This window comes from Xanthomonas translucens pv. cerealis (assembly GCF_006838285.1).
Taxonomy (GTDB): Bacteria; Pseudomonadota; Gammaproteobacteria; order Xanthomonadales; family Xanthomonadaceae; genus Xanthomonas_A; species Xanthomonas_A cerealis.
This window is the reverse complement of record NZ_CP038228.1, coordinates 458,443-569,867: the sequence shown is the minus strand read 5'-3', so window position 1 is coordinate 569,867 and position 111,425 is coordinate 458,443. Positions and strand designations below refer to the sequence as shown.

Here is a 111,425-nt window from a genome sequence, read left to right as displayed (position 1 = left end):
ACCGGCGCCGGTTGCGCGTCGGCATCGCGCACCGCCTGCAGACAGGCCTGCAGCGGCTCGATCATCATCACCATGCCCGGGCCGCCGCCGAACGGGCGGTCGTCCACCTTGCGGTAGCCGCCCGTGGCGTAATCGCGCGGATTCCAGCCATGCAGCGCCAACAGTGCGCGCTCCTGCGCACGGCCGACCACGCCGAACGCGGCGCACTGGGCGACGAACTCGGGAAACAGGCTGATGACGTCGATGCGCATGGGTGGACTCGGGACTCGGGACTCGGGACTCGGGACTCGCAGAGCCTGGGCGGCCGCTGGACCGGCGCAAGCCCCCGGCACCCTCAGAATTCCGGGTCCCAGTCGACCACGATCAGGTTGGTGTCGAAATCCACCGACTTGACGTAGTCCGGCTGCACGAACGGCAGCAGTCGCTCGCGGTCGCCGCGCACCACCAGCACGTCGTTGGCACCGTTGGAGAACAGGTGCGAGACCTGCCCCAGGGCCACGCCGTCGACGGTGCGCACGTCCAGACCTTCCAGGTCCACCCAGTAGTATTCGTCGGGCTTGGGCGACGGCAGGGTATCGCGCGCCACGTAGATCTCGGTGCCGCGCAGCGCCTCGACCGCATCGCGATCGGTGACGTCGGGAAAGGTGACCACCAGGTGCTTGCTGGATTCGCGGCCGCGCACACCACTGAGGCTGCTTTCGCTGCCGTCGGGCTTGCGCACGATCCAGGGCTGGTAGCGAAAAATGGCCAGGCGCGGCTCGGTCCACGACTCGAGCTTGGCCTCGCCACGTACGCCGAATGCGCCCAGGATCCTGCCCAGCAGGACGCGGCGCTGGCTGTCTTTCATAGGTGCAAAAACCGAAGGGCCGCGCCAGGCGCGGCCCGCAGGATCAGGCCGCGGCGGCCTGGGCCTTGGTCGCTTCGCGATACAGGTTGCGCACCTTGTCGGTCAGCTGCGCGCCGTTGGACACCCAATGGTCCACGCGCGGCAGGTCGAGCACGATGCGCGGCTCGGCGCCCTGCGCGACCGGATTGTAGTAGCCAAGGCGCTCGATGTTGCGGCCGTCGCGCGCGCTGCGCACGTCGGTGACGATGATGTGGTAGAAGGGACGCTTCTTGGCGCCGCCACGGGTAAGGCGAATCTTGACCATGGTTGAGTTTCCGGTGTTGCCCAGTCGCCAGGATGGCGCGGTAAGCCAGCGATTATAGCGGGCGGCCGGAACGCTGCCAAGTCATCCCCAGACCGGTCAGATGGCTTGCCAGGCTTGGGTCTCGACGGCCGCGTTCAGTATTCGCAACAGCTCCGCGGCCGGCCCCAGCGCCTGCCCGTCCACCGCGGCGATGGCCTGCTGGCCGCGCGCATTGCAGGCGAAGGCGGCGGCATACCCAGCCAGTTCGCGCAGATGCAGCGGCCGCACCTGCTGGGCGATGCCAAGCGCAGCCAGGCCGGCCTGCAGCAGCCGCTCCTGGGTGCCGCGCAAGGCCGGCGCCTGCGGCCACAGCACGCCCTGCCCGTCCCAGGCACCCAAGTTCCAGGTCGAACCCTCAGCGATCAGGCCCTGCGCATCGATGAACAGCGCGTCGTCGAAGCCGGCCTGCAGCGCCAGCCGGCGCTGGTGGAACAGGGCGAAGGTGCCGGCGTGCTTGATCTGCGGCAGTTCGCGCGCGAACACCGCGCTGCGCAGCCGCAAGGGCGTGGCGTCCGCCTGCGCGGGCGCAGCCAGCGACACCAGCAGCTGCGGCGTACAGGCCGCATCGGCGCGGCGGAAATCGAAGTCGCGCGCGAATACGCTGGCGCGCAGCGACGCATCGCCGCTGCCGAATGCCTGCAGCGCAGCGCGCAACTCGGCGCGAATCCGATCGGCCGGCAGGTCGCTGCCGAACAGCGTGCGGGTAGCCTCATCGAGCCGCTGCAGATGCAGGCCGAAGCCGCGCACTGCGCCGTCGCGTACCTGCATCGTGCTGAAGTGGCCGTAGTTGACCAGCGCCGGCGCGGCCAATGCCGCCGCGCTCGCCGGCCGGCCTTCGCAGAACAGCCTCGCGCTCACAGCAGCGCCTGCGCCTGATCCCACCAGGTTTCGACCAATGCCGCCGCCGGCTGCGCCGGCGCCAGCCACGCCGATTGCCCAGCCCATGCCTGCATCGCCGCCAGCCGGTCTTCGTGCGCGGCGGTCTGGCGCATCGGCGCGGTCAGCCCGCGCTGCACCGGGTATGGGCGCGGCGGCGGCGCGGTCGGTTCGGCCGCGGCGCGCACGTAGTCGGTGACCAGCGCGCGGCCGAGGCGGCCGGAAAAAGCGCAGGTCAGCGCGGTCTGTTCCGGTTCGGCGCCCGCCAGCGCCTCGGCCCAGGCGGGCGCTAGCGCCGCCTCCGGGGTGCGCAGGAAGGCGGTGCCGATCTGTACCGCGCTGGCGCCCAGGGTCAGCGCCGCGGCGATACCGCGGCCATCGCCGATGCCGCCAGCGGCGATCACCGGCACGTCGAGCCGGTCGGCCAGCCGCGGCAGCAGCGCGAACAGACCGCTCAGCTGCTGCCCGGCGCGCGCCGCATCGAATGCGCCGCGGTGGCCGCCGGCCTCGGCGCCTTGCGCGACCACCGCATCGGCCCCGGCCGCCTGCGCCGCCAACGCTTCGTCCAGCGTGGTGGCGCAGGCGAACCAGGCGATGCCGGCCTGCTTCAGCTGGGCGACGAAGGCGGGCGGGAACAGGCCCATGATCGAGGACGCCACTGCCGGGCGCGCGTTCAGCAGTGCGGCGCATTGCGCAGCGAAATCGGCCATGCCGGCGTCGCCGGCCGCGGTCTCGACCGGCGGTCCCCATTGCGCGAGGAATGCGCGGGTGGCGGCCTCGGCGGCGGCATCGCGCAGCGGCGGCGGATCGGGCACCCACAGGTTGACCTGCGCCGGCCCGTCGCTGCCGTGGCGGAACGCCTGCATCCAGGTGCCGATGTCCGCGGCCGAGGACAGCACCGCGCCCATCGCGCCCATGCCACCTGCCTGCGCGACCGCCACCGACAACGGCACCGGACAGGCGCCGGCCATCGGCGACAGCAGAATCGGCATGCGCAGGGCGAAGCGCGTGCGGAACGCGGTGACGCGGTGGTGCAGCGAATCGTTCATGGCGGGTCGATGCCGCGGTGGCGGTGGCGGATGGCGCAGCGGATGATGCCAGTTTCTGCGCGGCGCGCTGCGTGCTGACGAGGCGGCTTCATCCTCACCCTCGCCTCTCCATGCATCGCGAGATGGCTGTTCCTTCTCCCGTCGGGACCATGCCCCCCCCTTTTCGGGGAAGGTGCCCCACAGGGGCGGATGAGGGTACGGGCGCCTCGCCCCCCCCCCCCCCCCAAACTCCGCGAGACGCTTTCGCGCCGGACCCTCACCCCACCCCCTCTCCCGGGGGAGAAGGGCTACTTTCCGAGCGCTGCGGGGAGGCTCAGCGGAACGGCAGACCGCCGCGGCCGCCCATGCCGCCCATGCCGCCCATCATGCCCTTCATGCCGCGCATCAGGCCCTTCATACCGCCGCCAGCCATCTTCGACATCATCTTTTCCATCTGCTGGTATTGCTTCATCAGCTTGTTGACGTCGGCCGGCTGGGTGCCGGAGCCGCGCGCGATGCGGGCGCGGCGCGAACCGTTGAGCAGGGTCGGATTGCGCCGCTCCTTCTTGGTCATCGAGCCGATGATCGCGATCATGCGCGGCACGTCCTTGTTGCCGGCGACCTGCTGCTTGAGATGCTCAGGGATCTGGCCCATGCCTGGCAGCTTGTCCATCAGCCCGGAAATGCCGCCCATGTTCTGCATCTGCTCGAGCTGGTCGCGCATGTCGTTGAGGTCGAACTTCTTGCCCTTGGCGACCTTCTCGGCGAGCTTCTGCGCCTTGTCCTTGTCGACCTGGTGCTCGACCTGCTCGACCAGCGACAGCACGTCGCCCATGTCCAGGATGCGGCTGGCCAGGCGGTCGGGATGGAACACATCCAGGCCGTCGGGCTTCTCGCCTACGCCGATGAACTTGATCGGCTTGCCGGTGATGTAGCGCACGCTCAGCGCGGCGCCGCCGCGGGCGTCGCCGTCGGTCTTGGTCAGCACCACGCCGGTCAGCGGCAGCGCCTCGCTGAACGCCTTGGCGGTGTTGGCCGCGTCCTGGCCGGTCATCGCATCGACCACGAACAGGGTCTCGGCCGGGGTGATCGCGGCGTGCAGCGCCTTGATCTCGGCCATCATCGCTTCATCGATGGCGAGGCGGCCGGCGGTATCCACCAGCAACACGTCGACGAAGGACTTGCGCGCGTCGGCGATCGCCGCGCGGACGATATCCACCGGCTGCTGCGCCGCCTCGGACGGGAAGAACAGCACCCCGACCTGCTCGGCCAGGGTCTTGAGCTGCTCGATCGCGGCCGGACGGTAGACGTCGGCCGAGACCACCATCACCTTCTTCTTGCGCTTTTCCTTCAGGTGCTTGGCCAGCTTGCCGACCGTGGTGGTCTTGCCCGCGCCCTGCAGGCCGGCCATCAGCACGATCGCCGGCGCCGGCACGTTGAGGTTGAGGTCGCTGGCGGCCGAACCCATCACCGTGGTCAGCTCGTCGCGCACGACCTTGATCAGCGCCTGGCCCGGGGTCAGGCTCTTGAGCACTTCCTGGCCGACCGCGCGCACCTTGATGCGTTCGATCAGCGCCTGCACCACCGGCAGCGCGACGTCGGCCTCGAGCAGCGCGATGCGCACCTCGCGGGTGGCTTCGCGGATGTTCTCCTCGGTCAGGCGGCCGCGGCCGCGCAGACGCTGCATGGTGCCGGAGAGGCGTTGGGTGAGGGATTCGAACATGCGGGTGGGTCGCAGACGGGAAACGGTAGCCGATTATAGCCGCGCCCGTTGTAGCCGCGCCCGCCGGCGATCGCGGAGACGCCGCCGCCTCGGGGCCGCCGCCGCGCGCGCAGCACGGCACCCGCGCCACCAGTGCCGGCCCGATATGCGAAACTGGCGCGATGTTCCTGATCCTCGTCGCGACCCTGCTGTACCTGAGCGCCACCGGCCTGCTGGTCGGCTCGGTGGTGCGCGACCGGGTCGAGCGCAGCCGCGTCTGGCTGTGGGCGGCGCTGCCGGCGGTGGCGCTGCATGCCGGCTATCACGTGCAGGTGGCGCTGCACACCGCCGGCGGGCCGGACATGCACTTCTTTGCCGCGCTGTCGCTGGTCAGCCTGGGCATGGCGCTGATGACCACGCTGGTCGGCGCCAGCGGGCGCATGGCCGCGTTGGGGGTGGTGGTGTTCCCGCTGTCGGCGGCGCTGCTGCTGGCCTACCACTCGCACGGCCACGAACCGGCGCCGGTGCTGGACTGGCGGCTGCAGCTGCACGCGTGGATGGCGCTGCTGGCCTACGCCACGCTGGGCATCGCCGCGCTGCTGGCGGTGATGCTGTGGCTGCAGGAGCGCGCGCTGCGGCGCCGCGACTTCCACCCGTGGCTGCGCGCGCTGCCGCCGCTGACCGCGCTGGAGACGCTGCTGTTCCGCACCATCGTGGTCGGCTTCATCCTGCTGACCCTGACCCTGCTGACCGGGGTGCTGTTCGTGCAGGATTTCCTGGCGCAGCGGCTGGTGCAGAAGACCGTGCTCAGCGTGCTGTCGTGGATCGTCTTCGGCGCACTGCTGTTCGGCCGCTGGCGCTACGGCTGGCGCGGGATCAAGGCGGTGCACTGGACGCTGGCGGCGATGCTGTTGCTGCTGCTGGCGTTCTTCGGCAGCAAGTTCGTCATCGAACTGGTGCTGGGCCACCCGCAGTAGCGGCTGCAGGGCAGCCCCGGGAGACGCTGTCTGCCGGCAGGCCGGTAACGCGCCTCAATCGGCCAGCGCCGCCTCCACCGCGGTCCAATCGGCATGCGCGCCGACCTCGGCGAAGCGGTATTGGATGCGGTGCCGGTAGACCTGACCGGGGCGCAGGATGGTGTCGGGGAAGCCCGGCTGGTTCGGCGCATCCGGATAGCCCTGCGGCTCCAGGCACACGCCGCGGCCCAGGCCGGGATGCTGGCGGTCCAGCCAATGCCCTTCGTACAGCTGCAGCGCCGGCATCGCGCTGGCGATGCGCATGGCCACGCCGCTGTGCGGCGAATACAGGATGGCGCTGCAGTCGCGCGGTTCGGCCAGCACCAGGCAATGGTCGTAGCCGCCGCTCAGGCGCAACTGCGGATCGGCGGCGCTGTCCTTGTCGGCGATCGCGCGCGGGCTGCGGAAGTCGAACGGCGTACCGGCCACCGCGGCGACCTCGCCGGTCGGCAGCAACGCGGCGTCGGCCACCGGCAGGTAGCGGTCGGCAGGCACCCGCAGCCATTGCGCGGCGGCGGCCACACCGGCGTCGCCGGCCAGGTTGAAATACGGATGATGGGTGAGATTGAGCGGGGTCGGCGCGTCGGTCTGCGCAGCGAACTCCAGTTCCAGGGTGCGCCCGTGCACGTTGAACTCGGCGCTGACCTGCACGTTGCCCGGATAGCCTTCCTCGCCGGCCGGCGAGTCGTAGTGCAGTTGCAGGCGGTGCTCGGACTGCACCTGCACCGACCACACCCGGCGCCCGAATCCGCGCGTGCCGCCATGCAGATGATTGGCGCCCTCGTTGGCGGCGACCGCGTGGCGCTGCCCGTCCAGGTCGAAGGCCGCGCCGGCGATGCGGTTGCCGAAGCGGCCGACCAGCACGCCGAGATACGCCGGATCGTGCAGGTAGGCGTCCAGCGTCGGCAGGCCGAGCACCAGCTCGGTGTGGCCGCGCGCGGTGTCCAGGCTGAGGCTGCGCAACAGGCCGCCGTAGGTCAGCAGCTCCGCGCGCAGGCCTGCGCCGCTGTCCAGCACCACACGTTGGATGGCGGTACCGTCCGGAAGCTGGCCGAAGATCGATGACATGCAGGTGTCCTTTGAGTGGGCGCGTTCACGCGTGCCGCGCAGCATAACCAGCGCGGCCGCCCGCAAGCCATCGTCGCGCACACTGGCGCAGCGATGCACCGCGCCACGCGCTTGCCGCTGCGATTGCATACCAACACAAGGCGCAATCCACGCACGTAATCTGCGGCATCGCATCATTGCAATCCCCATATCGCTACGCCGATTTAAATCATTGGTCGGCGATCTATCGCACGCCTATCCTCGATCCGCGCATCGGGAGCGCAACGGCAACGCACGACGCTGGACCGTCGCCGCAGCAATGCGAATCGGCTATAGCAGCGAGGATTTAAATGATTGGTCGCAACGCGCTGACCTGCCTATGCTCGAACCGCGGCCGGGATCCGCTGCCGTGCTGTCGCACCCTCACCGGTCACAAGGATTGCGATCTGCACCGCTACCGACACCCTGCCACGCACTGCCAGCTGCCGCCGCCGTTCGCCGTGCGTGCGCCAGCCGCCATCATCCGATTGCATGCGCCGCACGCGGCGAGTGCCGCCCTTCACCGACGCGGCGCCCTAGCGGGCAGCCGCCGCCCCAACGCCCCAGGAGACCCACGATGCTCTCGACCCGCTCACTGAAGAACGCCGCGCTGCGCTGGCGGCGACGCCTGCCACTGGCCGCCGCGGTGGCCACGCTGACGCTCGGTGCCGGACTGGCGCAGGCCGCCGACGTGGAAGTGCGCGGCACGCTGCGCGCCGACCAGCCGGGCGCGCAGGTCTCGCGCAATCTGTTCGGGCAGTTCGCCGAACACCTGGGCAACGGCATCTACGGCGGCGTGTGGGTCGGACCGGACTCGAAGATCCCCAACACCCGCGGTTACCGCAACGACGTGGTCGCGGCGCTGAAGGCGCTGGACGTGCCCAACATCCGCTGGCCCGGCGGCTGCTTCGCCGACGAATACCACTGGCGCGACGGCATCGGCCCGCGCGCCAAGCGCCCGACCAGCATCAACACGCACTGGGGCGGCGTCGAGGAACCGAACAGCTTCGGCACCCATGAGTTCATGGACTTCACCGAGCTGCTCGGCACCCAGGCCTACGTGGCCGGCAACGTCGGCGACGCCGCGCCGGACGAAATGGCGCAATGGGTGGAGTACATGACCGCGCCGACCAAGTCCACGCTGGCCAACCAGCGCCGCGGCAACGGCCGCCAGGCGCCGTGGAAGGTGCCGTACTTCGGTGTCGGCAACGAGCTGTGGGGCTGCGGCGGCAACATGCGCGTGGAATACGCCGCCGACGTGTATCGCCGCTACCAGACCTTCGTCAAGTCGCCGGCCGACCAGAAGATCATGAAGATCGCGCCCGGCCCCAACGATTCGGACTATCACTGGACCGAAGTGATGATGCGCGAGGCCACCAAGTTCATGGACGGCCTGAGCCTGCATTACTACACCTTCCCCGGCGGCTGGCCGCCGCGCGCCTCGTCCACCGATTTCAACGAGAACGACTGGATCGAGACCCTGTCGCGCACGCTGGTGATGGACGAGCTGCTGACCAAGCACAGCGCGATCATGGACAAGTACGACCCCGACAAGAAGGTCGCGCTGGTGGTCGACGAATGGGGCACCTGGTACAAGGGCCTGCCCGACGTCAATCCGGGCTTCCTGCGCCAGCAGAACACCTTGCGCGATGCGCTGGTGGCTTCGCTCAACCTGGACATCTTCGTCCAGCACGCCGACCGCGTGCGCATGGCCAACATCGCGCAGATGGTCAACGTGCTGCAGGCGATGATCCTCACCGACGGCGAGAAAATGCTGCTGACCCCGACCTACCACGTGTTCGCGATGTACAAGCCGTACCAGGACGCGACCGCGCTGCCGCTGCAGATCAAGGCGCCCGCCTACACGCATGGCGAGTACACGGTGCCGTCGGTGCACGGTTCGGCGGTCAAGGCCAAGGACGGCCACGTCTATGTGGCGCTGACCAACCTGGATCCGAACCGCAGCGCCGAGGTCGTGGTGCAGGTCGGCGGCGTGCAGGCCGGCGGCGTCAGCGGGCAGATCCTCACCGCGCCGAAGATCACCGCGCTCAACACCTTCGAGCAACCGCAGGCGGTGCAGCCGGCCGCGTTCAACGGCGCCAGCCTGCAGGGCGGCACGCTGAAGGTGGCGCTGCCGGCCAAGGCGATCGTGATGCTCAAGCTGCAATAGACGCGATAGTCGCGGACGCCTTCGCGCCTACCCTCCCGCTGCAGGGCGCGGGCAGGTCGTCCGAACCACGCCGGTGCAGGTCGGCGTGGTTTTTTTATGCGCCGCGCTTACTCCGGCGTGTCGGACAGACGCGCGAACAACGCGTCGCCGTCCGGCGAGAACAGGTCGCTGATCGGCCAGCAGCCGTTGCCGCGGCGCTGCAGTGCGATCTTTACCAAGCCTGGCTTGGTGGCCGCGCCATCCAGCGCCAGCCGGTAGCCCACCCGCACCTCGAGCACGGTCGCCAGGAAGCCGCCGGACACCAGGGTGAAACGCGGCGCGCCCTGATGTCGCCATCCTGCGCATGGGTCCACGGGTCGTCGTGCAGGCGGCAGATGCCCACGCGCTCGGCGCAGGCGAGTTCGGTCTTGATCGCGTGGGCGAAGGACGGGGTCAGCAGCCCGTCCAGGTTCTGCGGCCGCCACTAGAAATCGCGCGCCTGGTACAGCCGTTGCGCCACCTGCAGCGGCGTCGCGCATGGCGGCGCCTGCGCCGCGGCGAGCGCAGGCAGCAATGCGAGAATGGCAACGAATCGACGCGTGCACGGCACCGGGGTCGGGACGCCTATCAAGCCCGGATCGCGGCGCGCGCAAGCGCCGGGCAAAAAACCGGCGCCGGCGAACCGGCACCTCGACCTCCCGCGATCCGGCCTGGCGGTAACGCCCCCGGCGGCCGCCAACAGCCCGCCACGCCGCTGCGCATGGCACTGCATCCGGCGCGCAGCGGTCATTGCCGAAAGTACCAGCAGCGGTTCGCCGCAGCGGCCGGCGCACATGGCGGGGCGGCCGGCATCCGTGGATTTCTGCGCACTGCCCTCCTATCATCCACCGACCTATCAAGAATGCGTGCTCAATGACCACCCCGCAGATGTCGGTGTATTTTTTTCTGCAGGCGGCGGCGATCCTGTTGACATGCCGCCTGGTCGGCCTGCTCGCCAAGCGCGTGGGCCAGCCGCAGGTGGTGGGCGAGATGATCGCCGGCGTCGCCCTGGGGCCATCGCTGTTCGGCCTGGTCCTGCCGGAGCTGCAGCAGGCGCTGTTCCCCAAGCAGACCCTGGACATGCTGTACGTGGTCGCGCAGTTCGGCGTGGGCCTGTACATGTTCCTGGTCGGCACCGACTTTCGCAGCGAGCATTTCCGTGCGCGTTACCGCAGCGCGATGAGCGTGTCGCTGGCAGGCATCGCGGTGCCGTTCGTGCTCGCGTTCGCGCTGGTGCCGTGGCTGCTGCACACCCCGGGCCTGTTCTCGGCCAAGGCCAAGATCCTGGAAGCCTCGCTGTTCCTGGGCGCGGCCATCGCCATCACCGCGTTCCCGATGCTGGCGCGGATCATCCACGAGCGCGGCCTCACCGGCAGTTCGCTCGGCACCCTGGCGCTCACCGCCGGTGCGGTGGACGACGCCGCGGCGTGGTGCATCCTGGCCATCGTGCTGGCCAGCTTCGGCGGCAGCTGGAACAGCGCCTATCTGGCGATTGGCGGCGGTGTGGGCTACGCGCTGTTCATGCTGCTGGTCGGCCGCCATTGGCTGCGGCGCCTGGCCGACCACGTGCGTCCCGACCAGCCGCTCAGCGCCAGCGTGCTGGCGGTGGTGCTGATGCTGTTCTGCACGAGCGCCTGGGCGATGGACGCGATCGGCATCCACGCGGTGTTCGGCGGCTTCCTGCTCGGCGCCTGCCTGCCCAAGGGCGCGCTGACCGAGAAGCTGCGCGAGCAATTGCAGCCGTTCGTGGTGGTGTTCCTGTTGCCGATGTTCTTCACCTTCTCCGGGCTCAAGACCCAGCTCAGCGTGCTGCTGGACCCGCAGATCCTGATCGCCGCGGTGGCGATCCTGCTCGCTTCGTTCCTGGGCAAGGGCATCGCCTGCTGGGCCGCGGCGCGCATCAGCGGCGAGAACAACCGCGACGCGATGGCGATCGGCGCGCTGATGAACGCACGCGGGCTGATGGAGCTGATCATCATCAACATCGGCCTGCAGGCCGGGGTCATCGAGCAGGGCCTGTTCTCGATCCTGGTGCTGATGGCGATCGTGTCCACGTTGCTGGCCACGCCGCTGTTCAACTGGGTGATGCGCCGCGCCGCCGCGCGCGATGCGGCGCCGGCGGTGGCCGACGGCAGGCTGTAGCGCGGCGCGTGCCCGCGCCTATGCCGCGGGCACGCGCCACGCCGGCGGCAGGCCGGCGACCAGCTGCTCCTGCAAGGCGCGCACTTTCGGCGTGAAATCGCGGCGGTCGACCACGCACAGGTACAGCCGCATCGGTTCGGGCGCGGCGTCGGCCGCGCCAGCTGCGTCGTCTTCGAACAAGGCGCGCAACGCGCCGCGCTGCAGGTAAGGCTGGGCCACGAACGCGGCCAGCCGGGTGATGCCGCCACCGGCCGCCGCCATGCCGGCGAGCGCGTCGATGTCGTCGCCGACCAGCGCCGGCGTCACATCGACATCGAAGCGCAACCCGTCGCGGACGAAACCCCAGCGCAGGCAGCGGCCGTCCACAGCCCAGCGCAGCAACAGGCAGGCGTGGCCCTTCAATTGCTCCGGCGTCGCCGGGGTGCCGGCACGCACCAGGTACTCCGGCGCCGCGCAGAACACGAACGGCACCGCGGCGATGCAACGCGCGACCAGGCCGTCCTGCAATTGCGATTCAATACGGATGCTGACGTCCACGCCTTCCTGCGCGTGGTCGACGCGATGATCAGCGCTCAGCAGTTCGATCGACAGGCGCGGATACCGCGCCGCCAACGCAGGCAACAGCGGCGCCAGCACATGCCGGCCGAACGCGGCGGTGCTGGCGACGCGCAACCGCCCTTCCGGCTCGGCATGCGGATCGGCCACCGATTGCCGCGCGCGCTCCAGATCCAGTTCCACCCGCCGCACCTGCTGCAGATACAGCGCGCCGCGCTCGGTCAGCGCCAGGCTGCGCGTGCTGCGGTTGAGCAGGCGCACGCCCAGGTGCGCCTCCAGCCGCGCGATGTTCTGGCTCACCGCCGCCGGGCTCACGCCCAATGCCTTGGCGCCGCCGGCGACGCTGCCGGCCTCGACGGTATGGATGAAGCTGCGGATGGACTGGAGAAGGTTCACTACGCAAACAGCTATACGCGATGCATTCGTAAGTTACAGTTTACAAAGTCGCAAGCCGCCCTCGCCTACTGGCATTGCGATCAGCTTGCTAACGTGCCGCGTCCCGAGCCGTCCGGCCCGCAACGACCACCGAGGCATCGCCCATGCAGGATTTCGATATCGCCGCGCCACGCCGCCTGAAACTGGGCCTGCGCGCCGCCCCGTTCGTGTTCGCCTTCTACATGGCCGCGATCATGGCCATGCTGATGTGCCTGGTGATCACCGCAGCCGATGCCGGCCTCGGCGACGGCTATCTGCAGCGCGTGCTCGGGGCGTACCGACTGGCGATGCCGACCGCGTTCTGCTGCATTCTGTTGGTGCGGCCGCTGGTGATGCGCCTGGTGGCGGCGACGGTGCATGCGCCGCGTTGAGCGGGTTCGCCTGCTGTCTTTGCAGTCGGCCGCGTGTCATGCGGCCGTCGCGACGGTGACGGGGTGCCGGTGAAGCCCTGTCGAGGCTGAAGCCTCCTACACGTGCAGCTTGAATTGCCGGCTCACAACGGCGTCAGCCGCCATAGCCCGTAAGGATTGGCGAACAGGTCGCCGGGCTGGAACTGGGCGCTGGGTTCGGCATCGAGCCGGTAGCGCGGCGCATCCTCCGCGACGGCGAAGGTGTGGCCCTCGCGCATCGGCGGCGCTTCGGTGAACAGATACCAGGTGAAGGTGTGCAGCAGCGCGACCGGGTCGTCTGCCGCCTGCGCCGCGACGATCGCGTCCTTCATGCCGAACTGGTGCATGCCGCAGGAATGCACCTGCTCGCCGGTGAGGTTCAACACATACGCACGATGGGCGCTGAACAAGGCCAGGTCTGCGCACAGCTGGCGCCACGCGCCCGGGCCGTGCGCCACGCCGCTGCTCTCGACCTTCACCCCCAGGCCGCCGGCATCCAGCAGCGCCGCGGCCGCCAGCATCATCGCCTCGGCGCGCGCCCGGGAACCGCCATCGCCGATCAGATACACGACCGAGGCATGCGCGTGGATGCGCGCCATGTCGTCGGAGTCGAGCCAATGCGGCCCGGCGGCAGCGAACGCGGCCGCCATGCGCGGGTCGCGCGGCTCGTATTGCAGTTCGAATGCGTCGCCGCTTTGCAGATGCAGCAGAACCTGCCCGGCGAACAGATAGCCACCGCTGTCGCGGACGATGCGCGCGAGCAGATCCGGGCGGTCCGGCCATGGGCCGGGAATGCACAGCACGATTTTGGGGGTTTCGATCACGGTGGCGGCTCCTTGCCGTCAGGTATCGGATGCGCTTGAGCGGAATGGCCGCCGCAGCGAAACAGGCACGGCAGCGCTGGCCGGGGACAAACCATCCTCAGGTCAGCGCCGTCATCACGCCCTTGCGGTAAGCCGGACGCTGCTGCAGGCGTGCGTACCAGTCCTGCAGATGCGGCAGCGCCGGCCGTTCGATCGGCATCTCGAACCAGGCGTAGGCGAAGCTGCCCAGCGGGATGTCGCCCATCGCGAACTGCGCGCCCGACAGCCAGGGTTGCTGCGCCAGCGCCGCATCGGCCATGCCCAGCAATTGGCCAGATCGCGCCAGCGCCGCGGCGATCCTGGCCTCGTCGCGCGCCTCGGGCGCGGTGCGCAGCGTGCCCCAGAACAGGTCGCGGAACGCGCCGGCGAAGCTGGAGGTGGTCCAGTCCATCCACTTGTCGCCACGCGCGCGCGTGGCCGGATGCTGCGGATACAGCGTGTCCGGCGCATAGCGCGCGGCCAGGTAGCGCACGATGGCGTTGGATTCCCACAGCGCCAGGCCGTCGTCCTCGATCGCCGGCACCAGGCCGTTGGGATTCAATGCGCGGTAGGCCGGATCGGCGGTCTTGCCGAACGCGCCGCCGGCCTCGATCGATTCATAGGCCACGCCGATTTCCTCGGCGCACCACAGCACCTTGCGCACATTGCTCGAATTGTGTCGGCCCCAGATCGTCAGCATGGCAGCGCTCCTGTCGCGAGCGCCAATTCTATGCTGGCGCATGCCGGCCTGCGCCGCCGGCAGCGGCGAGCGCGCTCAGTCGAACTGCAGCACGAAGCCGCCGCGCGCCGGCACTGCCACGTCCACGATCTGCGCCGGCCCTACCTCGATGCGACGGCTGGCCAGCCCCAGCGGGCCGTCGCCATCGGCGATCAGGCGGGCGCCACGGCCGGCCACGCCCAGCTCCGCCAGGTTCAGGCGCAGCGTGCGCGGCTGCGCATCGGCGTTGACGCCGGCCACGTACCAGCGCGTGCCGCCGCGCCGCGCGAACACCGCGAAGCGGCCGGGATAGCCGTCCACATAGCGGCTGTCGTCCCACACCGAGGGCAGCTCGCGCAGCAGCGCCTGCACCTCCGGCGCGGCCTTCTCCAGATTCTCCGGGGTCTCGGCGTAATGCTGGATGCCGGACACGAACAGCACCGTCTCGGCCAGCTCGAAGCCCGGCGTGGTGCGGCGCTGCACCTTGTCGTTGAGCTTGACCAGGGCCAGCGGGGTGAAGTCCATCGGGTCGAACACGTTGCGCGCGAACGGCAGCATCGCCGCATGCGCCGGCACCTGGTCGGCATTGGCCTGCTCGAAGGTGGCGAATTCCAGGCCGCGCACCGCCTCCATCGTCATCAGGTCCGGCCAGGTGCGCTGCCAGCCGCGCGGCAAGGTGGCACCATGGAAGTTGAGCATCAGCCCGTACGGCGCGGCGTCCTGCATGATGTCCAGGTAATAGCCGATCATCGACTGCCCGTCGCCACCGAAGAAGTCGATCTTCACCCCGGCCACGCCCATCGCCTTGAGCCGCGCGAACTCGCGGATGCGGCTGGCGTGGGTCAGCATGCGGTCGCGCGGGGTCTGCGGCGCTTCGTTCCAGCTGCCGGCCGAGTTGTACCAGAGCAGGATCGCGACCTGCTTGCCGCGCGCGTAGTCGATCAGTTCGCGCAGCTTGTCCTCACCGATCTGGGTGTCCCACAAGGCGTCGATCAAGGTATAGCGCCAGCCCATGCGCGCAGCGAAGTCGATGTAGCGCTTCTGCACGGCGAAGGTGGTGGCGCCATCGCCGAGCAGCGGCCAGCTCCACGCCGCCTTGCCCGGCTGCGGCGGCGCGGCCTGCGCTGCCGCGGGCGGGTCGGCCAGGTCGGTACCGAGCGTGGACTCGGCGATGGTCTTCAGGCTGCCGACCGCGACGATGCGCCACGGCGAGCGCCACGGCAGCGCGAAGCGCGGATTGGCGGCGCCGCCGGGCAGCGCCTCGCGCGGGTCGGGCATGCCGATCGCGTACTCGCCGGGCGCGTCGGCGACCTCGCGCAGGCGACTGCCGGCGTGGCCGCGGCCGAGCGAGCCCTCGCTGAGCAGGACCCAGTCCGCCTCATGACGGAACAAGGCCGGATACACCCAGCCGGCGACGAGCGGCGACGGCGTGCCGACGCCGATGTCCTGCAGGTAGTACTCCTCGTACGAGGGATTGGTCCTGCCGAAGCCGGTCTTGGCCGGCGACATCGGCTGCAGCCAGGCGCGAGTGGCGGCGGCGAAGCGAAACGTGGTGGCGTCCTCGCGCAGCTCACGGATGTTCGGATCGCGCTGCGGAAAGGCGTAGCGGAACGCGACGCCATCGTCGGAGACCTGGAATTCGATCTGCAGGCGCTCGCCGTTGGCGCCGCGCCAGGAGAACACGCGGCGGTTGGCGCAGTAGTCGTTGATGCGCCGCTTGCCGGTCAGCAGTGCGTAGCGATCGTGCACCGGCTCGACCGGCGACACCGCGCGCAGGCGCAGGCCCTTGGAGAAATCGGCATCGTCGCGGACCAGGCCCAGCCGCGAGCGCAGCAGTACCTCGCGCCCGTCGCGCAGCACGCGGTAGTGCGCGCTGCCGGCCGCGTCCACGCTCACTTGCGCGCGCAGCATGGCGTCCGGGCTGAGCACGTCGCCGACCATGCGCTCGGCGGCCAGCGCCGGCAGCGCGCACAGCAGCAACACCCAGGCCGCGGCGATCATCGCCGCGCCCCAGCACCGGCGGCTCAAAATTGCGGGTTCTTTTCCCATGCCGGCCTCGCTCGGCAATAGACCGCATAGCGCTCGTGGGCGATGCGGTAGAACGGCACCAGAGTGATCGGGCCTTCGATGCCGTCGGCCTCGAACACCTGCTCCATGCCTTCACGCTTGCGCGCCCACAATTGTTCTGGCGCGAAATACACCGCCGGCAGCTGGCGGCCGACGATCCTGTTCAACGACGGCCGCTGGTCGGACACGTGCAGCTGCGCCGGATCGATGCCGTCGCTGCCCAGCTGCGCGGCCAGCACCAGCGGGCCGTACATCATCGCCTGCAGGCTGGGTTCGTCGGGCAGCGGCGCGGCGTGCAGCGCCATCGGCAGGTCCAGTTCGATGCGGTCGCCGTCGGCGAAACGGCGCTGCAGCGCCAGATAGCTGCCAGGTGTCGCCTTGACCGCCTGCGCCTTGCCGTTGATGCGCAGGCGCACGCCCTGGGTGGCCCAATACGGGATGCGCAGGCGCAGCGTCATCTGCTGCGGGCGCTTGCACTGGAACTCCAGCGCGGTGCCTTCCTGCTGCGGGAACCGGGTGCGCTGCACCACGCGCAGGCCGCGCTCGGGCCAATCCAGCTGCGAGGCGATGAACAGGTTGACGGTGAGGCCGGCATCGTCGCGAAAATAGATGCTGTCGTTGCTCTTGGCGAACTCTTCCACGCCGGTACCGGTGCAGCACCAGAACGAGGCGAACGGCGTGTTGTAGAGCTTCCAGTAACCGGCATCCATCGGCACGAAATACATCATCATGCCGGCTTCGTCCTGGGTGCCCAGGCGCGCGTTGAACAGCACGCGCTCGTAGTAATCCATCAGCGCCGCGTCCGGCTGCCAGGTGTACAGGTGCCGGGTCAGCTTGAGCATGTTGTAGCTGCAGCAGCACTCGTGGCTGTGCCCGCTCAGGCGCCCGGCGAAGTGGTCGGGCTTGCCGAACATCTCGAAGTCGCTGACGCCGCCGGTGCAGTAGGCATGGTGGCCGCTGACCGTGCGCCAGAAGAATTCGGCGATCTGGCGCTGGCGCGGCTCGCCGTCGATCTCGTAGGCGCGCGCGGCAGCGACGATCTTCGGGATCTGGGTGTTGGCGTGCAGGCCGGCCAGTGCGTCGCGCTGCTGCGCCAGCGGTTCCAGCAGCGAGGCCTGCTCGTAGCGCGTAGCCCAGCGCTGGTACCTGGCGTCGCCGCTGAGCAGGGACAGCTCCAGCAGCGACTCGTGCACGCCGCCGAACTCCACGCCGAGGATGTGCTGCCACTGCGCGGCGTCGCAGCCGTCCATCCACGCGCCCAGCCAGTCGGCGAAGCGCTGCGCGCTGCGCAGCGCCTGCGCATTGCCGGCATGGCGGGCCATGTCCAGGTGCCCGGCCAGGATCTTGTGCGCGGTGTAGAGCGGCACCCACACGTCCTCGCCGCGGCGCAGCCGCGCGTAGAACGCGGCCGGATACGCACCGAGATAACCGTCCTCGCGCTGGCAACGCGCCAGTTCGGCGACCAGCGCATCGGCCTTGTCCTTCAGCGCGGCATCGCCAGTGGCGGCGTACAGCAGCGCGCAGGCGGACAGGTAATGGCCGCCGGCGAAATGCCCGCGCAGTTCGCACTTCGGTGATTCCCAACCACTCAACGGTTCGGCATCCGAGGCCAGGCCCGCGACAAGCCGGAAGTTGTGCAGCAGGCGCGCATTGGGAATCGACATCAGGTAGCGGCGGTCGCGCTCGCGTGCCTGCAGGAACGGACCGTCGAGCAATTGCACCTGGCCCAGTGCGAACGGCTGCTCGCGCAGTTGCACTGCCGGCTGCCGTTTAGCCTGCTCCGGCATGACCGCCGATACTGCCGCGCCCAGCGCATCGCCCTGCGTCAACAGGCCCAGCGCGGCCAGCGAGGCGCCGCCGTAGTGCAGGAAATCGCGCCGTGTGCAGGCCAGGGCTGCCTCTTCATGCTCCGTCATGCGTCCGCTCCCGCATCCGGCATGCGCCGGGTCAACACGCGCTGCAGCAGGCAGAACAACAGCAGCAGCGCGCCGATCACGATGCGCGTCCACCACGAGCTGAGCGTGCCGTCGAACACGATCAGGGTCTGGATCACGCCCAGCATCAGCACGCCGAACAGCGTGCCGATCACGTAGCCGCTGCCGCCGGCCAGCAAGCTGCCGCCGATCACCACCGCGGCGATCGCGTCCAGCTCCAGGCCGAGCGCATGCAGGCTGTAGCCGGACAGCATGTAGAACGTGCACACCACCCCGGCCAGCGCCGAACAGAAGCCGCTGAAGGCGTAGACCTTGACCTGGGTGGCGGCCACCGGCAGGCCCATCAGCCGCGCCGAAGCTTCGCTCCCGCCCAGCGCGTACACGCAGCGGCCGAAGCGCGTACAGTGCGCCAGCCACATGCCCAGCGCCACCGTGGCCAGCGCGATCAGCGCGCCGATCGACAGCGAGGCGCCGGCGCCGATCGGCACGCGGAACTGGGCGATGGCCACGTACAACGCATCGTCGATCGGGATCGAATCGACGCTGATCAGGTAGCTGGCGCCGCGCGCCAGGAACATGCCGGCCAGGGTCACCACGAACGGCTGCAGCCGGTAGCGCTGGATCAGCGTGCCCATGAACGCGCCGAACAGCGCCCCGAGCAGCAGCAGCAGCGGGATCGCCGCCAGCGGCGACCAGTCATGGCGCTGCACCAGCGACGCCGACAGCACGGTGCTGAACGCGATCACCGCGCCCACCGACAGGTCGATGCCGCCGCTGAGGATCACGAACGTCATGCCGACCGCGGCGATGCACAGGAAGGCGTTGTCGATCAGCAGATTGGCGAACACCTGCGGCGACAGGAAGCCGTCGTAGAGCACGCCGCCGGCGCCGAGCATGGCCATGAACAGGGCCACGGTGATCGCCAGCGGCAGGCGCGCGCCGTGCAGCAGCGTGCCGACGCGGCGCAGGCCGCGCGCGGTCTGGATCGGCGCCCCGGCCGCGCTCATCGCCGCGCTCCCGGCTCGGCACGCCGCACCCAGCCGCGCACACTGGCGCGGAACTGCGGCGACTGCAGCAGCATCACCGCGAACACCAGCAGCGCCTTGATCAGCATGTTGACCTGCGCCGGCACGCCGATCGCGTAGATCGTCGCGGTCAGGGTCTGGATGATCAGCGCGCCGATCAGGCTGCCGGCCAGGCTGAAGCGGCCGCCGTCGAGCAGGGTGCCGCCGAGGGTGACCGCCAGGATCGCGTCCAGCTCCATCAGCTGGCCGGCGTTGTTGGCGTCGGCGCTCTTGACGTTGGAGCTGATCAGCAACCCGGCCAGGCCGGCGCTGAACGCGCAGAACACGTACAGCAGCACCGTGATCAGCCGCGCCTTGATCCCGGCCACCCGCGCCGCGCGCGGGTTGTGCCCGATCGCGCGCACGAACAGGCCCAGCGCGGTGCGCCCGAGCAGCAGCTGCAACGCCACGAACACCGCCGCGACCACGAACAGCGCGAACGGCAGGCCGAGCAGGAAGCCGTTGCCGAGATAGAAATACGGCGGGTGGTAGATGGTCAGGATCTGGCCGTCGCCGATCAGCTGCGCCACGCCGCGCCCGGCCACCATCAGAATCAGCGTGGCGATGATCGGCTGCATGCCGACCTTGACCACCAGCAACCCGTTCCACAGTCCGCACGCCGCGGCGACCAGCAGCGGCGCTACGATCACCGCCCACAGCGGGAAGCGGCTGTGTTCGCCGCCGCCGATCATCCATGCCGCCACCGTCGCGGCGATCGCCACCACCGCGCCGACCGAGATGTCCAGGCCGCGCACCGCGATCACCAGGGTCATGCCCAGCGCGACCAGCGCCAGCGGTGCGGCGCGATTGCCGATGTCCACCAGGTTGCCGTACAGGTGCCCGTCGCGCCATTGCAGCGCCAGGAAGCCGGGATTCCACAGGCCGTTGCCGAGCAGCAGCAGCGCCAGCGTCGCCAGCGGCCAGAACAGCGGGTGGGCGATGATGCGCGCCGGCAGCCGCGGCGCGCTCGGCGATTGCGTGGCCGCCGCGCTCATGCCGCCGCGCTCCCGGCGATCAGCTCGAACACCGCGCGTTCGCCGCAGCCGCCCGGCAGTTCGCCGACCAGGCGCCGTTCGCGCAACACCGCGATGCGGTCGGCGATGCGCTCGATCTCGGCGACCTCGGCGGAAATGAACAACACCGCCATGCCCTCGCGGGCCAGCGCCAGGATACGGGTCATGATGTCCTGCTTGGCGGCGATGTCGATGCCGCGGGTGGGTTCGTCGAGGATCAGCAACCGTGGCCGCGTCGCCAGCCAGCGCGCCAGCACCACTTTCTGCTGGTTGCCGCCGGACAGCAGGCCGACCGGCGTTTCCACGCTGGCGGTCTTGATGCCCAGCGCGTCCACGTAGCCCTGCGCGATGCGCAGTTGTTCGGCCAGCGGCAGGAACCGGCGCAGGCCCATGCGCGCCTGCAGCGCCAGCACGATGTTCTCGCGCACCGACAGCTCGGCGACGATGCCGTCGGTCTTGCGCTCTTCCGGGCACAGCGCCAGGCCATGGCGGATCGCGTCGGGCGGGCCGCGCAGCGCCACGTCATGACCGTCGATGGACACACGGCCGCAATCGGCGCGGTCCAGGCCGAACAGCAGCCGCGCCAACTCGGTGCGGCCGGCGCCGAGCAGGCCGGCCAGGCCCAGCACCTGGCCGCGGCGCAGTTGCAGGTCGATCGGATGCAACTGGCCGCGCCGGCCCAGGCCCTGCGCCTGCAGCAGCACCGGCGCGGCTTCGGGCGGCGCGGCGTCCACCGCCGTGGCGGCCGCGGCAGCCACGTCCAGTTCGCGCCCGACCATCGCCGCGATCAGCCGCGGCGCCGGCAGGTCCGCGGCCAGGTATTCGCCGACCAGGCGCCCGTTGCGCAGCACGCTGATGCGGTCGGACACCGCGTACACCTGGTCGAGGAAATGGGTCACGAACAGGATCGCCATGCCCTGCTCGCGCAGGCCGCGCATCACCCGGAACAGTTCGGCGACCTCGCCTTCGTCGAGGCTGGAGGTGGGTTCGTCGAGGATCAGCACGCGCGCCGACACGCTCAGCGCGCGCGCGATCGCCACCATCTGCTGCACCGCCACCGGATAGGCGCACAGCGCGCGGCGCACGTCGATGTCCACGCCCAGCCGCTGCAGGCACGCACGCGCTTCGCGCTCGACCCGGCGCCAGTCGATGCGCCGCGGCCAACCTTTCAGCGGATAGCGGCCGGCGAAGATGTTCTCGGCCACCGACAGGTTCGGGCACAGGTTCACTTCCTGGTACACGGTGCTGATGCCCAGCTGCTGCGCCTGCAGCGGCGAGCTCGGCGCAATGGCGTCGCCGTCCAGCGCCATGCGCCCGGCATCGGCGGCGACCGCGCCGGTCAGCAACTTGATCAGGGTGGATTTGCCGGCGCCGTTCTGGCCCATCAGCGCGTGAATCTCGCCGCGGCGCAGGCACAGCGCTACGTCGTCCAGCGCGGCGACGCCGGCGTAGGCCTTGCTCAGTCCCTGCGCATGCAGCACCACCGGCGTCATCGGCAGGCCCCGTCAGTACTTGCGCTTGGGCAGCTCGGCGGCGGCCTGCGCCTGGGTGTACACCGATTCCTCGACCACGATGCGCTTGGGCAGCGGCTTGCCGGCCTTGGCATCGCGGATCACCTGCACCAGTTGCGGGCCGAGCAGCGGATTGCATTCCACGGTGACGTTGAGCTTGCCGGCCTGCATCGCCTCGAACGCGCCCTTCACCCCGTCGATCGAAATCACCAGGATGTCCTTGCCCGGCTTCAGCCCGGCTTCCTCGATCGCCTGGATCGCGCCGATCGCCATGTCGTCGTTGTGCGCGTACAGCACGTCGATGTTGCGCCCTTCCGACTTCAGGAACGCCTCCATCACTTCCTTGCCCTTGGCGCGGGTGAAGTCGCCGCTCTGCGAGCGCACCACCTGGAAGCGCGGGTTGGCCGCGATGATCTCCTTGAAGCCCTGCATGCGGTCGATGGCCGGCGCCGAGCCAACTGTGCCCTGCAGCTCGACGATGCGCACCCGCTTGTCGCCGTCCTTCAGCGGCGACTGTTCGAGCAGCCAGCGCCCGGCCTTGCGCCCTTCCTCGACGAAGTCCGAGCCGATCAGCGTGGTGTACAGGCTGTCGTCGGAAACCTTGACCGCGCGGTCGGTCAGCACCACCGGGATGTTGGCCGCCTTGGCCTCGCGCAGCACGGTTTCCCAGCCGGATTCGACCACCGGCGAGAACGCGATCACGTCCACGCGCTGGGCGATGAACGAGCGCAGCGCCTTGATCTGATTTTCCTGTTTCTGCTGCGCGTCGGAGAATTTCAGCTTCATCCCCGCCTGCTCGATCGCCTGCTTGACCGAGGCGGTGTTGGCGGTGCGCCACTCGCTCTCGGCGCCGACCTGGCTGAAGCCGACCGTGATCTGGCCCGGCTTGGCGGCCGCGTCCTTGCCGCCGCCGGAACACGCGCTCAACGCCGCACCCAGCAGGACCGCCATTCCCAGCACCGCCGCACGCATACCTGACTTCTGCATAACCCCTCCTCGTTGGTTGCACGCTGGCGGTCGCGCGGCGCTAGTGCCGCGGCGGCCGCCCACCCTCCCAGGCAGGCGCGCGAATGGATCGATCAGTTCATCCCGCGAATGTATAGGCCGTCTTGACCGTCGTGTAGAACTCCACCGCATAGCGGCCCTGCTCGCGCGGGCCGTAGCTGGACGCCTTGCGCCCGCCGAACGGCACGTGCGGATCGACCCCGGCGGTGGGCAGGTTGACCATGACCATGCCGGCCTGCGCATGCCGCTTGAAATGCGTGGCGTGCTGCAGCGAGCGCGTGGCGATGCCGGCGCACAGGCCGAATTCGGTGTCGCTGGCCAGCGCCAGCGCATGTTCGTAATCGTCGGCCGGCATCACCGCCGCGACCGGGCCGAACACTTCCTCGCGCGCGATGCGGTGCTGCGGCTGCGCGGCGATCAGCGCCGGGCGCATGTAGTAGCCCTGGTGCTCGCACTCCAGCGCCTCGCCGCCGTACACCAGCTCGGCGCCTTCTTCCTGGGCGATGCGCACGTAGTCGCGGTCCTGCGCGAACTGGCTGGCGCTGGCGACCGGGCCGATGTCGATGCCGGAGCTCAGCGCATGGCCGATCTTCAGCGTGGCCAGGCGCTTGCTCACCCGCGCGACGAACTCGTCGTACACCGCGCGCTCCACGATCAAGCGGCTCGACGCAGTGCAGCGCTGGCCGGTGGAGAAGTACGCACCGTTGACCGCGATCTCCACCGCCAGGTCCAGGTCCGCATCGGCCAGCACCACCAGCGGATTCTTGCCGCCCAGTTCCAGCTGGATCTTCAGCCCGCGCGCGGCGGCCTGCTTGAGCAGATGGTTGCCGGTGGGCACCGAGCCGGTGAAGCTCAGCGCGTCGATGCCGCGGTCCTCGACCAGCGCCTGGCCGACCGTGCGGCCGCTGCCGATCACCAGATTGAACGCGCCGCTGGGCAGGCCGGCGCGGCTGAGGATCTCGGCCAGCGCCCAGGCGCAGCCGGGCACGATCTCGGCCGGCTTGAACACCACGGTGTTGCCGTAGGCCAGCGCCGGGGCGATCTTCCACGCCGGGATCGCCAGCGGGAAATTCCACGGCGCGATGATGCCGACCGTGCCGACCGGCTCGCGGGTGATCTCCACGTCCACGCCGGGGCGGGTGGAGGCGAGTTTCTCGCCGGGAATGCGCAGCGCCTCGCCGGCGAAGAACTTGAAGATCTGCCCGGCGCGGGCGGCCTCGCCGATGCTCTCCGGCAGGGTCTTGCCCTCTTCGGACGCCAGCAGCGTGCCCAGTTCCTGCTTGCGCGCCAGGATCTCGGTGCCGACGAAGTCCAGCGCGTCGGCGCGCTGCTGCGGCGTGCTCGCCGCCCACCTGGCCTGCGCCGCGTTGGCCGCGGCGATCGCGCCGCGCACCGCGTCCGCATCGACGCTGCCGACCTCGCCCACCGGCGCGGACAGGTCGGACGGATTCTCGTCCGCCGCGATATCGCTGCCGGCCAGCCACTGGCCGTCGATATAACTCTGGAAACGTTGGCTCATGCCGTTCTCCTGTTCGGTTACAGCGCGCGCACGCCACCCAGTTCGAACCCGGCCGACACCCGCTGCAACGGATTGACCAGGGCCGCGCCCAGTTCCGGCAGTTCGATCTCGAAGCGGTCGCCCGGCTCGGCCTGCACGCCGTCGGCGAAGCTCAGTGTGGCAGTGCCGAAGAAGTGCAGGTGCACGTCGCCGGGCACGCGATGCGCGGCGTACTTGAAGTGGTGGTATTCCAGATTGGCCAGCGAGTGGCACATGTTGGCCTCGCCGGTGACGAAGGGCTTTTCCCAGATCAGCGCATCGCCGCGGCGGATGCGGCTGCTGCCGCGCAGGTCGCGCGGCAGTTCGCCGCTGCGCAGCTCCGGCCCGACCGCGCAGGCGCGCAGCTTGGAATGGGCCAGGTACAGATAGTTCTGGCGTTCGGTGATGTGGTCGGAGAACTCGTTGCCGAGCGCGAAGCCGAGCCGGTACGGCACCCCGTCGGCGCCGATCACGTACAGCCCGACCAGCTCCGGCTCCTCGCCGCCGTCCAGCGCGAAGTCCGGCGACGGCAACGGTGCGCCCGGCGCGACCAGGATGCTGCCATCGCCCTTGTAGAACCATTCCGGCTGCGCGCCGGGCTGGCCATCGCGCGGGATGCCGCCTTCCACGCCGAGCTGGAAGATCTTCATCGAATCGGTGAGTGTGCCCTGGTCGGCCTGCTGCTGCAGGTTCTGATGCATCGCATCGCGGGTGGCGGCGCTGCCCAGGTGGGTCAGGCCGGTGCCGGTGACGCGGCAATGCGCCGGGTCCGGATGGGTCAGCGGCGACAGCACGCGGTGGTTGGCCAGCAGCTCGGCGTAGTCGAGCACGATGTCGCCGAGCTGATGCGTGGCGTAGGCGTCCAGGCCGAGGCCGGCGGCGAGCGCGGCGTTGGCCAGCGCATAGGTCGAGCCGACTTCGCGCAGCAGGCGCACCTGGGTGCCGTCCGCCACCACTGCCCCCACGCTGGGGATGCCGGACTCGTCGAGCAGTTGGATCAATCGCATGAATCGGTCGCCTGTCGGAATACGAAAGAGCGGCGCGGCAGCACAGACCGCCGGTGCCGCGGATGCGGTTCTATTCTGGCCGGATGACCTATATGCAACAAATATCGTTTTTGGCTTAATGTATACGAACATTCATATGTATTGGCCCGCCATGCCTGCCGCCACGCCCTGGTTCGTCCGCGCCCGCCTGAAGACCCGGCAGCTGATGCTGCTGCTGGCGATCGAGGAGGAAGGTAACATCCACCGCGCCGCCGAGACCTTGAACATGTCGCAGCCGGCCGCGTCCAAGCTGCTGAAGGACCTGGAGGACATGATGGAGGTGCCGCTGTTCGAGCGGCTGCCGCGCGGCATGCGCCCGACCTGGTACGGCGAGGCGATGATCCGCCACGCGCGCATCGCCCTGTCCAGCCTGGGCGAGGCCGGCGCCGAGATCGAGGCGTTGAAGGCCGGCTATTTCGGCAGCGTCAGCGTCGGCGCCATCGCCGGGCCGGCGATGACCCTGCTGCCGGCCGCGCTGGCCCAGGTCACCGAACAGCATCCGCTGCTGCGGGTGGTGCTGCGCGTGGACGGCAGCGACGTGTTGCTGGAGCAGCTGGCGCAGAACAAGCTCGACATCGTGGTGGCGCGGCTGTTCGCGCGCCACGACAAGCGCAACCTGCACTACCAGGCGCTGGCCGAGGAAGAGGTCTGCGCCATTGCTCGTCCCGGCCACCCGCTGCTGGCGATGCCGCAACCGGCGCTGCGCGAACTGGCCGCGGCCGGCTGGATCGTGCCGCCGGACGGCAGCGTGCTACGCCACCGCTTCGAGCTGATGTTCCAGAACGCCGGGCTGGAACCGCCGAGGCGGGTGGTGGAGACCTCGGCGCTGGTGGTGCTGCCGCAACTGCTGCGCCTGGGCGATTACCTGGCGGTGGTGCCGGTGGACGTGGCCCGGCATTTCGCCGACCACGGCAGCGTGGCGATCGTGCCGGTGGACCTGTCGTGCCGGATGGACGCCTTCGGCATCGTCACCCGCACCGACTGGCTACTGTCGCCGGGCGCGCGGATCATGCTGCAGGCGCTGCAGGCGGCGGCCGGGCCGGTGTACGGCCATGTCGCGCCGGCCGAGGATGCGCCGGCGCCGGCGGAGGCGCGAACCGAAGGCTGATGCCGGGGCCGAAACCCCTCCCAGAGTGCACCCAGCCGGCCAACCGCAAGCCCCTTGTAGGCGGCTTCAGCCGCGACCGAACGCAGCGATAAACATTCCGTCTTCGGACACCGTCGGGGCTGAAGCCCCTCCCACAGTGCAACCCGCCAGCCAATCGCGACCATCTTGTGGGAGCGACTTCAATCGCGACGAGCGGAGCCTGGAATCGCGATCGTTTCAGTGATCGGCCGGGGCTGAAGCCCCTCCTACCTGTCGGCGACGCATCCGCATCCGCCGCTCAGGTCCAGCCCGCATCCACCACGAATTCCTGCGCGGTGATCGCGCGCGACTCGTCCGAGGCCAGGAACAGCGCCATGCGCGCGATGTCCTCGGGCATCACCTTGTCCGGCAGGCACTGGTTGCGCGCCAGTTCGCGCTCGCCGGCCTCGTCCAACCACAGCGTGACCTGGCGTTCGGTCATCACCCAGCCCGGGGTCAGCACATTGACCCGGATCCGCGCCGCGCCCAGCTCGCGCGCCAGGCCGCGGGTCAGCCCGTTCACCGACGACTTGGCGGTGGCGTAGACCGGATAGCCGCCGGTCTTGGTCTGCCAGCCGGTGGAACCGAGATTGACGATCGAACCGCCGCCGAGCCGCTTCATGCCCGGCACCGCCGCCTGGATGGCGAAGAACGCGGCGCGCTGGTTGATCGCCACGCAGCGCTCCCAGTACGCCGGGGTTACCGCGTCCAGCGCGTGCCGGTCGTCGCTGCCCACGTTGTTGAGCAGCACGTGGAAATCGCCCAGCTCGGCGGCAGCCTCGCCCAGCGCCGCCTGCAGCGCGGCCACGTCGGTGACGTCGCAACGGCGCCACCACGGCCTGGCCAGGCCGGCCGCGGCCAGGCGCTCGGCCAACGCCGCGCTGGCCTCGGCGGCCACGTCGACGAAGGCGACCTGCGCGCCCTGCCCGGCGAAGGCCTCGACCAGGGCCGCGCCGATGCCCGACCCGCCGCCGGTGATGAAGACGCGGCGCCCGTGCAGGCTGCCGTAGGTTGCGTTGCCGATGCCGGGAGACGCCGCGCTTGCCGTGTTGTCCATGCCGTTTCGCTCTAGGTGGATAGGATTTTGATATACAAAAAAAAATATCTGAATGCAGATATTTGTTATTTTTCATGTATCAATATGCCCGCTAGCATCCCCGACGTAAAGCACCCCGGGCGACGCCGCGCAGGCACCGATCCGGGCCAATCAGGTCTCGAGGATTCCGCCAGCATGGGCTCACCCACCAAACCGGTCCGCCGCAGCCAGGCGTGGTTCGGTCGCGAAGGCAAGCAGGGTTTCTACTACCGCAGCTGGCTCAAGAGCGCGGGCCACCCGCACGACATGTTCGACGGGCGCCCGGTGATCGGCATCTGCAACACCTGGTCCGAACTGACCCCGTGCAACGGCCACCTGCGCGAGCTGGCCGAGCACGTCAAACGCGGCGTCTACGAGGCCGGCGGCTTCCCGCTGGAATTCCCGGTGATGTCGCTGGGCGAGACGCAGATGCTGCCCACCGCGATGCTGTTCCGCAATCTGGCCAGCATGGACGTGGAGGAATCGATCCGCGCCAATCCGCTGGACGGCGTGGTGCTGCTGATGGGCTGCGACAAGACCACCCCGTCGCTGCTGATGGGCGCGGCCAGCGTGGACCTGCCGACGATCGGTTTATCCGGCGGCCCGTCGCTGTCCGGCAACTGGCGCGGGCAGCCGCTGGGCTCGGGCACCGGGGTGATCCAGATGTCGGAGATGGTTCGCGCCGGCACTCTGAGCCAGGACGAGTTCGTCGAGGCCGAGGCCTGCATGCAGCGCTCCAAGGGCAGCTGCATGACCATGGGCACCGCCTCGACGATGGCCAGCATGGTCGAAGCGCTGGGCATTTCCTTGCCGGAAAACGCGGCGATCCCTGCGGTCGATGCGCGCCGCGCGCGGCTGGCGCGGCTCAGCGGCCGGCGCATCGTGCAGATGGTGGAGGACGACCTGCGCATGTCACAGGTGCTGACCCGGTCCGCGTTCGCGAACGCGATCAAGGTCAATGCGGCGATCGGCGGCTCCACCAATGCGGTGATCCACCTGCTGGCCATCGCCGGGCGCCTGGGCGTGCCGCTGAGCCTGGACGACTGGGACCAGCTGGGCTCGCGGCTGCCGTGCCTGGTCAACCTGAAACCGTCCGGCCAGTACCTGATGGAAGATTTCTACTACGCTGGCGGATTGCCGGCAGTGATGCGCGAACTCGGCGCCGAGCTGGACCTGGACGCGCTCACCGTCAACGGCCGCACCCTGGGCGAGAACGTGGCCGACGCGCCGTGCTGGAACCGCGAGGTGATCCACGCGCTGGACACGCCGTTCCGCGAACAGGCCGGCATCGCCGTGCTGCGCGGCAACCTGGCCCCGGACGGCGCGGTGATCAAGCCTTCGGCGGCCTCGCCGCACCTGCTGCGCCACCGTGGCCGCGCGGTGGTGTTCGAGAGCATCGAGGACATGAAGGCGCGCATCGACGACGAGGCGCTGGACATCGACGCCGACTGCATCATGGTGCTGAAGAACTGCGGCCCTCGCGGCTACCCTGGGATGGCCGAGGTCGGCAACATGCCGCTGCCGCCTAAGCTGCTGCGCGCCGGCGTCACCGACATGGTGCGCATCTCCGACGCGCGCATGAGCGGCACCGCCTACGGCACTGTGGTCCTGCACGCCTCGCCCGAAGCCGCCACCGGCGGCACCCTGGCGCTGGTGCGCGACGGCGACATCATCGAACTGGACGTACCCGGGCGCTCGCTGCACCTGGAAGTCAGCGACGCGGAACTGCTGCGCCGGCGCAGCGAATGGACGCCGCTGCCGACGCCGCTGCGCGGCTGGGCCAAACTGTACGTGGAGCATGTGCAGCAGGCGCACCTGGGCGCGGACCTGGATTTCCTGGTCGGCGGCAGCGGCGCCGACGTGGCCCGCGACTCGCATTGAATCCGAATCGCAACGCGCCGGCGCCCGGCGCGGACGCTCGCACGGCAAGAGACTGAAACCGGTACCGCAAGCCGATGCGCTACCTGCGGTACCGCTGGACACGGCCGACAGCGCGCCGGTGCCTGCTTACGCGCCAGGGCATGCCCCGGCGCGCGCCGTTCAACACGCAGCCAGATCCTCGAACAGGCAGCGATCGTCCTCCGGAGGCGGACGCTTGCGTAGCATCTGTTCGGCGATCTGCACCGGATCGCTCCCGACCGCCGACTGACGCCGCGCAGGCGCCTGCTGCAGCGCCTGCGCCTGCGACTGCGCCTGCGCACGATCAGGCTGGACATCCGCACGCGCCGTGCGCATGTCCTGTCCTTGCGGCAGCGGCCCCGACGACTGTTCGAAGCGCGCGAACCGCTGGTCCGATTCCAGGATCTGGCGTACCGAACGCGCGTAGCGATCGCGCTCGGCCGGCGTCTCCGAGTGATAGGCGCCCACCGCCGCCCAGCTATTGCCGTACTTGTTCATCATCTGCCGCAGATGCCAGGCCGCCACATAGGTACTTTCGCAGGGATCCATCAGCTCGCGCACCGAGACCCCGTACTGCGACAGGCGCCGCAGATGGATCGAATTGATCTGCATCTGCCCATAGTCGATGCTGCCGTTGGCGTTGCGATGCACCGTCTGCGGCCGGGCGCGCGACTCCTGCCAGGCGATGGCCTTGAGCACGCGCGCATTGACCTGCTGATAGGCCGCGGCCTGCTCAAAGCAACCGGCATGTGCCAGCGGCGTGGCTAGCCACGCCGCAAGCAGCCATCCTATCCGTCGCATACGGGCTACACCGTATGGAGCTGGAACGACACGTCCGCCGAGGCGGAAAGCGCCGGTTCGCCGAAGAGTGAAGCCAGCAAGCCTTCTTCCCGGCCGGATTGCTTGTCCTTCCCTTCCATGGCATCCGCCAACTGGCGCGCAATCGCATCCTCCTGAGCCTCGGACAGCTGCGGCGTATCGCCGCGCCCGTCCTGTGTCGACAGATTGTCATTCAGGGCATCCGCCAACTGGCCCGCAATCGCATCCTCCTGAGCCTCGGACAGCTGCGGCGTATCGCCGCGCCCGTCCTGTGTCGACAGATTGTCATTCAGGGCATCCGCCAACTGGCCCGCAATCGCATCCTCCTGAGCCTTGGACAGCAACGGCGTATCGCCGCGCCCGTCCTGCATAGACAGATTGTCCTGCCCGCCGAATTGCGTGTCCTTCCTTTCCATGGCATCCGCCAACTGGCGCGCAATCGCATCCTCCTGAGCCTCGGACAGCGGCGGCGTCTGCGATTGCGCCGTCATGCCGCCCTGGACCGCCAAGCCCGAGGCAACGGCCGCTTCGGCCAACGTGCGGCTGATGCCGTTCTCCGCTTTGTCCAAAGTGCCGCTGATGCCGTTCTCCGCTTTGTCCAAAGTACGGTTGACGGCGGCGTCGGCCGAGGCCAGATCCTTTTTCAGCGGATCCAGAAACGGCTCGGCCACGTCCTTGGCGCCGTCGCGCAGCATCCACAGCGGCTTGCGCGCCATCGTATCGCCGATGACATTGGCGTACTTGGACAGGGGCGTGCCATCCATAAACGAACGGGTGAGATTGGCGCCGACATTGGCGACCATGCCTTCCGGCGTCAGCGAGGTGCACAGGTTGAACGCATTGCCCGCCACGGACAGGCTATCCTTGCCCAGGCGGTCGAAACGGCCATGTGCCACGTCATCGACGCAACGCATGCCGCCGGCCACCGCGCCTTCGGCGGAATCGACGACTTGATTCAGGCTTTTATCGACGGCGTCGCGGGCCTTGTCCAGCCCGCCCTTGGCGGTCTCGGCGAGCTTGGTGAGGCCCTTGCTCAGATGCGCATCGGCCACAGTACCCAGGGCCAGATCGGTCATCGCCCCGCCAACGGTCAAGCCCAGCTTGAACTCGGCCTTGGCGGTGTCGCCCACGGCCTTGCCAGCCTGCCCCAATTCATGAAGCCCGCCCCTGAAATCCCCCTGCAGGACGTCGCCGAAAGCATGGACGCCATGCTCTACGGCACCTTCCACGCCTTTGGCTATGTCTTTCGCCCCCTGCTCGACGCCGTGTGCGACATCTTCTACCGCATTGGTGATGCCATGCCCGATACTTTTGAAGAAACTTTTAAGGCTCATCGAAAAGTCCTCATTTTTTGTCGAAGTGAACCGGTTCCGGCCCGGACCAGCGACCGATCAGACGGCCGCGATCCAACACTAAGTGCAGGCGCGCGTACACTTGCCGCTTCAACCGAACCGATCGCTCCCTCTGCGAAACAAGGCGAAAAGATCCGCGCATCACCCCCGCTGGCACGCTCTTTCTTCGCTCACGGCGGTCCAATTTCGTGGATCGACGGTACCGCTGCGGATCGGGCGTCTACCTTAGGCCCGGGCTAGATGCCCGGACCATCGTGGTCGATATCACTCAACCATAGACATTGAGATAGTCACTATGAGCCTTCTAAACATCGGTGGAAACTTCGCTGCCTCTGCTCAGAACGTCAATACCGAAACCGCCAACACCCAATCCCCCTCCAACAACTGCGACGGTGGCAACTCCTCCGCGCAGATCGACCAGTTGATGCTTAAGCTGATCGAGACGCTGCTTAAGCAATTGCAGGGCCCGCAGCAGGGCCAGGATTGCCAGCAGGGCCAGCAGGGCCAGCAGGGCCAGGGCGCTCAGGGTCCCGACCAGAGCGGCGGCGGGCAGGGTCCCGGTCAGGGCGGCGGCCAGGGTGGCCAGCAGGGTGGCCAGGGCATTGACGGCGTTGGCCAGGTGCTGATGGCTGTACTGTCGACGCTCCTGCAGCAGTTGCAGGGCGGCGGCATGGGCGGCGGCATGGGCGGCGGCTTCGGCGGCGGCATGAGCGGCGGCTTCGGCAACAACAGCTTCGAGCAAGGCCCTGGCCCCCAGATCAATTGAGGAGTGCCACTGCGCCTCGCTCGCGACTGCGAGCGAGGCGCCACACTCAGGGCGAGACCACGTGGGGCGTCAGCAGGAACAAACGCTGCACGCTGCTGCGCTGCTTGGAGCGATGCTGGAACAGGCGGCCCAACACCGGCACCTTGGACAATCCCGGAACGCCGGTCACGCTATTCTCGTCGTCGTTGCTCTCGTAGCCGGCGATCAGCAGGCTCTCGCCGTCGTTGACGAAGGCCTCGGTATTGATCTGACTGGAAGAGATCACCGGAATCTGGTCCACCGTCTTCGATGTCAACTGCCCATCCTCGATATGCACGTCGAGGCGAATCTGCTTGGCCTCTGAATCGGGTATCACCGTGGGCAACACCCGCAGCGAAACGCCGGCCGACAGCCCGTACAGATCCGCGCTCTGATAGCCTGCCACGCGCACGAAGAAGCGTTGCCGCTGGTCCATGATGGCCTCGACGTTGTCCAGCGTCGCCACTTTCGGCGTAGAGACGATCTTGGCGCGATTGCTCTGCTCCAGCGCCGACACCCGCGTCATCAGAAAACGACCGGCATCGCCGAGCACGGCCGTGAGCATGCCGCCGCCAGGCGTCAGCCCGTCGGCACTGTCGCCCAGCCCCGGGTTGGCGCCGGGAGCGCGGTAGCCCAGCGCAGCGCCCTTTGCGTCGCCGTTCTGCAGGTCCAGATGGCGGTTGTGCAATCGCCAGTCCACGCCGAGATCGCGCAGGGCGCCGTCCTGTACCTCGATGATCGTCGCGTCGATCTGCAGCAGCATCGGACGCGCGTCCAGTTGCTGGATCAGCGATGCGTAACCGTCCATGCGTTCCGGGCGATCGCGGATCACCACGGCGTTAACGCGCGGATCGGCCTGGATGAAGGGCAGATCCGAGCTGCCCCCGGCGCCCTGCCCCGCGCTACGCGCAGCGGCGCCAGCGCCGGCACCGGCACCGGCACCGGCACCATAGTCCGCGCCAGCCGGCGCAGGTGCGGCAGTGGTATCGGCAGCCGGCCCGCCGCTAGGCAACGGTGGCCGCACCGGCGCCTGAGCGCCGCCCAGACCGAACCAGTTGTTTGGCAGCCCCACGCCCGATGCTCCACCGCCGGGATCGCTGCGCGTCCCGTTATTGATACTCTCTTCCAACGAGCGCAAGCGTTCCTTGTTGGCGAGCGCGCGCTCGATGAGGTTGGTCGAGAACGGCAGCCCGCTGGAGCTCTGCGAGGCATGTGTGTACATGCCGCGCAGCAAGGTGACCATCCCGGGGATCTGTACGCTTTGCCCGTCCATCTGAACGGTGCGATCGGCGGCACGGGCATAATGCAACGGGAAGACGCGCATCTCCGTACCGTCGTGCAACGCACTGCTGTGATCCACCGAGCGCACCACCGCCGACACCGTTTCCACATAGCCGGGCGGGCCGGAGACGAGCAGCGTTCGCGCTTTGTCGTCATAGCGGATCGGAAAGCGCCGATCGGCCACGCTCATCCGCTCCAGCGCCGACTTCACCTGGTCGGTGGTGGCAGCGGACAGGGTCAAGGTCGCGCTGGTGACTTCGTTGCCGCCCCACACGCGCAACACCGTACCGTCGTAATACCAGACGAATCCGTAGCTGGACGCCAACGTGTCCAGGAACTTCTGCGGCGGGGTAGCGAACTTGCCGCTGACCGTGCCGCTGACCTCAGGCGAAATCCAGGTCATCACCCCCTGGCTGGAGGCGAAGTCGCGCAAGACATCCTTCAAATCCTTGTTTTCGACCACGTACTGGAAGTTGCCGCGATGCCAGGGCACCTCGGCCGCCGTCGCCGGAGCGGCGGCGGCGTGCACCGCGATCGCCAACGCCACTGTCAAACACGCGCGTGGCACTGCCGACGATCGCGAACGTTGCTGTTTCATTAATCCTCCTGTTAGCGCTGCAAGGTTTCGGCCGGAACTTCGTCGAACTGCCGCCGATAGCACTTGACCAGCGCCGAACGGCTGACCACGCCCCAATGCTCGGCCGCCTGCAGCACTCCGCCGCAGCCGGATTCGGACAGCAGCTCATCGCGAATGCCCTGCATGCGGTAACGGCGCAGCACCTGGGTAGGCGACATGCCAGTGGCGGCTTTGAACGCCAACTGCAAGGCGCGCCCAGTCACCCCGATCTGCGCTGCCACTTCGTTGATCGACAGGTCGGGACGATGCACGTTTTCCAGCATGTAAGCATAGGCACGACGGTACTTTGCCGGCAAGCGCGCCGAAATGTCGTCGCTGAGCTGCGCCGCAGGGCGGTCTTCCAGCGATCGCGCAATCTGCACTTCGCTGCGCAGGCATTGCACCGCATCCAGCGCATAGCGGTTATACAGGCGCAGGGCTTGCTCGGTACGTCCGGACGCATGGCAGATCTTGGCCTGGCAATACTCCAGTTCCAGATCCCAGCGCATCGATACCTGCCTGACCACGCCGGCCAATGCGCGCTCGGCCAGGTCGACGCGACCGGCGGCCAGCGCCGCCAGGGCCAGCTCCAGCTTGGGGCCATGCCGCGAGTTGCGGCCACACGCCGCAGCAGGCTGCGGAATCGCGTCGTAAACCGCATCGAAAGCGCTGACATCTTCGCTGGCGATCCGCAACAAGGCGCGCACGAACTGCAGCCGCCGCGCCAGGATCGGCATCGCCGCGGCGACCTGGGCGACGCAACGGTCGATCTCGTCGGCATCGAAGGTGCCGGTCCATCTCTCGTTGCATGCCGCAGCCTGCCAGAAGACATGATCGATCAGCCGCTCGGAGCGGCGGATGCTCAACTGCGCGAGCATGTCCAGGCGCATGGCATGAACGACCGGCACCAGCAGCTTGGCGGTCTCGGTCTCCGCCGCCGCTTCCTGTGCGCGATCCACGACCTGCAGCGCCTGCATGCTCTGGCCCAGGTGGAAGTGCGACAGCGCCTTGCCCATCAGGCTTTCCGTCCGCAGCAGCTGATCGGCATCGCGATCCACCGCCAATTGGCCGAAACAGTTCAAGGCGGCGCTGAGCCTGCGCTGCTGAAGCATCTGCCAGGCGGTATTGCGACAGGAGAGCAGACGCAGGTCCGCGCCGCCGTTGCGCATCCGCTTCTGCGCCAGGCGATAGGACTCCTCAGCCTCCTCTTCGTATTCCATCATCAACAACCCATCGCCGATGGCGCATAACAGACTCGCCTCGCCGACGCCGTCCTCATGCTCCTGATCGCGACGATGATGCAGGTATTGCAGTGCCTGCGGCCAAGCTCCGTCTAGAATCTTCTTCGAATAATTCGGCAAAGTTTCGTTATGGGTTAATGCAGAGATCGCAGCAAGATAGGTGGTCAGAAACATAACGTTTTCTCTCCGGGGGAGTGAGAGGAAGAACCGCAAGAAACGTCTGCAGCACATGCGGTGCGATGGCGCAATGCATTGTAGGTAGACGCCGCAACAGAATCCCGCAAATAACCCCAGGACGATGATCAAAAAGTCTCATTCTGTCGCCTTTCGCAGACAAACACCTTCAACCTATTGATTCTGCGGGGCTGCCAGCGATAGACAGCGCAACTCATACAGTGCACGATGGTCAATAATTGAATAATATTCGAAAATACAAATTCGGCCCGTCGACCTCGGCACGCCGGCAGCGAGCGCAGACCAACAACGCCGGCGCAGTGGCTGCGAAGGCGAAGGCGGCAGCGAAAACGAGGCAAACGCGCGGCGACGGGCGCTCAGTGGGTAGCAGGAGACCCGCTCAGGAACTGGCCGATCTTGGCCTGAAAGTGAACGAAGGACAGTTCGTCCAGCAACTGCGAAACGAATACTTGCATCAGCAAGGCCAGCATCAGCAACGCCAACGCCCCGCGCACCGGCTGGCTCAGGTTGGACGGCTCGAGCTTGTCGGCACTGCGCGCGACCAGGCCGAAACCCAGGTCCACAAGCACCAGGACCAGCATCACCGGTGCAGATAGCTTGACCGTCGCCGTCATCAGGTTGTCGGTAGTCTGCAGCACGAACTGGGTAGCAATCTGGCTCGTATCCGGCTGCAGCGTTGCCAGCGGCCACCAACGGTAGGATTCGAACACGGTGCCCAGCAGCATGCTCATTCCACCGAGCACATAGAACAGCGTGATGGCGGTCTGCAGGATCGTATTGGACACCGGGGTGCTCTGGTCTCCGCGCAGCGGATTGCTCATCTGCACGTTGTTGAAACCGGCCAGGTCATCGATCACCGTGCCTACGTTCTGCGCCACCCAGAAGATGGTTGATGCGGCATAGCCGATCATCAGGCCGACGAAGGCCTCCTTGCCGACCAGCGCGAACATGCTCAGCGGATCCATCCGCGCCACCAGATCGGGCGGCTGGCCATAGGCGACGAAGCCTCCCAGCAGGTACACCACGCCATTGCGTGCGGCTCCCGGAATGGCCTCTTCTCCGGTCGCCGGCAGCACCATGAACAGCACGAAGCAACGCACGCTCGCCAGAGCCAGCAAGAGCACCAGCCCGAGGCCCTGCGAGTGCAGCCAGACCAGCGCCTGGCCGGCATCGGACACATTCATCGGCGCCCCGCACGCATGCCCGGGTGCAGGCGCGCACGCGCCACCACGGTCTCGGCGATTTCCTCGTCCTCGGCGAGTTCGCGTTGTTCGGCGCATTGCCGCGCCAGGCGATCGGCGCGCTGCTGGTATTGCTCTGCCTGGGAATTGTGGCGCGCCAGCCGCGTGCGCACGCTCGCAATCTGCTCCTGTTGCGCGTCGCATGCGTCCTGCGCTTGCTGCAGCGCCTGCTCGGCAGCCTGCAGTTGGCGGGCAAGCTCCTCGCGATGGCGCTCGCCCTCCAGCCACGACGCGATGCACAGGCGCGGCGCGGCGCTCAGCTGCGCCTGTTGCTGCGCCCGCTGCTCGCACTGCAGCTGTCGCTGCGCGCGCTGTTCGCGTTGCGCCTGCAGCGCATCCTCGAGCGATTGCAGTTCGCGCAAGGCCTGGCGCAACTCCACCTCCACCGCCTCGCCACGGCGACGATGCAACCCCGCCAGCAACCGCCACGGCGCACGCTTCTCACTCATACAGCGCCTGCTGCAAATGCCACAGCGACTGCTGGAAATCGGTCACATCGGCGGTTTCCTGGGCAAGGAAGGCACGGATCGCATCGATGCGCGACACCGCCTCGTCGGCCACCGCGTCGCTGCCGGCACGGTATTCGCCGACCTGCAGCAGCGGTTCGATCTCCTGGTATTTGGCCAGCAGCCGACGCAGCTGGCCGGCCAGATCGAGATGCTCGCGGCCGACGATCTGGGTCATCACCCGGCTCAGGCTGTTCAGCACGTCCACTGCCGGATACTGGTTGCGCGCGGCCAATTCGCGCGACAGCAGCAAGTGGCCGTCGAGCAAACCGCGCACCTCCTCGGCGACGGGATCGGCCCCCGACTCGTCTTCGGCCAGGACGGTATACAACGCGGTGATGGACCCGCTGTCGCCCATCCCGGCGCGTTCCACCAGACGCGGCAATTCGGCGAACACCGACGGCGGGAAGCCGCGCCGCGTTGGCGGCTCTCCGCTGGCCAGGCCGATCTCGCGCTGCGCGCGTGCGAAGCGGGTGAGCGAATCCATCATCAGCAACACGCGCAGGCCCTGGTCGCGGAAATGCTCGGCGATCGCGGTACCGACATAGGCGGCTTTGGCGCGCTCCACCGCCGAACGATCGGAGGTGGCGCAGACAATGACGCTGCGTGCCATGCCCTGCTCGCCCAGGATGAACTCGATGAACTCGCGCACTTCGCGGCCGCGCTCGCCGATCAGCACGATGACGTTGACGTCGCAGCTGGTGCCGCGCGCGAACATGCCCAACAAGGTGCTCTTGCCGACCCCGGCCGGCGCGAAGATGCCCAGGCGCTGGCCCTCGCCCAGCGTGGTCAGCGCGTCCACCAGGCGGATGCCGGTGGACAGCGGCGCATCGATCAGGCGCCGCCGCATCGGGTCCGGCGCTGAGGCATGGATCGGCACCTGCGCGTCGCACTGCACCGGGCCACGCCCATCGGCCGGCTCGCCCAGGCCATCCAGCACCCGCCCCAACAACTGTTCTCCCACCGGCACCGACAACGGCCGCCCCTGGCCGATCACCCGGGTGCTCGCGGACAATCCGAGCATCGCCCCGAATGGCGCCAGCACCGCCTGATCGCGCGCGAAACCCACTACCTCGGCGCGTTGCAGCAAACGGCCATCGGGATTGCGCAATTCGCACACTTCGCCCACGGTGACGGCCAACCCCTCCACGCGCAGCAGGGTGCCGACCAATTCCACCACCTTGCCGTAGCGCACACCCGGCGCCAGCGTCTCCAGCTCGCGCTGCAGCACGCTGCGGTCCAGGTTCAGCACGTGACCGCCTCTGCGTCAGCCTCCTCGGCCGCTGCGCATTCCACCGCCGCGTCGTTGCCCAGCACTTTGTGCAGCACATCGCGCAAGCTGTCCAGTTGCAATTGCAATCCGGTTTCGAATACGCCGCTGTCCCACTCGCAGCGGCATTCGCCCTGTGCAAGCGTCGTGCATTCGGCCACCTCCACGCGCAACCCGCCGGACTGCGCGGCGAACCGGGCGAATGCCTGCTGCGCCGACGCGAGTTCGCCGGGCGCAACCTGCACATGCAGGAATTTCGCCTCGGCGCAAGCCTGCTCCAGGGCATGCGCCGCCCGTCGATACAGCGCACCGCGGTCTTCGCCCAGCATCGCGGCGCACGCATCGACGACGACCTGCAGCAGCCGCTCGCGGTTACGCAGCCATTGCTGGCGCTCATCGTGCATCGCGCGTACCGAGCGCATGTTCCAGTCGCGCAACGCGCCACGCCTGCCGGCGGCATAGCCAAGCCGCGCAACGCGCTGGAAGCGCGCGCGCGCCGCGCTGCGCAGGCGTTCGGCTTCGCGCTGCGCGTTGTGCACCAAGGCCTGCGCCTGGTTGTGCGCGCGCTCGGCGTCTTCCAGCAATCGCTGCCGGTGCTGGTCCTCGGCGCGGTCCAGCTCGAGCACCGTGGACAATTCCTCACGCCGCACAATGTCGTCGTCTATCACGACGTGGCTTTCTGTACGCAACCGCATCATGCCGCGTTCTCCCATCTTGTGTTCTCCTGCGTGCAAAGGCGCCATTGGGCAATGAAATCGCGGCTGCCACCATCGCCTGGCAATGCCGCATCGCCCGGGTCCAGGCCGGCGCTGGCGGCCGCCAGACGCGCCAGGCCAGGCCACGGCCACAGGCCGTCGGCGACCAGGCGGCACCAGCCGTCCAGGTACCACGCCTGCGCGTGGGCCTCGTTGCCGCATGCCAGCAACGGCACCCATGTGGGCGAGGCCGGGCAGCCGCGCAACCACTGCCACAACGAGGCACCCAGACGCTCGGCGAGCCACTGCCGCGGGGCGCGCTCGATGCAGTGGCGCAACGCGTCCGACCGCGCATACAGCGCGCGCGCGAACAGCAGTTGCTGCAACGGCGCCGGTTCCAGTAGCGCCAGCTCGCTGTCCGCCGCGTCGAAGCACGCCGCCGACAGCCCATCCAGCTGCAGGGCGGCGATCACCAGATCCTGCCGACGCAATGGCGCCGCGCCAGCCCATGCGCGTCGCAACGCCACCTGATCGCATAGCGGCGGCGGAGACGCCTGTCCCGCCAGCGCCTGTACCCGCGTGCGGTAGCGCAGCAGACGCTGCGCCGACGCCGGCGCCGCCAGCGTGCTCATTGCGCCGCGTCCCCGGACCTGGGCGGCCGCAGCCGCTGCAGCCGCTGCAGCAGCGCGCGCCAGCCGCCATCGCGACGGGCCAGCCAGAACGCGGCGGCAGCGGCGGCGGCCAGCAACAGCGCGCCCAGGCCCAGCGGCAACCACCATGCGCCATGGATCGTCGTGGTTTGCGTCGTATCCAACAATTGCGACGGCACCATGGTGACACTGACGTTGTCGTAGCTGAGTCCCTCGACGCTATGCACCACCAGATTCTTGATGCTCGGCACCAGCGGCGCCACGTCGGTCCCGGGCCGATACTTGACGAACACTGCGGCGCTTGAAGGCTTGACCACGCTAGACAGCGGATCGTTGTTGGGCAGCACGATCTGCACATCAGCCACGACCACGCCGTCGATTTCCGACAGCGTCTGCGACAGCTGCTGGGAGACGCCGTAGATGAACCGCACCCGCTCCTCGGTAGGCGTGGAGATCAGGCCGTCCTTCTTGAACATTTCGCCGAGGTTGGCGTGCTTTTCCCGCGGCAACCCGTGTGCGCGCAAGACTTCCAGCGCGTCGGCCATTTGCTCCTGCGGCGCCGACACCGTCCAGGTCTTGCCATCATCGGGACTTTCCTTGTCGGCTTGGACGCCCTTGCGCAGCAGCACCACCAGCATTTCGTTGGCGTCGTTCTCGCTCAGGCCGCTGTACAGCGCAGAACTGCAACCGCTCAGGCACAACGCCAGCAGCGCGACGCACAGCCACCGGCACAAGCCCCGGCAGGGCACAGCCGCACCCATCATTGGTTCTTGAAGAGGGTCTGCACCGCGGACTTGCCGCCCTGTGCCACGGCAGTGCCGATGTTGAGCTGCAGCATCGTCACAGTCATGCGGTCCATCATCTGCACCTGCCCGGCGGCCAACTGGGCCATGTCCATGGTCGGTGCGCGCGCAGCGAAATCCTCGGCTTGGTCCATCACGGTTTTCATTGCTTTGTCTTCAGCACCGACCAGCCGTCCGATGGCGGTCGGGTGCTGGGAGATCTGCAGATCCGGCGCGACCCGATGGCCTTGCTGCATCAACGCTTGAAAGTTATGGACGGAAGCGGCCGACGGCGCCGCCGGGACAGGCGCGGCAGCGCTGCCCGTCGTGGCGGCAGTCACTGGACTGATTGGCGCGATAGGCGTCATCTGGTTTCTCCTCAGGCACGAACATAGCCGAGCGTTGCGATGTCCACGGCGGGACTGGCAGCGGCCTCGCCGTCGGCCGCACTGGGCTCGCGCTGCTCAACCGGCTGCCCACTGAGCATCTTGACCAGCGCCACCGCATCGGGGTCGCGGTTTTCCAGAATCACCTCGTTAGCGCTGATGGTCCAGTCGGAATCGCCGATCGCGAACAGGCAACACGCGCGCAGCGCCTTGCTGATGGGCGGCGCGTCCTTGTCTACGTCGAGACTGCGCAGCAAGCGCGCCGCGTCGGCGAAGCGGCCGCGCTTGATCGCCAGCCAGGCGTCGAAGCTGTCCAGTGCCGTGACATTGGGGCGCAGCAGGCGTACAGCGCCCAGTACCGCCTCGGCTTCTTCCACTTGGTTCCGTTGCATTGCCACGGTAATGATTTCGATCAGACCGTTGGTGAGCTGGTCGTTGGCTTTGAACGTACTCATGGTCAGTGTTTCCTGCAGGATGCTTCGAGCTTGCAGCCTAGCGTGACCACCCCCGGTACCTTCCCGGCCAGGCGAAATCCACGACACGTTGGCGAAACGTTTTCCGACCACGGCCGCATTCCGGCTTCGCGTGTGCGTCAGCGCGTTCGCGGCATGCGAGCCCAGGCCGCCGAGAGCGCCGCACAATGCATTGTCCCAGCTTGGCCTCAAGGCAATGTCCGACGAGAAGACCGAACAACCGACAGAAAAAAAACTGCAGGATGCTCGGCGCGACGGCGAGATCGCGTTCAGCCAGGATGTAGGTATGGCCGCCGGCGCGATCTGTGCAGTGCTGGCCATGCAGGTTTCCTCAAGCTTCCTTGGTGCGCATCTGCGCGCCTTGCTGCATCTGGCGCTGGACATGGGCAACAGCCGCGACAATACCGCCATGCGCCAGGGCATGCTGCGCATGGGCGTGGAAGCCGCATGGCTGGCGCTGCCACTGATGCTGGCAATCGTCGCAGGACCGCTGTTCGTCGGCCTGTTGCAAACGCGCTTCAACTTGTCGTTCAAGAAGCTCGAACCGAAACTGGACGCGCTGAATCCGGTCACCGGACTCAAACGCATCTTTTCCGCGCGCACGCTGACCGACTTGATCAAGATGCTGGTCAAGGCGGTGGCGATCGGCGTGGTCCTGTGGAAAGGCGTGGAAGCGCTGATGCCGCTGCTGTTGGGCACCGCCTACCTCCCGCTACTGGACATCGCCCAGATCGGTTGGGAAGTGCTGGTGCGCCTGCTCGCCATCACCTGCGTGATCCTGCTGATCGTCGCCGGCATCGACGTGGGACTCCAGCATTGGCTGTTCATCCGCGATCACCGCATGAGCAAGGACGAGGTCAAGCGCGAGAACAAGGATGTGGAAGGCGACCCGGAGATCAAAGGCCAGCGCAAGCAGTTCGCGCAAGAGCTGCTGTTCTCCGACCCGCGCCAACGCCTGTCCAAGGCCAAGGCGGTGGTGGTCAACCCTACCCATTACGCGGTGGCGATCGCCTATTCGCAGGAGTTCGGCGTGCCGCAGGTTGTCGCCAAAGGCCAGGACGAGGCAGCGCTGGCGCTACGCGAAGCGGCAATGGCGCAGGGCTTGCCGATCATCGCCAATCCACCGTTGGCGCGTGCGCTCTACAAGGTGGAGCTGGACGCGGCCATTCCCGACGAACTGTTCGCGGTCGTGGCGGCCGTCCTGCGCTGGGTCGATGGCCTGGTGCAGACGCCGCCCGATGCAGCGCCAGACCTTCACTAATCACACAGGACCTTCCGAATGCGACTGACTCGTGGACTGCGCTACGGCGGCGAGGCGGCGATTGCGCTGTTGGTCGTGGCGGTGGTGGCGCTGATGATATTGCCGCTGCCCACCGCGCTGATCGATGCGCTGCTCGCCGTCAACATCGGACTCAGCGTGGTGTTGTTGATGGCCACCATGTATGTGCCGGACTCGCTGGCACTGTCCTCCTTCCCTTCTCTGCTGCTGTTCACCACCTTGTTGCGGTTGTCGCTGAACATCGCCTCCACCAAGTCGATCCTGCTGCACGCCAACGCAGGCCACATCATCGACAGCTTCGGCAAACTGGTGGTCGGCGGCAACCTTGTGGTGGGCATGGTGATCTTCCTGATCATCACGACGGTACAGTTCATCGTCATCGCCAAGGGCTCCGAACGCGTCGCCGAAGTCGGTGCGCGCTTCACCCTGGACGCGATGCCCGGCAAGCAGATGAGCATTGACGCGGACCTGCGCAACGGCAGCCTCAACGCCGACGATGCGCGCGTCAAGCGCGCGCGGCTGGCCATGGAGAGCCAGTTGCACGGCGGCATGGATGGCGCGATGAAGTTCGTCAAGGGCGATGCCATCGCCGGCTTGGTCATCACTCTGGTCAACATCGTGGCCGGCATCATCATCGGCGTCACCTACCACGGCATGAGCGCGGCCGAAGCCGCCAACCGCTTTGCGATCCTGTCCATCGGCGATGCGATGGTGTCGCAGATCGCGTCGCTGCTGATCTCGGTCTCGGCCGGCATCATGATCACCCGCGCCAGCGGCGAAGACGACGACAGCTCGCTCGGCAACGAAATCGGCAAGCAGCTCACCCGCAGCACGCAGGCGCTGTTCTGCGCCGCCGGCATGCTGGCCTGTTTCGCGCTGGTGCCGGGCTTCCCGGCGATGCTGTTCCTGCTGCTGGCCACGGCCATCGCCGGCGGCGGCTTCTGGCTGCGACACCAGCGCCGTGCCACCACAGGCCCGGTGCGCGCGCCGGTGACCGGCGCCGCGCGCCGCGGCAGCAAGGGGCAGACGCCGACGATCGCCGATCATGCACCGGACTTCGCCGCGGCCTTGTCGGTCAGGCTCGCGCCGGACCTGGCCGACCGCCTGCAAGCGGAGACGCTCAGTCGCGCCATTGAGCATGAACGCACGCTACTGGTAGAGGAACTGGGGCTGCCGTTCCCCGGAGTGAGCCTGTGGCGCGCGCCGGACCTGCAGGAGCATGAGTTCGAGGTGCTGGTGCACGACGTGCCGGTGCAGCGCGCATGCCTGCCGCCTAGCGCGCAACCGGAAAAGGAACTGGCGCAGCAGGCGACGCGTCCGCTGCGCGATCGCGCGCACCAGTTCCTCGGCCTGCAGGAAACCCAGTGGGTGCTGGAACAGATCAATGGCGACTACCCGGGCCTGGTCGCGGAAGTGCAGAAGGTCGTGCCGCTGCAACGCACCGCCGATGTGTTGCGGCGCCTGCTCGAGGAGCGGGTTCCGATCCGCAACATCAAGCTGATCCTGGAAAGCCTGGTGATCTGGGGCCCGAAGGAGAAGGATCCGGTGATGCTGACCGAGTACGTCCGCGGCGATCTGGGCGCGTTCCTGGCGCACCGGGTCAGCGGTGGCGCCCCGCAGTTGCCGGCACTGTTGCTGGAGCAGGCGCTCGAGCAGATGATCCGCCAGGCGATCAAGCCGACCCCGGCCGGCAATTTCCTGACCATGCCGCCCGAAGACGCGCGAATGGTCACCGACCGCATCATCGCCATGGCCGGAGACACGCCGAACGCACCGCTGGCGCTGATCACGTCCATGGACATTCGCCGCTACATTCGGCGAATGATCGAACCGCGGATCGACTGGCTTCCGGTCCACTCCTACCAGGAGTTGAATGGCCACATCGAACTGGCGCCGATCGGGCGCATCGGCTTGTAGCGATGCGCCGGCCGCTACGCCCCACCATCATCGGCAACGCGCCGCTGGCCGCACCAGGCGGCAAGTGTCCGCCGCCATCGGCCACGCGCGCGCGCTGGTCGCTGTATGGCACGCGCTACCGCGGGGCATGCCGCAGTGACCAGGAAGATCCGGAATGCGAGGACGAGGATGCGCACACCATCCTGTCCATGCTTGCGCCGGAGCCAGAAACGGCCGAAGAACGCGTGCAGACAGATACGCCGGAGCAGGCATCGCCCGATGCCGCGGCACCGGATCGCTACGATCCCGTCCAGCCAGTCCTCCCGCCGCCGACCACGCCCGCAGCCATCGAACGCCGCATCGCCAACGCCGTGCTGCACGACAGCCACGCGCGCCTGGCGATGCAACGGGTGGCCGCTCACGTGAGCGAGTTCTGCAATGCCGCACCGGTACGCGAAGGCGGCCTATGGGAAGCGCAGCTGGACCTGCGCGAGGACGTGCTGCCGGCCACCCACCTGTGGATGCGCCTTTCGCCTGGCTCGCTGTTACTTCGCTTCCGCTGCGGTACGCCGCTCGCGCAGCAGCTAGTGTGCACTGGTCGGCAAAGCCTGCACAAAGCGCTGGATGCCGTGTTGGATGAGCCTTGCGACGTGGATATAGAAGTCGTTTGAACCCCCTCCCCCTGTCGATGCCCATGTCCAGCCCAGCGATCGCCCCCATCTCGCAGCTGCAGACCCGTTTGCCGCGCATCGCACGCTCTGCGGTCCGGTTGGGACGCTTGTTGTGTCGCCAACCGCTGGCCGACGCGGCGGCGCTGACACTGCAGCACGGCTTGCCCGAGTCGAGGATCTACGCACGGGTGGGCGTGGAGCTTGGCAGCGCAGGCCGCTTGACGCTGTGCATGGATGTCGCTGCCGACCCCGCCTTGCGCGCGCTGCTGGTCGATGGCGGGGTGACGCAAACCGCCGTGGCGGCGCTGTTGCTGGACGCGCCGTTGGCGGCGCTGGCTCGGCTTGGCCTGGGCCAGCCGCGGGTCGTCGACTTCGCCCCCTGGCCGGCGCCCTTGCCCAGCGCATGCGGCCCCCTCCTGGTCCTGGGCGATACGGCGTTGCCACTGCCGTGCATGCCGGTGGACGCGTGCGCCGGCGCCATCCAGGCGCTGGAGACGGCATGCGGCAACATCGACCCAGGGGCGCCGACCGACGCAATGCTGCGGTCGCTTCGGCTGTGCGCATACCCGTGCCTCGGCGAGCGCCGCTATCGCAGCGAGCGGCTGGCCTCGCTGCGCCCCGGCGATGTGCTGATCGCGCCTCTGCAACGCCGCCATGGCGGCTATCGCGCCTGGCTGCGCTGCGGCGTGGCCACCGGCCGGCAGTGGCGGCTGCCCGGCCATATCGAACGCAACACCTTCCATATAGAGGACAGCGCAGACATGGCAGAGATGAGCGACGCCACCACGGCCGCCGAACCCGGGCAATCCGTCCCGCCGTCCGCGCCCGTGCCGGTCGAACAGGTGGACGTTCCGGTACAGCTGGAGCTGGATCCGTTGGTGCTACCGCTGGCCGAACTGGGCACGCTGCATCCTGGCCACGTGCTCGAGTTGAACACCTTGCTGGAAGACGCCTGTGTGCACTTGATGGTCTACGGGCAGAGCATCGGCAACGGACGCCTGATCGCCATTGGCGACCATCTCGGCGTGCAACTGGTCAGCGTGAACGGACACCCGCATGCAGACGCCTGACTTCGGCTCGCTGCTGCTGTTGGTGGTACTGCTGGCGATGCTGCCGTTCGCAGCCATGGTGATCACCTCCTACACGAAGATCGTGGTGGTCCTGGGCCTGCTGCGCAACGCCATCGGCGTGCAGCAGGTACCGCCGAACATGGTGCTCAACGGCGTGGCCCTGATCATGTCCTGCTTCGTGATGGCGCCGGTAGGCATGGAGGCGATGCGAATCGCCCGCGCCGGCGGCGGCACCGCACCGGGCACCAGCGAGGTGGTGGTCATGATGGACGCGGCGCGGCAACCATTCAAACGCTTCCTGTTGGCGCATACCCGCGAGCGCGAAAAGGCCTTTTTCATGCACTCGGCGCGGCAGATATGGCCCAAGGACCAGGCCGACGCGCTCAAGCCGGACGACCTGATCGTACTGGCCCCCGCCTTTACCCTGACCGAGCTCACCGATGCCTTCAGGATCGGCTTCCTGATCTACCTGGCCTTCATCGTGGTCGATCTGGTCATCGCCAATGCGCTGATGGCGCTCGGGTTGAACCAAGTCACCCCGACCAACGTGGCGATTCCCTTCAAACTGCTGTTGTTCGTAGCACTGGACGGCTGGTCCACGCTGCTGCACGGCCTGGTCCTGACCTACAGGTGATGCCATGGGTGCCGACGATCTGGTCCGCTTCACTTCCGATGCGTTGATGCTGTGCCTGATGGTTTCGCTGCCGGTGGTTCTGGTCGCCGCGGCCTCCGGCCTGGTGATCGCCTTTTTTCAAGCCGTGCTGTCGCTGCAGGACGCATCGATCTCCTTCGCATTGAAGTTGATCGTGGTCGTCGTCAGTTTGCTCATCGCCGCGCCATGGGGCGCCGGCGCAGTGCTGCAGTTCGCCAAGACCATGTTCGGAGCAGCCTTCCCATGATCATACCCCGTGTAGGCCGCCTCACCAGATCCGGCACGCAGATCGTCTCAGCGGACGGGACGCCGCCAGAGTGCCCCACGTCCGACGCGCATGCGCAAGAATCCGGCGAAAGCCAGAGCACTTGGCCGGGCGCCGTCGCCTCGGCGCGGTTTCCGCCGAGCTGGCGCAAGCGCAGGCGCCTGGTCGGCGGCCGTCATGTCGACGAAGAAGGCGAATTGCCCGAACCGCCATCGCTGGCGCTCGAAACCGAACGCGACGCCGAAGCCGCATCGCTCAAGGTCCATGCCGGCGCCCAGCAGCAAAAGAACCAGGAATCGGGCCAACACCAAAACCCTGGCGGCGGAGCTGCGCACGGCGGATCTGCGCACGACGCAACACCCGCGGCCGCACCGTCCTCAGCAGCCGCACCGTCCTCACAGGCCGGCGACGCGCCGGTGCCAGCGGCAGCGGCGCAACTTTCCGAGAGCGATGCGGCCTTCGAGCAGATCCTGCATGGTTACCGCAGCGCCGCCGGCGATCAGGCGCAGCCGGCGCTGGCACGCGCGCTGCTGCAGGTACGCGATCGCGTCCTCGATCGCTCGTTGCCGACGTCCTTCAACATCGCCAGCTGGATCCTGCTGCGCGAACACATCGCCCGCACCGCGCGGGCGACCGCGACGCCGAGCCAGTCGCTGGAACAGGTGCGCACGCAGCTGAGGGAGCTGGTAAAGCCCACCCCGAACATGCCGGAGCAGGGCACGCAGACCTTGCACCTGCTGCTGCCGCTGATGCTGCTGCATGCGAACCGACCGCGTAACGCAAGCCACAGCCAACGGGCCATCGCAATGCTTGACATCGCCTGTATCGGTATGGGGGGAGTTCGCGCATGAACGCCGAGATTCGCATCCTGACCGGGCGCCACGCAGGCGCGCGGATAACGTTGTCTCCAGGACGCTACCAGCTGGGCCGGGAAGAGGACGCCGACCTGCAACTCACCGATTGGACCGGCCCCTCGCTGACCTTGGAGATCGACGCAGATGCAAACGTACGCTATGCCGACAACACCCAGGCGGATGTGGAGCAAGCGCTGCAGCCATTCGTGCCGGTGTGCTTCGACGCCATCGTGTTGTGCATGGGACCGGCGGACCAGCAATGGCCGGACGAGTTGCAACTGCTTCGCGATGCGCTGCAACCGCATCAGGCCAGCCCATCTGCTAGCGCTCCCGCCACGCCGCCGCCGTCGCAGCGCAAGCGACGCTTCGCCTGGATCGCGGCAGTGACCGTGCTGGCCCTGACCTTGACGGCCTGGCGCTACGACGCACCAAGAGCGCATGCCATGTCCGCAGCCCAGACCCAGATGGCGCAGGCGAAGAAGGCCTTCGCGCGGCTGGGGCAGACGGAACTGCGCCTGCGTACTGTCGATGATCGCGTGGAGATCGAAGGCATGGTGCGCAACGTGACCGACGCGCAGTGCGTCGAGCATTGGCTGGAACGGCATCCAGGTCCATGGCAGACGCATTTCGGCGTCGCCCAGACGCTGATCGAATCGATGAACGAATCGCTGCACGAGCCGAACCTGACGATCCGCTATCGCGGGCATGGCGTGTACGAAGTCAGCGGCGCCAGCGAACACCCCGACACAGTGACGCAGCGACTGGAGCAACTGCGCCACGACATGGGTCCGCGCGTGGTGCGGATCGACGCAAGACTGCGCGCGCTGGACCCGCGCGACGCGTTGCCCAACACCTACGACACGGCCCTGTCCGTGGACGAATTGCACTACGTGGAGACGCCCGACGGCTCCAAACATTTCACCGACATCTCCCCCTAACACCGGATGACACCGCCATGTTCGAGACATTCGATAGCAGCATCGGCAACGATCTGAACAAACTGCTGGATACGCGCCGCGAGGATCCGTCAGGACAGCGCCTGGAGCGGGCCATCGCCGCACTGCGCGACGCCGCAGAACAAGCGAACCAATACAGGATCTCGGCGGTAGACGCCCACGAGCGCAGTCAGGCGCAGGTACTGCACGAGGGACTCCTCGCAGCCGCCGAGGTGGTGACCCAGGTGCGTGAATCCGACGTCTAAAGACTGCGCGGTAACTGTAACGTGAAGCCGTTTGGGATCGCTGCATGGACGCTGTGACGAGTACAGCCGGAAACAGCGCTCCCAAGCGACTTGTATCCGCTCTTTGGCCCCAACAGGCCAGCCACGATCCGTGCGGCAGGAGCCGCCGGTACCCACGCGAAAGCGTGTTCATTAAACAGCGATAATTTCGAGGAGAAAAAACTTATGGCACTTCCCTTTAGCGCCCTCGCGAACGCAGGCAGCGCATCCACTGCTTTCGGCTCCTTTCGTAATGGGCTTGCGGGCCTTGGCATCAATGGCGCCTCCGGCATGGCCAACAACGCCATCGGCGCAGGCCAGATGGGCTGCATGGTCGGAAACATGCGCACAGACGTCAGCAACCAGGAAGCAATGATGGATCAAGTCACCCAGATGCAGAACGAATTGAATATGCACATGGCGATGTGCCAGCTCTCGAAGCAGGCCGGCGCAAACGCAAAGTCGCTGACGCAGGGTTGATGAGCGGTAGCCGCGCTGCGCGGTGCAAACGGCGGCGAGACCTCCACCGGAGGCCTCGCCGTCAATCAGCCTGAATCTGAAAATCGGTTAGCGCAACGATGAACCAACCAGCTTTTTCCAGGCTGATAGACGATCTTTGCGCGGAATTAGGCATGGTCCCGGCCAATGTGGCGGGGACCCATTTTTCGTTCGAGAACGACGGTTTCCAGGTCACCCTGCGCTATCCGGACGACGCCGCTCTGGCCGAGCCCGATGCGGCGATGTACTTGCTGATCGGTTTCGGGGTAATGCCCCCGGGGCGTACCCTGCAGGTGTTCCGGCTCATGCTGGAGGCCAATCTTTCCGTCTATGCGCAAGACCAGGCGCAGTTGGGGCTGGAGCCGGCCAGCGGTGAAGTCGTGCTGATCGCCCGGGTGGGTCTGGACGCCGACATCCATGGCGGCTGGCTCGCCGATCTGGTCAACCACTATGTGCAACACGGCCGCTACTGGCGCGACACCATCTTCGCCTGTACCGACGAGATGTACTCGGCGCTGTGCACCGGAGACTATCTCTGGATCCGCGCCTGACCCATTCGCATGACCGGTGCCGCCGGGCTACATCCGCGGTTGAATCGCCCATGGCGCGCAATGCGTTCGCCGGTCGCCGACGCTTCACCCACCGCTAAAAAAGCTCCACGGCACGCCGGCGCCGCGACCGCCGGCCCGGGAGACGATCCCAGCGGCCTCCCGCTACCGATACGGCCTGGCCGCACAGCACACCCAGCGCACCGCCGGATGAATCCGCGCTTCTCGAAAAGCTGAACCACAGTCTGAGGCTGACCGCAAGCTAAAGCAAACGATGTCATCAGCCGTAATTTGAGACAGAGTGTTGCTTATTTCTTATCTTTCTCGCGATTATGTCAGGGCAGTGTTGCTAGGACGCTCCATTGTCCACCTCCCCCCGATAGCGACTTCGCGATATTTTTATGCACCCTGCCCTCATCACGACCCGCTCTTTCGCCGCTCCCCCTGCCACCGTAATGGCCACTTGCCCACACCGCAGCGCCGCTGCCGGCGCACATTGGAGAACGCCATGATGAGTCCGGATTGGGCACCCCGGGGACAGCACTACGCACTACTGAGCCGCGACCCGGCGCTGATCGCCCAGGTCTCCGAAAGCCTGCGCTGCCTGCGTCCGGAACTTCAGGTCTTCAGCGAAGAGCTCGAAGTGTTGCGCGCCCTGCGCCAGTCTCCGTGCGAATTGATCCTGTTCGACGCGAACTGCGCCTCGCCGCTGGACAGCGCGGTGCTAGCCTGGCAGCACTGCCATCAGGGCCGGCCAATCCCGCTGATCGTAATGGGCCGCTTTCCGACGTGCACGGCGATCTTCGACTGGTATCGTGCCGGCGCGCTGGATGTGCTCAGCATTCCGTTCAACACCAACGAACTGCACGTACGAGCCGCTCTGGCCACGCGCATGCTGGAGCCGGCCGCCAACGACGACCAGCGCATCCGCGTGGGAGCCTATCTGCTGGATCGCCCCAGCAGCACGGCCTATCTGAACGATGAGCCGATCAAGCTCACCGCGCGCGAGTTCTGCATCGCGTGGCTGCTGTTCTCCAATGCTGGCGTATGCCTGCGTCGCTGCCAGCTGGCCAAGACCATCTGGGGCAGCGTCAGCGACTTCACCGACCGCACCCTGGAGCAGCACATCTACAAGTTGCGCAAGAAATTGCGGCTATGCAGTACCGGCAGCGTGCGCATCCGCACCATCTATTCGCATGGCTACCAGCTCGAGCTGATCGAAGGCGAGCGCCCCTGCGAGCCGCCCTTGCCGCCCTTGGCGCCGCTGCCGGCAACACTGGCCAGCGCGTAAGCCCCCACGCTGGACGCCTCAGCATCCAGCGCGGCTGCAGCCATGCTTGACCGGCAACGGCCTGCCCCAACCCGTGCACCACGCTCTGCGCGGGCCGCGCCTTCGCTGACGGCGGCGGCCCGCGCACGAGCGGCTCACGCCCGCCAGCGGCCGGCCCGCCCGCTGTCGGCCAGCACGTGTACGCACCGGCGCCTGGCGCGCGCCGCAGCCGATCGCTAGCGTGCAGCGCGATCCGAGCGCAAAACGCCGGCATTGCAAATGTGGTGAATTTCACACTTTTTGCCAGCGCCGGCCGTCGCCGCGCGGTTCGCTTCGCTTGTCCGACAGCGGCTTCGTCTGCAGCGGCTCGGCCCCTTGAGCACACGACTCAAATGTTCTTCGCGGCTGCAAGGCATGCACCCAACATCAGGTCACGACCAACTGGTGACTGCACACCCTCTCCATCCCAGGTGAACTTTCCACCAGGTTAACTTTCCATGTCGAGTGAAAGCGAAGTACCCCCGCCATCCGTTCCGCTGCATGTTGTGTTCGCGCAAATCGGTTTGCACCTTGGCATCGATGCAAAGCTCATGCAGGCGGCCGCAGGCGGCGAGCCGTTCGTCGCTCCGTCCGGATTGCTGTGCCGGCTGCACAGCGAACCGCACGGGGCGGCGTGGCGCGTTTATCCCGAAGCGCTGCTGCCGCTGACCGGAGCCGAACTGGGCGGCGCGGACGTCGTCCGTCTGCTGGCGATCCAGGACCTCATGCTGACCGAGCATGGCCTGCGCCTGGGCCTGGCCGATGAAGGCATGTTGTCGCTGCGCCCGCTGCTTTATGCGGACGGCATCGACCAGGTGGCCACGCAGCTGGATCAGGTCCAGGCGCTGGGCCGGGCGATCCTGTTCGCGCTGCTGGACGACGCCCCGGCCGCGCACGCGCAGGAGGCGACGCAATGAGAGCGTCGTCACCCATCTCCGCCACCACCTCGCCGACGCGCGTTGCGCACGAGATGGCGTCCACGCCCCCGCAGGAATCGATCCAGCCCTCACCGCCCGCCGACATCCAGACCGAGGCGCTCTCGCAGCGCGCACCGCGCCCAGGGTCGCAGCGCAGCGGCCGCCTTCAGACAGGCGGTTCGCCCACGGCGGAGGGTGCGACGCCGTCAACCGCAAGCAGCTCCGTCCCAGAGATTCGCCTGTGGATCGGATCGCAGGACCCAGATCGCGCCGCCACGCTGCCTGTTGCAGGCCGTCTTCAAGAGCAGCCGGAACCGTCCTCTCGTTCCGACGTCGCGTCGCTGTCGCAGCTGCAGCGCCCCGCTTCGACGCAGGCTTCGGGCGCCAGCCGCAGCCAGCCGCCCCCTGCATTGCAGCGTCGGGCGTTCGTCAACCAATTGCGTATTTACCTGAACGAGTACCCCGCAACCGCGGACACAGACGATGCGCCGGAAACCCAGGAGCAACTGGAAGAGGAATACGTGGAGTGGGCGGCCGACCGATTGCAGCAGCGGCACGAAGCGTACGGCCCGAACGGCGGCTATCGCTTCAACGAAAACATGAGCGCGGCGGGCACCGCGGCGGCGTTGCCGGCAGCCTATGAAACGCTGAAGGGATTTCTCTCCTCCGCACTGCGAACGCCTCCCGGCAGCGCCACTGCGACCAAGTACGACCAGCAAGACGGCAGCCTCACCACCAAGGTCGGCCCGACGGCGGTCGGCGGGGCCACCTCCGGAATCACCTCCTACTTCACAGAGCAGATCCTGTTGAGCGCCATCGAACGCCGCGCGCGCCTGGCCAACATGCCCGCGTTCAAGCCCATTGCGCCGTCCATTCTCAGCCCGGAGCCCGGACCGGTGCAAATGGAGATCACCGCGGAGGGGAACAAGCACTTTTGGCGGCCACTGCGCGACGAGGAGGTCTCGCACCTCGAACACGAAGGCGACCGACCGACCTTCGGGAAACTGCAGAGCATCGCGCGCGACCGGCAACGGCAGCTGTTGGAGCGACAGAAGTTGATGGACGGCAAGGCCGAGGCAACCTTCCTGAAACCGGTGCTGAGCGGCACGCTCAACGGGGTACGGCGCAGCCTGAGCAGCACCGCAACCCTGCTGTCACCGCCCCTTGTGTTGGGCACATCGATGATCGGCTCCGGCACCTCCGGTGCGCTCGGCAAGGCCATCCTCGAAACCGGCAAGGCGCTACCTCGGGTCGGCCAGACCCAGGTGGACAATCTGGTCGGCGGCACCCAGACGGTCAATCTGTTCCGGCTCGCCCGCCACGACGAATCGGCGCCGGCGCTGCGCTGGAGCGACGCGCGGCGGTTGCATCACACGCTTGTGGAGATCGCGCAGGAAGCAGGCGCCCTGGCAACGCTACCGTTCACGTCGCCGCTGATGGCGGTGCGCAGCGTACGCGACCTGCTGCTGCGCCATATGGGCGGTAATATCTTGACCAGTTGGGTCGCCACCGGCGGAGGCATGGTCCTGGCGTCGCTGGTGCGCGGCAGCTACGGCACGCCTGGCACCAATGAATCCCTGTCCTCGCCCGGCAGCGTCGTCCAGCAATTCGGCCAGTCCTTCTCCAACGACGCGGTCTGGAATGCGACCAACAGCGCACTGAGCGATACCAAGCACGACCTGGCCGTCAACCTGGACGGGCATCGCGACAACAAACAGGCCAGGCTGAGGTCGAGGGCATTGACCATCCAGGCCGGGTTGCAGCCGGAGATCGACCTCATTCGCAATGCAGCCGAGCAGACCCAGAATGCGCGCCTGCAGCAGGTCGCTGCCGCGCTGGAGCAGTCGCTGCAGCATGGGACGGGCGTGCTCGAACGAAGCAGATTCGAGACAGCCCTCGCCACCATCGGCCAGGTGCTCGACGCGCCGGACGGCATCGAGCAGCAGACCCTGAATCGGCTGCGCACACTGCAAGACCAGGTCACCGACGTGCGTGGGCTGCTGATGCAGCGCCAAGCGCTGCTCGATTGGCGCAACGGGCGGCCGCGGACCAGCACGTAGGCCCAGCGCCGATCGCCCTGGAGCGCCCTGCCACACTACGTTGTGTTTCCTAAAAGAAAGGCCTATGCGCCGTTGAACACGCCCTCTAACGCGCCCGCATCGTCGGGGCAGCGCGTGCAATCTTCGGCCGGCCCCATCACCTTCCTGCGCGAAATCAGCGGCGAGGCGCTGTTCGCCGCCCTGCGCAAACTTCCGCCGGAAGCGGTGATTCCACCCACTGAAGGGAAAGGCGCAAGGCCGACCGCCGCATCATGCGCCTGGCGTGTCGTGGCGCGCTGGACCGCGCTGGGCAGCCAGCGCGATCGGCAGCGCCGACCGCCACCGAAGCTCGGCGGCGGCAGAACGACTCAGCGCCCCCCCCGAAAGAACCCGAGTGCAGCACACCGCTGTATCCGAAGTTCGCCCCTTGATAACCGCCCGCTGCTTCATTGAACGCGTTGAAATCCCGGCGCACTTGTTGGATTTCTGAACGATACTCGTCAGGACCGCGGCTCCCAAGCGAGCCATTCAACTTGCCGTTGATTTTACGGATAGTTTTATTCAATGACTCCAGGATCGGTTGCAGACCCGGATCCCCATGCTCGGCCTGTTCAGCGATCTCACGACTCAATTGTTGCGCCTCGCGAAGCACCGCCTGCAGACCGGCCTCGTTAGTTGCCACGCCCCTCTGATGTACCGGCGCGTTCGAGACGCGGGGTCGCAGGCCGGCAAGCGCCGGATTGTTCGATGCAACCGGCTGGTAGGGATCGCGCTCATGTGGCGAGCCCGGCGTGGCAGACCCGTGTGCGTGCTCATCTTGCTGGTAACGCGCACTGGACTCACCGGAACGAAAACAGCGATTTATATTTCCCATCATTGTCTCCTTCGTAGAAATCGAAACAGGACGTCCATTTTGGATCGGCGTGAAACCGCGCGGGCCATGAACCACGAATTTCCGAAAAGCAAACCGAAAACAGGCGACAGGCCAGCGGGCTTGCGGACGGCGGGGCCGGCCCGCACCGCCACGTCATCGTCATGTCATCTGCGCCAGCGAGGCTGGCCCACCGTGCGCCGAACGCAGGCGATGACCGGCAACGCCAGACGCGCGTGAACGCAGATGGTCGCCCAGCACGGTCCGGTGTTGCGCGGCTTCTTCGTGCGCCGCGGCGCCAGCGAGGACGCTGAGGACATGGTGCAGGAGACCTGCCGATGCATGCCTGGTGGCAGCGGCCGCATCGTGTTCCGCGACGAACCGCTGGCCAACGTGGCCGAAGATTTCAACTAGCCACATCGCCGGTGCCAGACACGGCGATCAGCACTGCCACGCCGATGGCGAACGCTGCGTGCAATGGCAAGCGCTCGCATACTGCTGCCGACGACGCACTGCGCGCCGCACGATCGGCGCGCGCCCCGATCACGCCGCGCCGTTCCGATCGCGCAGGCGTGGACCGCAGCGAACAACCTCCACCCGCGCTCGCCCACCACACCTGTCACAGAAAATTCATCGAAAACCGGTGCCCGATCGTCGCTGTCGATCCTCGTAGTCCAGGCACAACGCAGCATTGGGCCCTTCGCGGCAGCGCTGCGCCCGCACCTTCCGCTCCCAAGAAGGACTGACGCATCGCAGCGGCGCGCGCGTTCGCGCACAAACGAGAACGGCGCTCGCAAAAGCGAGCGCCGTTTCAGCTACGCGGATTGTCTCTGCGCGCTGCACGCCGGCGAACGCCGCTGCGCCGCTGCGTCCCACCGCTACGCTCCGGATCGGGGTGCCGCGATTTGCAGCGTCGATGCCCGGCATCACCGCAAGCAGCGCATGCACGCCAATGCATCGATCGGCAGCGGCCGGGTCGCGGGACCCGGCCGCTACAGGATCGGACGCGGCTCAGGCCTGCTTCGGATCCGGGCCGTAAACGTTGGCGCCCCTGGCGCCCTCCATCAACATGAAGACCAGCACCACGACACCGCCCAGCCAGGGGATCAGGCCCAGCAGCACGTACCAGCCGGACTTGCCCTGATCGTGGAAACGGCGCACCTGCACAGCAAACGACGGCACCAGCATGGCGAGCGAATACAGGCATACCAGCACGAACGCAGCCATCGACAACGCACTGGTCCCGTTCTGGCCGCCGAAGCCACCGCCGATGCCGACCAGCACCATCAACACCGTGATCACGATGATGTTCAACAGCGTGAACATCCAGTACTCCTTGCGCCGCGAACGCCCGGAAAAATCCGCGTAGCGCTTGAGCGGCATCAACATCCATTCCATTGTGTTTCCTTTTTTCGAACCGCTGCGTCACTGCAGCGGCGGCATGGTGGCATAAACCCTGCCGCAGGGAAACGCTTGCAGCTACTCGCTCGCCGCCTCCAGCGCCTGCGACAGGCGCTCCACCGCGATCACCTCCATGCCCTTGACCACGCCGGTCTTGGGCGCATTGGCCTTGGGCACGATGGCGCGCTTGAAGCCATGCGTGGCCGCCTCGCGCAATCGGTCCTCGCCGTTGGGCACCGGGCGGATCTCGCCGGACAGACCGACCTCGCCAAAGGCGATGGTCTTCTCCGCCAGCGGCTTGTCGCGCAGCGAGGACAGCACCGCCAGCAGCACCGGCAGGTCGGCCGCGGTCTCCTGCACGCGGATGCCGCCGACCACGTTGACGAACACGTCCTGGTCGCCGACCACGATGCCGCCGTGCCGATGCAGCACCGCCAGCAGCATCGCCAGGCGGTTCTGTTCCAGGCCCACCGCCACGCGACGCGGATTGGACAGCGGCGAGGCATCGACCAGCGCCTGCACTTCCACCATCAGCGGCCGCGTGCCCTCGCGCGTGACCATCACGCAGCTGCCGGGCTGGTTGGCGCTGCTGCCGGACAGGAAGATCGCCGACGGATTGGAGACTTCCTTCAGTCCCTTCTCGCCCATCGCGAACACGCCCAGCTCGTTGACCGCGCCGAAGCGGTTCTTGAACGCGCGCAGCAGGCGGAAGCGGCTGCCGCTCTCGCCCTCGAAATACAGCACCGCATCGACCATGTGCTCGAGCACGCGCGGCCCGGCAATCCCGCCTTCCTTGGTCACGTGGCCGACCAGGAACACCGCGGTGCCGGTCTCCTTGGCGTAGCGCACCAAACGCGCCGCGCTCTCGCGCACCTGGCTGACCGAACCGGGCGCGGCGGTCAGCGACTCGGTCCACAGGGTCTGCACCGAGTCGGCCACGATCAGCTTGGGCCGCGCTGCGCTGGCCTGCTGCAGGATCTGCTCGATGCCGGTCTCGGCCAATGCGTTGAGACCGTCCAGCGGCAGGTCCAGGCGTACCGCGCGGCCGGCGACCTGGGCCAGCGATTCCTCGCCGGTCACGTACAGCACCGGCAGCGTGCTGGCCATCTTCGCCAACGCCTGCAGCAGCAGCGTCGACTTGCCGATGCCCGGGTCGCCGCCGATCAGCACCACCGCGCCTTCGACCAGGCCGCCGCCGAGCACCCGGTCGAACTCGCCGATGCCGGTGGACACGCGCGCCTGGTCGCGATGCTCTACGTCCTTGAGCGCAGTGATCTTCGGCGCCTCGGTCTTGCCGGCCCAGCCGCTGCGCCGCGCGGCGGCCGGCGCCTTGGGCGCCGCCGCGCTCTCCAGCACGATCTCGCTCAGGGAATTCCACGCTCCGCACTCGGCGCACTGGCCTTGCCATTTGCTGTACTCGGCGCCGCAGTCGCCGCAGACGTAGGCGGTTCTGGCTTTGCTTGCGGCGCTCTTGGCCATCGGAACATCCGGAAAAGCGGTGGGAGCGCTACTGTAGCCGCGCGGCGTCTCGCCGGGCGAGAACCGCGCCGTGCGCAGCTGCCGCGGCGCTATGCCTGCGCGCGCAGGCGCGCATCGCCATGCGCGTGCTCGCCCCAGATCCGGTCGATGCCCTCGGCCAGCCGATCCAGGTCCTGCTCGGTATGCGTGGCCATCACACTGATACGCAGACGCTCCTGGCCGCGCGGCACCGCCGGGAAGTGCACCGGATTGACGAACAGCCCCAACTGCTCCAGGCGCATCGCCGCCGCCTTGGCATCCATGCCCGGCGGGGTATGCACGATCAGGATCGCCGAAGGCGTGGACACGTCCAGTCCCCAGGACAGCGCATTGAGCCGCGCGCACAGGCCGGCGGCATTGGCGTGCAGCTGGCGCATCCGCTCAGGCTCGGCGGCGATGACGTCCAATGCGCCATGCGCCGCCGCGATCGTGGCCGGCGGCAATGCGGCGGAGAACATGTACGAGCGCGAGATCCAGCGCAGATACTCGATCAGCGGACGCGAAGCGCACACGAAGCCGCCATTGACCGCCAAGGTCTTGCTGAAGGTACCCATCAATACGTCGATCTCCTGCGCCACGCCGAAGTGCTCGCCGCTGCCGCCGCCATGCGCGCCGAGCACCCCGCTGCCGTGCGCATCGTCGACCACCAGCAGCGCCGAATGGCGCTTGCATAGCGGCACCAGCTGATCCAGCGGCGCCAGGTCGCCATCCATCGAGTACACCCCTTCCACCGCGACGAAGGTGTCCTGCTCGCAGCGGCCGCTGCGCTCCAGCCAATGCGCCAGACGCTGCAGATCGTTGTGCGGGAACCGGCGCGAGGAGAGCCCGGCCAGTTTCAGCCCGTCGAACCAGGACGCATGCGAATAGGCGTCGTAGTAGATGCGGTCGCCGTTGCGCGCCAACGCGCCGGGCAACGCCAGGTTCGCGGAAAACCCACTTGGGAAGATCATCGCGTCCTCCTGGCCCTTGTGCGCGGCCAGACGCTCTTCCAGTTCGCGGGTGATGCGCAGGTAGCCATTGAGGAACGGCGGCCCGCCGATACCCGTGCCGTATTCGGCGATGGCACGCCCTACCCGCTCGCGCACGTGCGGGTGATTGGCCAGGCCCAGATAATTGTTGGAACCGAACATCAGCACTGGACGCGCCGCGCCACCGGCGTCATCGCGCAGCAGCACTTGGCGATCGGCCGGAGAGCAAATCTGCCGGTGGTACGGCATGCGCCCTTGCTCGCGGTCATGCGCAACCAGCGTCGCGACATACTGCGCCCGCTGCCGCAGCCGCATGCCGCGGTTGTCGAACAGCAACGCCGGATCGAAGTTCTCCCCGCTTTGGGGCAGGGGATCGCATTGACCAACGGCGTCGGCCGCGAGAGAAACAGTAGGCAAAGAAGGCTTCATCGTGGGGGCCGTGGCAGGTTGATCGAGGGTCGAAAGGCCGCTGGCTAGCGGCCCACCTACGATCGCGCGCGCCCCCGTAAAGGCGCCATGCCTGTGCGCGTAAACAACCGGGCCGGCGGGATAAAACTTGCGTAACCGCGCATGCGCTACGCCGCCCGACGCCCTCGCCCCCAGCCACCGCTGCGCGGTCCACGCACCGCCGCGCAGCAGCGCTCCGACGGCTTATCGGGCCTTGTACAACTCGCTCAACCGGTCCGGCTTGCCGGCGATGCGTTCCAGGTGCGGATACTGCAGGCCGCCGTGGTAGGCGATGCGCAGCGTGTCGTAGCGGTTGCCGCGCTTGACCAGCAGTTCGATCGGCGCGGCGGCGCCCTTGGCCGCGGTGATCGCCTCCTTGATCGCGTCGGCACTGTACTCGCGGCCGTTGACCGCGACGATGCTGTTGCCGGCGATGATGCCGGCGTCGAACGCCGGGCCGTCCCACAGCACGTCCTGCACGCTGCCCTTGTCGTCCAGGCTCAGGCCCAGCGAATAGCTCAGGCCGACGCCGTTCTTGGTCGCCTCGTAGGTCTTGATCGCCTCGTTCGGCTGGTCGCTGTAGACCACCTTCCAGCCGCTGGCCTCGATGCCGCCGATCAGCGGGCCGTGGCCGTCGACGCGGCTGCGCAGGAAGCTCGCCCAGTCGTACCTGGCCACGCCGTCGAGGGTGGCGACAATGTCCTCGAAGGTATACGGATTCACGTCCCAGGCGCCGTCGTGCATGCCGAAGAAGGCCTTGGCGAAGTCGTCGATCGAGCGCTTGTTGCCACTGAGCTCGCGCAGCTTGGCATCGACCTCCAGCCACAGCATCTGCCCGCCGGAATAATAGTCCTCGCTCATCTGGTAGCTGCGGTAGGCGCGCGGCCGGCGCAGCGACATGGTCGGGTCGTTGGTGGTGTCCTGCAGCGCGCGCCAGGCCATGCCGGGACGGCCGCGCTGGTAGGTGGCAGCGACGTCGGCGAGCACGTCGCGCGCCTGGGGCTGCGTCCACAGCCCGGAGCGCGCGGCCAGCACTTCGCCCCAGAACTGGGTCTGGCCCTCGTACAGCCACAGCAGGCTGTCGCCCATCGGCACATTGAAGTTCGGCGTGGCCAGGTCGGCGCCGCGGCGGTACTTGCCGTTCCAGGAATGGTTGAACTCGTGCGAAAGCAGGTCGCGCCGGTCCCAGCTCTTGTCCCACTCGGTGAAGTAGTTGAGCGGGCCGCTGTTCTCGCTGGAACGGTGATGCTCCAGGCCGATCCCGCCGAGCTTCTCGGTCAGGGCCAGCAGGAATTCGTAGTGATCGAAATGACGCGCGCCGTACAGCTTGTCCATCTGCCGCACCAGCGCCGCGTGCGCCTTGATCTGCTCGGGCCTGGCATCCAGCGACTTGGCCTCGTCGGCGAACACGTTCAGATACACCGGCGCCTTGCCGCCGGCATCCAGCGCGATGCGCTTGTAGTACTTGCCGGCGAACATCGGCGAATCGACAAGGTCGTCGAAGTCGATCGGCTTGAAAGTCACCGTGTCGCCGACCCGCGTGGCGGTCTCCAGCGCGGTGGCATAGCTCCAGCCCGGCGGCAGGGTCACGCTGGCCTGGGCCTTGATGTTGCGCGCGTAGATGCCGGCCGGGTACAGCGCGGTGGTGTTCCACTGCAGGTTGAGCATCTCCGGGGTCATCATCACCCGGCCCTGGCCGTCGCCCTGCGAGGAAAGGAACTGGAACTCGGCGACGATCTCGCTGACGCCCGGCGGCACCTCGACCTTGAACGCGTACACGTCGAACTGGTCGCGCTTCCACGGCAGCACCTGGCCGTTGGCCTTGACCACCAGCCCGGCCAGCTTGTCGATCGGCCCGGTCGGCGAATGGTTGCCGGGAATCCACTGCGGGTACAACAGGGTCATCGGTCCCGGCGTGGCCGGGATCGTGGTGCGCACGTGGAAGATGCGATGCGCCAGGTCGGTGGCGTCGACATCGATCTTCAGCGTGCCGGCGAATGGCACGTCCTGCGGCGGCGCGGTCTGCGCCGCGGCCTGGAACGCGGCAGTGGCGGCCAGCAACAGCGGCGCCATCCAGGCGGTGGACTTGGTCATGGGGTCTCCAGTAGTACGGTGGACGGGCAATCGGCGATGCTATGCCGGCTGCTGGCGTGGCGTTGCATGCCATTGGTCATGCATCGGCGCCATCGCCGGCGACAGCGGCCGACATTACGCGCCGATGCGAGCGCCGCAACGCAAAAGACCGCCCGCAGGCGGCCTTCGCGAGCGCGCGGCGGTACGCGACCTCAATGCATCATGTTGACGTTGAGGTTGTGCATGACCCACAGCGAGCCGACCACCACGATGCCGATGATCAGTAGCGAGAACAGGCCGACGTGCACGTTGGAGCGCTGCTCGGCGGAGCGGTCCATGTGCAGGAAGTAGATGAGGTGCACCACCATCTGCACCGCGGCCAGCACCGCGATGACGATGACGGTCACGCCCTTGGGGAACGCGCCGCTCATGACCATGCCGAACGGGATCACGGTGAGTACCACCGCCATCACGAAGCCGATCAGGTAGGACTTTAGGCCGCTGCCGTGCGACTCGGCGTGTGCGTCGGAAGGAGAATGGTTGGCCATTACAGCGCTCCCAGCAGGTAGACGATGGTGAACACGCCGATCCAGATCACGTCCAGGAAGTGCCAGAACAGGCTCAGGCACGCCAGGCGGGTGGTGGTGCGCGGGGTCAGGCCGTTCTTGGCGATCTGGATCACCAGCACCGTCATCCACAGCAGGCCCGAGGCCACGTGCAGACCGTGGGTGCCGACCAGGGTGAAGAACGCGGACAGGAACGCGCTGCGGCCGGGACCGGCGCCCTCTTCGATCAGATGGTGGAACTCGTAGATTTCCATGCCCAGAAAGCCCAGGCCCAGCGCCGCGGTGACCGCCAGCCAGCCATACAGACCGCCCAGGCTGCGCTTGTGCGCGGAGATCATCGCCAAGCCGAAGCTCAGGCTGCTGAACAGCAGCAGGAAGGTTTCCACCAGCACGAACTTCAGGTCGAACAGTTCCTTGGCGGTGGGTCCGTCCACGGTCGCGCCGGCCAGCACCGCGTAAGTCGCGAACAGGCCGGCGAAGATGAGGCAGTCGCTCATCAGGTAGACCCAGAACCCGAACACGGTGTTGCCGCCGCTGTCGTGGTGGGCGTGATCGTCGTGGCCGTCGGCGTGGACGGCGTGGTGGTTGTCGAGCGTCGTGGAGGACATGGTTCAGAGCGCCTTTGCGGCATGCGCCGCCTGTTGCTGTTCCAGCAGGGCGAAACGCGCGTTCTCGATGCGCTCCACCTCCTCCGCCGGGACCCAGTAATCGACGTCGTCGTCGAACGTCCGCGCGATGAAGCTGCCGATCATGCCGACCAGGCCGATGATCGCCATCCACCAGATGTGCCAGATCAAGCCGAAGCCCAGCACCACGCTGAAGGCGCCGATCCAGACCCCGGCCGCGGTGTTGCGCGGCATGTGGATCGGTTCGTACCTGGCCGGACGCGTCCAACCCTTGCCCTTGAGCTTGTCCTCCCAGAACTGGTCGCGGTCGTCGATGTGCGGCAGCACTGCGAAGTTGTAGAACGGCGGCGGCGAGGACGTGGCCCACTCCAGCGTGCGCCCGCCCCACGGGTCGCCGGTCAGGTCCAGGTTGTCCTTGCGCTTCCAGATGCTGTAGCCGATCTGCACCAGGTTCAGGAAGATGCCCATGCCGACGATCGCCGCGCCGGCCGCGGCCACCATCAGCCACGGCGCCCACTCCGGATGGTTGTAGCTGTTCATGCGCCGGGTCATGCCCATGAAGCCGAGCACGTACAGCGGCATGAAGGCGACGAAGAAGCCGACGATCCAGCACCAGAACGAGGCCTTGCCCAGCGTCTCGTTGAGCTTGAAACCGAACGCCTTCGGGAACCAGTAGGTCAAGCCGGCCAGGTAGCCGAACACCACGCCGCCGATGATCACGTTATGGAAGTGCGCGATCAGGAACAAGCTGTTGTGCAGCACGAAGTCCACCGCCGGGATCGCCAGCATCACCCCGGTCATGCCGCCGATGGTGAAGGTGATCATGAAGCCGATCGTCCACAGCACCGGCGCGGTCATGCGCACGCGGCCGCGGAACATGGTGAACAGCCAATTGAAGATCTTCACCCCGGTGGGAATGGAGATGATCATCGTGGTGATGCCGAAGAACGCGTTGACGTTGGCGCCCGAGCCCATGGTGAAGAAGTGGTGCAGCCACACCACGAACGACAGCACGCCGATGCACGAGGTGGCGTAAACCATCGAGGTGTAGCCGAACAGGCGCTTGCTGCTGAAAGTGGCGACCAGCTCGGAAAAGATGCCGAACGCCGGCAGGATCAGGATGTACACCTCCGGATGGCCCCAGATCCAGATCAGGTTGACGTACATCATGGCGTTGCCGCCGCCGTCGTTGGTGAAGAAGTGCGTGCCCAGGTAGCGGTCCGCGCCCAGCAGCGCCAGCGCCACGGTCAGGATCGGGAATGCGGCGATGATCAGGATGTTGGTGATCAGCGCGGTCCAGGTGAAGATCGGCATGCGCATCAGGGTCATGCCTGGCGTGCGCATGCGCAGAATCGTCACGAAGAAGTTGATGCCGGTCAGCAATGTCCCCAGGCCGGAGATCTGCAAGGCCCAGATGTAGTAATCGACGCCGACCCCGGGACTGTATTCCAGCCCCGACAGCGGCGGATACGCCAGCCAGCCGGTCTGGGCGAATTCGCCCACGCCCAGCGAGATGTTGACCAGCGCCGCACCGGCCACGAACAGCCAGAAGCTCAGCGAGTTCAGGAACGGGAAGGCCACGTCGCGCGCGCCGATCTGCAGCGGCACGATCAGGTTCAGCAGGCCGGTCATGAACGGCATGGCCATGAAGAAGATCATGATCACGCCGTGCGCGGTGAAGATCTGGTCGTAGTGATGCGGCGGGAAGATGCCCTCATTGCCGCCGTGCGCCATCGCCTGCTGGGTGCGCATCATCGCCGCGTCGGCGAAGCCGCGCAGCAGCATGACCAGCGCCACCACGATGTACATGACGCCGATGCGCTTGTGGTCGACCGAGGTCAGCCACTCGCGCCACAGGTAGCCCCACTGCTTGTACTTGGTGACCGCCGCCACGACCAGCAGGCCGAGCAGGCCGGCGCCGCCGAGGGCGCCCATGACGATCGGCTCGTGGAACGGAATCGCCTCGAGCGTGAGTTTGCCTAGCATCACTTGTCTCCAGAAGTGCACATGGCGACCGGCTCAGCAGCCGATGCCGGATGGTCATCGTGGCCTTCCATATGCTGACCCTTGCCCATCATGTATTTGTGAATCAACGACTTGAACATGCCGTCCTGCACCGACGCGTAGTAGGTCACCGGGTACGGCGCCTTGTCGTTGCGGTTGGCCGCCAGGATCTGGAACTCGGCCTGGTCCAGCGCCTTCGGCGCGGCCTTGACCTTGGCCACCCACGCCTCGAAACCGGCGCGGTTGGTGGCATGCGCGGTGAAGCCCATCTTCGAGAAGCCGTGGCCGCTGTAGTTCGCCGACAGGCCGAAGTAGTCGCCAGGCTCGTTGGCGATCAGGTGCAGCTTGGTCTCCATGCCGGCCATCGCGTAGATCTGCGTGCCCAGGTGCGGGATGAAGAAAGAGTTCATCACCGTGTCGGAGGTGATCCTGAAATTCAGCGGCGTATCCACTGGGAACGCGATCTCGTTGACCGTGGCGATGCCCTGCTCGGGGTAGATGAACATCCACTTCCAGTCCAGCGCCACCGCCTCGATGGTGATCGGCTTGACCTTGGAATCCAGCGGCTTGTACGGGTCAAGCGCATGCGAGGAGCGCCAGGTCAGCACCGCCAGCACCAGGATGATCATGCACGGGATCGACCACACCACCACCTCGATCGCGGTGGAATGCGACCAGTTCGGCTCGTAGCGGGCCGTGGTGTTGGACGCGCGATAGCGCCAGGCGAAGGCCAGGGTCATCACGATGACCGGGATCACCACCAGCAGCATCAGCACCACCGAGGTGATCAGCAACGTCTTTTCGTCGTGGCCGATCTGTCCCTTGGGATTGAGGATGGCCGCATCGCACCCGGCCAGCAGCAGCGCGGGCAGAAGCGACAGACCGGAGCGCAGCGAGCGCCGGAGTTGTTTCAACGGAATCATCGAACGATCCAATTGCATAAGGGAGGCGGACCGCGCAGTGGCGAACGGGAGCGGCCCCATGGGCGTTTCCGCGTTTCCTGCGGCATCCTGGCCGGCATGCGCGATCGACCATGTATTTTATGCTGCCGTGCGGCATCTCCGAAAGCCATTGACAAGACCGAGCGTGCGCGCAGGCGTGCTTTTATGTGCGACACATTGCCGCACCTGCGTGCGACGGATCGCCGCAGCCTGCCCGCGACGCGCGGTCGGCGCCTTCGATCTCGTTACAGCCTGAGATGACATCGGGCGCCACCGGCACCGCTTCGGCACGGCATGTGGCCACGCGGTTCTGGCAGGACACCCGCATCCGCACCCTGCCCTACGACCGCGGCTTCCTGTACTTCGTCACCGTCGACAACGCCCTGCGCAAGGCCAGCGGCGGCCGCAAATCGCTGGACGATCTGATCCTGGCGATACTGCATCGTCGGCAACGCGACAAGCCGCTCGGCATCGCCGACTGGGAAGCGATGCTGCGACAACCTCGACGAAGACGCGGTCCGCCAGCTGCACGCCATGCTCGACGGCGCCGCACCGCTATCGGCTAGCGACGCCTTCGGCCCCTGCTTCGAACGCATCTCCCAACCCATGCACCGCTACGAACTCGGCTTCGTCCCCGCCGTGCTGACCGAATCCCCCCGCATCGTCCGCGACCTGATCCCCGACTCGGCCGCCGCCAAGGCCGGCGTGCAAAACGGCGATGAGATCACCCACCCGGTGGGCCAGGATCAGTTGCAGGGGGAGCAGGATGGCATCCTCACTTTGCAGTTGCTACGCGATGGCAAGCCGTTGACGATCTCGTACAAGCCGCGTGGCGAGACTGTGGGACCTGGCAGTGGAAGCGCAAACAGGGCGTTGCGGAAGCCACGTGCTCGCTGCCTGCCACCGCCCAGGCGCAATGACCGGTAGGCTGTGGAACCGGAGTCCATCTCTGACTAGACTGCCTGCATAGGACCATGAAGATGGAGGTTTCCATGGCAGTCGGAACTTGCCCGAAACGAACATACGCTGCACTCGCAGGTCTGTTCCTGGCGATGTGTTCTGGGTTGGTTGCGTGCGCGACCCACCAATCCACGATTGTGGAGGAGCTCTCCAGCCGCAGCCGAATTCCCCCAACAGAACTGCAGCAGCTACTGAATGACTGTGATCGAACACAGCGCAGCATGAACATCTGCGCTTTTCGAGATTTTGTCGCATCAGACCTCGACCTCGATGCTGCACTCAAGGCCAAGCGGGAATCCTTGCCACAATGTCGCGCCCAGATAGATGGTGCTCAAGCCGCTTGGGAAGCCGAGCGTGAAAAAGCATGCAACGAAGAGCCGGAAGCAGAAGAAGGCGGCTCGATGCGCCCCATGCTTATCAGCGCTTGCAAAACCACAGCTACCAGAGCGCGAATCACATTTGTGAAAGAGATTAAATAGTGTCCCGGAGGGCAATAGAGTTGGTCAAGCCAGTTACCTCTGTCCACCAGAGCCAGCCGCCCAAAGCTGGCCGAGCAGCTTGACGCCAATCGTTGCCCGGTGCACCTTGGCATCGGTGTTCCCGAGTGCGCGCATCACTTCTTCCCAACGTGAGCCCAAGTTCACCTCCCTCGCCGTCTTGAGGTGGACAGCGGTAAAGTCCTTATAGGGAAGCGAGCGCAGCGCAGCGGGGGTTACCAGGTTTTCGGTATGCAGGTGTACGAACCAGGGCGCAGGGAGGCTGCCATTCGACTGCGGCATGTGGTCGATACGCACTTCGAACAGCCTGCCACGGTTGCCGCGGTCGCCCTCCGAGGGAAGGCGGTTCGGAGTCGCGACGCGTGCCAGTCCCTTCATTGCCAACAAGCGCTGCAAATGCGGCGCGCGCGGCTGCGGATCGGTCTTGAGCGCATCGGCTTCGCGCCGATCGAAATCGTGCTCGATCATCTGGAGAAGATGCAACCGCGTGTCGAGTTGCGCGAGGCGTTGGTCTTGCCTGGGAAGCTTGCTTTTGAGTTGCAGCAGACGCTCTCTCGATCCGAACCAGCCCTGCATGGAGGTCCTGGCAAAATCGAAGGCCGTCGCAGCGTCATGCCTGGAATCGCCGATCAGTCGCTCTACGTTTGTGGTGTCCTTGCCAAGGCGTTTGGCGATCTTGATGAAATCTCCCCCGAGTTCGGCCACAAGTGACGGCTCCAAGGGGGTACCCCTCAGCACCTCGTCGGCCTGTTTCTGCGCTGCGCTGCGATCATCGTTTGCCAGCCGTGCGGGCACTGCCGTCGAGCTGGAGGCAGCGGGCGTCTCCTTGCGGACCTTGCGTGACTTGGCCGATTCGCCTGATGTCGTTATCGCTAATCGTGGCGTCACTGATGCGGATGTTTTTTCGGTCGGGGCCTTCGCTGCGCCAATCAACTGCCTGTCATGGACAGCGGACTGACACAGATCAAGAAACGCCTGGCGTTGATCGGTGAGCGCCGTTGCGATTTCGAGCATGGTCGGCCATAGATGATCTCTGGAATGATCCCCTTCCTCAATGAGAGCGGCAGCATCTAGACACAGCTTCATCCCCACTCGGCCACGAATCTCGGCGTATTCGATAACGACGCCTTTGTACATGGCCAGCTCCTCCGGTGTAAGCGAACACTCGGTTGAGGACAGGCGTTCGACATGGAAATTCATCAATTTTACGAGCGCTACACTCAAATCGGCGTCCATATAGTTGCCGACTTCTACGAGCTCACTCAGTCGGTCCAGCACCTGTGGTAGGCCGCAATCGCTGGCCTGAACGCAGAGTTTCTTTGCATGTATGTCGAAGATCACTCCGCGGACGGTCTGCATCAGAGTGTGGCAACCTCCTATCATCGCCCTGAAGAGCTGCAGTTGGTCCTTGAGCCAGTCGGGCGGCGCTTTATCTGTCATCGGCGACTTGATGCGTCGGCAAACTTCCTCCAACGCTGCAATGGCATCAAGAAGATGAGTGCGTAACGCAAGCCATGATTCCGGCTGTTGCAGAAGGATGGCTTCGGCGGGCAACGCCAACATAACGACCCCTTCCGTGTGCACATAGCCCAATTCCTTGACCATCTTTTCACAGATTATATTTTGGCACGAATTATAGTTCAGCGCTGCGGCTTGTGCGAGCTGCGAAAGCAACTTACTCTCGTGGCATTCGACTTGGTCGAGCGGCAACTGTTGTCGCATCTTCAGCTCGGCCAGCGCCTGCAACCCTTGTCGAGCGGATTCGATGGCTAACGCGCCGGACCTGAGTCTTGCTTCAAGGCCCTTTATGTTCCCCGGATCCGCCGGCGCTATGTTTGCCAAGCGGTTGAACTGTTGCAGCCTGGACAAGGCATTGTTCAATACGACGCAAGGATCTGATCCTTGCGAGGCAGGCGTCGGGGCAAAGAGCGCCGCACTGACGTCCCTGGCGTTGGCGGACGATGCCGCTTGGGCATTGGCTCTGGACGCTCTGATCGGCCTCCGCGGCCTGATGGCAAGCCCGCTGAGTTGCGCGGAGGTCGCCACAACGTCGGCAGACGCACTTGCCGTTACCCCCGGATCCGGGCGCGTCGGTGCAGGTTGCGTGGATTGCGAGGGATCCAGTGGGGTCTGATTGGTCGTTCTGACTTTAGGCACGGTGCATCCTCTGATATTGCCATTCAATTGCCACGCGCATGACGTCCAGATGCGCCCGTTCTCGGGATGTGCGTGGATCTTGGGGGTGTGGCACGGAAAGGCCTGGCAAGTCAGCGAAAACGCCCGGTGCCGCGGCGTGGTGCAATACTTGTTTTACGTGCGTCATAGAGCTCAGTACGCTTGCCGGATCACGCTGCATGTCGCAGCACCTGCATCGCGCGATGTTGGATCAGCCCTGCCCTTCTTCAACATGCGATCGTGGCTGACGCATCCGCAGCGATACCTCTGTGGTGCCTGTGATCGCCGTTTCAACGCAAGCAGTTCGCTACTCACTCACTGGTCGGATGGGCGCCAAGCCGATGCCTAAGTAAACCACCGAATGCTGCGCCGTTCGCATGCTAGGCGAATGGCTGGTGCCTGATACGAAGCCACATGGAACAGGGTCGAGCTGAATTTGATAGGGCAGCGAGACCAGGTTCATGGCCCGTTTCATTACGTACCCAAAAATGTACCTGACTAGCACGCCACTTCAGCCCGGTCGCAGCCTGGGCGCCAACCGCCCCGCACATTGACGGCAAGTCATTCGTGCAGCAGTCAGAGCATGGCAATGAACCGTATCCAGTTCCAATCCGGGATGTCGCTGTCGGCCTTTATGGCTGAGTACGGCGGAGAAAAGTAGTGCGAGAGCGCTGTGGAAGTGGCCCGTTGGCCGGTTTCTGGTTCTTTACAAACTCCACTAACAAAAAACCCCGACCGAGGCCAGGGTTCTTCGCTGCATCTGGTGCCGGAAATAGGAATCGAACCTACGACCTACGCATTACGAATGCGCCGCTCTACCAACTGAGCTATTCCGGCTGAACCGCCAATTCTAGGGGGGCGCCGGCCGCCGGTCAATTGACCAGGCGCAGGCGCAGTTCCTTGGGCAGGGCGAACACCATCGACTCCGGTTCGCCGGCCAGTTCGCCCACGCCATCGGCGCCCAGTTCGCGCAGCCGCGCGATGACGCCGTCCACCAGCACCTGCGGCGCCGAGGCGCCGGCGGTCAGGCCGATGCGGCGCTTGCCGGCGATCCAGGCCGGGTCGATCTCGTCGGCGCCGTCGATCAGGTAGGACTCCACCCCATCGCGTCGCGCCAGCTCGCTGAGCCGGTTGGAATTGGAGCTGTTCGGCGAGCCGACCACCAGCACCAGGTCGCACTGCCGGGCCAGGTCGCGCACCGCGTCCTGGCGGTTCTGGGTGGCGTAGCAGATGTCGTCGTTCTTCGGCCCCTGCATCGCCGGGTAGCGCGCGCGCAGCGCGTCGATGATGCCGCGGGTATCGTCCACCGACAGCGTGGTCTGGGTGGTGTAGGCCAGGTTCTCCGGCTGCTGGATGTCCAGCGTGGCGACTTGCTCGATGTCCTCGACCAGATAGATGCGCCCGGCGCCGCGTTCGCGGTTCCACTGGCCCATCGTGCCCTCCACCTCGGGGTGGCCGGCATGGCCGATCAGCACCACGTCGCGGCCTGCGCGGCAGTGCCGGGCCACTTCGAAATGGACTTTGGTGACCAGCGGGCAGGTCGCGTCGAACACCTTCAGCCCGCGCCGCTCGGCCTCCTGGCGGACCGCCTGGGACACGCCGTGGGCGCTGAAGATGACCGTGTTGCCGTCGGGCACCTCGTCCAGTTCCTCGACGAAGATCGCGCCGCGCTGCTTCAGGTCGTCGACCACGAAGCGGTTGTGCACCACCTCGTGGCGCACGTAGATCGGCGCGCCCAGGGTCTCGATGGCGCGCTTGACGATCTCGATCGCACGGTCGACGCCGGCGCAGAAACCACGGGGATTGGCGAGCAGAACGTCCATTGCCCGATTATCCCGCTTTTCGCTTCGACTTGCCGTCGAACACGCCGAACACGGCGATGCCCACGGCGCCGGCGACGATCGCCGAGTCGGCGATGTTGAACGAGGGCCAGTAATGGTCGCCCACGTACCACTGGATGAAATCGACCACGTGGCCATGCATCAGCCGGTCGATCACATTGCCGATCGCGCCGCCGATGACCAGGGCGTACGGCATGGCGCCGCGCCAGTCGCCGCGCGGGGTGCGCGCCAGCCACCAGGCCAACAGGGCGCTGATGCCCACCGCCAGCGCGGTGAAGAACCACAGCTGCCACCCGCCGGCATGGCTCAGGAAGCTGAACGCAGCGCCGGTGTTGTAGGTGCGGTACCAGTTCCAGAAGCCGGGGATCACCGGCACCGCGGTGAACTCGGGCAGGCTGGACAGCACCCAGGCCTTGCTCCACTGGTCCAGGCCGATCACCAGCACGGACAGCAGCAGCCAGCTCAGGGCGGAGGGTTTGGATCGTACGGTCATGCGCGGAGTCCGGCTCGGGCGAAGGTTGGATGTGAAAGACGGCGACGCGGCGAAAATCACGACGGCGACGGCGAATGGGTCGCCGCCGCCGCTGCCGCACAGGGGCGGATCAGAACCAGGTGCGCTCCTCGCCCGGTCCGCCGATGTTGCCGACGCAGCGGCCGCACAGTTCCGGGTGCGCCGGATCCACGCCCACGTCAGCGCGGTGGTGCCAGCAACGCACGCACTTCTGCTTGCTGGTCGCCTGAGCGCTGACGAAGATCTCGTCGGTGCTGGCCTCGCGCACCACCACGTCGCCGCTGATGAACAGGAAGCGCAATTCCTCCTGCAGCGGCTGCAGCTTGGCGGCCGTGGCCGCGTCGGCGGCGACGGTGATCTCCGCCTCCAGCGCCGCGCCGATGACGCCGTTGCTGCGCATCGGCTCCAGCACCTTGGCCACCTGCTCGCGCAGCGCCAGCAATTGCTCGAAATCGGCCGCGCTCAGCGGCGCATCGTCCGGCATCGGCGCCAGGCCTTCGTACCAGGTCGCGAACAGCACGTTGCCGACGTGCGCGCCGGGCAGGTAGCCCCACAGTTCGTCGGCGGTGAAGCTCAGAATCGGCGCGATCCAGCGCACGAACGCTTCGGCGACATGGAACATCGCGCTCTGCGCCGAACGCCTGCCGTGCGAGTCCTCCGGCATCGTGTACAGACGGTCCTTGGTCACGTCCAGGTACAGCGAACCCAGGTCCACGCTGCAGAAGTTCAGCAGCGCCTGCACGATCGCGGCGAAGTCGTAGCGCGCGTAGGCGGCCTTGATCTGCTCCTGCACCTCGTAGGCGCGATGCACGATCCAGCGGTCCAGTGCCACCAGTTCCGGCAAGGTGCGCAGATGCACGGCCGGGTTGAAGCCGTGCAGGTTGCCGAGCAGGAAGCGCGCGGTGTTGCGCAGGCGCCGGTAGGCGTCGGAGTTGCGCTTGAGGATCTCCTGCGACAGCGACATCTCGTTGCTGTAGTCGCTGGAGGCGATCCACAGGCGCAGGATGTCCGCGCCCAGGGTCTTCATGATGTCCTGCGGCTCGATGCCGTTGCCCAGCGACTTGGACATCTTGCGGCCGTGCTCGTCCACGGTGAAGCCGTGGGTCAGGCACTGCCGGTACGGCGCCGCCTGGTCCATGGCCACGCCAGTCAGCAACGAGGACTGGAACCAGCCGCGGTGCTGGTCCGAGCCTTCCAGGTACAGGTCCGCCGGCTTGGGGAAGCCGCGCTCGGCCAGCACCGTCTCGTGGGTGACGCCCGAGTCGAACCACACGTCGAGGATGTCGGTGATCTTGTCGTAGTCGGCGTCTTCGTCGCCGAGCAGTTCGGCGGCGTCGAGCGTGTACCACACGTCCACCCCGCTCTCCTCGACGCGGTCGGCGACCTGGCGCATCAGCTCGGTGCTGCGCGGATGCGGCTCGCCGGTCTCGCGATGCACGAACAGCGCGATCGGCACGCCCCAGGTGCGCTGCCGCGAGATGGTCCAGTCCGGACGCCCGGCGATCATGCCGGCGATGCGCGCCTGGCCCCAGGACGGATACCAGTGCACGCCCTCGATCGCCTGCAGCGCATCGGCGCGCAGCCTGGCCTGCTCCATCGAGATGAACCACTGCGGGGTGGCGCGGAACGCGATCGGGGTCTTGTGCCGCCAGCAGTGCGGGTAGCTGTGGACCATGCTCGCGTGCGCCAGCAGCACGCCGCGCGCGGCCAGCACCTCGGCGATGGTGTCGTTGGCCTTCCAGATGTGCAGCCCGGCCAGCGCCACACCGTCGGCCGGCGGGGTCGAAGGCAGGTACACGCCGCGGCCATCGATCGGATTGATCTGCGCGGCGCCATAGCGATCGATCAGGCCGTACTGCCTGGCCGCCACATAGTCTTCCTGGCCGTGCCCGGGGGCGGTGTGCACCGCGCCGGTGCCCTCCTCGTCGGACACATGGTCGCCAAGGATCAGTGGAATGTCGCGCTCGTCGTAGAAGGGATGCGCCAGCACCTGGTTTTCCAGCGCCGCGCCGGCGACGCGGCCGTGCACCACCACGTCGCTCACGCCGTAGCGTTGCAGCGCGCGCTCGGCCAGCGCATCGGCCAGCACCAGCCAGCGGCGGCGACCGTCGCGTGCCGGGCCTTCGACCAGGGCGTAGCTCAGGTCCGGCCCCAGCGACACCGCCAGCGAGGCCGGCAGCGTCCACGGCGTGGTGGTCCAGATCGGCACCGCGACTTCGACGCCGTCCGGCAGCGCGACGCCGAACGCCGCCGCCAGCGCCGCGCCGTCGCGCGCGGCGTAGGCCACGTCCACGGTCGGCGACTGCTTGTCGGCGTATTCGATCTCCGCCTCGGCCAGCGCCGAGCCGCAATCGAAGCACCAGTGCACCGGCTTCACCCCGCGGGTCAGGTGGCCGTTGTCGATGATCCTGGCCAGCGCGCGTATCTCGTTGGCTTCGAAATGGAAATCCAGCGTGCGGTACGGGTTGTCCCAGTCGCCGATCACGCCCAGGCGCTTGAAATCGCGGCGCTGGATGTCGATCTGCTCGTTGGCGTATTCGCGGCATTTCTGCCGGAACTGCGCCGCATCCAGCTTGACCCCGACCTTGCCGTACTTCTTCTCGATCGCGATCTCGATCGGCAGGCCATGGCAGTCCCAGCCCGGGATGTACGGCGCATCGAAGCCGGCCAGGTACTTGGACTTGACGATGATGTCCTTGAGGATCTTGTTGACCGCGTGACCGAGGTGGATCGCGCCGTTGGCGTACGGCGGGCCGTCGTGCAGCACGAACAGCGGCCGGCCCTGGGCGTTGTCGCGCAGCTGCGCGTACAGCCCCTCGCTCTCCCAGCGGGCCAGCGTATCCGGCTCGCGCTTGGGCAGATCGCCGCGCATCGGGAAGTCCGTCGCCGGCAGATGGAGGGTGGCTTTGTAGTCCTGGGTCACTGGGATTTACCGGTCGGTGGTCTTCATGGGGGAGTCCGCGCGCGAAGGCGCGGGCTGGTGCGCGTGGCCCGCGCCCTCGGCGTGCGCGCGCGGCGGCGCGGACGCGAGCAGGCGGCGGGCCAGGGCGGCGTCGCGGTGCATCTGTTCGGTCAGCGCCGGCAGATCGGAGAACGTTTCTTCGTCGCGCAACTTGGCGACGAATTCCACGGCGATGTGGCGCCCGTACAGGTCGCCGTGGAAATCGAACAGGTGCGCTTCCAGCAGCGGCTCCACGCCCTGCACCGTCGGCCGCGTGCCGAAGCTGGACACCGCCGGCCACGGCTGCGCGGTCACCCCGTGCACCCAGCTCGCGTAGATGCCCGACAGCGCCGGGGTGCGCGGGAAACGCAGGTTGGCGGTGGGATAGCCGAGGGTGCGCCCGAGCTGCTTGCCGCGCACCACGCGGCCGTCGATCGCGTACGGGCGGCCGAGCAGTTCGGCGGCATGCGCGAATGCGCCGGCCACCAGCAATTCGCGGATGCGGGTGCTGGAGATGCGTTCGTCGCGCAGGTGCACCGGCTCGATCTCGCCGGCGGAAAAGCCCAGTTGCGCGCCCATCTCGCGCAGCAGCGCGATGTCGCCGCCGCGCTTGTGGCCGAAACGGAACGCCGGGCCGATCCACACCTCGCGCGCCTGCAGCCGATCGACCAGGGTGCGCCGCACGAAATCCTGCGCGCTCATCGACGACAGGCGCCGATCGAAGCGCAGCAGGCCCACGCTGTCCGCGCCCAGCTGCTGCAGGCCTTCGACCTTGGTCCGTGCCAGGGTCAGCCGCGGCGGCGGCGCGGCCGGCGCGAAGAACTCGCGCGGCAGCGGCTCGAAGCTCAACGCCACCGCCGGCACGCCGACGGCGCACGCGCGCGCCGATGCCTGCCGCACCAGCGCGCGGTGGCCAAGGTGCAGGCCATCGAAGGCGCCGATGCAGACCACGCTTCCCTGCGGGAACAGGGTCCCGCCCTCGACGTCTCTAAACAGCCTGCTCATTCCTCGGTCCGAAGCGTCGGCGCTGGGGCGCCGGTCGATGATGATGCGTAACCGGCGAGTATAGCGACTGAGGGGCGGGTTCGGGGTTCGGGGTTCGGGGTTCGGGGTTCGGGGTCGGGGTCGGGGTCGCGGAGAAGGAAGATGACCCCCTCCTCAAGACCGGAATCGACCGATAAAACAGCAGACGTCGGCGATGGTTGCCGATCATGCGCCGGATTCGAGCAGTATCGCCGGCCGACGCGCCGAGACGTGTTACTGGCGAGGACCGGAGCGCCCGAAAACAGTCGGTAACCACTGTCAATCGCTGACCCAAAGACGTCCCGGCCCGGACACTCAGGATCACCGCCCAGTTCGACTCCATGATCAGCGTCTCTCTATCGCGCTCGGCAAACTTGACAACGACGCAACCCAATGCTAAAAAAAATCGAACGCTAAAGAAATGGAATCTCATAGCAAAGGAGTAGAAATCTCATGAATGAGGCAAAGGCTTATCACGCTCGCTTGATTGATCCGCAGACTTTGACGATTTTGTGCACATATACTTGCACCGCTGCATGCAGGCAATGCTGTTTCGAATCAAGTCCCAAAGTCGTAGGAAGGCTCGAGCGTGAAGCGCTCCTGGATCGCATCAAGGAAGCCAAGAGCAAGTTTCAGAACCTCAAGATAGTTGTATTCAGCGGTGGCGAGGCTACTCTTCTGAAAGAGGACCTCTATGAAGCCGTTGCTTTGTGTACGAGCTTAGGGCTCTTGACACGCATTGTATCGAACGGCTCCTGGGGTAAGACAGAACGATCTGCCAATCATGTTGCCTCAAAGCTGGCTGCTTCACGCCTCTCAGAACTCAACATCAGCACCGGAAAAGATCATCAGGAATTTGTCTCTCAGGATTGCGTCATCAACGCGGCCCAAGCGGTTACCGGCTGCATGATTCCGACACTGATCACCGTCGAGGCTGATGAAGAAAAAAACAGGCACTATCGCCACCTTGCGTCGGATCCGCGTGTACAGAAGTTACTCAGGGAGGGATTTCTACGCATTCAGTCCAACAGTTGGATGCCCTTTCACAACGATGCCGACGAGCGCGGCCAGGAAATCGACCACGAAAGCTTGAGAAATGGCTGCGACCAGATCTTCTCAAACGTCGTTGTCACCCCTCACGACAACCTGTCCGCGTGCTGCGGGTTGACACTCGAGCATATTCCAGAGATGCGCCTTGGTCGTTGTGATGGCAGCAATATGGATGCACTCTACTACAGCCAGTCTCAAGACTTCCTAAAATTCTGGATACACACGGACGGCCCATACGCGATCATTGAAAGTGTTCTAGGCAAGGAATCTGCCAAGATCCTTGATGGCGTAGTCCATATATGCCAAGCCTGCGCAATCCTCCATAAAGATGACGAGGTAAAGCGCGCAGTGTTATCCCGTTATCAGCAGCTTGCGCCGGAGGTCATGACAAGGTTCTACCTGAAGCGAGCCTTGGAAGTTTCGAGCAAAAAAATTTCACCTACCCTAAACAAGGAAGAAGAGACCACATGAAGAGAAGGAAATTCATACAGGCTGCCCTGGTTGCCCCAGCAGCTGCCACAGCCACCGCTAGCGGCGCCAGCTCTGAAAGGCTCTACGGAACCCCACTAAGCGTTCAGGCCGACGGGGGCCAAGCGGCAGCGAAATTCATGCTTCCGCTGTCGCAGACTGGCCTTCCAGCTGATTCGTGGGCGGAGTTGGCACGAGTCGCGCAAGTCGTTGATCGCGTATTGACCTCTAGCGAAGAGTCGACCCTGTTCCGTGCGTCCCCAGAGAAATTCCTTCGATCCCATGGGCTCGACGGCTCTGACAGGATACTCAATAGCGAAGTCACCAGAATGCTCGCCTGCGCAAGCGACCCAGCTGTTCGGCAGACGTTAGAGAATTCAGACTGGGATGGCGCAATCACACTCTTTAAGGCAGCAGGGCTCTTCGAGCAGCCCGAGACGTCGGTACTGACAAACCGAATCGCGACTGCGCTGCAAGGGAACTACGATGAAATTGCCAAGATTCTTCGATCAGAAGGAATGGTCACGCAAAACGACCAAGACCAGGCACTTCTGGAGCTAGTCACCCACACCGCTGGCACCCCGACCGAAGATGACTTGGCAGCGCTCTACCACCTGACCTCCCCTGGTCGCGTCACACCGATGTTCTGCACAACTGTGACCGTTTGTGTCGCAGCCGTGACAGCTGGCGCCGCGGTTACAGCAGTGGTCTATCTAATGGTCGCGGTCGTTTCTGCAGCTGCCGTTCTTACTCAGGTCAGCACCTCTGGCAGTTCGCCACAACCCCCACAATTAGTTGAGGACCGCGGAGGTGCGTTCAATGGAAGCATGACAAAACTTGATCCGCTCTTGGTTAGGAACAGCCAGCGCGCGCTGCGGCTTGGAGCCATCCTTGGTAGCTCAGAACTTCAAACACAGGTGTATCGAGACCTGATCTCACGTGAAGTGGATGCATTCATGCGCGCCATGGCCAGTGCAGGCCTCTTCCAATTCGACGAGACCCAACTCAGCACAGCCATATCCGCGGTTCAGGCCTATTCACTCAGGATCTCTGGCCTAGCACCTCAGAGTGAGAGTCGGAGCAAGTTATGACGTTCAGATCGAAGATCGACTGGTGGTTAGCGGCTATCATGTTGTTAGTGATCGCGGTCTCTCTCGTAACTGTCGTAGCTGCGTCGCATGGGCGATCCAATGGAGGCTTGCTAACCGCGGCAGCCGTCTTTGTTATAGGTACCGTATTGCCCGCCTGGCTCCTGCTTTCCACGGCATACACCATTGAATCAGAAGTCCTCATCGTTCGCAGCGGCCCGATCAGGCAACGTATACCACTAGATCAGATTAGTGACATAAGGCCTTCATCAAATCCAATTTCCAGCCCGGCCCTCTCTCTTGATCGCCTTGAAATACACTATGGCCAGAAGAGAATCCTGATTTCCCCTAAGGACAAACAAGGATTTATAAAGGCCATCCGAGACGCACAAAGAGCCTTAGAGCAACGCTGATCGAGTGTGTGTCGATAGCTGTGAAGAGAGCTCCTTCCGAAAGAAGCGTCGGCGCGGGTGCGTCGGCCGATAATGCTTAACCGTTAAGTATAGCTTGGGTGGCACGGGACTCGGGACACGTAAAAGCAGATGCTGCTCGCACCAATGCGATCCAGCAGACTTTGGATTCGGCTCATTCACCCATGAGACCCATCCCGAGTCCCGAGTCCCGAGTCCCGAGTCCCGAGTCCCGAGTCCCGAGTCCCGAGTCCCGAGTCCCGAGTCCCGAGTCCTCACTGCTCGCGCAAATCCCGCGGCCTGAACCCCAACACCAGCAACGCCAGCAGGTACACCGCCCCGCCGCCGCCGACCAGCGCCAGCAGGCTGCCAATGCGGTGCCACTTGTCCATCGTGGTGAACCCCGGCAGCCAGTGCAGGCCCAGCCCCAGCACCGCGGCCATCGCCGCGCAGGCCACGCCCAGCCGCAGCAGGTAGCCGGCCCAGCCCGGCCGCGGCCGGTATACCTCGGCGCGGCGCAGCCAGCGCCACAGCAGCGACAGGTTGATGTAGCTGGCCACCGCGCTGGCCAGGCCCAGTGCCAGGTGCAGGCCCGGCACCGCCTCCAATGCCGCGCGCACGCCCTGCGCACGCAGCTCAGCCGGCACCCACAGCTGGTACAGGATCGCCAGGAACAGCAGGTTCAGCAGCATGTTGGCGACCAGCGCGACCACCCCGGCGCGCACCGGAGTACGCGTGTCCTGGCGCGAGTAGAACGCCGGCAGCAGCACCTTCAACAGTGCGAACGCGGGCAGGCCGAAGCTCAGCCCGAACACCGACATCGCCGCCATGCGCGTGTCGAACGCGGTGAACTTGCCGTACTGGAACAGCGTGGCCACCAGCGGTTGGCTCAGCAGCATCAGCCCCAGCATCGCCGGTACCGCGATCAGCAGCGTGGTGCGCAGGCCCCAGTCCAGCGCGTTGGAGAAGCCGGCATGGTCGGTCTTGACGTGGTGCCGCGACAGCGCCGGCAGGATCACCGTGCCCAGCGCCACGCCGAACACACCCAGCGGCAGTTCCAGGAAGCGGTCGGCCTGCGACAGCCAGCTCTGCGAACCGGCGTATAGGAACGAGGCGATCACCGTGTCCAACAGCAGGTTGATCTGCGCGATCGAGGAGCCGAACAGGGTCGGCACCATCAGCGTCAGCACCCGGCGCACGTCCGGATGGCTCCAGCCCCAGCGCGGCAGGGTCAGCAGGTCGATGCCGCGCAGCGCCGGCAACTGGAACAGCAGCTGCAGCAGGCCGGCGACCAGCACCGCCCAACCCAGCGCCAGGATCGGCACCTCCAGCTTCGGCGCCAGCCACAGCGCGCCGGCGATCATGCACAGGTTGAGGATCACCGGGGTCAGCGCCGGCAGACCGAAGCGATGGAAGCTGTTCAAGGCGCCGCCGGCCAGCGCGGTCAGCGACACGAACAGCAGGAACGGGAAGGTCAGCCGCAGCAGGTGAACGATCAGGCCGAACTTGGCCGGATCGTCGCTGGAGCCGGGATTGAACAGCAGCGCCACCTGCGGGGTGAAGATCAGCCCCAGCGCGGTGACCAGCAGCAAAATCCCGCCCAGGGTGCCGGACACCCGCGACATCAGCGTGCGCAGGTCGGCATGCGGCCGGGTTTCCTTGACCTCAGTGAACACCGGCACGAAGGCGGTGGCGAACGAGCCTTCCGCGAACAGCCGACGCAGGAAGTTCGGAATGCGGAAGGCGACCCAGAAAGCGTCGGTGGTCGCGTTGGCGCCGAACGAAATGGTGATAGCCTGATCGCGTACCAGCCCCAGCACGCGCGAGACCATGGTCATGCTGCTGAACGAGAGCAGCCCGCGGAGCATGCGCGGCGTACTCATGCAGCGACCCTCTTGACAATTGGCTTGACGCAGTTGTTTAGAACCTTCATACTCTCCCGCTTGTTTTTATCCACCACACAGCTTTCCAGGAAACCACCACCGTGGCCAATATCAAGTCCGCCAAGAAGCGCGCCAAGCAGACCGTCGTGCGCAACGCGCGCAACACGGCTCAGCGTTCGATGCTGCGCACCGCCGTCAAGAAGGTCATCAAGGCCCTGGACGCCAACGACGCCGCAGGCGCCGAAGCCGCTTTCGCCGTTGCCCAGCCGATCCTCGACCGTTTCAGCTCGCGCGGTCTGATCCACAAGAACAAGGCGGCGCGCCACAAGAGCCGCCTGACCGCCCGCATCAAGGCGATCAAGACCGCCGCCTAACCGGCTGCGGTTGTTGCCGGAAGCGCCCGCGCTTCCGGCACTACGAAAAAGCCCGGCTTCGGCCGGGTTTTTCGTGTGCGTGTGATCCGCTGGCGACAAGCGCACGGCGGACCGGCCGCCGCGCTCAGAGCGCATCGGCGGCGGAGGCATTGGCGGCCGCTTCCAGCGCATCCTCGCGCTGGCGGTCGAAGAACGCCATCACATCCTTCATGATCGGCCAGGTGCCGTCGCGGCTCAGCGCCGAGACCAGGTACCACGGCTGGGTCCAGCCGAGTTCGGCCACGACCTGCTGGGCCAGCGTGCGCGCCTCGCCCTCGAACAGCAGGTCGGCCTTGTTCAGCACCAGCCAGCGCGGCTTGGCCAGCAGCGCCGGGTCGTGCTTTTCCAGCTCGCGCTCGATCGCGCGCACCTGCTCGACCGGCGATACGCCATCCACGCCGCCTTCCATCGGCGCCAGATCCACCAGGTGCAGCAGCAAACGCGTGCGCTGCAGATGGCGCAGGAACTGCGCACCCAGGCCGGCGCCGTCGGCCGCACCTTCGATCAGGCCGGGGATGTCGGCGATCACGAAGCTGCGGTAGGCCTCGACGCTGACCACGCCCAGATTCGGATACAGCGTGGTGAACGGATAGTCGGCGACCTTCGGCGTGGCCGCAGACACCGCGCGGATGAAGGTGCTCTTGCCGGCATTGGGAAAACCGAGCAGACCGACATCGGCGAGCAGCTTCAGTTCCAGCTTCAGCGTGCGCTCCTCACCCTCCTCGCCCGGCGTCGCCTTGCGCGGCGCGCGCGTCACCGAGCTTTTGAAATGCATGTTGCCCAGGCCGCCCTTGCCGCCTTGCGCGACCAGCAGCCTGTCGCCGTGCGCGACCAAGTCGCCGATGGTCTCGTCGGTATCGACATTGATCACCACGGTGCCGACCGGCACGGTGATGACCAGGTCTTCGCCGCCCTTGCCGTACATCTGCCGGCCCATGCCGTTCTCGCCGCGCTGCGCACGGAATGCGCGCTGATGGCGGAAATCGACCAGGGTATTGAGGTTCTCGTCGGCGACCAGCCACACGCTGCCGCCGTTGCCGCCATCGCCACCGTCCGGCCCGCCCAGCGGGATGAACTTCTCGCGGCGGAAGCCGATGCAGCCGTTGCCGCCATTGCCGGCACTGACCTGGATTTCTGCTTCGTCTACGAGTTTCATGGGGTACGGCCTGATAGAGAGTGAAAAGTGTAGCGGGGGACCGGGGACCGGGGACCGGCAAGATGGCGTCCCAGCAAAAATTGCTGTCAAGCGATTTCCGGGACCTGGTCCCCGGCCCCGGCTCCATCAACGAAAAACCCCGCCGAAGCGGGGCTTTCGTCAGCAAGCCCGCGCCGTGGCGCAGGCCCTGGAGGCGAAACGCTTACGCCTCGGCGGTGGCCGCTTCGGCAACCACGCTCACGGTGCGACGCTTCTTGGCGCCCTTCACCGAGAACTCGACCTTGCCGTTGACCAGCGCGAACAAGGTGTGGTCGCGGCCCAGGCCGACGCCCGAACCCGGGTGGAACTGGGTGCCGCGCTGACGCACGATGATGTTGCCGGCCTCGATCGCCTGGCCGCCGAAGATCTTCACGCCCAGGTATTTCGGGTTGGAGTCGCGGCCGTTGCGCGAGGAACCTACGCCTTTTTTATGTGCCATGACTGCTGCTCCTTACTTCTTGTCGCCACCGGCGATGCCGGTGATCTCGATTTCGGTGTAATGCTGCCGGTGCCCCTGACGCTTCATGTGGTGCTTGCGGCGGCGGAACTTGATGATGCGCACCTTGTCGGCACGACCATGGGCCACGACCTTCGCAGTCACGGTGGCGCCGTTCAGCGCGTCACCGAGCTTGATGCCGTCGCTGTCGCCCAGCATCAGGATGTTGTCGAACTTGATCTCGTTGCCGGCTTCGACTTCGAGCTTTTCCACGCGGAGCGTTTCGCCCTGCGCGACGCGGTATTGCTTACCGCCAGTTACCAGTACTGCGTACATGACCAGACTTCCTCTGTAGTTATTGTGGTCGCCCCTGCCGTGCCTCTTCGGGCAGACAGGAGCGGAATTTTAATGGCTTCAGCGGGTTAGGGTCAAGCCCCGACCCCGGCGCGGATGCGGCCCCGGCGCCCCGCCGCGATTGGCTGAACCAGCCAGCCGCGGCGCGGCACGAATCCTGGCAAATCCGGCAATTGCCCCCACCTGACAAGCTGGGTAGGCTGATCGATTGCCGTCCCCTCTCCGCCCCCACGCTGGCCCTGGGCTGACGCCCGGCCGGCACAACACGGACTTCTCATGGCGATGGATTTCATCCGCATCCGCGGCGCGCGGACGCACAACCTCAAGAACCTCGACCTCGACCTGCCGCGCGACAAGCTGATCGTGATCACCGGCCTGTCCGGCTCGGGCAAGTCGTCGCTGGCGTTCGACACCATCTACGCCGAAGGCCAGCGCCGCTACGTGGAGTCGCTGTCGGCGTACGCGCGGCAATTCCTCAGCGTGATGGAAAAGCCCGACATCGACCACATCGAAGGGCTGTCGCCGGCGATCGCGATCGAGCAGAAATCGACCTCGCACAACCCACGCTCCACGGTCGGCACCATCACTGAGATCTACGATTACCTGCGCCTGCTGTACGCGCGCGTCGGCCAGCCGCGCTGCCCCGACCACGGCTATCCGCTGGAGGCGCAGACCGTCAGCCAGATGGTGGACCACATCCTGAGCCTGGACCCGGAGCAGCGCTACATGCTGCTGGCGCCGGTGATCCGCGAGCGCAAGGGCGAGCATGCGCAGGTGTTCGAACAGCTGCGCGCGCAGGGCTTCGTGCGCGTGCGCGTGGACGGCGCGCTGTACGAAATCGACGCGGTGCCGGCGCTGGCGCTGCGCCAGAAGCACACCATCGAGGCGGTGATCGACCGCTTCCGCCCGCGCGCGGACATCAAGCAGCGCCTGGCCGAGAGCTTCGAGACCGCGCTGAAGCTGGCCGACGGCATGGTTTCGGTGCAGTCGCTGGACGACACCGCGGCCGCGCCGCACCTGTTCTCCTCCAAATACAGCTGCCCGGTCTGCGACTACTCGCTGCCGGAGCTGGAACCGCGGCTGTTCTCGTTCAACGCGCCGATGGGCGCCTGCCCGAGCTGCGACGGCCTGGGCGTGGCCGAGTTCTTCGATCCCGAGCGCGTGGTGGTGCATCCGGAACTGTCGCTGTCGGCCGGCGCGGTGCGCGGCTGGGACCGGCGCAACGCCTACTACTTCCAGCTGATCGCCTCGCTGGCCAAGCACTACAAGTTCGACGTGGACGCGCCGTGGCAATCGCTGCGGGCGAGCGTGCGCCAGGCGGTGCTGTACGGCAGCGGCGACGAAAGCATCACCTTCACCTACTTCACCGACGCCGGCGGCCGCAGCCAGCGCAAGCACCGCTTCGAAGGCATCATCCCCAACCTGGAGCGCCGCTACCGCGAGACCGAATCGCCGGCGGTGCGCGAGGAACTGGCCAAGTACATCAGCCAGCGACCGTGCCCGGACTGCAAGGGCGCGCGCCTGAACAAGGCCGCGCGCAACGTGTTCGTCGCCGACCGCCCGCTGCCGGACCTGGTGGTGCTGCCGATCGACGACGCGCTGCACTTCTTCCGCCAGCTCGATCTGCCCGGCTGGCGCGGCGAGATCGCCAGCAAGATCGTCAAGGAGATTGGCGAGCGGCTCGGCTTCCTGGTCGATGTCGGCCTGGATTACCTGACCCTGGAACGCAAGGCGGACACCCTGTCCGGCGGCGAGGCGCAGCGCATCCGCCTGGCCAGCCAGATCGGAGCCGGCCTGGTCGGGGTGATGTACGTGCTCGACGAACCGTCGATCGGCCTGCACCAGCGCGACAACGAACGCCTGCTCGGCACGCTCACGCGGCTGCGCGACCTGGGCAACACGGTGATCGTGGTCGAACACGACGAGGACGCGATCCGCCTGGCCGACTACGTGCTGGACATCGGCCCCGGCGCCGGCGTGCACGGCGGCGAGATCGTCGGCCAGGGCACGGTGGCGGACCTGCTGAAGGCGCCGCGCTCGCTGACCGGCCAGTACCTGTCGGGCAAGCGCCGCATCGAGATCCCCGCCAAGCGGCACAAGGCCAATCCGAAGATGACCCTGCACCTGCGCGGGGCCACCGGCAACAACCTCAAGAACGTGGACCTGGACATCCCGGCCGGGCTGCTGACCTGCGTCACCGGCGTGTCCGGTTCGGGCAAGTCGACACTGATCAACGACACCTTGTTCACCCTGGCCGCCAACGAGATCAACGGCGCCTCGCATGCGGTGGCGCCGTACCGCGAGATCGAACACCTGGACCTGTTCGACAAGGTGGTGGACATCGACCAGTCGCCGATCGGGCGCACCCCGCGCTCCAACCCGGCCACCTATACCGGCCTGTTCACGCCGCTGCGCGAGCTGTTCGCGCAGGTGCCCGAATCGCGCGCACGCGGCTATTCGCCGGGCCGTTTCAGCTTCAACGTGCGCGGCGGCCGCTGCGAGGCGTGCCAGGGCGATGGCCTGATCAAGGTCGAGATGCATTTCCTGCCCGACGTGTACGTGCCGTGCGACGTGTGCCATGGCAAGCGCTATAACCGCGAGACGCTGGAGATCCTGTACAAGGGCTTCAACATCAACGACGTGCTGCAGATGACCGTGGAGGACGCGCTGCGCCTGTTCGAGCCGGTGCCGACCATCGCGCGCAAGCTGGAGACGCTGGTCGATGTTGGCCTGAGCTACATCAAGCTCGGGCAGAGCGCGACCACGCTTTCGGGCGGCGAAGCGCAGCGGGTGAAGCTGTCCAAGGAACTGTCGCGGCGCGATACCGGCCGCACCCTGTACATCCTCGACGAGCCGACCACCGGCCTGCACTTCCACGATATCGAAGCGCTGCTGGGCGTGCTGCACAAGCTGCGCGACGAAGGCAACACCGTGGTCGTGATCGAGCACAACCTGGACGTGATCAAGACCGCGGACTGGGTGGTGGACCTGGGCCCGGAAGGCGGCCATCGCGGCGGCACCATCCTCGCCACCGGCACCCCGGAGGACATCGCCGCGCATCCGGATTCCTATACCGGCCAGTTCCTGGCCAGGCTGCTGCCCGTCGGCACCGTGGCCAAGCCGACCAAACCGGCAGCGATAGCCAACAAGCCCGACGCGCTGCCGCCGCGCAAGAGCAAAGCCGAGAAGGCCGCCGCCAAGAAGGCGGCCAAGCAGACCACGACCAAGAAGAAGGCCGCACGATGAGCGCATCCCCAGCCGACTCATCCCCCTCGCGCAAGCCGCTGGCGCGCGTGCCGATCAGCGTGCGCTGGCGCGACATGGACAGCATGGGCCACGTCAACAACGCCAAGTACATCTCCTACCTGGAAGAGGCGCGCGTGCGCTGGCTGCTGCAGGTGGACGGCTTCTCGATGCGCAACCGCATCGCCCCGGTGGTGGCGGCGACCAACGTCAACTACCGGCGCCCGATCGTGTGGCCGAACGACATCGTGGTGGAGCTGTTCGTCGAGCGCATGGGCAGCAGCAGCATCACCGTCGGCCACCGCATCGTCGACCAAAAGGACGACAGCGTGCTGCATTCGGACGGCAACGTGGTGGTGGTATGGATCGACACCAAAACCGGCAAGAGCGCGCCACTGCCGGCCGAGATCCGCGCGGCCTGCGGCTGAAAGGTCGGGGACTCGGGAAGGCAGGATGGTGTCCCGGAGTGAATCGATGTCAAGCGATTTAGCGATTTGATGCAAAAATGGCCGCTTTTTTTTAAGAAAGTGGCCATTTTTTTCAGCTGCGGCGCAGCCGCTTTTCTGTGGGAGGGGCTTCAGCCACGACGCGTTATCGGTAAGGCGTCGGGGCTGAAGCCTCTCCCACAAAAAGCGCAGCATTGCTGCAGATATGGGAAAGTCCCGAGTCCCGAGCCCCACCAAAACTACGGCTTGCCAGCACTCACCTTCAATGCGCTCCGCACTTCGCGCCCGTCCTCCAGCACGAAAGCGATCGGCACGCTCGCCCCCTCGCGCAGCGGCTGCGCAGGCTGCATCAACATCAGGTGCAGGCCGCCGGGCTGCAGCACCGCGTCGGCGCCGGCGGCCAGCGGCAGGCGCTCGATTTCGCGCATCTTGCTGACCCCATCCACCTGCGTGGTCTGGTGCAGGCTCACCTGAGCGAACGCCGGGCTGCGCACCGCCACCACCGCCAGCGCCTGCGCGCACGGGTTGTGCAGGCGGCCGAAGCCGGCGGCCATGGGCATCGCCGCGTTCGGCGGCAGCCGCACCCAGCCGGCCTGCCATTGCGGCAAACAGCCAGCGGCCTTGCTCGCGGCCGGCGCCGCGAGGACGGCCACCGGCGCCAGCCCGGCCAAACACGCCAGCCCGATGGCCAGCCCCCGTACGCATGCGGATGGTTTGAGCTTCATGGCTCTATGATAGCGGTCCCGCACCGCGCCGCCTTCGGAAGCTTTTGCATGACCTCGCTGATCCAGGTTCTCGGCCACGGCCCCATACGCCAGCTGCGCCTGGCACGCGCGCCGGTCAACGCGCTCGACACCACCCTGTGCGCCGAACTGGCCGCGGCGATCGCGCAGGCGCAGGCCGACGCGGTGTCCGCGCTGGTCCTGTCCGGCAGCGAACGCATCTTCTCCGCCGGCATGGACGTGCCGCACCTGCTCGGGCACGGCAGCGACCGCGCCAAGCTGCTCGGCAGCTGGCAGGCGTTCTTCGCCGCGGCGCGCGCGCTGGCCGACAGCGCGATCCCGGTGGTGGCGGCGCTGACCGGCCATGCGCCGGCAGGCGGCTGCGTGCTGGCGCTGTGCTGCGACTACCGGGTGATGGCACGCAGCCCGGAACCGGCGCATTCGGTCACCATCGGACTCAACGAGACCCAGGTCGGCCTGGCCGCGCCGGAAGGCATCCAGCGCCTGCTGCGGCGCGTGGTCGGCGCGCACCGCGCCGAGCGGCTGCTGGTCGGCGGTGAACTGGTCAGCGCCGAGCGTGCGCTGCAGATCGGCCTGGTCGACGAACTGGTGGACGCCGAACAGGTGGTCACGCGTGCGCTGGCCTGGCTGCACGAGCTGCTGAAGCTGCCGCGGCAGCCGATGCTGCAGACCCGCGCGATCGCCCGCGCCGACCTGCGCGCCGCGCTGGCCGACGAGCACATCCAGCTCGAGCGCTTGGTCGACGGCTGGCAGGCGCCGGACACCCAGGCCGCGCTGCACGCGCTGGTGGCCAGGCTGGACAAGCGCTGAGCGGCGCCGGCACGCAGGCCGGCGCGGGCGGCCCGCTATAATCGCGGACAGTCCTCGTCCAGGCCTCGCCTCTTGTCCGCCACGCCGCCCGCCCCCGTCGTCTCCGAACTGATCGAACTGCTGTCGCTGGAACGGCTGGAGGACAACCTGTTCCGCGGCAAGAGCCGCGACATCGGCACCAAGTACGTGTTCGGCGGGCAGGTGCTGGGGCAGGCGTTGTCTGCGGCGCAGGCGACGGTGGACAACGGCCGCCGCGCGCATTCGCTGCATGCCTATTTCCTGCGCGCCGGCGACATCGACCACCCCCTCGTCTACGACGTGGACCGTACCCGCGACGGCGGCAGCTTTTCGGTGCGCCGGGTCACCGCGGTCCAGCACGGCAAGGTGATCTTCTTCTGCGCCGCCTCGTTCCAGGAGCAGGAAGAGGGTGCCACCCACCAGCTGAAGATGCCGGAGGTGCCGCAGCCGGAGGATATCGAGCCGACCCCGGCCGCGCGCCCGGACGTGCTGGCGACGCTGCCGACCAAGGTGCAGCGCTGGCTCTCGCGCGGCGGCCCGTTCGAGTTCCGCCACGTCTACCCGCGCGACGAACTGAACCCGCCCAAGCGCCCGCCGTTCCAGCAGATGTGGCTGCGCCTGAGCGAACCGGTCGGCGACGCGCCGGAGCTGCATCAGGCCCTGCTGGCCTATGCCTCGGATTTCCACCTGCTCGGCACCGCGACCTTCCCGCACGGGATCAGCTACTACACGCCGAACGTGCAGATGGCCTCGCTCGACCACGCGCTGTGGTTCCACCGCCCGTTCCGCGCCGACGACTGGCTGCTGTACTCGCTGGACAGCCCCAGCGCGCAGGGCTCGCGCGGCCTGGCGCGCGGCCAGTTCTTCACCCGCGACGGGGTGCTCGTCGCCAGCACCGTGCAGGAAGGCCTGATCCGCGTGGTGCCCGATGCCGGCGCCGCGGCGCAGGTCCCGGCCAAGCACTGAGGCGGCGACGATGCGGCAGATCTTCAGCAGCCAACGCGTGGAAACCGCCGAAGGCGTGGCCAAGCTGTTGCGCGAGCAAGGCATCGAGGTGCGGCTGAGCAACGGCCGCTCCTACCGCAGTCGGCGCAGCGGCCAGTTCAGCTACATCGACCCGGTGGCGACGCAGGTGCAGCCGACCGTGTGGGTGGTGCATGCCGACGACCAGCCGCGTGCACGCGCCGTGCTGCGCGAGTCCGGCCTGATCGACAGCACCCGCCAGGACCCGGCGCAGACACTGCCGTACCTGAGCGAATTCCGCTCGCAGGCGGTGCCGGACAGCGGCAAGCGTTGGGCCTGGCGGCTGCGTGTCGCGCTGTTGCTGGCGATCGGCGCGGTGGCGCTGGTGACGGTGCTGCGCCATCGCAGCAATCAGGCCGCCGTCCCCACTCCGGCGGTGGCGCCAGCCGCCGCACCGGCGCCGCAACCGGCGCAGGACAGCGACGAAGTGCGGGTGCGCGTGCAACCGGCGCAACGCGGCAACTGAGCCGGCATCGGTAAAGACATGCTGTTTCTTGCAGGGTTTGGGGTGGCCGTTGACGGCAGCCAAAGCCGGAGATTTCGTCACCGCGCCTGTGGCGGTTGAAACGTTCGCGATCGACTGGCTGCACTGCTGACTGTCTGCACTGCAGGAAGGGCTTCAGCCCCGACAGGCTGCCGACGTTCGCCACTTCGCCAATGTGCCTGTCGCGGTCGAAACCGCTCCTGCAGCGGGCGTAGCGGTTGGCCGGGAGCGCTGCTTGGCCAAATAAAAACGCCCCTGCGCATCGCTGCGCAGGGACGGCTGTCGATCGGCGCCTTGTTGCGTGTTGCCTGTTGCGGGGTGGAACGATCAGTTCGCGTCGGGTGCGGCCGGCATCGGCTTGGCGCCATGCTTCCGGCCGGGCTTGTGCATCCACATCGACTGCGCTGCGTCGAACTCGGCGCGGCTGAGCATGCCGTCCTTGTTGGTGTCGGCGGTGGCGAACCATGCGTCGCGATGCTGCTTGGCGCGCAGCTCGAAGTCGGCGCGATCGACGAAGCCGTCCTTGTTCGCGTCCATCTTGTCAAAGCGCGCGGCGAACGTCGGATCGGCCTTGGCCTCGTCGCGGCTGATGCGGCCGTCCTTGTTGGTATCCAGCTTGGCGAGCATGGCGCCATGCTCGCCGCGTCCGCCACGCTCGCCGCGACGGCCATGGCGCGGGAACTCGTCGGGGCTCAGCTTGCCGTCGTGATTCTTGTCCAGCGGGTCGAAGTGCTGGGCCAGGCGCGGATTGGCCGCGGCTTCGCTGCGATCGATGACACCGTCGCCGTTCTTGTCCAGCCTGGCGACGCCGCCGGCAGCAGCCGGCGCGGCCGGATCCGACGGCGGCGGATTGGCGGCATAGGCACCGCCGGACAGCACGGCGAGCATGGCCAGGGCGAGCAGCGGGTTGCGGTAATTCATGGAAAACTCCCTGAGTGAAAGGAAGACACCTGCCGGCGCGGCAAGCGCGTGCGGCAGTCACCAGCGCAGCAGGAACGGACCGCCAGGCGGGCCGGCGCAGCGGCGCCTTCACTGCAATCAACGCCCCGTTGCGGGCGCGGTTGACCCGCGCCGGGGCGCATTCATGCGGCGGACAGTCGCGGCCGATGCGATCGCGAAGCGCTATGCTCGGTGCATGGCCATCCACACCGACGCCAGCGACGACCTGCGCCTGTTCCAGACCGGCCAGCACGCCTGCGGCTATTGGCCCGAGCGGCAGGCGCGCGACCTGGTGCTGGACCCGCACGATCCGCGCCTGGGCGCGCTGTATCCGCTGGCGCTGAGCTGGGGCTTCCGCCGCTCCGGCGATCTGGTCTACCGGCCGCATTGCGACCACTGCCGCGCCTGCGTTGCGGTGCGCATTCCGGTCGCCGAGTTCGTGCCCGACCGCAGCCAGCGCCGCTGCCTGGCGCGCAACGCCGATATCGACATACGCATCGTCGCCGCCGAACGCAACGAGGAGCAGCTGGCGCTGTACCAGCGCTACCTGCGCATGCGCCATCCCGGCGGCGGCATGGACACGCATGGCGCGCACGAGTTCGACCAGTTCCTGATCGGGGGTTGGTCGCATGGGCGTTTCCTGGAGATGCGGCAGAAGAGCACGGACGGACAGCGCGGGCCGCTGCTCGGGGTGGCGGTCACCGATATCGCCGAGCATGCATTGTCGGCGGTCTACACCTTCTACGATCCCGACGTCGCCGCGCGCGGGCTGGGCACGCTGGCGATCCTGCAGCAGATCGCCTGGGCCAGACGCGAAGGCCTGAGCCATCTGTACCTGGGCTACTGGATCCGCGGCCACCAGAAGATGGACTACAAGCGCCGCTTCCGGCCATTGCAGGGCTACGACGGGCGCAGCTGGCGCGATTTCGACGACGACGCGGGCCGCCTCGCCGACTAGCCCGACGGCGCTCGCCTGCGGCCCGCGTGCGCCGCCGCGCGGCACCGAAACCCTGCGCTGCGCTCCCGCTCGATCCGCCGCGCTCCGCGCGCCGCCACGGCGCCATCGTTCGGACATGCGCCGCATGCGAACATGCGCGCATGAACCCACGCGCCCTGTTGCTTGCCATGACCGTGCTGTGCGGCGCCTGCTCGCACACCGGCTCCGCCCCGACCGCGGCCACGCCAGCGGCGCCCACCCGCGCGGCGCTGCGCGTGGCCACCTACAACACCGCGCTGAATTCGGACGAGGACGGCGGCCTGATCGCCGCCCTGCAGGGGGACAGCGCGCAGGCGCGCAAGATCGCCGCGGTGCTGCAGCAGGTGCGCCCGGACCTGGTGCTGCTCAACGAATTCGACTACGACGACGCGCACCGCGCCGCCGACCTGTTCCAGCAACGCTACCTGGGCGTCGCCCAGCCGCTCGGCGGCGCCGCATTGCACTACCCATACCGCTACCTGGCGCCGGTCAACACCGGCGTACCCAGCGGCCTGGATCTGGACAACAACGGCAGCGTCGGCAACGACGGCCGCGCGCGCGGCAACGACGCCTGGGGCTACGGCCTGCATCCGGGCCAGTACGGCATGCTGCTGCTATCCAGGTACCCGATCGACGCCGCGGCGATACGCAGCTTCCGCCTGCTGAAGTGGAGCGCGCTGCCCGGCGCGCTGCGACCGATCGATCCGGCCAGCGGCCACCCGTTCCACAGCGACGCGGTCTGGGCGCAACTGCGGCTGTCGTCGAAATCGCACTGGGACGTGCCGGTCCGCACGCCGCTGGGCCTGGTCCATGCTTTGGTCGCGCATCCCACGCCGCCGGTGTTCGACGGCCCCGAGAAGCGCAACCTGGCGCGCAACCACGACGAGCTGCGGCTGTGGCGCGAGTATCTGGACAACCGGGCCGGCACGGCATGGCTGTGCGACGACGCCGGCCGCTGCGGCGGCCTCGCCGCCGATGCGCGCTTCGTGATCCTCGGCGATCTCAACAACGACGTCATCGACGGCGATGGCCGCCATGACGCGATCCGCGCCCTTGTCGAACACCCGCGCGTGCTGCACTACCCGACCCCGCACAGCGCCGGCGGCGAAGAAACCGCGCGCGCCTACGCCGCACACGGCATCGCCCACCGCGGCCCGCCGCAGCAGGTGACCGGCGATTTCGGGCCGAGGGCCGGTGCGATGCGGCTGGACTACGTGTTGCCGTCGAACGATTTCCGCTACCTGGACAGCGGCGTGTTCTGGCCAGCCTCCAGCGTGCCGGCCGCGGCGATCGCCGACGGCAGCGACCATCACCTGGTATGGGTGGATGTGGCGCTGCAGCCGCGATCGGGAAGTCGGGATTAGCGAGTCGGAAAGGCAGTCCGCTCAGGCCTGCAATTCGATGGTCAATGCGGCGGCGGCGGCGCGGGCGATTTGCCGCGCTTCGTCGATGCTGGCGCCGCGCGCCAGGGTCACGCCGACGCGGCGGTGGCCGTGCACGCCGGGCTTGCCGAACAGGCGCAGTGCGGTGTCCGGGGCCTGCAGCGCGGCGGCGACGTTGCCGAACAGCGGCACGCCTTCGCCGTGCGCCAGCAACGCGCACGAGGCCGACGGCCCGCTCTGGCGGATGACCGGGATCGGCAGGCCCAGGATCGCGCGCGCATGCAGCGCGAACTCGCTCAGTTCCTGCGACACCAGGGTGACCAGGCCGGTGTCGTGCGGCCGCGGCGACACTTCGCTGAACCAGACCGCGTCGCCCTTGACGAACAGTTCCACGCCGAACAGGCCCCAGCCGCCGAGGTCGTCGGTGACCGCGCGCGCGATCTGCTGCGCGCGCTGCAGCGCCAGCGCCGACATCGGCTGCGGCTGCCAGCTCTCGCGGTAGTCGCCGTCCTTCTGCCAGTGCCCGATCGGATCGCAGAACGCCGTACCGGCGGCATGGCGCACGGTCAGCAGGGTGATTTCGTAATCGAAGTCGATGAAGCCTTCGACGATGCAGCGGCCGGCGCCGGCGCGGCCGCCGGTCTGCGCGTAGTCCCAGGCCGCGTCGATGTCGGCCTCGCTGCGCAGCGTGCTCTGGCCCTTGCCCGAGGACGACATCACCGGCTTGACGACGCACGGCAGGCCGACCGCGGCGATCGCCGCGCGGTATTCCTCGAGCGTATCGACGAAGCGGTACGGCGAGGTTGGCAGGCCCAGGGTTTCGGCGGCCAGGCGGCGGATGCCTTCGCGGTCCATGGTCAGCCGTGCCGCGCGCGCGGTGGGGATCACCCGCTGGCCGTGCTCGCGTTCCAGCGCCAGCAGCGTCTCGGTATGGATCGCCTCGATCTCCGGCACGATCAGGTGCGGCTGCTCGCGCGCGATCAGCTCGCGCAGCGCCATCGCATCGAGCATGTCCAGCACGTGCGAGCGGTGCGCCACCTGCATCGCCGGCGCATCGGCGTAGCGATCGGCGGCGATCACTTCCACGCCGAAGCGCTGCAGCTCGATCGCCACTTCCTTGCCCAGTTCGCCCGAGCCCAGCAGCAGCACGCGGGTGGCGGAAGCGGACAGCGGGGTTCCCAGGGTGGTCATGGCGGCGGTGCCTGCGCGAAAGAGAGAGGGCACCATTCTAGCTGCCGCCCGCTGCCGGCAGTCCTGCGCCGGCGCCACGCGCGCGCAGGACGGGATGCTATCTTCATCGTCCACGCCTGGGACGCTGCCATGAAGCGACGCACTGCCGAGTGCATCTACCGATCGTCGCGCACCAGCGCGACACCTGCAGACGCGTGCCGCCATGCGCCGGCAGCGCTGCCGGCCGCCGTCTCCGCAAACCTCCACGCCGCAGCGCCCCGCCCATGCACTCGCTGATACCGGCCGAGGCCTACATCGACGATGCCTGGTTCGCCCGCGAGCGCGAGCGGCTGATGCGGCCGCTGTGGCAGTTCGTCGCCCCGCGCATGCTGCTGGACAAGCACAACGCCTTCGTGCGCCGCTCGGTGTGCGGGGTGGATGTGGTGGTGCAGAACTTCGATGGCGAGCTGCGCGCGTTCCACAACCTGTGCCTGCATCGGCAGAACCCGCTGCAGCAACAGCCGCAGGGCGTGCGGCCGCTGGTCTGCGGCTATCACGGCTGGCGCTACGGCGCCGAGGGCGGGGTCGAGAACATCCCGTTCCACGACGACGCCTATCGCCTGCCGCCGCAGCAGCGCGCCTGCCTGCGGCTCCAGCGCTTCGCCGTGGCCTGCATCGGCAATCTGGTGTTCGTGAATGTTTCCGCAGATCCGCTGCCGCTGGAAGCGCAGTTTTCGCTGGCGGCACTGGACATGCTGCGGCGGGCGTCCGAACAGTTCGACAGCGAGGTGCTGGTCGCGACCTTCGAGGCCAACTTCAACTGGAAGCTGGCCTACGAAAACCTGCGCGATGCGCTGCACCCGCGCTTCGTGCATGCGCGCACCCTGGCCCGGCAGGTGAAGTTCCAGGTGCAGATGGACGACGCGGGCATCGCCGACGCGCACCGCTATCACGCGCAAGGCAGCGCCGCGCAGGCCGAACACCTGGCGCGCCTGCGCAGTTTCAGCAACGGCGGCTTGAACGAACCGCTGCAGTCGCTGCCGCACTACGCCTGGCACGACAAGGTCGAGCGCTTCGGCAACGACGACTGGTACCTGAACTGGCTGCTGTACCCCAATCTGCACATCGCCTCGGGGTCGGGCGGCTATTCCTTCATCATCGAGCATCATCAGCCGGTCAGCGCACAGCGGACCGACCTCACGGTGTATTACGTCACCGCCCGCAAGAAGCAGCGTTACGCGACCTCCGACGCGGTGCTGCTGGCGCATCTGCAAGGTGCCGAGAGCGTGCTGCGCGAGGACATCGAGATCATGGAAAGCGTGCAATCGGGCCTGCATTGCGCTGCGCCGCGCGCGATGCTGGGCGATTACGAACACGCCAACATGCAGGTCGAGCGCTGGTACATGGATGTCATGGAGGGCCGCCATGTCCTCTGAAAAATACCTGATCGGCTCCGGCGCGCTGCTGCAGTGGGCGCTCGCCGCCTGGGCCGAAGCGGCGCCGGAGACCGTGCTGCATCCGGTGGACGTCGGCCAGGACCAGGACTACCGCTTCGACCTGGGCGCACTGCCTGCGCTGGCCGGCGCCGACACCACCGCCTTCGTCGCCTGGGGACCGCAATTCCTCAATTTCCGCCGCCTGGAGCTGATGGGCGAACTGAAATCGCGCGGGATCAAGCTGCCGCCGCTGATCTGCCGTGGCGCCACAGTCGCGCCCACCGCGAAGATCGGCGAGAACTGCCTGATCGGCGCCGCTGCGATCGTCGGCGCGCACTGCGATATCGCCTACAACGCCTGGATCGGAACGGCGGCCGTGCTGGAGCATGGCGTAAAGATCGGCGCGTCGGCATGGATCGACGCCGGGGTTTTCATCGGTGCGCAAGCCGTGATCGGCAGCCACGCGACGCTGGGCCGGCGCGTGGACATCGCCGCAGGCGTGCGCGTCGGCAAACGCTGCACCGTCGATGTCCCCGGTTGCTACCGCAGCGACATCGCCGTCGGCACCCATCACCTGGCCACGCTGCGCACGCCCGTGGTCATCATCGACGGCTGATCGCCGCGTCTGCCGTAGCGCACGCCGTGTCCGCTGCACGCACCGGTGCCGGGCAGCAACGCCGCGCGCGTGCGGGCGAGGCATCGTGCCTGCGGCAGCAGCCACCAGCGCAGCGCACTCCGCGGCAGCCATGACGGCAATCCCTTCGCCCAGGGCCGCCGCTCGATCGGCGCCGCAGCGGCATGGCGCTCCTCTTGCAAATAGATATCAAAGTGATATCTTTCCACCACACCCCTTTGGGAACCCCGCCATGAAAGAACGCACGCTTCGCTCGCTGCCCGGCATTCCGCTCCTGCTCGGCATCCTGGTCCTGGCCGGACTGGCGCTGTGGCTGTTCACGATCGGCATCACCAAGGACACGGTCGGCGACGGGCCGAGCTCGCTGCCGCTGGTGCTGCTGTCGCTGCTGCTCGGCGCTGCCGCCATGTCCAGCCTGTGCGGCCTGTACACGGTGCAGCCGAACCAGGCCGCGGTGCTGAGCCTGTTCGGCAAGTACGTGGGCACGGTCAAGGACAACGGCCTGCGCTGGAACAACCCCTTCTATTCCAAGAAGAAGGTCAGCCAGCGCGTGCGCAACTTCGAGAGCGGCCGGCTCAAGGTCAACGAACTGGACGGCAGCCCGATCGAGATCGCCGCGGTGATCGTGTGGCAGGTGATCGATGCGTCCGAGGCGGTGTACAACGTCGACGACTACGAGAGCTTCGTGCACATCCAGTCCGAATCGGCGCTGCGCGCGATGGCCACCAGCTATCCCTACGACCAGCACGAGGACAACCAGATCTCGCTGCGCAGCCACCCCACCGAAATCAGCGAGCAGCTCAAACGCCACCTCGACGAGCGCCTGACCCAGGCCGGCGTGGACGTGATCGAGGCGCGCATCAGCCACCTCGCCTACGCGCCAGAAATCGCCCAGGCGATGCTGCAGCGACAGCAAGCCAATGCGGTGATCGCCGCACGCACGCGCATCGTCGCCGGTGCGGTGGGCATGGTCGAAATGGCGCTGGCCGAACTGGAGAAGAACGGCACCGTGCAGCTGGACGAGGAACGCAAGGCGCACATGGTCAGCAACCTGCTGACCGTGTTGTGCTCGGACCGCGGCGCGCAACCGATCGTCAACGCCGGCTCGCTGTACTGATGCGCGAGCCCCGGACCCCGGCATGAGCGAGAAGAAGGCCTATCCGCTGCGCATCAACGCCGACGTGCTGGCGGCGGTGCAGCGCTGGGCCGACGACGAGCTGCGCAGCCTCAACGCGCAGATCGAATACGTGTTGCGCGACGCGCTGCGCAAGGCCGGCCGGCTGCCCAAGCCCGGCGACGACAAGGAACCCAAGCCATGAGCACACGCTGGACCTACCTCACCGTCGAAGTGAAGTTCAAGCTCACCTTCCTCGGCAGAGCGGACCCCGAACCGATCCAGGCCGAACTGAACAAGCACGGCGCCCTGGGCTGGGAACTGGTCAGCGTGATCAACTCGCCACGTCTGCAGCCGATACTGCTGGTCTTCAAGAAGCAGAGCTGACATGCGCGGGCGCCGCTCCTTCATCCCGTTACTGGCATTGCTGCTGTCCCCGGCAGCCGCCCTGGCCGCCTCGCCGCAACAGGCCGCCGATACGCTGCTGGATCGCCTGCAGGCCGGCGACATCGCTGCGGCCGAACGCGACTTCACGCCGGCGATGGCGCAAGCGGTGCCGGCCGAGAAACTGGCCGAGGCCTGGCACATGGTGTCCGCGCAGATGGGCGCGTTGCAGCAGCGCGGCACCGCCAGCGAACGCCAGCAACAGGGTCTGAGCCTGATCGAGCAACGCCTGCAGTTCGAACGCGGGGCGATGCTGTTGCATGTCTCGGTGAACGCCGACGGCAAGATCGCCGGCCTGCTGCTGACCCCGGCGGCGCCACCGGCCCCGCCGCCGCCCGCCGCCGATGCCGGCTTCGCCGAACAGGCGTTCGCGGTCGGTCCGCTGCCCGGCACCCTGGCCTTGCCGGCCGGCAAGGGCCCGTTCCCGGCCGTGGTGCTGGTGCAGGGCTCCGGCCCGCTGGACCGCGACGAGAGCATCGGCCCGAACCGGCCGTTCCTCGATGTCGCGCGTGGCCTCGCCGCGCAGGGCATCGCGGTGCTGCGCTACGACAAGCGCACCTTCGCGCTGCCGGAACGCTTCGCCGGGCGCATGGAAGACGGCTTCACTATGGACGACGAAACCACCGACGATGCCGTCGCCGCGGTCGCGGCGCTGGCGCGCACGCCGTGCATCGACCCCAGGCGCATCTTCGTGATGGGCCACAGCCAGGGCGGCATGCTCGCCGCGCGCATCGCGCGCATGTCCGGCAAAACCGCCGGCATCGTCCTGTGGGCGGCACCGGCGCGCGCGCTGCTGGACCTGCTGCTCGACCAGAACCGCTATCTGCTCGGCCTGCAAGGCACGCCATCCGCCGAGGGCAAGGCACGCGTGGCCGAGATCGAGCGGCGCGTGGCCAAGGTCCGCGGCGACGGTGCGGTGGCGCGGACCGATTCGCCGCAGGACCTGCCGGCCGCGTACTGGCGCGCGTTCGACAAGGTGGATCCGGTAGCCGACGTCCTCGCCCTGCGCCAGCCGGTGCTGTGGCTGCAGGGCGAACGCGACTTCCAGGTCACCGCGCCGGACTGGCAGCGCTGGCAGCAGGCGCTGGGCGACAAACCGCGCGCGACCCTGCATCGCTATGCGCAGCTCAACCATCTCGGCATCGCCGGCCGCGGCGCGCCGTCGCCGGCCGAGTACGCGCAACCCGGGCATGTCGACCCGCAGCTGATCGCCGATACCGCGCAGTGGATCCGCGCACAACGGATCCGCGCACACCCGTGACCGCCATGCACAGCCATTCCCGCGCCGCACCGACCTGCCGCGACTACCGCGTCGCCACGCCCGGGCGCCTGCCGCTGCTGGGCCTGTGGCTGCCGCTGCTGCTCGCCGCCGGGCTGGTCGCCGCCGTGGGCCTGTCCAGCCCGGACCGCGGCCATCGCCTGCACTGGGCCACGCTAGCGCTGCTGCCCACGACCAGCACCGTGCTGAGCCTGTTCTACCTGCGGCGCGGCATCCGCCTGCAGGAACGGACGCTGCTGGTCCGCTGCAGCATGTTCGCCGCGCGCACCGATATCGCCCAGATCGATCTGGCGCAGTGGACCTGACCGAGCACGGCGAATTCGCGCCGACCCGCAAGACCATCGCTTACACCTTGCCTGGCTTCAAATCCGGCTATTTCCGCATGCGTAACGGCCAGCGCGCGTTCTGCCTGCTCACCGATGCCAGCCGCGTGCTGGCGCTGCCGTTGCGCGACGGGCGCTGGCTGCTGCTGAGCCCCGAACAGCCGCGGCAACTGCTGCAGGACCTGCAACGGCTGGCCGCGCACCGCGCTTAGCCCTACCCTGTGCGGATGCGCCCCGCTCACGCCCTGCTGCTCAATACCCAATGCATCGAACTGCTGCCGGCCAGGTTGCTGCGCGCGCGCAGCAACCTCGATGCGCGTTTGCTCGCGCAGGCGACCTGGCTATTGCGGCGCAAGTGCGACGGCCGCTATCTGGCGGCCGCCTCCGCGCACGGCCTGCACGCGCTGCTGCCGCGGCTGATGCACGAACCCGGCATCGATGCGGCGCTGGATCGCCTCGACGCCCTGCCCGCGCGCCGGCAACCCGATGCCGCCGCACTGCTGCCGCTGAGCGCGCTGCACGAACGCCTGGGCGGCCTCGGCCTGGACGCCGAGGACTACGCGCGCAGCACCGGCCTACCGCTGCAGGCCGAACCCGCCACCCTGCATGCCGCCGGCCGCGACCGCTACCGGCGCCCGCTGTGGCTGAGCGCAGGCGCTGCGCGCGCCTGGCACGCGCTGCAGCGCGCCGCCGCGCGCGACGGCGTGGTGCTGGAGGCGATCTCCGGCTACCGCAGCCACGATTACCAACTGGGCATCTTCGCGCGCAAGTTCGCGCGCGGGCAGATCCTGCAGCAGATCCTGCAGGTCAATGCCGCGCCCGGCTACAGCGAGCACCACAGCGGCGACGCGCTGGACATCGGCACGCCCGGCGAGCCGCCGGCCGAGGAGAGCTTCGAGCGCACCGCGGCCTTCGCCTGGCTGCGCGCGCATGCCGCCGGCTTCGGCTACCGGATGAGCTATCCGCGCGACAATCCGCACGGCATCGTCTACGAACCCTGGCATTGGCGCTGGCATGCGGGAGCGCCGGCATGAAGGTCGGCATGCAGCAACGTGCAGGGCGCCTGCTGTGCGGCGGCCTGGCGTGTTGCGTCCTGGGGTTGCTGGCCCTGCCGTTTGCCGCCTGCGCACAGTGGCACGATCGTCAGGGCAAGCCGGTCGCCGACAGCGCCGAGCGCGCGCACGACAAGACATTCGCAGCAGCCGTCCACGTTGCCGACGAAGCCGCGTTCGCGCGCTTCGGGAAAGAGTGGACCGAAACCGACAGCAGCCACGGCCCGCAGTTGCGTACGACCGCACGTGTGCGCCGCGGCGAACCGCTGCGCGTGGTCGTGCTGTATTCGGGCTGCGCGCCCAGTCCCAACAACGACGGCGCCTGCGACGCGCAACTGAGCCTGCGCATGCTCGGGCCGGATGGCCAGGTCGCGCTGCAGGAGCCTGCGCGACCGCTGACCACCGGCGGCAAACCGGCCGCAGCGGGCATGCTGGAACTGGCGCCGCTGTCGCTGCAGCTGCGTTTCGAACCCGAGGATCCGCTCGGTACCTATGTCCTGCACGCCACGCTCAACGATCCCAGCCAGGACGCCTGGGTGCGCGTGCAGACGCAGGTCGAACTGATCGCGGATTGACGTACAACCCCTGCCAATACCGCTGAGAACACCTTGAACGTGCGGCCGAAGACCCGTTGACAAGCCCAGGCGCATTGCCTGCAAGTGCGGCTGCAGCCGCGACGATCGGAGCATGGAACCGCGACGGCTTCAGTCGCTACCGGGGCTGAAGTCACGGGGACTGGAGCCCGTCTGCAAGGTCGGATGCGCCGCAACGCCGCTCAACGCCCAGGCGACAGACTGCGCAGGCGACGCGCGAACGCGGCCAGTTCCGGCGTGCCAGGATCGATCGCGCGGGCGTGGCGCAGGGCTTCGCGCGCGAAGTCGGCATCGCCGGCGCTCAGGCGCTCATCGCCGACCGCGAGCCAGCGCTGCGCCAGCCGCCGCCGCGCCGCGGCCACGCCGTTGCCGCCCGGCGCCAGCGCGCGCCAGGCGTCGTAGCACGCGCTCGCCGCCAGCACCCGGTTGCCGCGCAATTCGTCGTCGAAGCAGCGCCGCAGCGCCGCCAGCACGCGCTGCTCGGCATTGCGCACGCGCGCATCGCGCGGCGCCAGCACCTGCGCCGCCTGCAGCGCGTCGTAGGCGCTGCTGCCGGGCGGGGTCAGCCAGTCGCCGCGCGCCTCGGCCGCCTGCAGCTCGCTCAGCGCTGCCTGCAGGCGGCGTGCGCGCGCCGCCGGCGACAGCGGCGAATGCAGCGTGGCCTGGCGCTGTTGCGCCCGCAGCAGCGCCTGCCGCGCGTCGGCCAGCGCGCGGCTGTCGGGCGCCAGCGCCTGGCCCTTGTGCAACGCGCGCTCGGCTTCGGTGAAACGGAAGTCGGCGGCCGCGCGCGCGGCCTGCGCCGCATAGGCTGCAGCCACGCGTTCGGCGCTGTCGCGCGCGCCGGCGGCATCGGGTGCGGCCGCGCGCAGCTTGCCTAGCGCCCGCGCCGCTGCGTCCAGCCGCTGCCGACGCAGCGCCGCATCGGCATCGCGCTGCAAGGCTTCCAGCGTGCGATTCAGCGCCGCCTGCGCGGCCGGTAGATCGACATGCCCGGGATCGTAGTCGCGGGCGCTGTCCACCAGCGCCGCGGCCGCCGCCACGTCGCCGCGCGCCAGCGCCGCCTGTGCGCGCTGCAGCAATTCCGACAGCGCATCCTCGCGACCTTCCAGCGCTTGAGTGCGTTCCGGGGCGAACTCCAGCACCTGCCGGTACAGCGGCAGCGCGGCGTCGGGCGCCCCGTCCAGGCGGCCCTCGCGCTGGGCCTGCGCCGCCCGTTGCAGCAATTGGTCGAGCCCGGCATGCGCGGCCTCGCGCTGGCGCAAGGCGGCGTCGATCCGATCGGCATCGGCGCGCGGCACCTGCAGCGCGCGCGCCAGCGCCAACGCCGAGCGCACCTGCGCATAGCGCCCGGCGGCCAGCGCCGCACGCGCCTGGCCGAGCGCGGCGCGACCGGTGGCCGCCAGCCCGGCGCGGGCCTGCAGGCGGTCGCCGTCCAGCGCCAGCGCGGCCTCGAAACGCTCGCGCGCGCCGCTGCCGTCGGCCGCGCTGAGGCGGCCGGCGCGCAAGGCGGCATTGCCCTGATCGAGCAGTTGCTGGATGCGCGTTTCCGGCCACAACAGATCGGCCAACGGGCGGCGGAACATCACCAGCGCCAGCGCCGCCAGCAGCAGCGCCGCCAACGCCCAGCGCCAGACACGGCGGTCCCGCCACAGTGGCACCGACCGCGGCGGGCGCCGGCGTTCGTCCCTGACCTGGTCTGGCGGCTTACTCACCGCGCAAGCTTAGCGCGCGTGCATGGCAAGACCATGCATGCGCCGGCCGCGCACGGCCTGCGGTCAACCCAGGCGCCGCGCCTCGTCCACCCCAGGCAATGCGTCGAGCTTGCCGAGCAGCGTGGACAACTGCCCGTAGTCGCCGACCTTCAAGCGCAGCCGCAACTGGGTGCGGCCGCTGTCGCGCACGTTGTCGCTGTTGATCTCCAGCACGTGCGCCTCCTCCTGCGCGATCAGGTTGGTGATGTCCTTGAGCAGCCAACGCCGGTCCATCGCCCGCACCAGCACGTCCACCTCGTAGCCGCCGCCGGCCTGGCCCCACTCCACTGGCAGCACCCGTTGCGGGTTGCTGGCGGCGAGCCGGGCGAAGGACGCGCAATCGACCCGGTGCACGGTGACGCCACGGCTGCGGGTCAGGTAGCCGGCGATCGGCTCGCCGGCGACCGGCTGGCAGCAGCGCGCCAGTTGTACCAGCAGATTGCCCACGCCCTGCACGGTGAACTTTGACTTGGCCAATCCGCTGCGGCGTACGGTCGGCCGCGGCAGTGCCGGCGCCGCCGGCTGCGTCGCAGCACGCTCGGCCTCGTGCAGGACGCGGCCGACCTGGCTGGGGCCGACATCGCCCAGCGCGACCTGGATGTACAGCTCCTCGATACCGTCGGCATGGAATTTCTTCGCCGCCTGCAGCAGGTCGGCGTGCTGCAGGCCCAGGCGCTTGAGCTCGCGCTCGAGCAGATCCTTGCCGGCCTGCACGTTGCGCGCGCGGTCGAGCTTGTGGAACCAGGCGCGCACCTTGTCGCGCGAGCGGCCGCTGGCCAGGTAACCGTTGGCCGGCAGCAGCCAGTCGCGGCGCGGCTCGGCCTCCTTGCCGGTGAGGATCTCGACGCGATCGCCGCTGCGCAGCTTGTGGGTCAGCGGCACGATGCGGTTGTTGACCTTGGCGCCGCGGCAGCGGTGCCCGACCATGGTGTGTACGTGGTAAGCGAAATCCAGCGGCGTGGCGCCCTGCGGCAGGTCGATCACCTCGCCCATCGGGGTCAGCGCATACACCCGGTCCTCGACCAGTTCGGCGTCGAGCGCGCCGGCCAGCCCGCCCTGCTCGCCGTCTTGCGACTGTTCCAGCAATTGCCGCATCCAGGTGATCTTGCGGTCGAACGCCTTCTCCGCGCCCTTGCCGCCTTCCTTGTATTTCCAGTGCGCGGCCACGCCCAGTTCGGCCTGCGCGTGCATCTCGTGGGTACGGATCTGCACCTCGATCGTGCGCCCTTCCGGGCCGACCACGGCAGTGTGCAGCGAGCGGTAGTCGTTGGCCTTGGGCCGGGCGATGTAGTCGTCGAACTCGCTCGGCACCGGCGCCCACAGCGCGTGCACCACGCCCAGCGCGGCGTAGCAGGCGGCGACGTCGTCGACCATCACCCGCACCGCGCGCAGGTCGTACAGCTGGTCGAAGGCCAGCCGCTTCTTCTGCATCTTCCGCCAGATGCTATAGATGTGCTTGGGCCGGCCGCTGATCTCCGCACGCAGGCCCTGCTCGCCCAGCGCCTTGGACAGGATCTTCTTGACCGCTTCGATGTAGCGCTCGCGGGCCACCCGGCTCTCGTCCACCTCGCGCGCGATGCGCCGGTAGGTGTCCGGTTCAAGATGGCGGAACGCCAGGTCCTCCAGCTCCCACTTCAGCTGCCAGATGCCCAGCCGGTTGGCCAGCGGCGCGTGGATGTCGCGGGTCAGCTGCGCCAGCGCGCGGCGCTGCGCTTCGGGCAGCTTGTCGGCCACGCGCATCTTCGCCAGCTGCCGCGCCAGCAAGATCGGCACCACGCGCAGGTCCTGCACGATCGACAGCAGCAGCCGGCGCAGGCCTTCGCTGTTGCGCCCGGCCTCGCGCCCGGCGTGCAGCGCCCAGACCTGATCGGCTGCGTCCTGGCCGTCGAGCAGGCCGACCACCGCCTGCGCCCGCGCCAGCGGCGCGACCGGCAACTGCGCCAGCTGCGCGCGCAAGCCGGGCAGGTCGAACAGCAGCGCGGCCAGCAACGCCGCTTCGTCGGCAGACAGCAGCGCCAGTGCGTCCAGCGTATCGGCCAACACCGGCCACGCTGCGCGCGCGGTCTGTTCCGGCTGCGCGTGCCAGGCCTGCAACAGCGCTTCGCGCAACGCGGGCGCCAGCGCGGCGGCAGCCGGACGCTGCAGCAGCGCCTCCAGGCCGGGATGAGCGAAGACAGTCAAGGAGCGGCGGTCGCGAAGAGGGGTGCCGATACACTAACCCGCTTGCGCTGCACGTCACAATCGCCCCTGGATGGCGGCCGGGCGCGCAGGGCGGCGGCGCCTTTTCGCCGGCACCGATGACATTTCGCACCTGTCGCGCGATCGGGCAACACGGATGTCTAAGCTCAGGCGCCGTGTTTCGGTCGAAACTGCCATGAAGATCAACACAACTAGCGCGGTCAGCCCATCACGTTCGGAGCCTGCGGTCGCCGGCGGTCACAGCGACGGCAGCATCCCGCATCCGCAGGCATCCCCGCGATCGGGGATGGACGCCGCCTTGTCGCCGCTGCCGAAAGCACCGTCGCTACGCCGCACGCGTTCGCTGCCGGCCATGGCGCTCGGCACGCCCTTGCCCTCCGCACGGCTGGATACGCTGTTCGGCAGTTGCCAGCCCGCCCGCGGCAAGGTGATGGAAACAGAGGGCGGGCTGGTCAAGAGAACGCCGATCCAGAAGCAGGAAGTCGAGAAGCTCGGCAAGGGCTTGGGGCGGGTCAGGATCAATCCGAGCCGGGTGGTTGTCGCCACTGCAAAGCCGTTGCGCAAGCTCGGCCGGGCAGCGACCGCCCCGGCCGCTTCCAGAACGACGGCCAAAGCATTGCAACTGAGCGAGGCAGAACTGCATCAAATCGCCAGCCAGCCGCCCACCCTGGTTACCCAGGAACAGATCGAGAAAATGCAGCCTCCTACGCCAGGCGCGCAGCTGGCGCAATGCCTGAACCTGGACGCGCTGAGCAAGCGCAGCCTCGAATACAAATGGAACATCAGCCGCAATGGCAGCCTGATCGTGGGCGAGACCCATCCGAATCACCCGCTCACCGGCGACATGACGGATAAGGAGGTACGCAAGGCCGCACAGCCGTTCGCGCAAGGGCATGTCACCCTGGTCGGTGGCCAACAATGGAACACCCCGTGGGAAAGCAATCGCTTCCTTCCCGAATCGAGGATCTGCGGCAGGCTGTACTACGACGAAAACGACCGGCTGTGCATCGACAACGACTCCGGCCGGTTCAGCGAATACGCGGACCGTACCCGGTCGCATCTGGCCAATGTCGCGGCGCTGTTCCAGGAACTTGGCTTGCACGTGGAAACCCAGTGGGTCCAGAAGAAACCGATCGAACTTGCCAGGCAGGTGCGCCGCGCGGACGCGAGCTCCGACACGGCGGCCGCGTCCTCTTCGGCGGCCGCGGTTTCCTGATGCCGCCGGGCCGCCCGGCGACGCGGCCGCCAAAAGCAACCCGCGGCCACCGCGACGCCGCGTTTCTGACGCACTTTTAGCCCAGTGTGATCGGGCTTACATTTGTCGACCGTTTCACTTGAAATTCACAACACCCGTCAAGTCAGTGCCTATTCTGAGCATGGCGCGCACTCGTCATTTGCGACGAGTGTCGAGCGTCGTTCGTGAGCTGCTCGAACCTTCCAGAGGCATTGCAATGAAGACATGGAACAAGCCCGTGATCCGCGAGATCTGCGTCGGTGCGGAAATCAACGCTTACGTTTCCGGCGAGCTTTGACCGCGTGTCAGCCCCGTTGCCGAGACAATGCGTGACCGGCCAGGCGCCATAGACGGAGACCGGATGCACCTCATCGTATTGGGCTCGGCGGCCGGCGGAGGGCACCCGCAATGGAACTGCCATACGCCCGCGAGCCTGCGGGCATGGCAACAGCGTGCGGGTGCCCAACGTCGCACCCAGGCCAGCATCGCGGTCAGCGCCGACAACCAGCGCTGGCTGCTCATCAACGCCTCTCCCGATTTCCGCCAGCAGTTGCTGGCGACCCCCGCGTTATGGCCACAACGCGACCTGCGCCATTCGCCGATCGAGGCCGTGCTGCTGACCAGCGGCGAGATCGACCATATCGCCGGCTTGCTGTCGATGCGCGAAAGCCAGCGCTTCGATCTGTACGCCAGCGGACGCGTGCTCGACCTGCTGGCGCAGAACCCGATCTTCGACGCGCTGCACCCGGCCCACGTGCAGCGCCATGCCTTCACCCTGGACACGCCGCTGTCGCTACTCGGCCTGCAGGTGACGCCGTTCGCGGTGCCGGGCAAGGTACCGTTGTTCATGGAGAGCCGCCACAGCGGCGACCTGGCCGGTTCCGACGGGGAAACTCTGGGCCTGACCATCGACGACGGCCGCCATCGCCTGCACTACATTCCCGGCTGCGCCGCCATGACCGACGCGCTGCGCACGCGCCTGCGCGGCGCCGAACTTGTGTTCTTCGACGGCACCCTGTGGCGCGACGACGAACTGGTGCAGCTCGGGGTCAGCACCAAGACCGGCCAGCGCATGGGCCACCTCAGCATCGACGGCGAGGCCGGCACCCTGCGCGCGTTCGCCGACCTGGACGTGGCGCGCAAGGTCTTCATCCACATCAACACCACTAACCCGATCCTCGACGCCGGCTCGGCCGAACGCGCGGCGGTGGCCGCGCACGGCTGGGACGTCGCCCACGACGGCATGGACATCACGCTGTGAAAAACCCGCCTGTGAGCACCCGCCTGTGAGCGCATTGCTGAGCCCCGAACAGCTGGAAGCGGAATTGCGCGCGATCGGCGCGCGCCTTTACCACGACCAGCATCCGTTCCACGCGCTGCTGCACAGCGGCCGGCTCGAACGCGGCCAGGTGCAGGCCTGGGCGCTGAACCGCTACGAATACCAGCGCTGCATCCCGTTGAAGGACGCAGCGATCCTGGCGCGGATGGACGATCCGGCGCTGCGCCGGATCTGGCGCCAGCGCATCGTCGACCACGACGGCAGCGCCGACGGCGAAGGCGGCATCGCGCGCTGGCTGCACCTGACCGACGCGCTGGGCCTGGACCGCGCGCTGGTGCAGTCCGGCCGCGCCTTGCTGCCCGGCACCCGCTTCGCGGTGCAGGCCTACCTGCAGTTCGTGCGCGAGAAGAGCCTGCTGGAGGCGATCGCCTCGTCGCTGACCGAACTGTTCGCGCCGGGCATCATCGGCCGCCGCGTCGCCGGCATGCTGCAGCACTACGATTTCGTCTCGCGCGAGGCGCTGGCGTATTTCGAGCACCGCCTGCACGAGGCGCCGCGCGATTCGGACTTCGCCCTGGACTACGTCAAGCGCCACGCCGACACGCTGGAAAAGCAGCAACTGGTGCAGGACGCGCTGCGCTTCAAGTGCGGCGTGCTGTGGTCGCAGCTCGATGCGCTGCATTTCGCCTACGTGCACCCCGGCGTGGCCTGGCCGGACGCGTTCGTCGCCACACCTGCGCAGGCGGCGGCATGAGCGCCTTGGCGCCCGACAGCTGCCCGCGGCTGGCGGCCGGCGTGCGTCTGCAGCACGACCGCGCCCGCGCGCAATGGGTGCTGCTGGCGCCGGAACGGGTGATTGAGCTTGACGAGATCGCGCATGCGATCGTGTCGCGCTGCGATGGCGCACGCTCGCTGGCGGCGATCGCCGCGGAACTGGCCGCGGCGTTCGACGCCGATCCGGCCGAGGTCGAGCGCGACGTGCTCGAGCTGGCCGCGGACCTGCACGGCAAGCGCCTGCTGCGCGCATGAACGCGACCGTGCCGCCGCCGCTGTCGCTGCTACTCGAGCTGACTCACCGCTGCCCGCTGGCCTGCCCCTACTGCTCCAACCCGATCGCCCTGGCCGGCCTGCGCGAGGAGATGGACACCGCCGGCTGGCGCTCGGCGCTGGACCAGGCCGCGGCGATGGGCGTGCTGCAGGCGCATTTTTCCGGCGGCGAACCGATGCTGCGCAAGGACCTGCCCGAGCTGGTCGCGCATGCGCGCGCACTGGGCCTGTACAGCAACCTGATCACCTCCGGCGTGGCCGGCGGCGCACCGATGCTGGCGCAACTGGCCGCCGCCGGGCTGGAACACGTGCAACTGAGCGTGCAGGATGCCGACGCCGCCGGCGCCGACTTCATCGCCGGCTACCGCGACAGCCTGGCCAAGAAGCGCGCGTTCGCCGCCGCGGTCACCGCGCTCGGCCTGCCGCTGACGATCAATGCGGTGATCCACCGCCACAACGCCGAACGGGTGCCGGCGATGATCGAGCTGGCGCTGGAGCTGGGCGCCGAACGCCTGGAAGTGGCGCACACCCAGTACTACGGCTGGGGCCTGCGCAACCGCGCCGCGCTGATGCCCAGCCGCGCGCAGATCGACGCCACCGTGGCCGCGGTGGCCGCGGCGCGTGAACGGCTGGGCGAGCGCCTGACCATCGACTTCGTCACCCCCGACTACTACGCGCACCGGCCCAAGGCGTGCATGGGCGGCTGGGGCCAGCGCTTCGTCAACATCTCCCCGCGCGGCGACGTGCTGCCCTGCCACGCCGCCGAAACCCTGCCGGACATGGTGTTCGAAAACCTGCGCGAGCGGCCGCTGGCGGCGATCTGGCAGGACGGCGCAGCGTTCGCCCGTTATCGCGGCACCGCGTGGATGCCGGAGGTGTGCCAGGGCTGCCCGAAACGCGAGATCGACTGGGGCGGCTGCCGCTGCCAGGCGCTGGCGCTGAGTGGCGACGCGGCCACGCTTGACCCGGTCTGCGAGCGCGCGCCGGAACATGCCGCGTTGCAGGCGCTGGCGCAGCGCGAGTCCGCCGACGCGGCGCCGGCCTTCGTGTACCGGCGCCCGCACCGCACCGCATCCACGGCGGAATCCGGCGCCGGCTGAGCGCCGCCGCGACCGCGCCCACTTCGGACCAGCGCGGGCGCCGCCGCGCCAGCCATGCCCGCGGCGCCGGCGCCGCGTCTTGCGACTACACTAAGCCGCATTCCACTGCCTGGATTCCGCCATGCTGCTTGCGCGCCTCACTCCCCTGGTCCTGTGCGCGGCGCTCGCCGTGTCCGGCGACCTGCAGACGCAGATGTCGGCGCAGCAGTTCAAGGCCGCCGGGCTGGACAAGCTGTCGCCGCAGGAACTGACCGCGCTGAACGACTGGCTGCAGGGCAAGGTCGCCAAGGAGACCGCGGTGGCGCTGGAGAAGGCCAAGGAAGAAGGCCGCCAGGAAGTGATCGTGAAGAACCGCGGCTTCTTCGACTTCGGCAGCCAGGAGCCGATCGAGAGCACCCTGGTCGGCACGTTCAGCGGCTTCTCCAAGGGCCGCCACTACGTGCTGGCCAACGGCCAGGAATGGGAGCAGACCGAAGCCGCCAGCCTGGCCAGCGTGCGCCGCAACGCGCCCAAGGTGAAGATCACCCCGGGCATCATGGGCGCGTGGTACATGCAGATCGACAACTACAACACCCGCGCCAAAGTCCGTCGCATCAAGTAACCGCCTGCCGTGAACCTGCGCCAGCCGCCGCGGCCGGGCCTGGCCGACGCCTCGCACAGCCTCGCCGACGCGCTGCGCCGGCGCTTGCGCGCCAGCGATGTCTGGTTCATCGCGCTGGCGCTGCTGGTCGGCCTGCTCGCCGGCCTGCTGACCCTGCTGCAGAGCGGCCTGGCGCATGGCGCGCAGGCCTGGCTGTACGGCCTGGACGTGGATGCCCGGCTCAGCGCGCTGCCGGAGTTGAGCCTGGGCCAGTTGCTGGTGCTGCCGCTGGGCGGGCTGCTGGTCGGCCTGCTCGGCATGGCCGCGCGCGCGCGCAAGCGCCAGCTGATCGATGCGGTCGAAGCCAATGCGCTGTACGGCGGACGCATGTCGATGCGCGACAACCTGATCGTCTCCGCGCAGACCCTGCTGTCCAACGGCTGCGGCGCCTCGGTGGGGCTGGAGGCGGCCTACACACAGATGGGCGCGGGCAGCGGCTCGCACCTGGGGCGGA

Annotated in this window: 109 protein-coding genes, 1 tRNA gene and 1 pseudogene (2 of these 111 only partly in view); 55 read left to right on the top strand and 56 right to left on the bottom strand. The window is 67.4% G+C overall.

Translation table 11 applies throughout. The annotated features are described in order from the left end of the window. The 6 genes from trmD to ffh all read right to left on the bottom strand — a co-directional run. On the bottom strand, positions 1-251 hold the beginning of the coding sequence (gene trmD, locus E4A48_RS02540) for a tRNA (guanosine(37)-N1)-methyltransferase TrmD (protein WP_142741837.1). The gene continues 532 nt to the left of window position 1, outside the view; 251 of the gene's 783 nt are visible here — the first part of the coding sequence; its start codon is at positions 249-251; its stop codon lies beyond the left edge, outside the window. Between the two features lie 83 nt (positions 252-334). Beyond that, on the bottom strand, positions 335-847 hold the full coding sequence (gene rimM, locus E4A48_RS02535) for a ribosome maturation factor RimM (protein ID WP_142741836.1): 513 nt from the start codon (positions 845-847) through the stop codon (positions 335-337). Positions 848-890: 43 nt separating this feature from the next. Next, positions 891-1,151, bottom strand: coding sequence for a 30S ribosomal protein S16 (gene rpsP / locus E4A48_RS02530; protein WP_142741835.1), 261 nt, complete (start codon positions 1,149-1,151; stop codon positions 891-893). A gap of 96 nt (positions 1,152-1,247) precedes the next feature. After that, positions 1,248-2,048: an aminotransferase class IV family protein gene (locus E4A48_RS02525; RefSeq protein WP_039005632.1), complete on the bottom strand. Its 801-nt coding sequence runs from the start codon at positions 2,046-2,048 to the stop codon at positions 1,248-1,250. Beyond that, positions 2,045-3,115 (bottom strand): NAD(P)H-dependent flavin oxidoreductase, encoded by a 1,071-nt coding sequence (locus E4A48_RS02520; RefSeq protein WP_039008874.1) that lies wholly within the window; start codon positions 3,113-3,115, stop codon positions 2,045-2,047. Before E4A48_RS02520 ends, E4A48_RS02525 begins: the two co-directional genes overlap by 4 nt. A gap of 313 nt (positions 3,116-3,428) precedes the next feature. Further along, the gene (gene ffh / locus E4A48_RS02515) at positions 3,429-4,817 is read right to left on the bottom strand and encodes a signal recognition particle protein (protein WP_039005634.1); all 1,389 of its coding nucleotides are present in this window, start codon (positions 4,815-4,817) and stop codon (positions 3,429-3,431) included. A gap of 161 nt (positions 4,818-4,978) precedes the next feature. Here ffh and E4A48_RS02510 point away from each other — a divergent pair, with 161 nt between their 5' ends. Beyond that, positions 4,979-5,773, top strand: coding sequence for a cytochrome C assembly family protein (locus E4A48_RS02510; RefSeq protein ID WP_039005635.1), 795 nt, complete (start codon positions 4,979-4,981; stop codon positions 5,771-5,773). Positions 5,774-5,827: 54 nt separating this feature from the next. On the opposite strand, the gene E4A48_RS02505 is transcribed toward E4A48_RS02510, so the two are convergent. Then, positions 5,828-6,880 (bottom strand): aldose epimerase family protein, encoded by a 1,053-nt coding sequence (locus E4A48_RS02505; protein WP_142741834.1) that lies wholly within the window; start codon positions 6,878-6,880, stop codon positions 5,828-5,830. A gap of 595 nt (positions 6,881-7,475) precedes the next feature. Between E4A48_RS02505 and E4A48_RS02500 the strand changes: the two genes are divergently transcribed. After that, the gene (locus E4A48_RS02500) at positions 7,476-9,068 is read left to right on the top strand and encodes an alpha-N-arabinofuranosidase (protein WP_260608047.1); all 1,593 of its coding nucleotides are present in this window, start codon (positions 7,476-7,478) and stop codon (positions 9,066-9,068) included. 107 nt (positions 9,069-9,175) lie between these two features. Here the strand turns inward: E4A48_RS02500 and E4A48_RS20835 are convergent, their stop codons facing one another. After that, positions 9,176-9,370, bottom strand: a complete 195-nt coding sequence (locus tag E4A48_RS20835) for a hypothetical protein (protein ID WP_260608046.1) — start codon at positions 9,368-9,370, stop codon at positions 9,176-9,178. Between the two features lie 41 nt (positions 9,371-9,411). On the opposite strand from E4A48_RS20835, the gene E4A48_RS20830 reads away from it, so the two are divergent. Next, positions 9,412-9,963, top strand: a complete 552-nt coding sequence (locus E4A48_RS20830; RefSeq protein ID WP_260608045.1) for a hypothetical protein — start codon at positions 9,412-9,414, stop codon at positions 9,961-9,963. Beyond that, positions 9,960-11,228, top strand: a complete 1,269-nt coding sequence (locus tag E4A48_RS02490) for a cation:proton antiporter (RefSeq protein ID WP_039005637.1) — start codon at positions 9,960-9,962, stop codon at positions 11,226-11,228. Before E4A48_RS20830 ends, E4A48_RS02490 begins: the two co-directional genes overlap by 4 nt. Positions 11,229-11,246: 18 nt before the next feature. Here E4A48_RS02490 and E4A48_RS02485 read toward each other — a convergent pair whose 3' ends face one another. Next, positions 11,247-12,179 carry a LysR family transcriptional regulator gene (locus E4A48_RS02485; RefSeq protein WP_142741833.1) on the bottom strand — a complete coding sequence of 311 codons (933 nt, stop codon included), beginning with the start codon at positions 12,177-12,179 and terminating at the stop codon, positions 11,247-11,249. Between the two features lie 143 nt (positions 12,180-12,322). On the opposite strand from E4A48_RS02485, the gene E4A48_RS02480 reads away from it, so the two are divergent. Next, positions 12,323-12,589 carry a DUF2798 domain-containing protein gene (locus E4A48_RS02480; RefSeq protein WP_142741832.1) on the top strand — a complete coding sequence of 89 codons (267 nt, stop codon included), beginning with the start codon at positions 12,323-12,325 and terminating at the stop codon, positions 12,587-12,589. Positions 12,590-12,711: 122 nt separating this feature from the next. On the opposite strand, the gene E4A48_RS02475 is transcribed toward E4A48_RS02480, so the two are convergent. The 10 genes from E4A48_RS02475 to araD1 form a co-directional block, all read right to left on the bottom strand. Beyond that, a complete protein-coding gene (locus tag E4A48_RS02475) occupies positions 12,712-13,431 on the bottom strand; it encodes a hypothetical protein (RefSeq protein WP_039005640.1) in 720 nt (239 codons plus the stop codon). A 97-nt stretch (positions 13,432-13,528) separates the two neighbouring features. After that, positions 13,529-14,149 carry a glutathione S-transferase family protein gene (locus tag E4A48_RS02470; protein WP_039005641.1) on the bottom strand — a complete coding sequence of 207 codons (621 nt, stop codon included), beginning with the start codon at positions 14,147-14,149 and terminating at the stop codon, positions 13,529-13,531. 75 nt (positions 14,150-14,224) lie between these two features. Further along, positions 14,225-16,195, bottom strand: a complete 1,971-nt coding sequence (locus E4A48_RS02465) for a glycoside hydrolase family 97 protein (RefSeq protein WP_260608044.1) — start codon at positions 16,193-16,195, stop codon at positions 14,225-14,227. After that, entirely contained in the window at positions 16,192-18,150 is a 1,959-nt protein-coding gene (locus tag E4A48_RS02460; protein ID WP_142741830.1) for a glycoside hydrolase family 127 protein, read from the bottom strand. Before E4A48_RS02460 ends, E4A48_RS02465 begins: the two co-directional genes overlap by 4 nt. Continuing rightward, the gene (gene yjfF, locus E4A48_RS02455; protein ID WP_039005644.1) at positions 18,147-19,175 is read right to left on the bottom strand and encodes a galactofuranose ABC transporter, permease protein YjfF; all 1,029 of its coding nucleotides are present in this window, start codon (positions 19,173-19,175) and stop codon (positions 18,147-18,149) included. Before yjfF ends, E4A48_RS02460 begins: the two co-directional genes overlap by 4 nt. Next, positions 19,172-20,227, bottom strand: coding sequence for an ABC transporter permease (locus E4A48_RS02450; RefSeq protein ID WP_142741829.1), 1,056 nt, complete (start codon positions 20,225-20,227; stop codon positions 19,172-19,174). Before E4A48_RS02450 ends, yjfF begins: the two co-directional genes overlap by 4 nt. Then, entirely contained in the window at positions 20,224-21,738 is a 1,515-nt protein-coding gene (locus E4A48_RS02445; RefSeq protein WP_142741828.1) for a sugar ABC transporter ATP-binding protein, read from the bottom strand. Before E4A48_RS02445 ends, E4A48_RS02450 begins: the two co-directional genes overlap by 4 nt. A gap of 12 nt (positions 21,739-21,750) precedes the next feature. Next, positions 21,751-22,743 (bottom strand): ABC transporter substrate-binding protein, encoded by a 993-nt coding sequence (locus tag E4A48_RS02440; protein WP_260608043.1) that lies wholly within the window; start codon positions 22,741-22,743, stop codon positions 21,751-21,753. A gap of 97 nt (positions 22,744-22,840) precedes the next feature. Next, positions 22,841-24,280 (bottom strand): aldehyde dehydrogenase family protein, encoded by a 1,440-nt coding sequence (locus E4A48_RS02435; protein ID WP_142741827.1) that lies wholly within the window; start codon positions 24,278-24,280, stop codon positions 22,841-22,843. Positions 24,281-24,297: 17 nt separating this feature from the next. Next, the gene (araD1, locus tag E4A48_RS02430; RefSeq protein WP_142741826.1) at positions 24,298-25,305 is read right to left on the bottom strand and encodes an AraD1 family protein; all 1,008 of its coding nucleotides are present in this window, start codon (positions 25,303-25,305) and stop codon (positions 24,298-24,300) included. A gap of 151 nt (positions 25,306-25,456) precedes the next feature. Here araD1 and E4A48_RS02425 point away from each other — a divergent pair, with 151 nt between their 5' ends. After that, positions 25,457-26,452, top strand: coding sequence for a LysR substrate-binding domain-containing protein (locus E4A48_RS02425; protein ID WP_039008882.1), 996 nt, complete (start codon positions 25,457-25,459; stop codon positions 26,450-26,452). Positions 26,453-26,729: 277 nt separating this feature from the next. On the opposite strand, the gene E4A48_RS02420 is transcribed toward E4A48_RS02425, so the two are convergent. Then, positions 26,730-27,527: an SDR family NAD(P)-dependent oxidoreductase gene (locus E4A48_RS02420; protein ID WP_142741825.1), complete on the bottom strand. Its 798-nt coding sequence runs from the start codon at positions 27,525-27,527 to the stop codon at positions 26,730-26,732. A 174-nt stretch (positions 27,528-27,701) separates the two neighbouring features. Here E4A48_RS02420 and E4A48_RS02415 point away from each other — a divergent pair, with 174 nt between their 5' ends. Further along, complete coding sequence (locus tag E4A48_RS02415; RefSeq protein WP_142741824.1) at positions 27,702-29,426, top strand: IlvD/Edd family dehydratase; 1,725 nt, start codon at positions 27,702-27,704, stop codon at positions 29,424-29,426. Positions 29,427-29,585: 159 nt separating this feature from the next. Here the strand turns inward: E4A48_RS02415 and E4A48_RS02410 are convergent, their stop codons facing one another. Beyond that, positions 29,586-30,245: a lytic transglycosylase domain-containing protein gene (locus E4A48_RS02410; protein WP_142741823.1), complete on the bottom strand. Its 660-nt coding sequence runs from the start codon at positions 30,243-30,245 to the stop codon at positions 29,586-29,588. A gap of 5 nt (positions 30,246-30,250) precedes the next feature. After that, entirely contained in the window at positions 30,251-31,597 is a 1,347-nt protein-coding gene (locus E4A48_RS02405; RefSeq protein ID WP_260608042.1) for a hypothetical protein, read from the bottom strand. 313 nt (positions 31,598-31,910) lie between these two features. On the opposite strand from E4A48_RS02405, the gene E4A48_RS02400 reads away from it, so the two are divergent. Further along, on the top strand, positions 31,911-32,381 hold the full coding sequence (locus E4A48_RS02400; RefSeq protein WP_039005653.1) for a hypothetical protein: 471 nt from the start codon (positions 31,911-31,913) through the stop codon (positions 32,379-32,381). A gap of 46 nt (positions 32,382-32,427) precedes the next feature. Here the strand turns inward: E4A48_RS02400 and sctC are convergent, their stop codons facing one another. The 10 genes from sctC to E4A48_RS21535 all read right to left on the bottom strand — a co-directional run bounded on the left by sctC (position 32,428) and on the right by E4A48_RS21535 (position 42,056). Beyond that, positions 32,428-34,278 (bottom strand): type III secretion system outer membrane ring subunit SctC, encoded by a 1,851-nt coding sequence (sctC, locus tag E4A48_RS02395; protein ID WP_039005654.1) that lies wholly within the window; start codon positions 34,276-34,278, stop codon positions 32,428-32,430. Positions 34,279-34,289: 11 nt separating this feature from the next. Then, positions 34,290-35,636, bottom strand: coding sequence for a helix-turn-helix transcriptional regulator (locus E4A48_RS02390; protein ID WP_176717144.1), 1,347 nt, complete (start codon positions 35,634-35,636; stop codon positions 34,290-34,292). A 452-nt stretch (positions 35,637-36,088) separates the two neighbouring features. Beyond that, positions 36,089-36,910, bottom strand: a complete 822-nt coding sequence (gene sctT, locus E4A48_RS02385; RefSeq protein ID WP_038233478.1) for a type III secretion system export apparatus subunit SctT — start codon at positions 36,908-36,910, stop codon at positions 36,089-36,091. Between the two features lie 2 nt (positions 36,911-36,912). Then, positions 36,913-37,422 carry a type III secretory pathway component gene (locus E4A48_RS02380; RefSeq protein ID WP_142741822.1) on the bottom strand — a complete coding sequence of 170 codons (510 nt, stop codon included), beginning with the start codon at positions 37,420-37,422 and terminating at the stop codon, positions 36,913-36,915. Then, a complete protein-coding gene (gene sctN / locus E4A48_RS02375; RefSeq protein ID WP_039005657.1) occupies positions 37,415-38,731 on the bottom strand; it encodes a type III secretion system ATPase SctN in 1,317 nt (438 codons plus the stop codon). The genes E4A48_RS02380 and sctN overlap by 8 nt, the downstream gene beginning before the upstream one ends. Continuing rightward, positions 38,725-39,444 carry a type III secretion system stator protein SctL gene (sctL, locus tag E4A48_RS02370; RefSeq protein ID WP_237651525.1) on the bottom strand — a complete coding sequence of 240 codons (720 nt, stop codon included), beginning with the start codon at positions 39,442-39,444 and terminating at the stop codon, positions 38,725-38,727. The genes sctN and sctL overlap by 7 nt, the downstream gene beginning before the upstream one ends. Then, entirely contained in the window at positions 39,444-40,076 is a 633-nt protein-coding gene (locus tag E4A48_RS02365) for a type III secretion protein HrpB4 (RefSeq protein WP_039005660.1), read from the bottom strand. The genes sctL and E4A48_RS02365 overlap by 1 nt, the downstream gene beginning before the upstream one ends. Then, a complete protein-coding gene (gene sctJ / locus E4A48_RS02360; protein ID WP_052234982.1) occupies positions 40,073-40,858 on the bottom strand; it encodes a type III secretion system inner membrane ring lipoprotein SctJ in 786 nt (261 codons plus the stop codon). Before sctJ ends, E4A48_RS02365 begins: the two co-directional genes overlap by 4 nt. Beyond that, complete coding sequence (locus E4A48_RS02355) at positions 40,855-41,244, bottom strand: type III secretion protein HrpB2 (protein ID WP_004428191.1); 390 nt, start codon at positions 41,242-41,244, stop codon at positions 40,855-40,857. Before E4A48_RS02355 ends, sctJ begins: the two co-directional genes overlap by 4 nt. 11 nt (positions 41,245-41,255) lie before the next feature. Continuing rightward, positions 41,256-42,056, bottom strand: coding sequence for an HrpB1 family type III secretion system apparatus protein (locus tag E4A48_RS21535; RefSeq protein ID WP_237655732.1), 801 nt, complete (start codon positions 42,054-42,056; stop codon positions 41,256-41,258). Here E4A48_RS21535 and E4A48_RS02345 point away from each other — a divergent pair. The 14 genes from E4A48_RS02345 to xopF2 all read left to right on the top strand — a co-directional run bounded on the left by E4A48_RS02345 (position 41,971) and on the right by xopF2 (position 54,973). After that, positions 41,971-42,996 (top strand): EscU/YscU/HrcU family type III secretion system export apparatus switch protein, encoded by a 1,026-nt coding sequence (locus tag E4A48_RS02345; RefSeq protein WP_230812750.1) that lies wholly within the window; start codon positions 41,971-41,973, stop codon positions 42,994-42,996. The two genes, E4A48_RS21535 and E4A48_RS02345, sit on opposite strands and share 86 nt — an antisense overlap. A gap of 18 nt (positions 42,997-43,014) precedes the next feature. Next, positions 43,015-44,931, top strand: a complete 1,917-nt coding sequence (locus E4A48_RS02340) for an FHIPEP family type III secretion protein (RefSeq protein WP_039005664.1) — start codon at positions 43,015-43,017, stop codon at positions 44,929-44,931. A 2-nt stretch (positions 44,932-44,933) separates the two neighbouring features. After that, positions 44,934-45,581, top strand: a complete 648-nt coding sequence (gene sctP, locus E4A48_RS02335; protein WP_039005665.1) for a type III secretion system protein SctP — start codon at positions 44,934-44,936, stop codon at positions 45,579-45,581. Between the two features lie 23 nt (positions 45,582-45,604). After that, positions 45,605-46,651 (top strand): type III secretion system cytoplasmic ring protein SctQ, encoded by a 1,047-nt coding sequence (gene sctQ / locus E4A48_RS02330; RefSeq protein WP_039005666.1) that lies wholly within the window; start codon positions 45,605-45,607, stop codon positions 46,649-46,651. Further along, positions 46,638-47,285, top strand: coding sequence for a type III secretion system export apparatus subunit SctR (gene sctR / locus E4A48_RS02325; protein ID WP_039005667.1), 648 nt, complete (start codon positions 46,638-46,640; stop codon positions 47,283-47,285). Before sctQ ends, sctR begins: the two co-directional genes overlap by 14 nt. A gap of 4 nt (positions 47,286-47,289) precedes the next feature. Further along, positions 47,290-47,550, top strand: coding sequence for a type III secretion system export apparatus subunit SctS (gene sctS, locus E4A48_RS02320; protein ID WP_039005668.1), 261 nt, complete (start codon positions 47,290-47,292; stop codon positions 47,548-47,550). After that, entirely contained in the window at positions 47,547-48,419 is an 873-nt protein-coding gene (locus tag E4A48_RS02315; protein ID WP_058196740.1) for a hypothetical protein, read from the top strand. Before sctS ends, E4A48_RS02315 begins: the two co-directional genes overlap by 4 nt. After that, on the top strand, positions 48,416-49,360 hold the full coding sequence (gene hrpD5, locus E4A48_RS02310; RefSeq protein ID WP_058196741.1) for an HrpD5 family protein: 945 nt from the start codon (positions 48,416-48,418) through the stop codon (positions 49,358-49,360). Before E4A48_RS02315 ends, hrpD5 begins: the two co-directional genes overlap by 4 nt. 17 nt (positions 49,361-49,377) lie before the next feature. Next, positions 49,378-49,623: an HrpD6 family protein gene (gene hrpD6, locus E4A48_RS02305; RefSeq protein ID WP_039005671.1), complete on the top strand. Its 246-nt coding sequence runs from the start codon at positions 49,378-49,380 to the stop codon at positions 49,621-49,623. A 90-nt stretch (positions 49,624-49,713) separates the two neighbouring features. After that, a complete protein-coding gene (gene hrpE, locus E4A48_RS02300; protein WP_230812748.1) occupies positions 49,714-50,121 on the top strand; it encodes an HrpE family protein in 408 nt (135 codons plus the stop codon). A gap of 98 nt (positions 50,122-50,219) precedes the next feature. After that, the gene (locus E4A48_RS02295; protein ID WP_080763360.1) at positions 50,220-50,690 is read left to right on the top strand and encodes a CesT family type III secretion system chaperone; all 471 of its coding nucleotides are present in this window, start codon (positions 50,220-50,222) and stop codon (positions 50,688-50,690) included. A gap of 508 nt (positions 50,691-51,198) precedes the next feature. Further along, positions 51,199-51,978 carry a response regulator transcription factor gene (locus E4A48_RS02290; protein ID WP_039008887.1) on the top strand — a complete coding sequence of 260 codons (780 nt, stop codon included), beginning with the start codon at positions 51,199-51,201 and terminating at the stop codon, positions 51,976-51,978. Positions 51,979-52,454: 476 nt separating this feature from the next. After that, a complete protein-coding gene (locus tag E4A48_RS02285; protein ID WP_039005674.1) occupies positions 52,455-52,913 on the top strand; it encodes a hypothetical protein in 459 nt (152 codons plus the stop codon). After that, positions 52,910-54,973, top strand: a complete 2,064-nt coding sequence (gene xopF2, locus E4A48_RS02280) for a type III secretion system effector XopF2 (RefSeq protein WP_142741821.1) — start codon at positions 52,910-52,912, stop codon at positions 54,971-54,973. The genes E4A48_RS02285 and xopF2 overlap by 4 nt, the downstream gene beginning before the upstream one ends. 154 nt (positions 54,974-55,127) lie before the next feature. Here xopF2 and E4A48_RS20385 read toward each other — a convergent pair whose 3' ends face one another. Beyond that, entirely contained in the window at positions 55,128-55,634 is a 507-nt protein-coding gene (locus tag E4A48_RS20385) for a hypothetical protein (protein ID WP_185910703.1), read from the bottom strand. A gap of 435 nt (positions 55,635-56,069) precedes the next feature. Between E4A48_RS20385 and E4A48_RS02270 the strand changes: the two are divergent. Further along, a pseudogene (locus tag E4A48_RS02270) lies at positions 56,070-56,156 on the top strand (RNA polymerase subunit sigma-70); the annotation flags it as partial. A gap of 678 nt (positions 56,157-56,834) precedes the next feature. Here E4A48_RS02270 and E4A48_RS02265 read toward each other — a convergent pair. The 8 genes from E4A48_RS02265 to cyoA form a co-directional block, all read right to left on the bottom strand. Further along, positions 56,835-57,221 carry a DUF805 domain-containing protein gene (locus tag E4A48_RS02265; protein ID WP_039005677.1) on the bottom strand — a complete coding sequence of 129 codons (387 nt, stop codon included), beginning with the start codon at positions 57,219-57,221 and terminating at the stop codon, positions 56,835-56,837. An 81-nt stretch (positions 57,222-57,302) separates the two neighbouring features. Beyond that, a complete protein-coding gene (gene radA / locus E4A48_RS02260; RefSeq protein WP_039005678.1) occupies positions 57,303-58,703 on the bottom strand; it encodes a DNA repair protein RadA in 1,401 nt (466 codons plus the stop codon). Between the two features lie 89 nt (positions 58,704-58,792). Beyond that, positions 58,793-59,917 carry an aminotransferase class I/II-fold pyridoxal phosphate-dependent enzyme gene (locus tag E4A48_RS02255; protein ID WP_260608041.1) on the bottom strand — a complete coding sequence of 375 codons (1,125 nt, stop codon included), beginning with the start codon at positions 59,915-59,917 and terminating at the stop codon, positions 58,793-58,795. 444 nt (positions 59,918-60,361) lie between these two features. Continuing rightward, positions 60,362-62,251, bottom strand: a complete 1,890-nt coding sequence (locus E4A48_RS02250; protein ID WP_185910702.1) for a M61 family metallopeptidase — start codon at positions 62,249-62,251, stop codon at positions 60,362-60,364. Positions 62,252-62,442: 191 nt separating this feature from the next. Continuing rightward, positions 62,443-62,778: a cytochrome o ubiquinol oxidase subunit IV gene (cyoD, locus tag E4A48_RS02245; RefSeq protein WP_039005681.1), complete on the bottom strand. Its 336-nt coding sequence runs from the start codon at positions 62,776-62,778 to the stop codon at positions 62,443-62,445. Next, a complete protein-coding gene (cyoC, locus tag E4A48_RS02240) occupies positions 62,778-63,404 on the bottom strand; it encodes a cytochrome o ubiquinol oxidase subunit III (RefSeq protein ID WP_039005682.1) in 627 nt (208 codons plus the stop codon). Before cyoC ends, cyoD begins: the two co-directional genes overlap by 1 nt. 3 nt (positions 63,405-63,407) lie before the next feature. Further along, the gene (cyoB, locus tag E4A48_RS02235) at positions 63,408-65,408 is read right to left on the bottom strand and encodes a cytochrome o ubiquinol oxidase subunit I (RefSeq protein ID WP_039005683.1); all 2,001 of its coding nucleotides are present in this window, start codon (positions 65,406-65,408) and stop codon (positions 63,408-63,410) included. Continuing rightward, positions 65,408-66,349 carry a ubiquinol oxidase subunit II gene (gene cyoA, locus E4A48_RS02230; protein WP_142741819.1) on the bottom strand — a complete coding sequence of 314 codons (942 nt, stop codon included), beginning with the start codon at positions 66,347-66,349 and terminating at the stop codon, positions 65,408-65,410. The genes cyoB and cyoA overlap by 1 nt, the downstream gene beginning before the upstream one ends. 275 nt (positions 66,350-66,624) lie before the next feature. Between cyoA and E4A48_RS02225 the strand changes: the two genes are divergently transcribed. From E4A48_RS02225 to E4A48_RS02215, 3 genes are read left to right on the top strand one after another with little or no spacing between them, the layout of a single operon-like run. Beyond that, complete coding sequence (locus E4A48_RS02225) at positions 66,625-66,933, top strand: hypothetical protein (RefSeq protein ID WP_052234984.1); 309 nt, start codon at positions 66,625-66,627, stop codon at positions 66,931-66,933. Further along, positions 66,902-67,294, top strand: coding sequence for a hypothetical protein (locus E4A48_RS02220; RefSeq protein ID WP_141696363.1), 393 nt, complete (start codon positions 66,902-66,904; stop codon positions 67,292-67,294). The genes E4A48_RS02225 and E4A48_RS02220 overlap by 32 nt, the downstream gene beginning before the upstream one ends. A gap of 47 nt (positions 67,295-67,341) precedes the next feature. Further along, a complete protein-coding gene (locus E4A48_RS02215; protein ID WP_142741818.1) occupies positions 67,342-67,806 on the top strand; it encodes a lysozyme inhibitor LprI family protein in 465 nt (154 codons plus the stop codon). Positions 67,807-67,839: 33 nt separating this feature from the next. Here the strand turns inward: E4A48_RS02215 and xopP are convergent, their stop codons facing one another. The 6 genes from xopP to E4A48_RS02185 all read right to left on the bottom strand — a co-directional run bounded on the left by xopP (position 67,840) and on the right by E4A48_RS02185 (position 76,297). Next, entirely contained in the window at positions 67,840-69,981 is a 2,142-nt protein-coding gene (gene xopP / locus E4A48_RS02210) for a type III secretion system effector XopP (RefSeq protein ID WP_142741817.1), read from the bottom strand. Positions 69,982-70,760: 779 nt separating this feature from the next. Then, positions 70,761-70,836, bottom strand: a tRNA-Thr gene (locus E4A48_RS02205). Between the two features lie 35 nt (positions 70,837-70,871). Next, positions 70,872-71,822 carry a 4-hydroxy-3-methylbut-2-enyl diphosphate reductase gene (gene ispH / locus E4A48_RS02200; RefSeq protein ID WP_058196980.1) on the bottom strand — a complete coding sequence of 317 codons (951 nt, stop codon included), beginning with the start codon at positions 71,820-71,822 and terminating at the stop codon, positions 70,872-70,874. Positions 71,823-71,829: 7 nt separating this feature from the next. Further along, positions 71,830-72,333: a signal peptidase II gene (lspA, locus tag E4A48_RS02195; protein ID WP_003469627.1), complete on the bottom strand. Its 504-nt coding sequence runs from the start codon at positions 72,331-72,333 to the stop codon at positions 71,830-71,832. A gap of 109 nt (positions 72,334-72,442) precedes the next feature. Continuing rightward, entirely contained in the window at positions 72,443-75,274 is a 2,832-nt protein-coding gene (gene ileS, locus E4A48_RS02190) for an isoleucine--tRNA ligase (RefSeq protein ID WP_142741816.1), read from the bottom strand. A gap of 6 nt (positions 75,275-75,280) precedes the next feature. Further along, entirely contained in the window at positions 75,281-76,297 is a 1,017-nt protein-coding gene (locus tag E4A48_RS02185) for a bifunctional riboflavin kinase/FAD synthetase (protein ID WP_142741815.1), read from the bottom strand. A gap of 471 nt (positions 76,298-76,768) precedes the next feature. On the opposite strand from E4A48_RS02185, the gene E4A48_RS02180 reads away from it, so the two are divergent. From E4A48_RS02180 to E4A48_RS21530, 3 genes are read left to right on the top strand one after another with little or no spacing between them, the layout of a single operon-like run. Then, entirely contained in the window at positions 76,769-77,836 is a 1,068-nt protein-coding gene (locus tag E4A48_RS02180; protein WP_237653259.1) for a radical SAM protein, read from the top strand. Beyond that, entirely contained in the window at positions 77,833-78,924 is a 1,092-nt protein-coding gene (locus tag E4A48_RS02175) for a hypothetical protein (protein ID WP_142741814.1), read from the top strand. The genes E4A48_RS02180 and E4A48_RS02175 overlap by 4 nt, the downstream gene beginning before the upstream one ends. Then, a complete protein-coding gene (locus tag E4A48_RS21530; RefSeq protein ID WP_080603111.1) occupies positions 78,921-79,334 on the top strand; it encodes a PH domain-containing protein in 414 nt (137 codons plus the stop codon). The genes E4A48_RS02175 and E4A48_RS21530 overlap by 4 nt, the downstream gene beginning before the upstream one ends. A 272-nt stretch (positions 79,335-79,606) precedes the next feature. Here the strand turns inward: E4A48_RS21530 and murJ are convergent, their stop codons facing one another. Then, positions 79,607-81,199: a murein biosynthesis integral membrane protein MurJ gene (gene murJ, locus E4A48_RS02165; RefSeq protein ID WP_185910748.1), complete on the bottom strand. Its 1,593-nt coding sequence runs from the start codon at positions 81,197-81,199 to the stop codon at positions 79,607-79,609. Positions 81,200-81,315: 116 nt separating this feature from the next. Between murJ and rpsT the strand changes: the two genes are divergently transcribed. Continuing rightward, positions 81,316-81,588, top strand: a complete 273-nt coding sequence (gene rpsT / locus E4A48_RS02160) for a 30S ribosomal protein S20 (RefSeq protein WP_003469619.1) — start codon at positions 81,316-81,318, stop codon at positions 81,586-81,588. A 124-nt stretch (positions 81,589-81,712) separates the two neighbouring features. Here the strand turns inward: rpsT and cgtA are convergent, their stop codons facing one another. The 3 genes from cgtA to rplU all read right to left on the bottom strand — a co-directional run bounded on the left by cgtA (position 81,713) and on the right by rplU (position 83,594). Continuing rightward, positions 81,713-82,783, bottom strand: a complete 1,071-nt coding sequence (cgtA, locus tag E4A48_RS02155; protein WP_142741812.1) for an Obg family GTPase CgtA — start codon at positions 82,781-82,783, stop codon at positions 81,713-81,715. Positions 82,784-82,985: 202 nt separating this feature from the next. After that, positions 82,986-83,261, bottom strand: a complete 276-nt coding sequence (rpmA, locus tag E4A48_RS02150; RefSeq protein WP_003468912.1) for a 50S ribosomal protein L27 — start codon at positions 83,259-83,261, stop codon at positions 82,986-82,988. A 12-nt stretch (positions 83,262-83,273) separates the two neighbouring features. Then, positions 83,274-83,594: a 50S ribosomal protein L21 gene (rplU, locus tag E4A48_RS02145; protein WP_039005690.1), complete on the bottom strand. Its 321-nt coding sequence runs from the start codon at positions 83,592-83,594 to the stop codon at positions 83,274-83,276. Positions 83,595-83,888: 294 nt separating this feature from the next. On the opposite strand from rplU, the gene uvrA reads away from it, so the two are divergent. Together uvrA and E4A48_RS02135 are read left to right on the top strand one after the other, a co-directional pair. Continuing rightward, a complete protein-coding gene (gene uvrA, locus E4A48_RS02140; RefSeq protein ID WP_039005691.1) occupies positions 83,889-86,858 on the top strand; it encodes an excinuclease ABC subunit UvrA in 2,970 nt (989 codons plus the stop codon). Next, positions 86,855-87,283, top strand: a complete 429-nt coding sequence (locus tag E4A48_RS02135) for an acyl-CoA thioesterase (RefSeq protein ID WP_142741811.1) — start codon at positions 86,855-86,857, stop codon at positions 87,281-87,283. Before uvrA ends, E4A48_RS02135 begins: the two co-directional genes overlap by 4 nt. 257 nt (positions 87,284-87,540) lie before the next feature. Here the strand turns inward: E4A48_RS02135 and E4A48_RS02130 are convergent, their stop codons facing one another. Beyond that, positions 87,541-88,026: a copper chaperone PCu(A)C gene (locus E4A48_RS02130; RefSeq protein WP_142743077.1), complete on the bottom strand. Its 486-nt coding sequence runs from the start codon at positions 88,024-88,026 to the stop codon at positions 87,541-87,543. Positions 88,027-88,074: 48 nt separating this feature from the next. On the opposite strand from E4A48_RS02130, the gene E4A48_RS02125 reads away from it, so the two are divergent. From E4A48_RS02125 to E4A48_RS02115, 3 genes are all read left to right on the top strand, one after another. Beyond that, a complete protein-coding gene (locus tag E4A48_RS02125; RefSeq protein ID WP_142741810.1) occupies positions 88,075-88,854 on the top strand; it encodes an enoyl-CoA hydratase/isomerase family protein in 780 nt (259 codons plus the stop codon). A gap of 72 nt (positions 88,855-88,926) precedes the next feature. Continuing rightward, on the top strand, positions 88,927-89,838 hold the full coding sequence (tesB, locus tag E4A48_RS02120) for an acyl-CoA thioesterase II (protein WP_039005694.1): 912 nt from the start codon (positions 88,927-88,929) through the stop codon (positions 89,836-89,838). A gap of 10 nt (positions 89,839-89,848) precedes the next feature. Then, positions 89,849-90,361 carry a putative signal transducing protein gene (locus tag E4A48_RS02115; protein WP_039005695.1) on the top strand — a complete coding sequence of 171 codons (513 nt, stop codon included), beginning with the start codon at positions 89,849-89,851 and terminating at the stop codon, positions 90,359-90,361. A gap of 345 nt (positions 90,362-90,706) precedes the next feature. Here the strand turns inward: E4A48_RS02115 and E4A48_RS02110 are convergent, their stop codons facing one another. Continuing rightward, a complete protein-coding gene (locus E4A48_RS02110) occupies positions 90,707-91,300 on the bottom strand; it encodes an EF-hand domain-containing protein (RefSeq protein WP_142741809.1) in 594 nt (197 codons plus the stop codon). Positions 91,301-91,514: 214 nt separating this feature from the next. Between E4A48_RS02110 and E4A48_RS02105 the strand changes: the two genes are divergently transcribed. Both E4A48_RS02105 and E4A48_RS02100 read left to right on the top strand, forming a co-directional pair. Next, complete coding sequence (locus E4A48_RS02105; RefSeq protein WP_039008897.1) at positions 91,515-92,276, top strand: arginyltransferase; 762 nt, start codon at positions 91,515-91,517, stop codon at positions 92,274-92,276. Between the two features lie 140 nt (positions 92,277-92,416). Then, the gene (locus E4A48_RS02100; protein ID WP_039005698.1) at positions 92,417-93,658 is read left to right on the top strand and encodes an endonuclease/exonuclease/phosphatase family protein; all 1,242 of its coding nucleotides are present in this window, start codon (positions 92,417-92,419) and stop codon (positions 93,656-93,658) included. 21 nt (positions 93,659-93,679) lie between these two features. On the opposite strand, the gene purT is transcribed toward E4A48_RS02100, so the two are convergent. Next, positions 93,680-94,867 carry a formate-dependent phosphoribosylglycinamide formyltransferase gene (gene purT, locus E4A48_RS02095; RefSeq protein ID WP_058196946.1) on the bottom strand — a complete coding sequence of 396 codons (1,188 nt, stop codon included), beginning with the start codon at positions 94,865-94,867 and terminating at the stop codon, positions 93,680-93,682. Between the two features lie 263 nt (positions 94,868-95,130). Here purT and E4A48_RS02090 point away from each other — a divergent pair, with 263 nt between their 5' ends. The 10 genes from E4A48_RS02090 to E4A48_RS02050 all read left to right on the top strand — a co-directional run bounded on the left by E4A48_RS02090 (position 95,131) and on the right by E4A48_RS02050 (position 101,703). Further along, complete coding sequence (locus E4A48_RS02090) at positions 95,131-96,282, top strand: aromatic ring-hydroxylating oxygenase subunit alpha (RefSeq protein ID WP_039005700.1); 1,152 nt, start codon at positions 95,131-95,133, stop codon at positions 96,280-96,282. Beyond that, the gene (locus tag E4A48_RS02085) at positions 96,272-96,898 is read left to right on the top strand and encodes a DapH/DapD/GlmU-related protein (RefSeq protein WP_039005702.1); all 627 of its coding nucleotides are present in this window, start codon (positions 96,272-96,274) and stop codon (positions 96,896-96,898) included. The genes E4A48_RS02090 and E4A48_RS02085 overlap by 11 nt, the downstream gene beginning before the upstream one ends. 250 nt (positions 96,899-97,148) lie before the next feature. Further along, the gene (locus E4A48_RS02080; protein WP_039005703.1) at positions 97,149-98,033 is read left to right on the top strand and encodes an SPFH domain-containing protein; all 885 of its coding nucleotides are present in this window, start codon (positions 97,149-97,151) and stop codon (positions 98,031-98,033) included. A 22-nt stretch (positions 98,034-98,055) separates the two neighbouring features. Continuing rightward, positions 98,056-98,235, top strand: a complete 180-nt coding sequence (locus E4A48_RS02075) for a type II toxin-antitoxin system antitoxin (protein WP_003468944.1) — start codon at positions 98,056-98,058, stop codon at positions 98,233-98,235. Further along, positions 98,232-98,417 (top strand): DUF4177 domain-containing protein, encoded by a 186-nt coding sequence (locus E4A48_RS02070; protein ID WP_003468945.1) that lies wholly within the window; start codon positions 98,232-98,234, stop codon positions 98,415-98,417. Before E4A48_RS02075 ends, E4A48_RS02070 begins: the two co-directional genes overlap by 4 nt. A 1-nt stretch (position 98,418) precedes the next feature. Then, on the top strand, positions 98,419-99,735 hold the full coding sequence (locus E4A48_RS02065; protein ID WP_142741808.1) for an alpha/beta hydrolase: 1,317 nt from the start codon (positions 98,419-98,421) through the stop codon (positions 99,733-99,735). 5 nt (positions 99,736-99,740) lie between these two features. Next, entirely contained in the window at positions 99,741-100,058 is a 318-nt protein-coding gene (locus E4A48_RS20820; RefSeq protein ID WP_260608040.1) for a hypothetical protein, read from the top strand. Next, the gene (locus E4A48_RS20815) at positions 100,049-100,288 is read left to right on the top strand and encodes a PH domain-containing protein (protein WP_260608039.1); all 240 of its coding nucleotides are present in this window, start codon (positions 100,049-100,051) and stop codon (positions 100,286-100,288) included. Before E4A48_RS20820 ends, E4A48_RS20815 begins: the two co-directional genes overlap by 10 nt. A 15-nt stretch (positions 100,289-100,303) precedes the next feature. After that, positions 100,304-101,110 (top strand): M15 family metallopeptidase, encoded by an 807-nt coding sequence (locus E4A48_RS02055; protein WP_142741807.1) that lies wholly within the window; start codon positions 100,304-100,306, stop codon positions 101,108-101,110. Between the two features lie 8 nt (positions 101,111-101,118). Beyond that, positions 101,119-101,703 carry a hypothetical protein gene (locus tag E4A48_RS02050; RefSeq protein ID WP_235426709.1) on the top strand — a complete coding sequence of 195 codons (585 nt, stop codon included), beginning with the start codon at positions 101,119-101,121 and terminating at the stop codon, positions 101,701-101,703. 200 nt (positions 101,704-101,903) lie between these two features. Here the strand turns inward: E4A48_RS02050 and E4A48_RS02045 are convergent, their stop codons facing one another. Beyond that, the gene (locus E4A48_RS02045) at positions 101,904-103,304 is read right to left on the bottom strand and encodes a hypothetical protein (RefSeq protein WP_142743076.1); all 1,401 of its coding nucleotides are present in this window, start codon (positions 103,302-103,304) and stop codon (positions 101,904-101,906) included. Positions 103,305-103,496: 192 nt separating this feature from the next. Further along, positions 103,497-105,653, bottom strand: a complete 2,157-nt coding sequence (locus tag E4A48_RS02040) for a RelA/SpoT family protein (RefSeq protein ID WP_039005707.1) — start codon at positions 105,651-105,653, stop codon at positions 103,497-103,499. A 304-nt stretch (positions 105,654-105,957) separates the two neighbouring features. On the opposite strand from E4A48_RS02040, the gene xopV reads away from it, so the two are divergent. From xopV to E4A48_RS02000, 8 genes are all read left to right on the top strand, one after another. After that, the gene (gene xopV / locus E4A48_RS02035; protein ID WP_409976146.1) at positions 105,958-106,887 is read left to right on the top strand and encodes a XopV/AopV family type III secretion system effector; all 930 of its coding nucleotides are present in this window, start codon (positions 105,958-105,960) and stop codon (positions 106,885-106,887) included. A gap of 160 nt (positions 106,888-107,047) precedes the next feature. After that, on the top strand, positions 107,048-107,203 hold the full coding sequence (pqqA, locus tag E4A48_RS21405; RefSeq protein WP_237655710.1) for a pyrroloquinoline quinone precursor peptide PqqA: 156 nt from the start codon (positions 107,048-107,050) through the stop codon (positions 107,201-107,203). 63 nt (positions 107,204-107,266) lie between these two features. Beyond that, positions 107,267-108,166 carry a pyrroloquinoline quinone biosynthesis protein PqqB gene (gene pqqB, locus E4A48_RS02025; RefSeq protein WP_039005708.1) on the top strand — a complete coding sequence of 300 codons (900 nt, stop codon included), beginning with the start codon at positions 107,267-107,269 and terminating at the stop codon, positions 108,164-108,166. A gap of 25 nt (positions 108,167-108,191) precedes the next feature. After that, positions 108,192-108,938 carry a pyrroloquinoline-quinone synthase PqqC gene (gene pqqC, locus E4A48_RS02020; RefSeq protein ID WP_058196997.1) on the top strand — a complete coding sequence of 249 codons (747 nt, stop codon included), beginning with the start codon at positions 108,192-108,194 and terminating at the stop codon, positions 108,936-108,938. After that, positions 108,935-109,213 (top strand): pyrroloquinoline quinone biosynthesis peptide chaperone PqqD, encoded by a 279-nt coding sequence (gene pqqD / locus E4A48_RS02015; RefSeq protein ID WP_039005710.1) that lies wholly within the window; start codon positions 108,935-108,937, stop codon positions 109,211-109,213. Before pqqC ends, pqqD begins: the two co-directional genes overlap by 4 nt. Continuing rightward, positions 109,210-110,331: a pyrroloquinoline quinone biosynthesis protein PqqE gene (pqqE, locus tag E4A48_RS02010; protein ID WP_039005711.1), complete on the top strand. Its 1,122-nt coding sequence runs from the start codon at positions 109,210-109,212 to the stop codon at positions 110,329-110,331. The genes pqqD and pqqE overlap by 4 nt, the downstream gene beginning before the upstream one ends. 121 nt (positions 110,332-110,452) lie before the next feature. After that, positions 110,453-110,932 carry a hypothetical protein gene (locus E4A48_RS02005; protein WP_142741806.1) on the top strand — a complete coding sequence of 160 codons (480 nt, stop codon included), beginning with the start codon at positions 110,453-110,455 and terminating at the stop codon, positions 110,930-110,932. A 9-nt stretch (positions 110,933-110,941) separates the two neighbouring features. Then, on the top strand, positions 110,942-111,425 hold the beginning of the coding sequence (locus tag E4A48_RS02000; protein WP_142741805.1) for a chloride channel protein. 1,298 nt of this gene lie beyond the right edge of the window; the window shows 484 of its 1,782 coding nt (coding positions 1-484); it begins with the start codon at positions 110,942-110,944; its stop codon lies off the right edge, out of view.

Bases quoted from the DNA above. Each gene is read 5' to 3' on its own strand.
- E4A48_RS02135 (WP_142741811.1), top strand. From the start codon at position 86,855: ATGAGCGCATCCCCAGCCGACTCATCCCCCTCGCGCAAGCCGCTGGCG.
- E4A48_RS21535 (WP_237655732.1), bottom strand. From the start codon at position 42,056: ATGGCCAGCACTGCACAGATCGCGCCGGCGGCCATACCTACATCCTGG.
- yjfF (WP_039005644.1), bottom strand. From the start codon at position 19,175: ATGAGCGCGGCCGGGGCGCCGATCCAGACCGCGCGCGGCCTGCGCCGC.
- E4A48_RS02045 (WP_142743076.1), bottom strand. From the start codon at position 103,304: ATGTTCCGCCGCCCGTTGGCCGATCTGTTGTGGCCGGAAACGCGCATC.
- E4A48_RS02055 (WP_142741807.1), top strand. From the start codon at position 100,304: ATGCGCCCCGCTCACGCCCTGCTGCTCAATACCCAATGCATCGAACTG.
- sctJ (WP_052234982.1), bottom strand. From the start codon at position 40,858: ATGATGGGTGCGGCTGTGCCCTGCCGGGGCTTGTGCCGGTGGCTGTGC.
- E4A48_RS02100 (WP_039005698.1), top strand. From the start codon at position 92,417: ATGAACCCACGCGCCCTGTTGCTTGCCATGACCGTGCTGTGCGGCGCC.
- pqqD (WP_039005710.1), top strand. From the start codon at position 108,935: ATGAGCGCCTTGGCGCCCGACAGCTGCCCGCGGCTGGCGGCCGGCGTG.
- E4A48_RS02110 (WP_142741809.1), bottom strand. From the start codon at position 91,300: ATGAATTACCGCAACCCGCTGCTCGCCCTGGCCATGCTCGCCGTGCTG.
- E4A48_RS02085 (WP_039005702.1), top strand. From the start codon at position 96,272: ATGTCCTCTGAAAAATACCTGATCGGCTCCGGCGCGCTGCTGCAGTGG.
- radA (WP_039005678.1), bottom strand. From the start codon at position 58,703: ATGGCCAAGAGCGCCGCAAGCAAAGCCAGAACCGCCTACGTCTGCGGC.
- araD1 (WP_142741826.1), bottom strand. From the start codon at position 25,305: ATGCGATTGATCCAACTGCTCGACGAGTCCGGCATCCCCAGCGTGGGG.
- E4A48_RS02125 (WP_142741810.1), top strand. From the start codon at position 88,075: ATGACCTCGCTGATCCAGGTTCTCGGCCACGGCCCCATACGCCAGCTG.
- purT (WP_058196946.1), bottom strand. From the start codon at position 94,867: ATGACCACCCTGGGAACCCCGCTGTCCGCTTCCGCCACCCGCGTGCTG.
- E4A48_RS02415 (WP_142741824.1), top strand. From the start codon at position 27,702: ATGGGCTCACCCACCAAACCGGTCCGCCGCAGCCAGGCGTGGTTCGGT.
- E4A48_RS02355 (WP_004428191.1), bottom strand. From the start codon at position 41,244: ATGACGCCTATCGCGCCAATCAGTCCAGTGACTGCCGCCACGACGGGC.
- E4A48_RS02215 (WP_142741818.1), top strand. From the start codon at position 67,342: ATGAAGATGGAGGTTTCCATGGCAGTCGGAACTTGCCCGAAACGAACA.
- rpsP (WP_142741835.1), bottom strand. From the start codon at position 1,151: ATGGTCAAGATTCGCCTTACCCGTGGCGGCGCCAAGAAGCGTCCCTTC.
- E4A48_RS02460 (WP_142741830.1), bottom strand. From the start codon at position 18,150: ATGACGGAGCATGAAGAGGCAGCCCTGGCCTGCACACGGCGCGATTTC.
- sctC (WP_039005654.1), bottom strand. From the start codon at position 34,278: ATGAAACAGCAACGTTCGCGATCGTCGGCAGTGCCACGCGCGTGTTTG.
- E4A48_RS02505 (WP_142741834.1), bottom strand. From the start codon at position 6,880: ATGTCATCGATCTTCGGCCAGCTTCCGGACGGTACCGCCATCCAACGT.
- E4A48_RS02105 (WP_039008897.1), top strand. From the start codon at position 91,515: ATGGCCATCCACACCGACGCCAGCGACGACCTGCGCCTGTTCCAGACC.
- cyoB (WP_039005683.1), bottom strand. From the start codon at position 65,408: ATGCTAGGCAAACTCACGCTCGAGGCGATTCCGTTCCACGAGCCGATC.
- E4A48_RS02420 (WP_142741825.1), bottom strand. From the start codon at position 27,527: ATGGACAACACGGCAAGCGCGGCGTCTCCCGGCATCGGCAACGCAACC.
- E4A48_RS02490 (WP_039005637.1), top strand. From the start codon at position 9,960: ATGACCACCCCGCAGATGTCGGTGTATTTTTTTCTGCAGGCGGCGGCG.
- pqqB (WP_039005708.1), top strand. From the start codon at position 107,267: ATGCACCTCATCGTATTGGGCTCGGCGGCCGGCGGAGGGCACCCGCAA.
- E4A48_RS02480 (WP_142741832.1), top strand. From the start codon at position 12,323: ATGCAGGATTTCGATATCGCCGCGCCACGCCGCCTGAAACTGGGCCTG.
- ffh (WP_039005634.1), bottom strand. From the start codon at position 4,817: ATGTTCGAATCCCTCACCCAACGCCTCTCCGGCACCATGCAGCGTCTG.
- E4A48_RS02180 (WP_237653259.1), top strand. From the start codon at position 76,769: ATGAATGAGGCAAAGGCTTATCACGCTCGCTTGATTGATCCGCAGACT.
- cyoD (WP_039005681.1), bottom strand. From the start codon at position 62,778: ATGGCCAACCATTCTCCTTCCGACGCACACGCCGAGTCGCACGGCAGC.
- E4A48_RS02065 (WP_142741808.1), top strand. From the start codon at position 98,419: ATGCGCGGGCGCCGCTCCTTCATCCCGTTACTGGCATTGCTGCTGTCC.
- E4A48_RS21530 (WP_080603111.1), top strand. From the start codon at position 78,921: ATGACGTTCAGATCGAAGATCGACTGGTGGTTAGCGGCTATCATGTTG.
- E4A48_RS02250 (WP_185910702.1), bottom strand. From the start codon at position 62,251: ATGACCAAGTCCACCGCCTGGATGGCGCCGCTGTTGCTGGCCGCCACT.
- E4A48_RS02380 (WP_142741822.1), bottom strand. From the start codon at position 37,422: ATGAGTGAGAAGCGTGCGCCGTGGCGGTTGCTGGCGGGGTTGCATCGT.
- E4A48_RS02090 (WP_039005700.1), top strand. From the start codon at position 95,131: ATGCACTCGCTGATACCGGCCGAGGCCTACATCGACGATGCCTGGTTC.
- E4A48_RS02185 (WP_142741815.1), bottom strand. From the start codon at position 76,297: ATGAGCAGGCTGTTTAGAGACGTCGAGGGCGGGACCCTGTTCCCGCAG.
- xopF2 (WP_142741821.1), top strand. From the start codon at position 52,910: ATGAGAGCGTCGTCACCCATCTCCGCCACCACCTCGCCGACGCGCGTT.
- E4A48_RS02450 (WP_142741829.1), bottom strand. From the start codon at position 20,227: ATGAGCGCGGCGGCCACGCAATCGCCGAGCGCGCCGCGGCTGCCGGCG.
- sctR (WP_039005667.1), top strand. From the start codon at position 46,638: ATGCAGACGCCTGACTTCGGCTCGCTGCTGCTGTTGGTGGTACTGCTG.
- E4A48_RS20820 (WP_260608040.1), top strand. From the start codon at position 99,741: ATGCACAGCCATTCCCGCGCCGCACCGACCTGCCGCGACTACCGCGTC.
- E4A48_RS02070 (WP_003468945.1), top strand. From the start codon at position 98,232: ATGAGCACACGCTGGACCTACCTCACCGTCGAAGTGAAGTTCAAGCTC.
- hrpD5 (WP_058196741.1), top strand. From the start codon at position 48,416: ATGAACGCCGAGATTCGCATCCTGACCGGGCGCCACGCAGGCGCGCGG.
- E4A48_RS02425 (WP_039008882.1), top strand. From the start codon at position 25,457: ATGCCTGCCGCCACGCCCTGGTTCGTCCGCGCCCGCCTGAAGACCCGG.
- murJ (WP_185910748.1), bottom strand. From the start codon at position 81,199: ATGCTCCGCGGGCTGCTCTCGTTCAGCAGCATGACCATGGTCTCGCGC.
- E4A48_RS02470 (WP_039005641.1), bottom strand. From the start codon at position 14,149: ATGCTGACGATCTGGGGCCGACACAATTCGAGCAATGTGCGCAAGGTG.
- E4A48_RS02405 (WP_260608042.1), bottom strand. From the start codon at position 31,597: ATGAGCCTTAAAAGTTTCTTCAAAAGTATCGGGCATGGCATCACCAAT.
- cgtA (WP_142741812.1), bottom strand. From the start codon at position 82,783: ATGAAACTCGTAGACGAAGCAGAAATCCAGGTCAGTGCCGGCAATGGC.
- E4A48_RS02175 (WP_142741814.1), top strand. From the start codon at position 77,833: ATGAAGAGAAGGAAATTCATACAGGCTGCCCTGGTTGCCCCAGCAGCT.
- rimM (WP_142741836.1), bottom strand. From the start codon at position 847: ATGAAAGACAGCCAGCGCCGCGTCCTGCTGGGCAGGATCCTGGGCGCA.
- E4A48_RS02295 (WP_080763360.1), top strand. From the start codon at position 50,220: ATGAACCAACCAGCTTTTTCCAGGCTGATAGACGATCTTTGCGCGGAA.
- E4A48_RS02225 (WP_052234984.1), top strand. From the start codon at position 66,625: ATGACATCGGGCGCCACCGGCACCGCTTCGGCACGGCATGTGGCCACG.
- sctP (WP_039005665.1), top strand. From the start codon at position 44,934: ATGCGCCGGCCGCTACGCCCCACCATCATCGGCAACGCGCCGCTGGCC.
- E4A48_RS02365 (WP_039005660.1), bottom strand. From the start codon at position 40,076: ATGAGCACGCTGGCGGCGCCGGCGTCGGCGCAGCGTCTGCTGCGCTAC.
- E4A48_RS02410 (WP_142741823.1), bottom strand. From the start codon at position 30,245: ATGCGACGGATAGGATGGCTGCTTGCGGCGTGGCTAGCCACGCCGCTG.
- E4A48_RS02050 (WP_235426709.1), top strand. From the start codon at position 101,119: ATGCAGCAACGTGCAGGGCGCCTGCTGTGCGGCGGCCTGGCGTGTTGC.
- E4A48_RS02080 (WP_039005703.1), top strand. From the start codon at position 97,149: ATGAAAGAACGCACGCTTCGCTCGCTGCCCGGCATTCCGCTCCTGCTC.
- E4A48_RS02115 (WP_039005695.1), top strand. From the start codon at position 89,849: ATGCGGCAGATCTTCAGCAGCCAACGCGTGGAAACCGCCGAAGGCGTG.
- pqqE (WP_039005711.1), top strand. From the start codon at position 109,210: ATGAACGCGACCGTGCCGCCGCCGCTGTCGCTGCTACTCGAGCTGACT.
- cyoC (WP_039005682.1), bottom strand. From the start codon at position 63,404: ATGTCCTCCACGACGCTCGACAACCACCACGCCGTCCACGCCGACGGC.
- E4A48_RS02500 (WP_260608047.1), top strand. From the start codon at position 7,476: ATGCTCTCGACCCGCTCACTGAAGAACGCCGCGCTGCGCTGGCGGCGA.
- cyoA (WP_142741819.1), bottom strand. From the start codon at position 66,349: ATGATTCCGTTGAAACAACTCCGGCGCTCGCTGCGCTCCGGTCTGTCG.
- E4A48_RS02435 (WP_142741827.1), bottom strand. From the start codon at position 24,280: ATGAGCCAACGTTTCCAGAGTTATATCGACGGCCAGTGGCTGGCCGGC.
- E4A48_RS02285 (WP_039005674.1), top strand. From the start codon at position 52,455: ATGTCGAGTGAAAGCGAAGTACCCCCGCCATCCGTTCCGCTGCATGTT.
- E4A48_RS02400 (WP_039005653.1), top strand. From the start codon at position 31,911: ATGAGCCTTCTAAACATCGGTGGAAACTTCGCTGCCTCTGCTCAGAAC.
- E4A48_RS02340 (WP_039005664.1), top strand. From the start codon at position 43,015: ATGCGACTGACTCGTGGACTGCGCTACGGCGGCGAGGCGGCGATTGCG.
- sctS (WP_039005668.1), top strand. From the start codon at position 47,290: ATGGGTGCCGACGATCTGGTCCGCTTCACTTCCGATGCGTTGATGCTG.
- E4A48_RS02075 (WP_003468944.1), top strand. From the start codon at position 98,056: ATGAGCGAGAAGAAGGCCTATCCGCTGCGCATCAACGCCGACGTGCTG.
- rpmA (WP_003468912.1), bottom strand. From the start codon at position 83,261: ATGGCACATAAAAAAGGCGTAGGTTCCTCGCGCAACGGCCGCGACTCC.
- E4A48_RS02440 (WP_260608043.1), bottom strand. From the start codon at position 22,743: ATGCAGAAGTCAGGTATGCGTGCGGCGGTGCTGGGAATGGCGGTCCTG.
- E4A48_RS02265 (WP_039005677.1), bottom strand. From the start codon at position 57,221: ATGGAATGGATGTTGATGCCGCTCAAGCGCTACGCGGATTTTTCCGGG.
- E4A48_RS02315 (WP_058196740.1), top strand. From the start codon at position 47,547: ATGATCATACCCCGTGTAGGCCGCCTCACCAGATCCGGCACGCAGATC.
- hrpD6 (WP_039005671.1), top strand. From the start codon at position 49,378: ATGTTCGAGACATTCGATAGCAGCATCGGCAACGATCTGAACAAACTG.
- E4A48_RS02005 (WP_142741806.1), top strand. From the start codon at position 110,453: ATGCTGCTTGCGCGCCTCACTCCCCTGGTCCTGTGCGCGGCGCTCGCC.
- lspA (WP_003469627.1), bottom strand. From the start codon at position 72,333: ATGACCGTACGATCCAAACCCTCCGCCCTGAGCTGGCTGCTGCTGTCC.
- E4A48_RS02510 (WP_039005635.1), top strand. From the start codon at position 4,979: ATGTTCCTGATCCTCGTCGCGACCCTGCTGTACCTGAGCGCCACCGGC.
- uvrA (WP_039005691.1), top strand. From the start codon at position 83,889: ATGGCGATGGATTTCATCCGCATCCGCGGCGCGCGGACGCACAACCTC.
- sctL (WP_237651525.1), bottom strand. From the start codon at position 39,444: ATGCGGTTGCGTACAGAAAGCCACGTCGTGATAGACGACGACATTGTG.
- xopV (WP_409976146.1), top strand. From the start codon at position 105,958: ATGGACGCCGCCTTGTCGCCGCTGCCGAAAGCACCGTCGCTACGCCGC.
- sctQ (WP_039005666.1), top strand. From the start codon at position 45,605: ATGTCCAGCCCAGCGATCGCCCCCATCTCGCAGCTGCAGACCCGTTTG.
- E4A48_RS02130 (WP_142743077.1), bottom strand. From the start codon at position 88,026: ATGAAGCTCAAACCATCCGCATGCGTACGGGGGCTGGCCATCGGGCTG.
- E4A48_RS02520 (WP_039008874.1), bottom strand. From the start codon at position 3,115: ATGAACGATTCGCTGCACCACCGCGTCACCGCGTTCCGCACGCGCTTC.
- E4A48_RS20830 (WP_260608045.1), top strand. From the start codon at position 9,412: ATGGGTCCACGGGTCGTCGTGCAGGCGGCAGATGCCCACGCGCTCGGC.
- E4A48_RS02445 (WP_142741828.1), bottom strand. From the start codon at position 21,738: ATGACGCCGGTGGTGCTGCATGCGCAGGGACTGAGCAAGGCCTACGCC.
- E4A48_RS02220 (WP_141696363.1), top strand. From the start codon at position 66,902: ATGCTCGACGGCGCCGCACCGCTATCGGCTAGCGACGCCTTCGGCCCC.
- rplU (WP_039005690.1), bottom strand. From the start codon at position 83,594: ATGTACGCAGTACTGGTAACTGGCGGTAAGCAATACCGCGTCGCGCAG.
- ispH (WP_058196980.1), bottom strand. From the start codon at position 71,822: ATGGACGTTCTGCTCGCCAATCCCCGTGGTTTCTGCGCCGGCGTCGAC.
- E4A48_RS02290 (WP_039008887.1), top strand. From the start codon at position 51,199: ATGAGTCCGGATTGGGCACCCCGGGGACAGCACTACGCACTACTGAGC.
- pqqA (WP_237655710.1), top strand. From the start codon at position 107,048: ATGGCGCGCACTCGTCATTTGCGACGAGTGTCGAGCGTCGTTCGTGAG.